This is a genomic window from Streptomyces sp. NPDC047525, assembly GCF_040643025.1.
GTDB classification, from domain to species: domain Bacteria; phylum Actinomycetota; class Actinomycetes; order Streptomycetales; family Streptomycetaceae; genus Streptomyces; species Streptomyces durmitorensis.
Genome location: NZ_JBEYTL010000002.1, coordinates 574,857 through 689,292, shown reverse-complemented (window position 1 = coordinate 689,292; position 114,436 = coordinate 574,857). Strand labels below are relative to the sequence as shown.

Genomic DNA, 114,436 nt, shown 5'->3' with positions numbered 1-114,436 from the left:
GTCGTGGAAGCGGATGGCACCCAGGCCGCGGGCCGGTCCCTGCCGGAAGAGGAAGTCGTCGTCGGCCGCGTCCAGGCGGGTCGGCACGGGCTCGTACTCGGCGGGGTTCAGGAGGTGGTTGCCCATGAACTTGAGGATCAGGGCGAGGTTGACGTGGACCGTGCCCTCCAGCTTCGGCAGGCCGCGGATCTCGACGGCGGCCTGGGCGAAATAGGTGTCCTTCTCGAAACCCTTGGCGGCGATGACGTCCCACATCAGGTCGATGACCTTCTCGCCCTCCGTGGTCACCTTCATCTTCGTCATGGGGTTGAAGAGGAGGTAGCGGCGGTCGTCGGGGCCCGCGGAGCGGAAGTAGTCGACGGCGCGGTCGCTGAACAGCTTCATCCCGACGAGGCGGACGTACGCGTCGGTCAGCTCGCGGCGCACGTGCGGGAAGGCGGTGACGGGGCGCCCGTAGAGGATGCGGTTGTGCGCGTGGGTGACGGCCTCGTACATCGCGTGCTCGCAGATGCCGATCGAGGCGGTGCAGAGGTTGAACTTGCCGACGTTGACGGTGTTGAGTGCGGCGTCGAAGGCGGCGCGACCGGTGTGCAGCACGTCGTCGGGGCCGACCGGGTAGTTCTCCAGACGGAATTCGCTGACGTACTTCGAGGAGTCGACGACGTTCTTGACGAGGTGGTATGCCTCGTGACGGCTGTCGGCGGCGAAGAAGACGTAGCCGTCGGGGCCCTCGACGTCGGTGCGGCGGCCGAAGACGGAGACCAGCCCGGCCTCGTTGCCGTTGCCGATGTAGTACTTGGAGCCGCTGGCCCGGAAGCCGCCGGCACCGTCACTGTCCGGCTCCAGCAGCATGTCGGTGGAGTAGATGTCGGCGCCGTGGGTCTTCTCGGACAGGCCGAACGCGAACACCTCACCCTGGGAGAGGAGTTGTGCCGCGCGGGTGCGGGCGGCCGTGTTCTCGCTCTGCCAGACCGGGCCGAGGCCGAGGATGGTGACCTGCCACGCGTACCAGTAGTCGAGCCCGTAGAAGCCGAAGATCTCGTTGAGGGCGGCGATCCGGGCGGTGTCCCAGCGCGCGTCCTGCTTCCCCTCGGCCGCGGAGGCCGGGGTGAGGAAGGTCGCGAAGAGGCCCTCCTTGGCGGAGAACTCGATGAAGTCCGCGAGCCAGGCGCGAGTGCGGTAGTCCTCGATCAGCCGGCGCTTGCCACGGGCCTCGAACCAGTCGACGGTCGCGCGCAGCAGCCTGCGGGTCTCGGGGTCGAACTGCTTCGGGTCGTAGGTGCGCGGGTTGAACAGCAGCGGGTCGGCCATGGTTGTTCGCCTTTCCGGCTCGGGAGGTGAGGGGTGATGGTGCGGTGGGGTGGGGAGGCGGCGTGGAGCGTTGTGCCGGTTCAGTCCTCGGGACCGAGCCGGTGCAGGGTGTCGAGCACGTCGTCGAGCCAGGCGAGCGTCATGCGTTCGTACGCGATGCCGCCGCGCAGCACGACATGCTGGAGCTCCTGCCCGGCGTCGGGCGTGGCGGGCGCTTCGGGTCCGGTGAAGTCACGCCGCTCCCCCGCGAGATAGCGCGCGAGCCGCTCGGTGTGCGCCTGACGGTGCCGCTCGACCTCATGGATCAGGGCGACCGGGTCGTCGAAGGCCGCGCCGCGGATCTTCACGGCGAGCTCGTGCCGCACGCTCTCGGGTTCGATGGGCTCGTGCAGCCACTGGGAGAGCGCGGACCGCCCGAGGGCGGCGACGGAGTACTCCTTCTTGTCCGGCCGCGCCTGCTGCGACACCTCGCGGACGTCGATCCAGCCGTCGCTCTCCATGCGCTTGAGGACGCGGTAGATCTGCTGGTGGGTGGCGGTCCAGAAGTATCCGATGGACCGCTCGAACCGCCGGGCCAGCTCATAGCCGGAGCCCGGCTTCTCAAGGAGCGAGACGAGGATCGCGTGCTCTAGCGCCATGCCCCGATCCTGCTATGCAACTCGTTGCATAGACAAGTGGGGCCGCCCTGGTGAGACACGGCTCACCCGGGTGATCAGGTGCCATCCGGGCGCCGGGCTGCTCCCGCTCCCCCGCCCTCTACCCCTGCCGCTGCCCCGGCCGCCGTCGGTCAACCCGGCATCGACTCCAGGAACGCGGCGGCCGCCGGTGAGTTCCGCGTCCGGCTCCACACCAGCCGCTCCTCGCGGACCGGCCCGTCCGTCACCGGCACCACCGTCAGCCGGGGAAGCCTCGGCACCAGGCGCGACGGCAGCAGCGCGATGCCGAGCCCGCCGCGCACCAAGCCGGCGAAGAACTCCAGGCCCTTGGCCTCGAACGCCACCTCGCGCCGCAGCCCCGCGGCCTGGAACGCCTCGTCGGTCTGCGCCCGAGCGGCGATGCCCGCGGGAAAGTCCACGAACACCTCGTCCGCCAACCGCGCCAGCGACACCGGGTCGCCCGACGCCTCGCCCGCCAGCGGGTGGTCGGGGGCCACGACCACCACATGGCGGTCGACCACGAGCGTCCGAGTGCCCAGGCCGGGATCGTCCGTACGGAACGAAGGCGGCACGCCCAGGAAGGCCAGGTCGAGGGCCCCTTCCCGCACCCCGCGCACCAGAGCCTCGCTCATGCCGTCGATCAGCCGCATCGTGACCTGCGGATACGTGGCGTGATACGCGCGCATCAACTCCGGCACATCGACCGCCGTCACCGTCGAGATCGCCCCGATGGCAAGGCGCCCCCGGATCTCCCCCGTCGCCGCCGCCACTTCCGCCCGCGCTCGCTCCGCGGCCTCAAGGGCCTGCCGCGCGGCGGGCAGGAACGCCTCGCCCGCCGGTGTGAGCGCCACTCTCCTGCTGGTCCGCTCGAACAGCCGCGCCCCGAGCTCCTTCTCCAGCTTCCCGATCTGATGGCTGAGCGCGGACTGCACCACCAGACACCGCTCGGCGGCACGCGTGAACCCACCCGTCTCGGCGACGGCGACGACATAGCGCAACTGCTGCAGCTCCATGCGATCCATCGTGCTGCGCGATCGTTGGGATGACAAGGATGTGTTGGACTCATCAATGGGGGCGGCCCCAGGCTGACTGCCATGACACAGACGGGACTTCACCGCCAGCGCGTCACGGATCCGGAGGAGCACGGCGCCCCGCGCCGCGGCCTGCTGCTCCTCATGGCCGTCGCCACCGGCCTGTCCGCCGCGGGCAACTACATCGCCCAGCCGCTGCTCGACCTCATCTCCCAGGACCTCCACCTGGGCAGCGTCCTGGCGGGGCTCGTGGTCACCGCCTCGCAGGCGGGGTACGCGCTCGGGCTGCTGCTGCTCGTCCCGCTCGGTGACGTCGTCGACCGGCGCCGCCTCGCGGTGACCCTGTTCCTGGCCACCGCCCTCTTCCTCAGCGTCTCCGCCCTCGCCCCCAGCGGCCCGGTCCTCCTCGCGGGCACCATCCTGGCGGCCCTCACCTCGGTCGGCGCGCAGGTCGTGGTCGCGCACGCCGCCGCCCTGGCCACCGCCGAGACCCGGGGGCGTGCCGTCGCCACCGTCATGTCGGGTGTTCTGCTCGGCGGCCTCCTGGCCCGGACCGCTGCGGGTGGCCTGTCCGAACTGGGCGGCTGGCGCACCGCGTACTGGGTCCTCGCCGTCCTGATGACGGGCGCGGCCCTCACGCTCCACCGCCGCCTGCCGCACCTGCCGGTCACCGCCGACCTGCGCTACCCGGCCCTGCTGCGCTCCACCCTCTCCCTGCTGCGGAAGGAGCCGGTGCTGCGCCGCCGCGCCCTGCTCGGCGCCTTGTCCTTCGCCTCGTACAGCGTCCAACTCACCGCGCTCACCTTCCTGTTGGCCGGTGCGCCGTTCCACTGGTCCGCGCCCGCGATCGGCCTGTTCGGCCTGTTCGGTGCCGTGGGTGTGCTGGCGATGACGTTCGCGGCGCGCCTCAGCGACCGCGGCCACGCCCAGCGGGTGACCGGCGTCGCCACCGCCCTGCTCCTCACGGGCTGGCTGATCCTGCTGGCGGGAGAACACTCCCTGGCCTGGCTGGCGGTCGGTGTCGTAGTCCTGACCATCGGCCAGCAGGCGGTCCTCAACAGCAGCCAGACCATCCTGTTCGCGCTTGACGCCGAGGCCCGCAACCGCATCAACTCGGCGTTCGCGACGAGCCTCTTCCTCGGCGGCGCCCTGGGCTCCGCGCTCGCCTCCGTCGTCTGGGCGACGGCTGGCTGGTCCGGGGTCTGCGCACTGGGCGCGGCTCTGGCCGCCGGAGCCATCGCCGAGTGGGCACGGGGACGTGCCGCCTGCACCGTCGGCCACTCACGTCGCACTTCACCATGAAGTACGTCAAGCCTGCCCCTTGGCCCGGCGGCCTGCCCCTTAGCCCGGTGATCACTTCCGCTCGGGGCGTGCCGACGTCCGCCGAGGAGCCTCCCCGCGCTCACCCGCCCAGAACGCGAGGCCGACCTCCGTAGCGTGACGGCCATGGTGAGGAACACACCCAACGCGGCCGACCGTCACTTGATCCGTATCGCAGCGGACTCCGGGCTGGAGTTGAGCGCGGCCCGCTTGGAGCGCTGGCGAGCGGCTGGACTCATCCCACGCCCCGGGCCGGACACCTTGATTCAGGTCGGCGGCTTGCGGGTCCATCCCGTGGAGACCGCAGCCCTCGTGCTGGGCCTCCTGGAGTGCGCCAAGCACTGCCGCGCGGTCGACGACCTGGTGCTCCTCGCGTTCTTCAACGGCGTTCCCGTGCCCACCCAGCCGGTACGGGTCGCCCTGGCCAAGACCTTCTTCGGGACCTACGTGCAGCGACGGGACGACGAGCGGGCGGTCCTGGACAGCGTGCCGGCGGAGCATCGCGACGCCGATCCGCCGGAATACAACTGGGCCGAGGCGGCAGCCGCGTTGGACATGGCCCACCACCGGGACGCCGTGCGGCAGATGAGGGCCAATCTGAAGCGGCGCCGCGACCTCGCCACGGCCTCGCGCGCGGAACTCGACGAACGTGTCCGCAGCGTTCTGATCTGGCTCAACGCTCCCGCCCTGCCGACTCACGACGCCGTCTTCATGGCGGATCTGCGCAGCGCGATGGCGTTCGACGCCGCCCCCGAACGCTCCCGGGCCGCCTGGCTGTTGGCCGCCCTGTGCCACAGCGAACAGCGGGCGGAACGCCGCGAAACCTGCGGCGAGGAGCGACTGGCCACGCTGCTGTCCGTGACGGACGACGATCTGGGGAGCCTGCGCGAGCAGGTGGCCGAATCGCTCGACGCCATGTGGTTCATGGCGACCGAAGGACGCAACCGCCACTACGCCATCGGGTCGGCTTCGACGGCCCGCCAGGCGGGCCGCATGCTCGTGGAATGGATCAGCGCCCGCCAGGTCCATCCCCACGGCTCCCGGCCCGCTCAAGTCCTGGTGGACAGCCTGCGCGGCCTGTGGCTCCTCGTGGCCGAGACATGCGGCGAGGGCCGGGCCGCGTTCCAGCAAAGGACACGCCGACCCGGCCTCTGAAACCGGCCGCACCACCCGCCTCACCGGCCGAGGCGGCCCCGCCGCCCCGCTCAGTTCACCGCCTTCTCCACGAGCGCCCCGATCTTCGCCGCGCCCTCGGCGGTCAACTCCGTCAGGGCGTACGAGGCCGGCCACATGGAGCCGTCGTCGAGGTTCGCCTTGTCGCTGAAGCCGAATGTCGCGTACCTCGCGCTGAACTTCTGCGCGCTCTGGAAGAAGCAGACGACCTTGCCGTCCTTGGCGTACGCGGGCATCCCGTACCAGAGCTTCGGCGCGAGTACCGGCACGCTTTCCCTGATCACGGCGTGGATCCGTTCGGCCATGACGCGGTCCGATTCCTGCATCTCGGCGATCTTCGCGAGCACGGCGGCCTCTTCCTCCGCCGCCTTGTCGGCGCGTGATCCGCGACGCGAGGAGGCCTTGAGCTCCTGGGCGCGCGCCTTCATCGCGCCGCGTTCCTCATCCGTGAATCCGTCGAACTTCTCGGCGGTCGCGGTGGGCTTCTGGGTGGTCGTCATGGCGGGCTTCCTTACGTACGCGGGTGGATGAGTGGCCGGGTGGGATGCGGTCGCGCCGGGAGGTCAGCCCCACGCACCGGCGATCTGGCGGGTCGTGGCGTTGAGCCGGTTGAACAGGTTGGTCACGCCGATCATGAGGACGATCGCGGCCAGCTGCTTCTCGTCGAAGTGGGTGGCTGCGGCGTCCCACACCTCGTCGTTCACCGCGTCGGAACGGTCGGCGAGGCGCGTCGCGGCCTCGGCCAGCTCGAGCGCGGCCCGCTCCGCCTCGGTGAAGTACGGGGCCTCGCGCCAGGCGGCGACCGTGGCCAGCCGTTCGTCGCTGACGCCCGCCTTGCGGGACGACTTCGCGCCGCCGTCGACACAGGCGCTGCAGCCGTTGATCTGGCTGACCCGCAGGTGCACAAGCTCCAGGGTCTGCCCCTCCACCCCGCCGGAGTGCACGGCCTTGAAGAGGGTCTGGATGGCCGGCATGGCGTCGGACAGGACGACTGCGGGGTTCTGCATACGGGACTGCATCTCGGTGTGCTCCTTCTTCCGGTTCGCTCCCCGTTCCCTCGGGGCGTGACTCCATATCAGCCCGATCCGCTCGCCACGACCACGGCGATGGGACACCGTGGGACAGCTGAAACAGCCTTGAGCAGCGAAGACTTGGCCCGGTAGGTTTCTGGCGACACGGGACATGGGGGGTACCTGGTGGATGCACCACAACGGACCGCGACGGCGGACCCGCAGAACGACCTTGCGGCCCGGCTGCGCCTGATCCAAGAACTGTCCGGACTCGGCGTACGGGCACTGGCGCGGGACGCCGGTCTCAGCTCCTCGTCGCTTTCGCGCTACCTCAGCGGCCAGACCGTGCCGCCCTGGCCCGCGGTGATCGCGCTCTGTCGCCTCGTCAAGCGCGACCCCCGTCCGCTGCGCCCCCTGTGGGAACGCTCCTCCAACCCGCTCCCCGCACCCCCGAAGTCCAGCCGCCAGGGCAGGCCGAGGCCACGTAACGATCTGCCGCGCGACGTAACCGACTTCACCGGGCGCGAGGCCGAACTCAACGCCGTGCTCGCCGCGGTGGGCAGCCACCAAGTGGTCGCCGTCGACGGCATGGCCGGTGTGGGCAAGACCTGCCTGGCGATACACGCCGCGCACCGGCTCGCCGCCGACTGTCCCGACGCCCAGCTCTATGTGGATCTGCACGGGTTCACCGAGGGCCGCGAACCGCTCGACCCCGACTCCGCGCTGCGGATGCTGCTCGGGGCGCTCGATGTCCCGTCCGAGAAGGTCCCGCGGGAGGGCGTCGAGCAACTGGCCGCCTGCTGGCGGTCGGAGCTGGCCGACCGCCGGGTCGTCGTGGTGATCGACAACGCCGCCGACGCCGACCAGGTCCGGCCGCTGCTGCCCGGCGCCGGTCCGTCCGTCGCCCTGATCACCAGCCGCAACCGGCTCATCGGCCTGGACGAGGTGCCCCCGGTCTCCCTCGACGTGCTGAGTCCGCAGGAGAGCGCGGAGCTCCTCGCCCGCGCCAGCGGCGACCCGAGCGGCCTCGACGGCCGCCTGGCACGCGACCCGGAGTCCGCCGCCGAGGTACTGCGGCTGTGCGGCCATCTGCCGCTCGCCCTGCGCCTCGCCGCGGCCCGGCTGCGTCACCGTCCCGGCTGGACCGTGGGCATTCTCGTCGAGCGGATGGCCGAGGGCCCGAGCGAGTTCGACACCGCGTTCGCCATGTCCGTACGGCAGTTGGACCGCTCCCAGGCCCGCCTGTTCCGGCTGCTTGGTCTGTTGCCCGGCGGCTCCTTCGACGCGTACCTGGCGGCGGCGCTCGCGGACGTACCGCTGCGCAGCGCGCGGGCGATCCTGGAGGACCTGGTCGACGCGCACCTCGTACAGGAGTCGGCGGCCGGGCGCTACCGGCTGCACGACCTGGTGCACCAGCACGCGCGCCGGGCGGGCGCCGAGCAGGACTCGCAGGCCGAGCGGGAACGGGCCCTTGGCCGCTTCCTCGACTACTACGTGCACGCGGCGGCCGCCGCGGACGCCGCGATGCCGTTCCTGTCCCCGGGCCGACCGGCCTCGGCGGGCAGGCCACCGGCAGCCCTCCCGCACTTCACCGACAAGAACGCGGCGTTCGCCTGGCTCGTCGCGGAGTACGAGAACCTGGTGGCCGCCTTCGAGACGGCGGACGCCGTCGGGGCCGATGCGCATGTGTGCGAGCTGCCGCGCTTCCTGCGGGCGTACTTCGCGCGCCGCTGCGGCACGACGCACCTCAACGTACTCTTCGAACGGTCTCTGTCCGCCGCCGAACGCCTGGGCGATCCCCTGCAACTTGCCGACGCACACAGCGACTTGGGCTTCGCGCGCTACAACGCGGGCCGCATGGCGGAGGCCGACGCCGCGTACGAGGCGGCACGGACGCGGCTGTCCCGGACGGGGGACTTCGGATCGGAGGCCGAACTGACGCTGCGCCGCGGCTATCTGAAGTGGGACGAGGGCTATGTCGAGGAGCCGCTCGAACTCTTCAGGCTGGCGGGGAAGTTGTACGAGCGGGCCGGTTCCCCCACCGGCACGGCCAGTGCTGCCGCGTCGGAGGCCTGGGCGATGCTGCAGCTGGGACACCGCGAGGAGGCGGCACAGCGGGCGCGTGAGGTGCTCGCCGTCCCCCACGCCGACCCCGCATGGCCGCCCACGCTGACGGCTCGGATCACCCTCGGCGTGGCCATGGCCCACGAAGAACCCGACGAGGCGGCGGAACACCTGCAGCAGGCGTTGGCGCTGGCCCGCGAGGACGGGCACCTGCACAACGAGGCGTGGTGCCTGAACTGCCTGGGTGTCGCGCTCCGGCGCATGGGCCGCCACGAGGAGGCGCTGACCGCCCACCGGCAGGCGTTCGCGCTCCTTGACGAGCTCTTCGAGGAACACTGGAAGATCCGCTTCCTCAACGGCTACGCAGAGACCTGCCGCCTCGCGGGCCTGCCCGACGAAGCCCTGCGCCTGCACCGCGAGGCTCTGGAGCTCGCCCCTCATTTGGGTTACCGCAATGAGGAAGCGCTGGCCCACGAAGGAATCGCGATCCTGCTCGACGGGACAGATCCGACCACAGCCGCGGAACACCGCGCCGCAGGTCAGGCCTTGGTCCGGACAGAGCCACCAGCCGGTTGTCCGAGGGGTTGAAGGCGCATCCGACATAGGGGGCCGCGCCCCGACGGGTGTCCCGATCCGAGGCCGTCAAACCCCATGGCGGCCACACAGTTCCGCGGGCATCAGTGCTGGTTGCCAGACGTGTGGGACGTGAGGGATGGTTGCTTCAAGGCAACGTTCCTTCGAGTTGATGAGGTGAGGGATTCGCCCAGCGGGTCCTCAATTCTTGGTCTCTCCCCCCGCGCAGATCGGCGCCGCCACAGAGCAGGACTCTCCGTTGAGTCATGCTCCCTACCCCGTCCTCGTCACTGACGCCGAGGGCGTCATCGTGCTGCGCAGCGACGCGGCCGGTGCGCTCCTGCCCCGGGCTCGGCCCGGCGCCGTCTTCACGGACGTGGTCCCCAACTGGCTCTGCGCCGCGCACGACGCGCTGCGGGGGCCTGACCGGGGTGCCGACCGGACAGCGGACAGACCGGCATCAGGTGCGATCGGCGAGCTCAGCTTCGAGGCGCACACCGGCGTGCGGGCCGACGGCACCGTGGTGTGGTGGCTGGTCGACGACACCGACCACCGGCTGGTCCGTGAAGCCCTGCACATGGAGCGCGAGCGGACCGAGTTCCTGGCCAAGTCGTCCAACCTGCTGCTCTCCTCCCTGAACCTGGAGCGCTGCATGGGCGTGACGGCGCAGCTGGCCGCGGAGTATCTCTCCGATGCGGCGCTGGTCATCGCGCCCTCGCGCGGAGCGCGGCTGCCGGTGACGACGTGCCTGCGCGGCGAAAGCCCCGTCCGGTCCCAGGAGTCGGCGGATCCGGACGATGTGCCCGGACTCGGAGAGGCGCTGCGCGGCTTCCCGCCGGTGCCGTCGCGGTGGATCGATCCCTCCGTGGCACCGGACTGGATGGTGCCCGAGGACTTCGGGCCTGTCGGCTCGATAGTGATCACCCCGCTGCCCGGTCACGGAGTCGCGGCCGGTGCGCTGGTCCTGCTGCGCCGCTCCAGCACGGCCGCGTTCACCGACGGTGAAGAAGTGTTCGCCCGGTTGTTCGCCACGCGCGCGGGAGCCGCCATGTCGGCCGCACGCCTGTACGCGGAACAGACCTCGATCACCGAGGTCCTGATGCGCGAGCTGCTTCCCCCCTCGCTGCACCAGATCTCCGGTGTGGACTTCGCGGGCGGCTACCGCCCGTCGGAGGACCATGAACGGATCGGCGGGGACTTCTACGACGTGCACCCCGCGGCTGTCGAGGGCGAGGCGTCACTCGTGACGCTCGGGGACGTCTGCGGCAAGGGTCTCGAAGCAGCGGTGCTGACCGGCAAGATCCGCAACACCCTGCACGCCCTGCTTCCCCTCGCCGACGACCACCAGCGGATGATCAGCCTGCTCAACACCGCTCTGGTCAATTCCCATCACACCCGTTTCGCGACGCTGGTCCTGGCCTCCGCCGTGCGGGAGGGCAGCGCGGTGAACCTGCGGCTGACCAGTGCCGGTCATCCGGCTCCGCTGATCGTCCGTACGAATGGCGCGGTGGAGGAGGCCGAGACGCGCGGCACGCTGGTGGGGGCGATTCCCGATGCCCAGGCCCGGACCGCTTCGGTCACTCTCGCGCCCGGCGAGTCCTGCGTGCTCTACACCGACGGGATCACCGAGGCCAAGGGCGGGCCGATGGGCGGGGACGAGTTCGGTGAGAAGCGGCTCCAGCGCGTCCTGACGGAGTGCGCGGGCATGCCCTCGGAGGGAATCGTGGAGCGCGTCCAGATGCTCGCCTCCCAGTGGGTCGGCAAAGGCCGGCACGACGACATGGCGGTCGTGGTGATCTCCGCGCCCCGCACCCAGCATCTCAGTGCGGTGAACGGCCGTACGCGGGGCAGGTACACCGGATGACGACCCGTACTCCACACCGGCCGCCCGCCGGTGCAGCAGTCGAGCAAGCGGCCGGTGAGCTGTGGGAAGCCGTCTCGGCGGCCGATGAGTACACGGCCACCGATGTGGTGCTGCACGCCCTGGACGACGGCGTCGCACCGGAGAGCGTGCTCCTCGACGTGATCGCCTCGGTCCAGGGCAAGGTCGGTGAGGAGTGGGCCGCCAACCGCCTCACCGTGGCCCAGGAGCACGCCGCGACAGCCATCAGCGAGCGGGCCGTGGCCGCGCTCTCCGTGCACCCGGCCGCGCGCACAACCCCCTGCCGGGGCAGGATCACGGTGGCCTGTGTGGACGGGGAATGGCATGCGCTGCCCGCGCGTCTGCTGGCCGAGGTACTGAAGCTGCGCGGCTGGCACGTCGACTACCTCGGCGCGCAGGTCCCCGCCCCGCACCTCATCGCCCACCTGCACCGCACCGACACCGACGTGGTCGCACTCTCCAGCTCGATCGCGGCCCGGCTGCCCACCGCGCACGCCGCGATCACCGCCTGCCAGGCCATCGGCGTACCCGTCCTGGCCGGCGGAGCCGCGTTCGGGCCCGACGGCAAGTACGCCCGCCTGCTGGGCGCCGACGCCTGGGCTCCCGATGCCCGCGCCGCCGCCGACCGCCTCGCCCGGGCGCCGCTGCGGCGCCCGCATCCCGACCACCAGCCCATCGACGACCTGCCGCATCTGGACGACCAGGAATACACCATGGTCTGCCGCAGCAGGACCTCCCTCGTGCGCACCGTCTTCACGGCGCTCGAGGAGGCGTTCCCCGCCATGCGCGCGTACAGCGAGTCGCAGCGTGAACACACCGCGGAAGACCTCGCGCACATCGTGGAATTCCTCGCCACCGCCCTCTACCTGGGCGACGAGGACCTCTTCACCTGGTTCATCTCCTGGACCGCGGGGATCCTCACCGCGCGCGGTGTACCGGCGCACAGCCTGCCACCGGCCCTGGGCATCCTGGCCCGCGAGCTCAAGGACTTCCCCAGAGCCGCCCGGACCCTCGAATGCGGCATCGCCGCGCTCACCGCCCACCACCGCACCACCGCAGGAAAGCCCGCATGACCACGACACCACCCGCCCCCTTGCGCCTGACCACGGTCGACACCGAGGACACCGTCCGTATAGAGCTCCACGGCGATCTCGACTACGACAACGCGGACCATCTCCTGCACGCCGTCACCGACAAGCTCGCCGAACACCCGCGCCTGGACGACCTGCACCTGCACTGCTCGGGGCTCGACGTCGTCGACTCGATGGGGCTCTCGATCCTGCTGATGATCCGTCGCAGGACCGGCGCGGCCGGCGTCCGGCTCCATCTGGACGACCGCACCGCGAAGCTCGATCGGCTCCTGACCCTCACCGGTATCCTGGATCACCTCACGGCGCCCCTCGCGGGCGACGTGAACTCCCCCCTCGGCAGCACGGCAGAACCCCCGATGACAAGCGGGGAAGCGACATCGGCCCGCCCCACCGGGCCGCACCGCACCACCTGACGCCACTCGGCTCCCCGCCTCCGCGCGGGGAGCGGAGCCACACACTGACGGGGCGCACATGCCAGTACCAGAGTCCACCGCACGCACGTTCTCCGACGCGGCCACCCGGTCCGCGAGCGGCATAGTCGAACTGCTGGACGTGATGTGGGAACACGCCAGAGGGTCGGCCACCATCGCTCCCGCCTCCACCTCCCAACTACGCCTGATGTACGTCGTCGACCGCGCCGAGGGGATACGGATGCGTACCCTGTGCAAGCGGCTCGCCACCACCCCGCCCTCCGTCACCCGCATGTGCGACCGTCTGCAGGCCATCGGCTTCCTGGAGCGGCTGCCCTGCCCCGGAAGCGGACGGGAAGTCACTCTGCGGCTGACCGCCGACGGACAGAACCACTTGCTGCGCATCCGCGAGCAGCGCGAGAACACGCTGCACCACGCCATCAACGCCCTGCCCCAGGCCGAGCGGCGCGCGCTGGCCAAGGGCCTCGCGGGACTCCACGCCCAACTCGCCGCGGGCGCAGAGGAGGAGAGCAGACCCAGCTTCGTCCCGGCAGCCTGAACCTCCTCGTTCTCTCAGAAACGCACCGCGTACGAGACGCGCCGCCGCAGGGACTTGGTCCGCTGGGCCTCGTGGAAGCGGGCGTCCTTCTCCAGGATCTCGGTGGCCTGGCTCACCTTCGTACCTGCCCTTTCGATCGCTTCGTCGAGCGGCATCACCAGGGGCAGGTCGAAGATCTCGACGATCCGCTCCACGCGTTCACGGACGGTGCCGCCCACCACGTGGTAGGGGATGTCCAGCTCATCCAGAGTCTCGATCAGCAGGTCGTCGGACATCTTCCGGAACGGCTCGGAAACCGGCCGATGGCCGTCGGCCTTCATCTCGAACTCCACCGGCAGATGCACGTAGGCGTCGTAGATCCGCTTGGCACGGGCCTTGGCGACCGCGCCGTAGGCGTCCATGTACTGGCGGTAGAACCGCTTCACCGGCAGCCCGGCGATGTTCTTCACCGTTCGCAGGAGCAGGTTCGCCCCGGGGTTGATGCCGACCCGCATGCGTGCCTCGCCGTAGATCCACTCGTGGATCACGGAGCCGTCCGAGATGAACGGCCCCTGGCCCGCCTCGTGGTGGATCCGCTCCTCGAGCCGGCGCAACCCGAGCATCGTCAGTTCCATCGCGCTGAGTTCCTGGACCTGCTTGCCCGGCACGAGGTCCAGGAGAATCTCCCGGGACGTCATCGCGTGCGTACGGGGGATGCCCGTCGCCATCGACAGTGTCTCGGTCGTGGTGCTCTTGCCGCTGGAGTACGTCCCGGAGATCGCCAGGTGCAGACCGCGCTGCGGGGTGCTTGTGTCCCCCATGAGGTGCTCTCTTCCCGTTGTCGGTGGCCCGGCCGAAGCCGGGTGTGAGGTGATGTGGTCAGCCGCCCAGGCCCAGGCCGCCGCTGACCGGCAGGACCGCTCCGGTGACGAAGCGTCCCGATTCACCGGCGAGGTAGCGCACGGCGGCGGCGACGTCCGCTGCTTCTCCGGCACGGCCGAGCAGGGTGATGGCCAGCAGATGTTCCCGCCGGCGATCGGTGATCCCGCGGCTCATGTCCGTGTCGATCAGGCCCGGCGCGACGATGTTGACCGTGATGTTCCTGGGGCCGAGTTCCCAGGCGAGGGAGCGGGCCATGCCGAGCATCCCGGCCTTGGCGGCCCCGTAGTTGACCTGCCCCGGCGCTCCGTACGCGTAGGTCATGGAGGAGATCAGGACGATCCGGCCCCAGCGCGCCCGCACCATGCCCCGCACGGCGCGGCGCATCGTGCGGAAGGCACCGTGCAGGTTGACGTCGACGACGTCCGTGAAGTCCTGCTCGTCCATGCGCAGGAACAGCGTGTCCCGTGTGATGCCCGCGTTGACGACGAGCACTTCGACCGGCCCGTGTGCGGCCTCCGCCTTCTCGAAGGCGGCGTCGATGCTCTGACTGTCCGTCATCTCGGCGCGGACGCCGAGCAGTCCGTCGGGCGGAGCGGTGTCCCGGTGAGTGACGGCGACTTGATCGCCGTCGGCCGCCAGGGCGGTTGCCACGGCGAGCCCGATGCCTCGGTTGCCGCCGGTGACCATGACCGAACGTCCCATCAGTGGCTCCTCGGGGCGGTGACGTCTTCCGCCTGACGATTGCGGCCGTCCGCCGTCCGCCACCCGGTGAGCGCCAGATTCTGTGCGGCCGTCGCCACGATCAGGAGGCCGATCTCCCCCAGGCTGGGGAAGTGGCCGTATCCGCCCGCGGCGTCGGCGTGCGCTGCCTGGTTCATCGGGTCACCTCGCCGAGCCGGTCGCCGCCGCGCAGCAGTGCGACGCATCGGCGAACAGATGGTCGACGGCTGCCGCGAGACGGTCCGCCGTCAGGGCGTTCGGCAGCAGCCGCCGGGCGAAGCGCGGGCTCGGCGGCTCTCCGTCGCGCCGTTCCTCGGTCATCAGCGGCGGCAGGAACGCCACCGGCGTGCGGGAGAGTGCCGCGTCGCTCTCCGCGAGGAAGCGCAGGGCGCGCTCCCTGTGTGCCTCGGGCAGCCAGTCGAGGAACGGCAGCCGGACGTCGATGACCTCGCCGTCCGCGAGATCGCCGGAGTCGGCGCCCACCCGGACGTTCGGCAGCCGGCAGGGCGCGGCCCGCCACTCCTCGCGCAGCATGGGGACGCGGGCGCGGGCCTCGTCGAGCAGCACGAGCAGCGGCCGTTCGCCGTCCAGGTGCTCGCGTATCTCGGTGCGCTGTGCCGCGTCCGGCCACAGCCCCGTCGGTGTCCAGTGTCCCGCTCCCGGGCCGGGAGCGGGCTCGTCCCAGAGCACGCGGGCCGGTCCTTCGAGCACGACGAGCACGTCTCCTAATCGGAGCGTGGGCGTAAAACGCATGATCTGTTTCCCCCGTTGTGTTGCTTGGGCGTAACTGTGTTTCTCACGTGCAACACCGGCGCGAATTGAATTCCCCAACAATGGAATAAGTCGGCGCCGGTGGCGAAGTCGGCGGTGCGGTTATGCGGCGGCGGGCAGACGGTGCGCCAGCCAGCAACGGCCGTCGATTCCCGCGAAATCGTCCACCGCGAGTTCCGCGGTGCGCCAGCGGGCGTCACCCATGGACAGGAGCCGGGAGTTCGCGGTGCGCACGGTCGGGGTGAAGCTGTGCCCCAGCGGTCGCACCGGAGTGCCCGCACTGATGACGAAGCGCCTCATCCAGAGCGTGTCGCTGCTGCCGCGGGAGAGCCCGTCCTGTGCGTAGAGCAGGATCTGGGACAGCTGGGCCACGCCCACGAGCGCGTCGACCAGGGAGACCGAAGGACCGTAGGCCGCTTCCGCCCCGCAGGTGTGCGCGTCCTCGTCCGTGGCGACGACGCGCTGGAGTCCTCGGATCTCCTGCCGGTCGAGGTCGACGCGGACCTGCTCGGCGTGCTGTTCGCGCTGCTTGTAGCCCACGCCGTAGTGACGGGCTCGCGCCGGCCCCAGTGCCTGCGCCTCGTCGGCGTACGTGGCCGGTGTCCCCGCACCGCCGCCCTGCTCGTGCACCAGCGTGCAGCGCACTTTCAGGCGCCCGACCAGGCAGTCGAACGTACTGGCCAGCAGACCGCGTTCCCCGGTCGGACCGTCCACGGCGACCAGCCTGCCCTCGACAGGAAAGTCCGCGAGGTCTTCGTGAGGCGTGCTGCCGGCCCGCACATCGGCGCGGCGCAGCCAGATCCTGCGCCGCTCGGCGGCGCCGAGCCCGAAGGCCCGGCCGAGGTGCGTCTCCGCCAGGTTCGCGGCAAGCACCAGCGCGTCGATGCTGCTCAGGTGCGGTCGCAGCTCACCGGCGTCCGATTTGCGGGACCAGTCGCGCGGATAGGTGAGCGTGCCGCGCGCGGTGACGCGTGCACCCGGTTCCGTGGAGCCGTCGGTGGCGATGTCCTTGAGGCCTTGGGTGACGCGTTTGTATCCGCTTCCGAAAAAGCGGGAGCTGCCAGGCCCGAGGCAGCTGTCCAGAGATCCGTATAATAATTCCTTGTTGCTCATTCCCCGTTTACCTTCCCCCGTGTCGCGGACCATGCGGCCCGGACAGAAAAAAGACTATCCAGCGGTCAAAGGGGAAAGCAATTATTCACGGCATTCTGTGACGGCCTGCACAGATCCACCCAAAGGAAACCTCAAAAAGGGATCCTTTAACTCCAGTTGGGCCGGATCAATTCCGAAACCGGTCGGACTTCACTCGCAGGCGACCACGCGCGGCCAGCGGTCGGCGAGCAGATCGCCGAGCAGCGACCGCAGCCGGTCGCGGTCCTCGGCGGGCACGGCGGAGAGGAAATCCCGCTCCACGGCGTCGACGGCCTGCCCGGCGCGCTCGAGTGCCTCGCGGCCGCCGTCGGTGAGCCGCAGGATGTAGCGCCTGCGGTCCGACGGATTGCGCCGCCGCTCCACATGGCCCGCCCGCTCCATCTCGTCGATCAGAGCCACCATGGTCGTCGGGTCGAGGTGGAGCAGTCTGCTCAGGTCCTGCTGAGACAGGCTCAGATCGCTCTCCAGCGCGGCCAGGACGTAGAAATAGCGCAGGCGCATGCCCTGCGCCATGAGCGCCCGTTCCGCGTCCTCCATCAGGATCGATCCCGCCTTGTTCAGCAGATAGCCGGTCCTGCGGACGAGGGGGAAGTCGAGCGCGGCGGGTTGCGTCGGAGCGGGCGTCGCCTCAGTCATCCGGGCCGTTCCCCTTTACTGCTGATGTGCTGCTGAGATCTCGGTGAAACGACCGGGTCAGGGGATGCCGTTTTTCGGTGATGCCGAACATCCCCTGTGCCGATCGTCGATGGCGTCAAGGGTACTGGCGGTGGCACCGGCCTCCAAGGCCGGTGCCACCGAGGTGCCGCGTCCGATCGGGGCGGGTAGCCCGGCCGTCTCCGACCGGGTTACCCATCTCCCCCGGCTCGTACGGACTGGGCCACGGCCGGCACTCCGGCGCTCTCGCCCTCCAAGAGCCCTTGTGCGTCCACGCCGTTCACCACAGCCCTGCTCTCCACCTCCACGGTCTCGCCCCGGGCGCTCTCGTGCAGGTCGCGCGTACGAATGAAGGCGAATCCGACCACCGCGCCGACGGCGGCGACGACCGCACAGACGAACATCACGTCGGTCAGCCCGTCCACGAAGGCGGTGCGGGCCGCCGTTTCGAGTGCGGGGGCCAGCGCCGACGGCGCACGGCCTACTGCTTCCGCGCCGCCGCCCGCCGCCACGGCCTCCCCGAACTCGTGCGCGTCCGGGCCCAGTTGCCGTCCCGCCGCGGACTGCGCGAAGAGGTCACTCACCCTGCCCTGGAAGGCCGCGCCGAACCCCGCGATGCCGATGGCGACGCCCACCTGCTGGAACGTCTCGTTGATCCCCGATGCCATGCCCGCCTTGGACGGTTCCACGACGGCGATGGACAACGACGCGCGCGGCGGATTGAACAGCCCCATGCCCAGGCCGATCCCGAACATGCTCGGCAGCAGCGCGGTCCAGGAAGTGTCAGGGCCGGTGAGCGCGACGAGGAAGAGACCGATCGCGATGAGCGCGAGCGAAGCTCCCATCAGCAGCCGCTGCGGCACCCGCGTGGTCAGTGATCCGGAGACCGCGGCCGCGACGAACAGCGTCGCGGTCAGCGGAAGGAACCTCAGGCCGGTCTCCCACGGCGAGTACGCAAGGACGTTCTGCACGTACGACACCAGGAGGAAGATCGCGGACATCGTCGCGGCGGCGCACAGCAGCGTCACCACCGACACCCCGTTGAACGTCCTGTTCCTGAACAACGACAGCTGGAACATGGCCCGTTCACCGCGACGCCTCTCCACGACGCCGAACGCGCCGAGGAGCACCACAGACGCCACGAACATGCCGACGATGGGCGCGCTGCCCCACCCCTCGGCCTCTCCTCGCAGCAGCGCAAGGACGAGCAGGGTCAGCGCGCCGGTGAAGAGCACGAGACCCCACCAGTCCACGGCGGGGGCCGACTCCACGCGGGACTCGCGCATCTTCAGCGCACTCACGACCATGGCGAGCAGTCCGACCGGAACGTTCACCAGGAAGATCCAGCGCCAGCTCAGCCCATCGGTGAGCGCGCCCCCGATGAGCGGACCGAAGGCGATGGAGAGGCCGACCACGCCACCGAAGACGCCAAAGGCCTTGCCCCGGTCCTTGCCCTGGTACTCCTGCCCGATCAGCGCGGGTCCGACGGCGAACAGGACCGCTCCCCCGAGCCCTTGAACCCCCCGGGCCACGGACAGGACAGCGGCATCGTTCGCGAGGCCACAGGCCAGAGAAGCCGCCAGGAACACGACGAAGCCGACGTTGAAGACCCGCTTGCGCCCGAGGCGGTCCGCCAGCGATCCGGCCGTCAGCAGAACGGCGGCGAGACCGAGGGCGTACGCGTCGAGCACCCACTGCAGCGAGGTGAAGCTCGCGTCGAAGGCGTCCCTGATGTCAGGCAGCGCCACATTCACCACGGTCAGATCGAGCAGCAGCATGAACGTGGCCACACACACCACGGCCAGGGTCCACCCCCGCCCGCCCACCGAAGTCGTTCGTCCGGACATCGTTCCCCCGAATCCAGAATGATCGAGTAATCAAATCATCGATATTTCCAACGATTCGAGAAGCTACGAACACACCGGACACCTGTCAACGGACCGCTCATGTCTCGGCCATGATCCGGCCAAAAACCGCCGGACCTCCCGCTGGGGGACCTGGTGCGCGGGGTGAGGGCCGGGGCAGGCTAGTTTGCTCGGATGAGTCTTCTTGATGATGTGGCCGAGCGCGACGGCTGGCGCTGCTGGGTGTGCGACGAAGCGGTCGATCCCGACGAGTCGGTGAACGACCCGCGGGGCCCCAGCGTCGACAGCCGGACCGCCGACCGGAAGGCCAAGGTCACCGAGCGGCTCGCGCACCGCGGATGCAACACCCGCAAGGGCGCGGTCAAGGTGGACATCGCCTGGCCGGACCGCCTGTACGTGGTCGAACCCGCGCCGCTGATCACCGTTGCCGCGAGGCTGGAGCGCAAGGGGGGCCGCGAGATGGTGGGGCGTTGTCCGACCAGGCGGGACGCCCAGGAGGCGGCGGACTGGCTGGTGGACCGGTTCTCCCGACTGGTACCGGGGCTGCCGGTGACCGCCGACATCGAGCCGGGCGGCGGCCAGTACCTCGTCATCCTGGCCACCGGCCGCCGCTGACCGCCGACTTCCCGCCGGGGCGTTTGCACAGCCTGCCGCGGTCAGCTCAGCCGGTCGGAGCGATGTCGGCTTCCCTGGGGGCCGGTTCGCGGACCTCGGGGGCCGTGCTGCCGAGCTTCTCGCCTTCGACATCGACGTGCGGCAGACGTCGGTCGAGCCAGCCGGGCAGCGACCAGGCCCGCCCGCCGAGCAGGGCCAGGACGGCGGGCACGATGGTCATGCGGACCACGAACGCGTCGAAGACGACCCCGATGGCCAGACCGAAGCCGAGCGACTTGATCATGGCGTCGTCGCCGCCGATGAACCCGGCGAAGACACCCGTCATGATCAGCGCGGCCGCGATGACGACCTTGCCGCTGTGCCGGAAGCCCTCCGTGATCGCCTGGCGCGGGTCGGCGCCGTGGACGTACGCCTCCCGGATCCGGGTGACCAGGAAGACCTGATAGTCCATGGCGAGGCCGAAGACGATCCCGACCAGGAGGATCGGCATGAGGCTCATGATCGGGCCGGTGGCCTCCAGGCCGAACAGGCCCTTGAGCCAGCCCCATTGGAAGACCGCGACCACTGCGCCGAGAGAGGCCAGGACGGACAGCAGGAAGCCGAGCGCCGCCTTGAGCGGCACCAGGATCGAGCGGAAGACGAGGATCAGGACCAGGAAGGCCAGGCCGACGACGAGCGCCAGGTAGGGGATGATCGCGTCGGCGAACTTCGCGGCGACGTCGATGTTCATCGCGGTGGTGCCGGTGACCATGGCCAGTGCACCGGTGGCGGTCTGGACACTCCTGGCCTGGTCGCGGATGGTGTGGACGAGGTCCTTGGTCTCCTCGCTCGCCGGCGAGCTCTTGGGGACGAGGTTGACCATCGCGGTGTCACCGGCCGGGTTGTACGTGGCCGGGGCGACGGTGACCACATCCTTCATGTCCCTGACGCTGTCGTCGAGTTGACCGACGGCGTTCTTCGTGGCGGCCGGATCGCTGCCGCTGACGACGAGCGTCAGCGGGCCGTTGAAGCCAGGGCCGAACGACTCGGCGAGCATGTCGTAGGCCTTGCGCTCGGTGGTGGAGGCGGGCTTGGTGCTGTCGTCGGGCAGACTCAGTTCGAGCCTGGTCGCGGGCAGCGCGATCACACCGAGGCCGAGGACCGCCAGGAGCAGGACCTTCCAGGGGCGGCGCAGGACGAAGCCCGCCCAGCGCTCCGCCAGGGGCGGCTTCGTACCGGCGGCCTTCGAACCGTTCGTGCCGACGGCCTTCGGACCGGCGGCCTTCTTGCGGGAAGCGCGGCCGAGAACGCGCTCGGGGGCAAAAGCGAGCAGGGCCGGGACCAGGGTGACGGAGACCAGGACGGCAACGACGACGGCACCGGCGGCGGCCATGCCCATGGCCGTGAGGATGGGCAGGTTCACCACGGCCAGGCCGACCAGGGCGATGACGACGGTCAGCCCGGCGAAGACCACCGCGGAACCCGCGGTGCCGTTCGCCCGGGCGGCCGCCTCGCGGGCGTCGTGACCCACGGCCCGCTCGGATCGGTAGCGGGAGACGATGAACAGGGAGTAGTCGATGCCCACCGCGATGCCCAGCATGGTCGCGAGGGACGAGGTGCTGCTGTTGAGATCCAGGGCCGTGGTGAGCGCGGTGATGGCGCTGATGGTGATGCCGACCCCCAGCAGGGCGGTCAGCAGAGGCATGCCGGCCGCGATGAACGAGCCGAAGGTGACGACCAGGATCAACGCGCCGAGCACGAATCCGATCGCTTCGGAGGAGCTGCTCGCCTCGGCGGGTGCCAGCGCGCTGCCGGACGCCTCCACGGTCAGGCCCTGGCCGCGTGCCGCGTCGAGGGCGTCGTCGAGGTGGCCGTGGTCCGCGTCCGTCAGTTCGGCGGGCTTGGTCTTGTACGTGACCTGGGCGTAGCCGGTGGTGCCGTCGGCGCTGATGGTCTTGGCCTTGAACGGGTCGGCGACCGAGGCGACTCGGGGCGAAGAGCCCCGCAAGTCCTTGAGCAGTGCGGAGACTTCGGCTCGCGGCTCGTCGGCGGCCAGCTTCTCCCCCTCGGGTGCCCGGACGACGACACGGGCGCTCGCCCCGTCGGCGTTGGCCGCGGGGTACTTCTCACCGAGCACGTCGTACGCCTTCTGCGCCTCGATGCCGGGCAGCGTGATGTTCGAGTCGCCGCTGCCGCTGCTGCCCGCCGAAGCGGCACCCGCGACGCCGAGTACGACCGCCCAGAACAACAGGGTCAGCCAGCGCCGCCTGAACGCGCCGAGCCCGAGCCGGTGCAGAAAAGTAGCCATGAGAACAACAGTCTCCGTACGTCAGGAACGAGACGAGGATGGGAAGCGGTCGGGGCCCTGGGCTGCTGCCCGGAGGGTGTGCCGGGCGCTGTCTGCCGACGGGCCGGGCGGGGCACAGGCGCCGGGGGAACGCCCGTGCCCTCGAACCATGCTGCGGCAGTACGCGGCGACGCCGCGTCAGTCCTGGGTACGGGGTGCGGCGTTCCTTGTCGGTCATCCGGCCGACACCACATGAGCCATCCGGCTCCCTAGGCTGGTGGCGTGGACTGGAAGCTTCCGTTCTTGCCCGGCATCCGCCGCGTCGTCTCCGCCGCCGCGGTGGTGTCCCTGGCCCTGCTGTGGGCGGCCGACATCCTGGTGCTGCTGTTCGTGACCGAGCCGCCGATCGCGCCCACCAGTTGGCTGCCGGTGTTCGTGACCGGACCCTTGGCCGCGCTCGCACTCCCCGGCCCCCACCACCCGCTGCCTTTCCCCGCGCGGGCGGTGGGAGCGGCCGCCATCTCCCTCACGCTCAGCTGCGTGTGCCTGTTCGTGCCGGTGAGCGGAACGGACTTCGGGTATCTGGAGATGTTCGCGCTGCTGTTTCTGATCATTCAGACCCTCGCCCAGGTCCGCAGCACCCGCGCCATGGCGTGGACGGTCGCCGCCCTGGCCGTCGGCATGCTGATGCAGACGCTGCGTACTCGGACCCTGGACGGCTTCGTCGGGGGCAGCTACATGGTGACGATCCTGCTCTCGCTCGGCATCGCCATGGGGTGCGTCGTCCGCGCGTCGGAGGCCCGTCGGCAGCGTGCCGTACGGGATGTGCGGCACGCCGAGCGGCTGGCTCTGGCCCGTGATCTGCATGACCTGATCGCCCACCACATGACGGGCATCATCGTGCAGGCCAACGCGGCCAGGACCGTTCACGCGACCGCGCCCGAGAAGGTCGAGCCGGCCCTGGATGCGATCGCCCGGTCCGGTACGGAGACCTTGGAGTCGATGCGGCGGCTGGTGCGGGTGCTGCGCGAGGACGACCATCAGGCGCTGCGGCCGGGCGACCTCCTCGCCGAACTCGGGGATTTCGTCGGTGAGTTCTCCCGGCACCGGCCCGACGCTCCGGCGGCCCGCCTTGAGGCGAGCGCCGCGGTCCGCACGAGCCGGTTGAGCCCGGAGGTCGAGGCGACTGTGCTGCGGGTGGTCCGGGAAGCCCTCACCAATGTGCTGCGGCATGCCCCGGCCGAGCGGGTGACCGTGCGTCTGGACGCCGACCCGGGGTGGGTGCGGGTGACGGTGACCAACAGCGCGGGGCAGCGCCAGGCGGATCATCCGGCGGGCGGGCGCAGCGGCTTCGGCCTGATCGGTCTTCGCGAACGCGTCGAGGCGCTCGACGGCACGTTCCGGGCCGGTGTCACGAGCTCCGGTCAGTGGGAGGTGGTGGCCGGACTCCCGCGCCCCCTCACGGACGCTGGTCCCGCGAGGTGACCACGCCGTTCTCCCACGCCCAGGCCGCGATCTCCACGCGGTTGCGGGCCTCGACCTTGGCCTGGATCCGGGCCAGGTACGTCTTCACCGACGACAGCGACAGGAACAGCTCCTCGGCGATCTCCTGGTTGGTGCGTCCCACGGCCACGAGGCGAGCGATCTCCGTCTCCCGGCTGCTCAGCCCGGCGGCCTCCTGCTGCTCCTCACCGCCGGCCCTGTGCCGCAGTCCACGCAGCAGCCGAACGGTGACCGCGGGCGAGACCAGCGCGTCACCGCGAGAGGCCGCCCGTACCGCCTCCACGAGCAGCGCGGGCGGAGCGTCCTTGAGCAGGAAGCCGCAGGCGCCGTAGCGCAGGGCGTCGCGTACGTAGTCGTCCTGGTCGAAGGTGGTGATCACCACGACGTTCATCGCGGATTCGCCGGGCGGCTCGCCCGCCAGGGTGCGGGTGACCTCCAAGCCGTCCATGCGCGGCATGCGGATGTCGGCCAGCACCACCGCGGGGCGGAGCCGTCGGGCCAGTTCGACGCACTCGACACCGTCTCGGGCGACACCCACGACCCGGATGCCCGGCTGGGCATCCAGGATCATCTCGAAGCCGGCCCGGACCAGTTCCTGATCGTCGGCGATCACCACATCGATCGGCTCATCAGGCACAACCCGTTCCTTCCGCCTCCGGCAAGATCCTCATCGTATTCTCGGTCAGCCCAGGAAACTCAACCGCACCTGACGGTCGGGGTTGTCCCGGTTCGTGTCCACCAGGCACACCGACTGCCAGGTCCCCAGCTCCAGTTGACCCCTCACCACCGGCAGCGTCGCGTGCGGTGGCACCAGCGCCGGCAGGACGTGGTCGCGGCCGTGGCCGGGGCTGCCGTGGCGGTGCTGCCAGCGGTCGTCGGCCGGGAGCAGCGAGTGCAGCGCGGCCAGCAGGTCGTTGTCGCTGCCCGCGCCCGTCTCCAGGATCGCGATGCCCGCGGTCGCATGGGGGACGAAGACGTTGAGCAGGCCGTCGCGGCCGGCTGCCGCCTCGCGCAGGAAGCTCTGGCAGTCGTCGGTGAGGTCGAGGACCTTCTCGGCCGAGCCGGTGGTGACGTTCAGGACACGTGTGGTGAAAGCGTCAGACATGGGTCCATCGTCCCTCATCGCTCTCCCATTCGCTGATACGCGGTGTCCGCCTTTCGAGACGCCATTGACCGTGCGCAGACGATCTGGCTACGTTCTGCCGCATGTTGCGTTCAGCTCTGCTCACCACGCGCGGTCACATCGACCTGCTGCGGGTGGCTTCTGCTGCGTGTCGTCGCGGCTGCTGACGTTCCCTCAGCCCGCATTTCACCCTCTGCCTTTCTCTGCCCTGACGCCTTCGCGCGGTTGATTTCGCCGTCCCGCGCGTAGGCCTTTCGGGCATCCCTCCCTCCTGCCGTGGAGCCCCATGAGCATCAGCCATGCCCCGCCGGATTCCTCGTCCGACATTTCGGGTATATCCAAGTCCGACGATCCCGCCGGGGACGTCAAAGACGTCGAGGGCATCGAGGGCGCCGAAGACACCCGGTCGGCGCCGACCGACCTCGTCCCCATCGTCCCCGCATCCACCCGCCGCACCCGCGTCCCCCGCTGGCTGCGCCGCACCTCCGGCCCTCTGGCGCTCCTCGCGCTGTGGCAACTCCTCAGCTCCACCGGGGTGTTGACCAAAGACATCCTCGCCTCGCCGGGGACCATCGCCGGAGTCGCCCGTGACCTCCTCAGCGACGGTTCGCTGACCTCCGCCATGGGAGTCTCCCTGCAGCGGGTCGCGGTGGGACTGCTGCTCGGCACGGTCGTCGGGACGGCGCTCGCGCTCGTCTCCGGGCTCTTCCGCGTCGGCGAGGATCTCGTCGACGCCAGCGTGCAGATGCTGCGCACCGTGCCGTTCGTCGGGCTCATCCCGCTGTTCATCATCTGGTTCGGCATCGGTGAGGCGCCCAAGGTCGCCATCATCACGCTGGGTGTCTCGTTCCCGCTCTATCTGAACGTGTACGCGGGAATCCGCGGGGTCGACTCGCAGCTCATCGAGGCCGGGGAGTCCCTCGGACTCTCGCGGTGGGGACTCGTGCGCCACGTCATCCTGCCGGGCGCGCTGCCCGGCGCCATGACCGGGCTCCGGTACTCCCTCGGCATCGCCTGGCTCGCCCTGGTCTTCGCCGAGCAGATCAACGCCGACTCCGGGATCGGCTTCCTGATGGTGCAGGCGCGTGACTTCCTGCGGACCGATGTGATCGTCGTCTGCCTGATCGTCTACGCCTTCCTCGGCCTCATCGCCGACTTCATCGTCCGCGCTCTCGAAAGGCTGCTGCTGCAATGGCGACCGACGTTCACCGGCCGGTGACTCCCAATGCCCTCAACTCCCCCACCACGCGCGCCACTTCGGCCGTACGTGTCGAAGGGCTGACCCGTTCCTTCGACGGGCGCGCCGTCATCGATCAGCTCGACCTCGACGTGAAGCCGGGCGAGTTCGTGGCACTGCTGGGGCGCAGCGGCTGCGGCAAGTCGACCCTGCTGCGCATCCTCGCCGGGCTCGACCGCGACATCGAGGGGACCGTCCTCGTGCCGCGCCGCAAGGCCGTCGCGTTCCAGGCGCCGCGGCTCATGCCCTGGAAGCGTGTGTGGCGCAACGTCCTGCTCGGCCTGAAGGGGAAACCTGAACGCGGCGTCGCCGAGCGGGCGTTGGAGGAGGTCGGGCTCAAGCACCGTACGAACGCCTGGCCCAAGACGCTCTCCGGCGGAGAGGCTCAGCGTGCTTCGCTGGCCCGCGCCCTGGTGCGCGAGCCCGATCTGCTGCTCCTCGACGAGCCGTTCGGCGCGCTCGACGCGCTCACCCGCATCAAGGCCCAGCGTCTCGTCGACGAGCTGTGGCAGCGTCGCGGCTGCGCCGTCCTGCTCGTCACGCACGACGTCGAGGAGGCGGTACTCCTCGCCGACCGGGTGCTCGTCATGGACGAGGGGGTCATCGCGTACGAGACCGAGATCGATCTGGACCGGCCGCGCGGCATCTCCGACCCGCGCTTCGCCGAGCTGCGTGCCGAGCTTCTGCGGCGTCTGGGCGTCGACGCGCCCGAGGCAGCGGAGGCGGAACCCGTCGCCGCCGCGTGAACCGCCCGCACGCCCCCTCCCCGTGAACAGCACGAACACACCGAACGGACTCACCATGCGACGACACCTCGCCGCCCCCGCCCTGCTCCTCCCCCTTGCCCTGCTCCTTTCCGCCTGCTCCGGCGCCTCATCCGCAAGCACCTCATCCGCCGGATCAGGCGGCGGAACCGACGGCAAGGGGTCGCTCACCCTCAACGTCGGTGACCAGAAGGGCGGTGCGGAGGCCGTGCTGCGCGCGGCCGGGGAGCTCGACGACCTGAAGTACAAGATCCGCTGGTCCACCTTCACCTCCGGGCCGCCTCTCCTGGAGGCCGTCAACGCCAAGGCCGTGGACATCGGCGCCGTCGGCAACACGCCGCCCGTCTTCGCCGCGGGAGCGAACTCGAAGATCTCCGTGGTGGCCGCGACCCACGGCACCGCCGCGGGCGAGGCCATCCTCGTCCCGAACGACTCGCCGCTGAAGAAGCCGGGGGACCTCAAGGGCAAGTCCGTCGCCGTGGCACAGGGTTCGTCGGCGCACTACCAGCTGATCGCGTCCCTGAAGAAGGCGGGGCTCGGCTTCAAGGACGTCAAGGTCAAGTATCTGCAGCCGGCCGACGCGCTGGCCGCGTTCACCAGCGGCAAGGTGGACGCCTGGTCGGTCTGGGACCCCTACACCTCGCAGGTTCTCCAGGGCAAGCAGGGCCGCGTCCTGACCGACGGCGACGGATTGGTGAACGGCCTCAACTTCCAGGTGGCGGCGCCGGACGCCCTGAAGGACAAGAAGAAGTCCGCGGCGGTCGACGACTACCTGAGGCGGCTGCGCAAGGCCCAGGACTGGGTCTACGACCACCCGGAGGCGTGGGCGAAGGTCTGGGCGAAGGACACCGGCCTGCCGTACGAGGTCGCGCTCGCGGCCGTCAAGCGCAGCAACGGCACGCGGGTCCCGGTGGCCGTCGACAAGAACGTGATCACCTCCGAGCAGGAGATCGCGGACACCTTCACCGACCAGAAGCTCATTCCGCGCCGCATCGACTTCGGTGACTTCGTCGACACCCGGTTCAACGGCGACCTGCCGCCCTCGACCAGCAAGCCGCGCACGTACAACAAGGAGTCCTGACGATGACCGTCCACCTCAACTGGTTCCTGCCGACCGGCGGCGACGGCCGCACCCTCGTCGACCGGCGCGCCTACACCGACGGCGGCATCACACGCTCCCGCGTCACTCCCGTCAGCGGAGTGCGGGCCCCCGACATCGACTATCTGATCCAGATCGCCAAGGCGGCCGAGCAGTTGGGCTTCGAGGCGGTGCTGACCCCGACCGGCACCTGGTGCGAGGACGCCTGGCTGACGACGGTCGCCCTCGCCCAGCACACCGAGCGGCTCAAGTTCCTGGTGGCGTTCCGTCCTGGCGTCATCTCCCCGGTCCTGGCAGCGCAGATGGCGGCGACGTATCAGCGCATCACGCGCGGGCGCCTGCTCCTGAACGTCGTCACGGGCGGCGACTCGACCGAGCAGCGGCGCTTCGGCGACCACCTCGACCACGATCGGCGTTACTCCCGCACGGACGAGTTCCTGTCGGTCGTACGGGGCGTGTGGGGCGGCAAGCCCTTCGACTTCCACGGCGAGCACTACGACGTGGAGGGCGGCCTGACCGCGCTGCCGCCGGACCCGCTGCCGGAGATCTTCTTCGGCGGTTCGTCGCCGGCGGCCGGGCCCGTCGCCGCTCGGCACACGGACGTGTATCTGACGTGGGGCGAGCCGCCGGAGCAGGTCAAGCAGAAGATCGACTGGATTCGTGGGCTCGCCGAGGAGCAGGGGCGCACGGTCCGGTTCGGGATCCGGCTGCACACCATCTCGCGTGATTCCGCCGCCGAGGCGTGGGCCACGGCCAACCGGCTGCTCGACGACCTCGACCCGGACACCATCGCCGCGGCCCAGCAGGCGCTCGGCCGCAGCGAGTCCGTCGGCCAGCAGCGGATGCTGGCGCTGCACGGCGGTTCCCGCGACGACCTGGAGATCTCGCCGAACCTGTGGGCGGGTGTCGGTCTCGTGCGGGGCGGCGCGGGCACCGCGCTCGTCGGCAGCCACGCGGACGTCGCCGATCGCATCGAGGAGTACCACGCGCTCGGCGTCGAGCACTTCGTGCTTTCGGGCTATCCGCATCTGGAGGAGGCCTACTGGTTCGGCGAGGGCGTGATCCCCGATCTCGCGGCGCGCGGCCTTCTGCCCCGGATTCCGGCGTCGCAGCTGGCCGGAGTACCCGCGGCGAACGGGCGCCCTGCCTCCGCTCCGGGCGGCGCCCCGCTCCTGGTGGCGGGCGGGCGCTGACCCGGATCCCGGCGCGGGAAGATCCCGGGCCCCGATGGAGTTAGTAGAAGCGTGAACGACATCGGGGCACGGGACGCGGCCGCACACGAAGCGGCACAAGAGGTGGACGCAGTCGTCATCGGCGCCGGGCAGGCGGGCCTGTCCAGCGCGCATCACCTGCGCAGGGTCGGCTTCGAGCCGGACCGGGACTTCGCCGTCCTGGACCACTCGCCCCGGCCCGGCGGCGCCTGGCAGTTCCGCTGGCCCTCGCTCACCTACGGCAAAGTGCATGGGATGCACTCCCTCCCCGGCATGGAGCTGACCGGCGCCGACCCCGCACGGCCCTCCTCGGAGGTCATCCGGGAGTACTTCGAGGAGTACGAGCGGCGCTTCGACCTGCGCGTGCACCGGCCCGTCGACGTACACCGCGTCCGCGAGGGCGACGGCGGGCGGCTGCTGGTCGAGACGTCGGCCGGGGCCTGGGCGACCCGCACACTGATCAACGCCACGGGCACGTGGGACCGGCCGTTCTGGCCGCGCTATCCGGGGCAGGACACCTTCCGCGGGCGGCAGTTGCACACGGCCGTCTATCCGGGACCCGAGGCCTTCGAGGGGCAGCGGGTGATCGTCGTGGGCGGCGGGGCTTCGGGCACCCAGCATCTGATGGAGATCGCTCCCTACGCCGCCGAGACCACCTGGGTCACCCGACGGGAGCCCGTTTTCCGCGAGGGGCCGTTCGACGAGAACTGGGGGCGCTCGGCCGTCGCCATGGTCGAGGAGCGGGTGCGCCAGGGGCTCGCGCCGCAGAGCGTGGTGTCCGTGACCGGCCTTCCCGTCAACGACGCCATCCGGCAGGCGCGCGCCGACGGGGTGCTCGACCGCCTCCCGATGTTCGACCGCATGACGCCGAGCGGCGTGGAGTGGAACGACGGGCGGCACGTAGAGGCCGACGTCATTGTCTGGGCCACCGGATTCCGGGCGGCGATCGAGCACTTGGCGCCGCTGCGGCTGCGCGAGCCGGGCGGCGGCATCCGGATCGAGGGCACCCGGGCCGTCGCCGACCCCCGCGTCCACCTGGTGGGCTACGGGCCTTCGGCCAGCACCATCGGCGCGAACCGGGCGGGGCGGGCTGCCGTGCGGGACATCCAGCGGCTGCTGGAGGACGTGCCGGTTTCGGTCTGACCCGCGGCGGCGCGGGCGCGCACCCGCGCCGCCGCGCGGGCCGCTAGTCGTCCTGCTTCTTCTCGTCCTTGTTCTTGCTCTGGTTCTTGTTGAACTCCGCCACGTTCTTCTGCTGCTCCTCGAAGCTCGACGTGAAGCGGGTGTCTCCCGGCTTCACCGTCACGAAGTACAGCCAGTCGCCCTGCGCCGGGCTGGTCGCCGCGCGCATCGCCTCGTCGCCGGGGTTGCCGATCGGGGTGGGGGGCAGGCCCATGCGCGTGTAGGTGTTGTAGGGGCTGTTGATCTTTGTGTCGCGGTCGCGTGTGTTCAGCGTCGAGCGGTTCAGGGCGTAGTTGATCGTCGAGTCCATCTGCAGCGGCATGCCCTGGTCGAGGCGGTTGTAGATGACCCGGGCCACCTTGCCCATGTCCGCCTTGGAGCCTGCTTCGGCCTCGATCATGCTGGCGATGGTGACGGTCTGGTAGACGTTCACCGCGTTGCGGTCGGCACCCGCCGTGACCTGGCCGCCGCTGAACTTCTTGGTCGCCGTGTTCACCATGTACGAGAGCACGGACGCGGGAGTCGACTGGTTGCTGATGGGGTACGTCGCCGGGAAGAGATACCCCTCTGGGTTGCCGCCCGCGTCGCTGGGGAGTTTGAGAGCGGCCTTGGGAATGGCCTTCTTCGTGGTGCCTTCCGGCATGCCGAGGGCCTTGTCGACGGCCCCGTACACCTGGCCCGAGCGCCAGCCCTCCGGGATGGTCAGCGACTCGGGGCGTGCGTCGTCGTCCGGGAGCAGCAGCGGCACCGTAACGGCGGTGACCGCCGCGACGGCTCCGGTCGCGATCAGGGCGATTCGCCCCCGACGCGTCAGTCGAATCGTGCCCCGGCGCGGAGTCTTGGTCTGCAGCATGCGGGCACGGTATCCCGCAAATGCCGACATTCCGTGCATATCTTCATCTTGCTGGCTCCAGTTGGGCGTCTCTGCGAACCAGGGCGGCGTAACGGCCGTCCTTCGCCAGAAGCTCCTCGTGGGTGCCGCGCTCGGTGCTCCGGCCCGCGTCAAGGACCACGATCTGGTCGGCGCCGCGGACCGTGGAGAGCCGGTGGGCGATCGTGAGCGTCGTCCGGTCGGCGGACAGGGCGTCGATGGCTTCCTGCACGGCGTGCTCGGTGTGCGTGTCCAGGGCGCTGGTCGCCTCGTCCAGGATGAGCACGGGCGGATCGCGCAGGATCGTCCGGGCGATGGCGAGGCGCTGCTTCTCGCCTCCGGAGAAGCGGTGGCCGCGCTCGCCGACCACCGTGTCGTACCCGTCGGGCAGGGAGGCGATGTGGTCGTGGATCTGGGCAGCGCTCGCGGCCGCGACCAGTTCCTCGTCCGTGGCGTCGGGCTTGGCGAAGCGGAGGTTCTCGGCGACCGAGGCGTGGAAGAGATACGTCTCCTGGGAGACGACGCCGACGGCGCGGGCCAGCGTGTCGAAGTCCAGGTCGCGTACGTCGACGCCGTCGATCGTCACGCGGCCGCCCGTCACGTCGTACAGCCGGGGCACCAGATAGCTGAGAGTCGACTTTCCCGAGCCGGTGGGGCCGACGACGGCCAGGCTGCCGCCCGCGGGGACGGTGATGTCGATGCCGTCGAGGATCGGGCGGCTCTGGCCCTCGTCCGTGTCGTAGCGGAACTCGACGTCCTCGAAGCGGACTTCGCCCTTGATGGTGTCCAGGCGCACCGGGCTCTCGGGCTCGGTGATGTCGATGGGCAGGTCGAGATACTCGAAGATGCGCTGGAAGAGCGCGAGCGAGGTCTGGATCTGCACGCCGGTGGAGAGCAGGCTCACGGTGGGCCGGAACAGGCCCTGCTGGAGCGAGACGAAGGCGACGAGCGTGCCGATCGAGACCGTCGGGCCGCCCATCTGGAAGGCGAGGCCCGCGGTCCAGTAGATGACGGCGGGCATGGCGGCCATGACGATCGAGATGACGGCCATGCGCCAGCGACCCGCCATGTTCGAGCGGACCTCGAGGTCGACCAGCTGCTCGGACTCGTCGGCGAAGGACTTGGTGAGCGAGTCGGAGCGGCCCATCGTGCGGCCGAGCAGGATGCCGCTGACGGAGAGCGACTCGGTGACCGTCGCGGCCATCGCGGCCATCTGCTTCTGCCGCTGAGTGGCTATCTTCTTGCGTTCGCGGCCGACCCGGCGGCTGATCCACACGAAGACGGGCAGCAGGAGCAGCGAGACGACCGTGAGCCGCCAGTCCAGGGCGAGCATCGCGACGATGGTGGCAATCACGCTGGTGAGGTTCGAGACCAGGGAGGTGGCGGTGGAGGTGACCGTCGCCTGCATGCCGCCGATGTCGCTGGCGATGCGGGACTGGACCTCACCGGTGCGGGTCCTGGTGAAGAAGGCGAGCGACATGCTCTGCAGGCGGCCGTAGACCGCGGTGCGCAGGTCGTGCATGACGCGCTGCCCGACCGTCGTGCTGATCAGGGTCTGCAGGACGCCGAAGACGCTCGTGACGACCGCGCTGAGGATCATCCCGAGGGCGAGCAGGCTCAGCAGGCCCGTCCGTCCCTGCGGGATCGCGGTGTCGAGGATCTCCTTCAGGAGGAAGGGGGTGGCGACCGAGACCAGGGAGGCGGCGCCGACCAGCAGGCCGACGATCGCGAGGCGGGCGCGGTAGGGGCGGAAGAGGCGCAGGATGCGGCGGATCTGCCGCGGCTGTTCCTCTTGGCCGGGGGCCAGGGGCTGCGGTGTCCACTTGGGTTCGTCGGGACGCAATGGGCTCCTACGGGAGGCGGGACGGCAGTCGGCAGACGACCGACAACGATTGAGGGAGCATAGCTCACTGTTACCTATACTCACAATGCACATGGTCCTGATAATGTTCCTGCATGAACACCCCGGACGCCGACGGACTCCTCGCCGAACAGCTGCTGCGGCTGACCCGCAGGCTGCACCGCATCCAGAAGCGCCATCTGGTGCCGATCGGCATCACCCCGGCCCAGTCGCGCCTGCTCCGCACCCTCGTGCACTACGACACGCCGCCCCGCATGGCCGACCTCGCCCAGCGCCTCGAAGTGGTCCCGCGCGCCGTGACGAGCCTGGTCGACGGCCTGGAGGCCAGTGATCTCGTGCGTCGCGTCCCCGATCCCACCAACCGCAGGGTGATCCGCATCGAGCTCACGGACGCGGGAGGCAAGGCACTCAGGCAGCTGCGCAGCGCGCGCCGGGCCGCCGCAGAGGACATCCTGGCTCCACTGGACGCCGAGCAGCGCGAGCAGCTGGGCGGACTGCTGAACGCACTGCTGGATGTGCCGGACGTCCGCCGCTGCTGACCCCCGCCCGCCGTCCGGCGCCGCCTGACCGTCCGACCCCGCCGAGGAGAGCTCATGCCGCTGCTGGAGCCCACGCCGGAAGCCCTGCGCCCCGCCTCGCACCCCCGGGGCCCGGCCCACGACCGGGTGCCGGACCGGCAGGCCGCGGGCACCCCCGAGCCGCTGCGCTCGGAGCTGACCGCGCTGCTCGGCGCGGACAAGGTCCTGACGAAGATCTCCGACCTCGTCCGGTACGCCTCCGATGCGAGCCCCTACCGCTTCGTGCCGCAGGTCGTGGTCGTCGCCGAGGACATCGACGACGTCTCCGCCGTCCTGTCGTACGCGCACGGCAGGAGCCGCGAGGTCGTCTTCCGCGCGGCGGGCACCTCGCTCAACGGCCAGGCCCAGGGCGAGGACATCCTGGTCGACGTGCGCAAGCACTGGGCGGGCGTCGAGGTCATCGGCGAAGGCGAGCAGGCGCGCATCGGTCCCGGCACGACGGTCCTGCGGGCCAACGCCACGCTCGCCCGGCACGGACGCGTGCTCGGCCCCGACCCGGCGAGCGCCATCGCCTGCACGATCGGCGGGGTCGTCGCGAACAACGCGTCCGGCATGACGGCGGGCACCACCCGCAACTCGTACCGCACGGTGGCCTCGCTCACCTTCGTCCTGCCGACCGGCACGGTCGTCGACACGGCGGACCCGGACGCCGACGAAGAGCTGGCCCACGCCGAACCGGCCCTGTGCGAGGGCCTGCTGGCGATCAAGCGGGAGATCGAGGCGGACCAGGAGCTCACCGCCCGTATCCGCGCCAAGTACGAGATCAAGAACACGAACGGCTACCGCCTTGACGCGTTCCTGGACGGTGCGACGCCCGTCGAGATCCTGCGTGGCCTGATGGTCGGCTCCGAGGGCACCTTCGGGTTCATCTCGGAGGTCGTCTTCGACACGCTTCCGCTGGACCGGCAGGTCACCACGGGTCTGCTGTTCTTCCCCTCGCTGACGGCCGCCGCGGCGGCCGTCCCCCTGTTCAACGAAGCGGGCGCGCTGGCCGTGGAGCTGATGGACGGCAACACCCTGCGCGCCTCGACCAGCGTCGCGGGAGTGCCCGCCGACTGGGCGCGGCTCCCGAAGCCGACGGCCGCGCTCCTGGTGGAGTTCCGCGCGCCGGACGAGGCGCGCCAGGAGGCGTACGAAGCGGCGGCCGCCGAGGTCGTCGAGGGGCTCGAACTCGTCGCGCCGGTCGCCTCGGTGACCAACGCCTTCACCCGTGACCTCAAGACGATCGGGGGCTATTGGAAGGCCCGCAAGGCCTTCGTGACGGCGGTCGGCGGCTCGCGGCCCTCCGGGACGACGCTGATCACCGAGGACTTCGCGGTACCGCCGTCCCGGCTCGCCGACGCTTGTGAGGCCCTCCTCGAGCTCCAGACGCGGCACGGCTTCGACGCGGCCGTCGCGGGCCATGCCGCGCACGGCAATCTGCACTTCCTGCTCGCCTTCGACGCGGCTCTTCCGGCGGACGTGGAGCGCTATGCCGCGTTCATGGACGAGTTCTGCGCGCTCACCGTCGAGCGGTTCGACGGCTCACTCAAGGCCGAGCACGCGACGGGACGCAACATCGCGCCGTTCCTGGAGCTCGAATGGGGCCCGAAGGCCACGGAGTTGATGTGGCGCACGAAGCAGGTCATCGACCCGGACTGCGTGCTCGCGCCGCGCATCGTCCTGGACCGCGACCCGAAGGCCCACCTCCGCGGCCTGAAGACGATCCCCAAGGTGGAGCTGATCGCGGACCCCTGCATCGAGTGCGGCTTCTGCGAACCGACCTGCCCCAGCGAGGACTTGACGACGACTCCGCGCCAGCGGATCGTGCTGCGCCGCGAGATGATGCGCCAGGCGCCCGGTTCCCCGGTCGAGGACGGCCTGGTGGAGGCGTACGGATACGACGCCGTGGACACCTGCGCCGGCGACTCGACCTGCAAGCTGGCCTGCCCGGTGGGGATCGACACGGGCGCCCTGATGAAGGACTTCCGGCACGCACGGCACTCGCCGCGCGAGGAGAAGGTGGCCGCTGTCGCCGCCAGGAACTTCAAGGCCGTCGAGGCCGCCGCACGCCTGGCCGTGGCCTCCGCCGACCGGATCAGCGACCGGCTCCTGACCACGGTGACACGCGCCGCACGCAAGGCGGTCCGCCCCGATCTGGTCCCCGAATGGCTGCCGGACATCCCGGGGGCAGCCGCCCGCAAGCTGCCGCGCACCTCGCGCGTGGGTGCCGACGCCGTCTACTACCCGGCGTGCGTCAACCGCATCTTCGGGAGCCCGGGTGACCGTTCCCTGCCGGAGGCGGTGGTCGCCGTCTCCACGCGCGCGGGAAGGCCCGTCTGGATTCCGGACGATGTCGCGGGGACGTGCTGCGCGACGATCTGGCACTCCAAGGGGTACGACGAGGGCAACGCGGTCATGGCCAATCGCATCATCGAGGCGGCCTGGGGCTGGACGGCGGGCGGCAGGCTGCCGCTCGTGGTGGACGCCTCGTCCTGCACGCTCGGTATCGCGCATGAGGTCGTGCCGTATCTCACCGCCGACAACCGGCAGTTGCACCGGGAGCTGAACGTCGTCGACTCGCTCGTCTGGGCCGCGGACGAGCTGCTCCCCCACCTGACCGTGCACCGCACGGTCGGCTCCGCCGTCCTGCACCCCACCTGCTCCATGAGTCACCTCGGCGACGAGGCCCAGCTGCGCGCCGTCGCCGAGGCCTGCGCGGACGAGGTGGTGGTCCCGGACGACGCGGGCTGCTGTGCCTTCGCCGGTGACCGCGGCATGCTGCACAAGGAGCTGACGGAGTCGGCCACCCGCAAGGAGGCGGCGGAGGTCACCGCCCGTCCCTTCGACGCGCACCTCTCGGCGAACCGCATGTGCGAGGTGGGCATGGACCACGCCACGGGCCGCGCCTACTACTCCGTACTCCTGGAGCTGGAGCGCGCGACGCGTCCGTGAGCGCCGCCCCGCCAGGACACCCGCACAAGACGCCCCTCAGCCGAGGCGCGAAATAAATCCAACTCCCTGGCCACTTCGGTCCCTTGCGCCACGCCCGTCCCCGCATCAGGGTGGCATCCGTTCCAGCGCAGGCATCCAAGCCACGGAGGTCCGATGCACGACGAGCACGCCATACCGAACCCTGACGAGTCCGCGACCCCTGACGACTCCGCCGACGGCGCCTCCCGCCGTGCCGTGCTCCGCACCGCGGGCCTCGCCGGAGCCGGGCTCGGCCTCGGCGCCCTCACCGGCGGCACGGCCCACGCCGACGCCCCGCAGGGTGCTCCCGCGGCGCCCGCCGAGGCGGTGACGGCCGCGGATGCGCCGCCCCGCAAGGGCAAGACCATGGTCGGCGTACCGTTCGAGCGGCGCTCCACGGTGCGTGTCGGCATCGTCGGGCTCGGCAATCGCGGCGGCAGCATGATCGACCTGTTCCTGGCGGTCCCGGGAGTGAAGGTCGTCGCGCTCTGCGACCCGGTCAAGGACAAGACGGCGGCCGCCGCGAAGAAGGTCACCGACGCGGGCCAGCCCGCCCCGGCGACGTACACCAAGGGCGATCACGACTTCGAGAACCTGTGCAAGCGCGGGGACATCGACTTTGTGTACGTGGCGACGCCCTGGGACTGGCACTTCGACATGGCCAAGACGGCGATGCTGAACGGCAAGCACGTCGGCGTGGAGTGTCCGGTCTCCCTCCAGCTCGACCAGCTCTGGGAACTGGTCGACCTCTCCGAGCGGACCCGCAGACACTGCATGCAGTTGGAGAACTGCTGTTACGGCAAGAACGAGATGCGTGTCCTGCGCATGGCCCACGCGGGCAAGTTCGGTGATCTGCTGCACGGGGCGGGCGCGTACAACCACGACCTGCGCGGCCTGATGTTCGACCCGGACTACTACGAGGGCCCGTGGCGGCGTCTGTGGCACACGCGGCTGCGCGGTGACCTCTACCCCAACCACGGCTTCGGCCCGGTCTCCAACTACATGGACATCAACCGCGGGGACCGCGTCACCCACATCTCCAGCTTCGGCACGCCCGCCCTCGGTCTGGCCGAGTACCGCAAGGCGCACATGCCGGCGGGCGACCCGAGCTGGAAGGAGACGTACATCGAGAGCGACCGCACGATCAGCCTCGTGCAGACGGCGAAGGGGCGGGTGATCCGTCTGGAGCACGACGTCTCGACCCCCCACCCCTACAGCCGCATCAACAGCCTCGGCGGCACCAAGGGCGTCTTCGAGGACTATCCCGAGCGCATCTACATCGAGCCGGACCACACGAACGACGAGTGGGGCGACTTCGGCAAGTACGCCGAGGACTTCGACCACTGGCTGTGGAAGGAGCACTCCAATCCGCCGGGCGGGCACGGCGGCATGGACTACATCATGATCTTCCGTCTGATGCAGACCATGCAGCTCGGCCTCGTGCCCGACTTCGACGTCTACGACGCCGCGGTCTGGACGTCGCCCGTCCCCCTGAGCCATCTGTCGATCAAGGCGAAGGGCGCGCCGCAGGCGATCCCGGACTTCACTCGCGGGATGTGGAAGAAGGAGCGTCCGGGAGTGGACTCGGAGAAGCCGCAGGGGTAAGGGACTTGGGCTCACCGGGCCCGGCGGTGCTGATGTCAGCGCTGCCGGGCTCCTCCGCCTGCTCGGGCACGAACGCGATCTCGCCGCCGAGGACCTTCTTGGCCCGCGCCGTGTCCAGCGCACCCTCCCAGCGCGAGACCACGAAGACCGCGACGCAGTTGCCGAGCAGGTTCGTGGCGACGCGCATGGCGTCCATGATGCGGTCCACGCCGAGCAGCAGGGCGACCGCACCGGCCGGGATGACCCCGAGCGCGGAGGCGGTCGCGGACAGCGCGAGGAACGCCGAGCCGGGCACGCCCGCCATGCCCTTGCTGGTCAGCATCAGGACGAGGACGACCGTGATCTGCTGGCCCAGGCTCAGGTCCACACCCACGGCCTGCGCGATGAACAACGTGCCGACGGAGAGATAGATGGAAGCGCCGTCGAGGTTGAAGGAGTACCCCGTCGGCAGGACCAGGCCCACCGCGTCGTCGCGGCAGCCCGCCTGGCGCAGCTTCTGCATCATGCGCGGCATGACGGCCTCGCTGGAGGCCGTGCCGAGCGCGAGCAGCATCTCCTCGCGGGTGTAGCGCACGAACTTCCACAGGCTCAGACCCGTCAGCGCCTTCAGGGCCACGGCGAGCAGGACGAGGAAGATCAGGGCAACCGCGTAACAGACACCGATGAGCTTGCCGTACGTCGACAGGGCGCCGAGACCGTACTCCCCCACCAGATGCGCGGTGGCGCCGAACACGGCGAGCGGTGCCAGCTTCATGATGAAGCCGACGATCGCGAAGACGACCTCCTGGCCCTGCTCGATGGCGGGCAGGATCGCGGGGACCTTCGTGTTGCCGAGATGCAGCAGCGCCGCGCCCACCAGGCAGGACAGCACGAGGACTTGGAGCAGCGAGTTCTCGGCGAAGGCACCGATCGCGCTGTCGGGCAGCGAGTGCAGGATGAACTCGCTGGTCGAGGGCAGCTCACCGCCGCCGGTCTTCGCGTCGACCGCGGACGCGTCGAGTGTGGCGGGGTCGACGTTCATTCCGGCGCCGGGCCTGACGAGGTTCCCGGCGAGCAGGCCGACGACGAGGGCGATCGTGGTCGCGACCTCGAACCAGATGAGGGCCTTGATCCCTATGCGCCCGAAGGCCTTGAGATCTCCGGCCTTGGTGATGCCGGCGACGACCACGCAGAACACAAGCGGGGCGATCATCGCCTTGATGAGACGTACGAAGCCGTCGCCGAGCGGTTGGACGGCGGTGCCCACGTCGGGCCACAGCCTCCCGACGAGGACTCCGAGCACCAGCGCGCTGGCGACCTGCGCGAACAGTGAGGTTCGCAATGTGCGTGCTACGCGTCGCGGTAGGGACGGTACGGACTGCGGCACGGGCACTCCCGTAGTTCGACTTCACGTGACTTCTGCCATACGGAACTTTGTTTCCGCGAGGCGCCACTATGGCGGAGTGCCCGCTTCCGCAGAAGACCTCCAGATCACATCGGCGTAAATCTTGGATCTTGCTCCAAGAGCCGGGGCGGAGGGAGGGGATCAAGGGAGGGGATCAGCAGCGCAGCCGGTTCACCGTGAGAGCACCCTGTTCGGTGGCCAGCGTGCGGTCGTGGCAGCCGCCGTCGCCGTACACGCGATAGCGCTCACGAGACGTACCGACGGCGTGCCGGTCCTCGCGCGGGGCGTTGGCGGTGTACGTCGCGTCTCCTTCGTAGCGGTCGTCGGTGACCGTACGAGCGGTGCGGCGCCCATCGTTCCTGACGACGGTCTCCGCCCGGTCGCCGAGGGCGATCTCGGTGCGCAGCCGGTCACCGGCGCCGAGCGTCGTCGTGCCGTCCATCGTGTACGTCCGGTCGGTGCGGGTCACGCGGCCGTCCCGGGTGACCGTCTCGCGGTCGGTCCAGGTCGACTTGAGCGCGTCGGTGGTCTCGCCCTCGGTCCAGCGGTGGACGGAGGTGTTGGCCAGCGCCCGGGTGACGGTCGTCTTGACGCGTCCGTGGGAGGTGTCGACGTAGCCCGAGACGCTGAGCCGGTGGCTGCCCGAGGTGTCGAGACGGTGCTCGCGCTCCGGCGAACCGGGCGTGTACATGGCCTGGTTGGTGAGGTCGCCCGCCTTGTGCGCGGTCAGCTTGCCGGTGACGTGCTCGCTCTTCTCGTCCTGCCAGACGAGGACGTTGGTCGGGGTGTGCCAGCCGGTCGTCGCCTCCGGCCTGCCGGCCACGGACACCTCCACCTGGTGCGGGCGGCCGTCGTTGAGCAGCCCGGCGAAGGGCGTCAGGTCGTACTCGATGGGTTTGATGTCGAAGGCGCGGGGGCCCGGAATCACGTGCCACAGGAAGGGGTTGGACCAGCCGCCCGTCCACACGGTCGGGAACGGCGTGGCGACACCGGCGAGTTGGCCGTCGACCGAGACCTGCACCTCGCGATAGGGCCCGTCCTCGGCCTTGCAGGAGTAGGGCGCCGCGTCCGGGACCGTCAGATACCAGTACTCCTCGCAGCCGCCGCCGGAGCCGGTCGCGTAGACCTCGGCGACGATGCGCTCGCTGTTGCGCGGGGTGGTGAGGGTGGTGCCGTCGCCCAGCGGCAGGACGCGGTCCGGGGGCGCCTGCTCGTGCTCGGCGCCCTTCTGCGCCGCGTGGTTGACCCCCTTCTGCGCCGCGTAGAACGTCAGGGTCGCCTTGACGTCGATGACGCCGGTGTACGTCTCGTTGACGACGTTCCCGATGAGCATCTCGACCCGCTGGTCGCGCGCCAGGGTCTCGCGGTAGCGCGTGACGTCCGTCTCCACGGACCAGGAGATGCCGTCGACGGACGGCTCGGGGGTGGACGTCCGGAAGACCTCGACACCGCCCACGCGGAGATAGCCGAGGCGGTCGTACTGCCGCCCCTTGACCTTGCCATCGAGGCGCAGGACGACCTTGCCCCAGTCGCCCGCGCCGCATTTCGTGGGCGGGCTGTAGGCGCCTTCGTAGGGCGTGAAGTCCTTGAACTGCGCCTCAGCCAAGGTCACTTCGCAGGACTTGGTGTGCGGCTTCGGGACGGGCGGAGCGGCCGTGATCGGGTCGTGCCAGTCGTTGCCGAACTCCGGTGGGGGCGTGTCGGCCGCCGCCGGGCCCGCGCTGAAGAGTGTGCTCGCCGCGAGGGTGACCCCGGCGAGCATGGACATGACGCGTCTTCTCATGGGGGATTTCTATGCCCGACAGGCCCCGCGGAGCTAGCCCTTCAAGTTCGCCTTGTCCCCCATCACCACGACCGGGTGCCGCTTCGGGTCGAGGGTCTTCAGGAGGTACTCCATGCCCGGCTTCGACAGACTCACGCAGCCCGACGTGCCGCTGCCGTGGTCCATGTGCAGCCAGATGCTGCCGCCCTTGGACTGGCCCTGGGGGCGGGTCGGGTCGTTGGGCGGAGTGCCCTTGGCGCGGTTGTAGTCGATGGCGATGACGTAGTCGAAATCGTGCCAGTGCGTCTTGGGCCAGTAGTGCGGGGCCTGCATCGACGTGCTCTGGGTGTACGGGAGTTCGGCGCCCGGGTCGGCGAGGACGCCGCCCGCGTCGGTGAGCGTGTAGACGCCGACCGGGCTGCGCTTGTCGTTCTCGCGATGGTCGGTGGTCCAGCCCTTTTTGCCGTTGTGCGCGGCCCAGCTGCGGGTCTTGTCCCACGTCGAGCCGGACTTCTCGTACAGGACGACAGTGGACTTCGCCGAGTCCTCACCCTGGCCGTAGACCGCCACGACCTGCCGGGAGTTCTTCGGGATCTCGTTCTGGAGGCGGTCACCCACGTCGGGGATGCGCTTGAGGTCGGTCGTCGGTGGCGCCCCGGCTCTCTTCGCCCGGCCCGCGTCGTCCTTCTTCCCTCCGGCGTTCGCCCCGCCGTCCCCACTGCCACAGGACGTCAGAAGAACACCGCAGGCCGCGACCGCGGCCACCGCTCGCACCGCACCGGCTATACGCATCCGTCCATGGTCGCACCCGGTTCACGCGAGCCGTCCCGGCGCCCGGCCCCGGGCGGAGAAGGGGCCGAATCTTTACTCCCCGACGGAAAACCGTTTGCTTCGCGCCACCGTCCGAGGCGAACCTTTCACGGCCTGTTACCGCCGCTCGATGTCAGTTGCCTCCGCCTTGGAGCAGCCCCTCCACCCGATCACCACTGTCCGCGCACCACCATTCGCGCACCACCGTCCGTTCACGCCGGCACGCTCCGCCGAACCGACGGTCTGTCTCTCCGACCCTGGGACGTCACACGTCATGCAGATTCGCGATCTACCGTTCACCGACCCGGGCATGCCGGATGCCCGCTCGGGCCCTCACTTCCTGCGCTGGCTCGGGCGCAACCAGCTCGGCGGCCAGCTGAAATCACTCGCCTGGGGTCTCCTGCACTTCGGCTCGATCGCGGTCCTCCCCTACCTCGTCGGACTCGCCGTGCAGGCCGTGGTCGACCGCTCAGGGGAACGACTCGCCGTGGCGGGCGCGATGATGACGCTGAGCGGCATCGCCATCGCCCTGGGCGACACCATGCTGCACCGCACGGCGGTCACCAACTGGATCACCGCCGCCGCCCGCGTCCAGCAGCTCCTCGCCCGCAAGACCGCGCAGCTCGGCTCGGCGCTCACGCGGCGCGTCGCCGCCGGTGAGGTGGTCGCGGTCTCCACCGGTGACGTCGAGAAGATCGGCTGGTTCGTGGAGGCCGCCTCGCGGTTCACGGCGGCGGCTCTCACGGTCGTCTTCGTCTGCGTGGGCGTCGTCTTGTACCAGCCCGCACTCGGCGTCGTCGTCGCGGTGGGTGTCCCGGTGCTCGCGCTCACCGTGCTGCCGCTGCTGCCGCGCGCCACCCGGCGGGCCGACCATCAGCGCGAGAAGGCCGGGCGCGCCACAGAGCTTGCCTCGGACACCGTGGCGGGTCTGCGGGTGCTGCGCGGCATCGGCGGCGAGGAACTCTTCCTCGACCGCTACCGCCGCGCCTCGCAGGAAGTGCGTACGGCCGCGGTGCGCAGCGCCCGGATGTGGGCGGCGATCTCGGCGGTCCAGGTGCTGATGCCGGGGCTGCTCCTGATCGCGGTCGTCTGGCACGGCGTGCACCTGGCCCGCGAGGGCCGGATCACCATCGGCGAGCTGGTCACCGTCTACAGCACGGTCACGCTCCTGACCTACCCCTTGCGGCACTTCGAGGAGATCGCGATGGCCTACAGCTTCTCGCGCCCCTCGGCCAAGCGGGCCGCCCGGGTGCTCTCGCTCCAGCGCACGACGCATGCCGGTGACGGGTCGCAGGACGGCACGGACACGGCCGCGGGCGGCCGGAGCGGCGACGTGGAGATGCCCTCGGGTGATCTCTACGACCCGGCGACCGGACTCCTGGCTCCCTCGGGCCGGCTCACCGCCGTCGTGTGCGGCGACCCGGACGAAGCGGGGCGGCTCGCCGAGCGACTCGGTGGGCACGCGGCGTTCGACGACGCGGAGAAGCTGCCGTCCGTGCTGCTCGGCGGGGTGGCGCTCGACGAGCTGCCGCTGGCCACCGCCCGCACCGCCGTCCTCGTGCAGGACAAGGACCCGGTCCTGCTCTCCGGCACGCTCCGCGGACTGCTCGACGTACCGGCGTCGGGAGCGGTGAGCGCCGACGACGCCCTGGTGGCCGCGCAGTGCGCGGACGTCCTGGACGCCCTGGCGCAGGCCTCGGTGGACGAGACCCCGATGGACGCCCACGTCACCGAGCGCGGGCGATCCCTGTCGGGCGGGCAGCGCCAACGCCTCGCGCTGGCCCGTTCGTTGGTCACCGATCCCGAGGTCCTGGTGCTCGACGAGCCGACGTCAGCCGTCGACTCGCACACCGAGGCGCGGGTCGCCGAGGGCGTCAAGGGGCTGCGCAAGGGACGTACGACCGTGGTCCTCACGTCGTCGCCGCTGCTCCTGGACCGTGCCGAGCGTGTGGTCTTCCTCCATGAGGGCGAGGTCGTGGCGGTGGGCGAACACCGCGAACTGGTGCACAGCGAGCCGCGCTACCGGGCGGTCGTGACGCGCGAGACCGACGAAGAACGGGCGCCTCAGGCGCGGACCGACACCAACATCGGCATCGACATCGAGGAGACGGCATGATCGGCCTGGCGCCACCGGAGTACGACCCGGCGGCCCCGACCACCGCGGACACCTTGCCCGTGGGCGCGCCCGCGACGGTAGGGGCCTACGTACGCGAGCTGTTCAAGCGGCACCGCCGGGCCTTCGCCCTGCTCGTCACGGTCAACACCTGCGCCGTGGTGGCCTCCATGGCCGGTCCCTACCTGCTGGGCGATCTGGTCCAGAACGTCTCGGACAGCGCCCGCGACCTCCATCTGGGGCGCACCATCGGGATCTTCACCGTGGCATTGGTCGTGCAGGCCGTCTTCGTCCATCAGGTGCGGGTGCGCGGCGCGATGCTCGGTGAGCGGATGCTGGCCGATCTGCGCGAGGACTTCCTCGTCCGTTCGGTCGGGCTGCCGCCGGGCGTGCTCGAACGGGCCGGGACGGGAGATCTTCTCTCCCGGATCACCACGGACGTCGACCGGCTCGCGAACGCCATGCGGGAGGCGGTGCCGCAGCTCGCCATCGGCGTGGTGTGGGCCGCGCTCCTGATCGGCGGTCTCGCCGTGACCGCGCCGCCGCTGGCGCCCGCTCTCCTCGTCGCGGTGCCTCTCCTCGTCGTCGGATGCCGCTGGTACTTCAAGCGGGCGCCCTCCGCCTACCGTTCGGAGGCCGCCGGATACGCCGCCGTCGCCGCCGCCCTCGCCGAGACCATCGACGCGGGGCGGACGGTGGAGTCGCACCGGCTCGGCGAGCGCCGTGTGAAGCTGTCGGAACGCCGCATCAAGGAATGGACGGCGTGGGAACGCCACACCCTCTACCTGCGCTCCGTCCTCTTCCCGGTCATCACCTTCACGCACACCCTCGTGCTCTGCTCCGTCCTGATGATCGGCGGCGTGTTCGTCCTGCAGGGCTGGATCAGCGTCGGCCAGCTGACGACGGGGGCGCTGATCGCGCAGATGCTCGTCGACCCGCTGGGGCTCATCCTGCGCTGGTACGACGAGCTGCAGGTCGCCCAGGTCTCGCTCGCTCGCCTCGTGGGCGTACGCGACATCGAACCGGACGCGGGCGACGGCTCCGTCACTCCCGATGGTCGCCATGTCCTCGCGGACGACGTGCACTTCGGCTACCGCGCGGGCGTCGACGTCCTGCGCGAGGTGTCGCTCGCCGTCGAGCCTGGTTCGCGTGTCGCCCTGGTCGGACCGTCCGGCGCGGGCAAGTCCACCCTCGGCAGGCTGCTCGCCGGGATCTACGCACCGCGCGACGGCCACGTGACGCTGGGCGGAGCCGAGCTGTCGGCCATGCCCGCCGAAGAGGTCCGCTCGCACGTGGCGCTGGTCAACCAGGAGCACCACGTCTTCGTGGGCTCCCTGCGCGACAACCTCCTCCTCGCCAGGACCGGGGCGCAGGACGCGGAGCTGTGGGCGGCTCTCGGCGCGGTCGACGCGGACGGCTGGGCACAGGGTCTGGGCGAGGGCCTGGACACCGAGGTGGGCTCGGGCGGCTTCGCCCTCACCCCGGCACAGGCCCAGCAGATCGCGCTGGCCCGCCTGGTCCTCGCCGACCCGCACACCCTGGTCCTTGACGAGGCGACCTCGCTCCTGGACCCGCGCGCGGCACGCCACTTGGAACGCTCCCTCGCCCGCGTCCTCGACGGCCGCACGGTCGTGGCCATCGCGCACCGGCTGCACACCGCGCACGACGCGGATGTCATCGCGGTGGTCGAGAACGGCCGGATCAGCGAGCTGGGCAGCCATGACGAACTGGTGGGGGCGGGGGGTGCGTACGCGGCGCTCTGGCGGTCCTGGCATGGATAGTCCGTCCCGGGCGGCGAGCGGACCTGAGGCAGGCGGGCGGCGGGCGAACTGGTTGCAGGCGAGTCGGCGGCGGGCGAGCCTGTGGTGGGTGAACCGGCTGCAGGCGAGCCGGTGGCGGGCGAGCCTGTGGCGGGCGTGAGTTCCTCTCGCTTCGTGCCGGGCGTGTCGCATCAGGCTCTGCTGAGTCGCCTGCTGCCCGATGACGTGGTGGCTGAACTGCCCGTTCTCCAGGGGCAGTTCCACCATGTGGTGATCGGCTCGGACCGTGTGGTGCGCTTCGCCCGCACCGAGGCGGCAGCCGCCCGGCTGACCACTCGGGCGGCCGTCCTCGGCGTGCTCGCCGGGCTCGGCCTCGGCTTCCGCACACCCGAGCCGCTGCTGGCCGGCGGTGCTCCAGGCACGGACGAGCCGCCGTACCTGGTGCTCAGCCGCGTCCCCGGAGCACCACTGGCCGATGGCGTACTCGACCGCCCCGAGGTGGCCGATTCGGTGGCGGCGCAGTACGCCACGTTGCTGACCGCCCTCGCCGACGCGGGCTCCGACGAGGCAGTCCGAGCGGCGCTGCCGCATGCGCCCGCGGACGAGTGGCGGAGGTTCGCGGCGGACGTCCGCGCGGAGCTGTTCGGCCTCATGTCCGACGCCGGGCGGCTTCGTGCCGAACGGGAGCTCGCGGCGCTCGACCGCCTTCCCCACGTCACCAGGGCGCTGGTGCACGGCGACCTCGGCGGCGAGAACGTGCTGTGGGACGACGCCGCGGGGTGGCCACGGCTCAGCGGGGTCGTGGACTGGGACGAGGTCACGCTCGGCGATCCGGCGGAGGACCTCGCGGCGGTGGGCGCCAGCTGCGGCGGCGAGCTACTGAACCAGGTGCTGGAACGTATGCTCGCGCTGGGCGGCTCGTCGACGGCCGAAGGAGGGGTCGCCACGGACGACGGTTGGATGGTCACGGACCACGGAGTGGCCACACGCGCCGCCACGATCCGCGGCAGCTTCGCCTTGCAGCAGGCGCTGGCCGCGCTGCGCGACGGTGACGAGGAGGAGCTGGCGGACGGGCTTGCCGGGTACGTCTGAGGCACAGGGACCTCGCTATGCAGACCTCGCCGGTACGGAACTCGAGTGCACCGTTGACCCGCCTGCCGGATGACCCGCCGCCACGTATCACCGAAGACGACCGCGACAAAGCCGTGCTGCCCACCTTCGAGACCAGGCGCCGCCGCCGGACGGATCCAGTGACGCGGCGCCTGGCGGGTGCCTCGCCCCCTCAAGGTCGAGTCCGCGTTCGGAAGCGTGCACCTGGACCAGGCTCAGGCGGTCTTCGAGCATCCGGCGGTCGACATCGAGCTGCAACTCTGCTCCGGCAAGGCGAGGATCATGGTCCCCCGCGACGCGATCGTCGAGGTCGAGGATCTGCGCACGGAGTAGAAGGACGCGCGCTACACGCCCTCGCGGCGGTCCCGCCCGGGCGGACCGGGAGTGCCGGGCGGACCGGCACTCCTCCTGTCCGCAGGCGGGACCCGCCCTCAGATGAAGTTCAGCGCGGCCGCGCCGCCCACTCCCCCGAGCAGCATGAAGGCCGGCATCAGCACCTTCAGCTCGATCCAGCTGCCCGCCCGGAACCGCATCAGCTTCGGCGGCCCGATGGGGTACCAGCGCTTGCGCCCGATGGGGATGGGCCACAGGATCGGGCAGCCGGAGACCGTGAGCGCGTCCCCGATGTCGTGCACCAGGGCGCCGAGCACGATCGGAAGCCCCAGCCACAGGTACTCCTGGCCCGGAGCGGTGAACAGCCAGTCCGCACCGTTCCCGGGCTTGTCCAGGACTCCGGCCAGGATCCAGGCGCTCGTCGCGGCGAGCAGCCACACCAGCACATCGCTGCTCGAGCCACGCGCGGCCCGCCACAGCAGGCCCTCGATGGCGAGCACCATGTGGACGAAGAGCAGCGCGAGAACGGCCCAGCGGCCGCCGAAGATGGCCAGGCCCGAGGCCCCCGCCCCGATAAGAACCGCCCACAGCCAAGTGTGCGTGAGGGTGCGGTGCCCGCCCGCACGGCGCGGGTCGCCCTGCTTGCGGGTCGCCTTGTAGACGGCCGCCGAGAGCTTGTCGACGATCTCGCACAGGCCTCGGGAGACCGGCCCGAAGGCCCGCGAGATGGTCGCCGATTTGTGGTCGAGGTCGGGTGCGAGCGCGGCCCCGGCGCAGATCAAGGCTCCGACGAGGAGAACCGGCCAGGGCATCGTGTGCCCCGCCGCCGCCGCGGCCGCTCCGACGCCGAGCCAGGCCGCCGCCCCCGACAGTGAGTGTGCCGGACCCATCATGGCTGTTCCCCGCCTCATTTCCGTTGTACTGACGCCCCGTTGGCGACACAGCGTAGCGTTCGTGATCTTCGTACGAACCGCCGGTTCCCTGATCGGGTGAGAAGGAAGGCAAGATGGGGGTGTGACACTTATTGATCAGCTGCCGCCGGATGCCGACCCCGATGCTCTCTTCGAAGCCTTCTCCTCGTGGGCCGAGGGCCAGGGGATCACTCTCTATCCGGCTCAGGAGGAGGCGCTGATCGAGGTGGTCTCCGGAGCCAACGTGATCTTGTCCACGCCGACCGGGTCCGGAAAGAGCCTGGTCGCGGCGGGTGCGCACTTCACGGCGCTGGCCCAGGACAAGGTCACCTTCTACACCGCGCCGATCAAGGCACTGGTGTCGGAGAAGTTCTTCGACCTGTGCAAGCTCTTCGGCACCGAGAACGTCGGCATGCTGACCGGCGACGCGTCCGTGAACTCCGACGCGCCCGTCATCTGCTGCACGGCCGAGGTCCTCGCGTCCATCGCGCTGCGGGACGGCAAGCACGCCGACATCGGCCAGGTCGTGATGGACGAGTTCCACTTCTATGCCGAGGGCGACCGCGGCTGGGCCTGGCAGATCCCGATCCTCGAACTGCCGCAGGCGCAGTTCATCCTCATGTCCGCGACGCTCGGCGACGTCTCGATGTTCGAGAAGGACCTGACGCGCCGCACGGGACGCCCCACCTCGGTGGTCCGCTCCGCGACACGCCCGGTCCCCCTCTCGTACGAATACCGTCTGACGCCGATCACGGAGACGCTCACCGAGCTCCTGGAGACCAAGCAGGCGCCGGTCTACATCGTCCACTTCACGCAGGCACAGGCCGTCGAGCGCGCGCAGTCGCTGATGAGCATCAACATGTGCACCCGTGAGGAGAAGGACAAGATCGCCGACCTGATCGGCAACTTCCGCTTCACCACCAAGTTCGGCCGCAACCTCTCGCGGTACGTACGCCACGGGATCGGCGTGCACCACGCGGGCATGCTGCCCAAGTACCGGCGGCTCGTCGAGAAGCTGGCGCAGGCCGGTCTGCTGAAGGTCATCTGCGGCACGGACACCCTCGGCGTCGGCGTCAACGTCCCGATCCGTACGGTGCTGTTCACCGCCCTCGCCAAGTACGACGGCACGCGCGTGCGCACGCTGCGCGCCCGGGAGTTCCACCAGATCGCGGGCCGCGCGGGACGTGCGGGCTTCGACACGGCGGGCCTCGTCGTGGCGCAGGCGCCCGAGCACGTCATCGAGAACGAGAAGGCACTCAACAAGGCGGGCGACGACCCGAAGAAGCGCCGCAAGGTGGTGCGCAAGAAGGCACCCGAGGGCTTTGTGGGGTGGACCGAGGAAGGGTTCGACAAGCTCATCAATTCCGAGCCCGAGCCGCTGACCTCCCGCTTCCGCGTCACGCACACCATGCTCCTCTCAGTGATCGCCCGTCCGGGCAACGCCTTCGAGGCGATGCGTCACCTCCTCGAGGACAACCACGAGCCGCGCAAGCAGCAGCTGCGGCACATCCGTCGCGCCATCGCCATCTACCGTTCGCTGCTCGACGGCGGAGTGGTGGAGAAGCTCGACGAGCCGGACGCATCGGGACGCATCGTGCGTCTGACGGTCGACCTCCAGCAGAACTTCGCGCTCAACCAGCCGCTGTCGACGTTCGCACTCGCCGCCTTCGACCTGCTCGACCAGGAATCCCCTTCGTACGCCCTCGACATGGTGTCCGTCGTCGAGTCCACCCTCGACGACCCGCGCCAGATCCTCGCCGCCCAGCAGAACAAGGCGCGCGGCGAAGCCGTGGCCCTGATGAAGGCCGACGGCGTCGAGTACGAGGACCGCATGGAGCGGCTCCAGGACGTCACGTACCCCAAGCCGCTGGAGGAGCTCCTCTTCCACGCGTACAACACCTACAGGACGAGCCACCCGTGGGTCGGTGACCACCCGCTCTCCCCCAAGTCCGTGATCCGCGACATGTACGAACGGGCGCTGACCTTCACGGAGTTCACGTCCTTCTACGAACTCGCCCGCACCGAGGGCATCGTCCTTCGCTACCTCGCGAGCGCGTACAAGGCTTTTGAGCACACCATCCCGGACGACCTGAAGTCCGAGGACCTGGAGGACCTCATCGCCTGGCTCGGCGAGATGGTCCGCCAGGTCGACTCCAGCCTCCTCGACGAGTGGGAGCAGCTCGCCAACCCCGAGGTCATGACCGCCGAGGAAGCCCAGGAGCGCGCCGACCAGGTCAAGCCGGTCACCGCCAACTCCCGCGCCTTCCGCGTCCTGGTCCGCAACGCGCTCTTCCGCCGCGTCGAGCTCGCCGCCCTCGACCACGTAGAGGAGCTCGGCGAACTGGACGCCGATTCCGGTTGGGACGCGGACGCCTGGGGCGCGGCCATGGACAAGTACTGGGACGAGTACGACGATCTCGGCACCGGTCCCGACGCCCGCGGCCCCAAGCTGTTGCTCATCGAGGAGGACCCGGAGCACGGTCTGTGGCGCGTCCGGCAGACGTTCGCCGACCCGAACGGCGACCATGACTGGGGCATCAGCGCGGAGGTCGATCTCGCGGCCTCCGACGAGGAAGGCCGCGCCGTCGTCCGGGTCACCGACGTCGGCCAGCTCTGAGCGCACCGAGCTTCCCCCGGACAGGAGTCGAGGAACCGTCATGAACAACCCCGCCGACCGTCTTGTCGATCTGCTGGACCTGGAGCAGATCGAGCTCAACATCTTCCGTGGCCGCAGCCCGCAGGAGTCCCTGCAGCGGGTGTTCGGCGGGCAGGTCGCCGGGCAGGCCCTGGTGGCCGCCGGTCGCACCACGGAGGGCGAGCGCCCGGTGCACTCGCTGCACGCGTACTTCCTGCGGCCTGGCCGTCCGGGCGTGCCGATCGTGTACCAGGTCGAGCGGGTGCGGGACGGGCGCTCCTTCACCACGCGCCGTGTCACCGCGGTCCAGCAGGGACGCACCATCTTCAATCTCACCGCTTCCTTCCATCAGCCCGAGGAGGGCGCTTTCGAGCACCAGTTGCCGCCGCGCATCACGGCTCCCGACCCCGAGACGCTGCCGACGGTCGCCCAGGAGATCACCGAGCATCTGGGCGAGCTCCCCGAGCAGCTGGAGCGCATGGCCCGGCGCCAGCCCTTCGACATCCGCTACGTGGACCGGCTGCGCTGGACCCCCGAGGAGATCAAGGACGCCGAGCCGCGCAGCGCGGTCTGGATGCGTGCGGTCGGCCCGCTCGGCGACGATCCCCTCGTCCACACCTGCGCGCTGACGTACGCGAGCGACATGACGCTCCTGGACGCCGTCCGCATCCCGGTGGAACCGCTGTGGGGCCCCCGAGGCTTCGACATGGCCTCGCTGGACCACGCCATGTGGTTCCACCGCCCCTTCCGCGCGGACGAGTGGTTCCTCTACGACCAGGAGTCCCCGATCGCGACGGGTGGCCGCGGTCTCGCACGCGGCCGTATCTACGACATCGAGGGCAGGCTGCTGGTCTCGGTCGTACAGGAAGGGCTTTTCCGGCCCTACGGGGAGCGGCACATGGACGGCCGCCCCTCGACGGGTTCGTAGGACGGTCGCGTCAGCCCGGCTTCTTGCCCGCTTCCACGGTCTGGCTCTCGCCCTCGGCGTCGATGTGCGGGAGCAGCCGGTCCATCCAACGAGGCGCCCACCAGGCGGCTTTGCCGAGGAGCGTCATGACCGCGGGCACCAGCAACAGGCGGACCACGGTGGCGTCGATGAGCACACTGGCCGCGAGGCCGAGCCCCAGCATCTTCACCACGATGTTGTCGCTGATGATGAACGCGGCGAAGACACTCACCATGATCAACGCGGCGCAGGTGATGACCCGTGCGGTGATCTCCAGGGCGTGGGCGACGCTCGCCTTCGCGTCCCGGGTGCGCATCCACGCCTCGTGGACCCGGGACAGGAGAAAGATCTCGTAGTCCATGCTCAGTCCGAAGACGATCGCGAACATCATCATCGGTACGTAGCTCTCGATCGGGACCTTCCCCGAGACCCCGAGCGCCGGCCCGCCCCATCCCCACTGGAAGACGGCCACGACCACCCCGTACGAGGCCGCGATCGACAGCACGTTGAGCACCGCGGCCTTGACCGCGACGAGCAGCCCTCGGAACACGACAAGGATGACGAGGAAGGCCAGGGCCACGACCACCGCGATGATCAGCGGCAGCTTCTTGGAGACGATCTCCAGGAAGTCGGCCTGCGCGGCGGTAGTCCCCGTGACGTACGTGCTCGCCTTCGTCCCGGACACCGCCTGCGGCAGCACGTCGTCGCTCAGGTGCTCGTGCAGCTCGGTGGTCCGCTCGTCCTGCGGAGCGGCCACCGAGTACGCCGTGGAGATCAGGACGTCGCCGTCCGATGTGGCCTTGAGCGGGGTGATCACGGCCGCGTCCGGTACGTCGGTGAGGGCCTTCTGCGCCTGGGACGCCAGTGCCGATCTGTCCGACTGGGGCACATCGGTCTGGTCGATGACGAGAGTCATCGGACCGTTCGAACCGGGTCCGAAGGCCGAGGACATCAGGTCGAAGGCGCGCCGGTCGGTGAAGGACTTCGGGTCCGCCCCGTCACCGATGTGCCCGAGCTGGATGAAGAAGACGGGGACCGACAGGACGGCGAGCACGACGGCGCCGCCGATGAGGAACCACCAGGGCCGTCGCTCCACGCGCTGCGCGTAGCGGTGCCAGCCGCCCTTGGATGCCTCACCTGTCGCGGTGTTCGTCTCGGCGATCGGGGCCCGCACCCGTAGCTTGTCGATCCGCCGCCCGATCAGTCCAAGCAGCGCCGGGACCAGTGTCAGGGCCCCCAGCACCGCCGTGACGACGGTGACCGCGGCGGCCAGGCCCAGCTTGCCGATGAACGAGATCCCGGAGACCCACAGACCGGACAGAGCGATGATCACTGTGCATCCGGAGACCAGTACCGCCCGGCCGCTGGTCGCCGTCGCATGCCCCGCAGCCGTGAACGGATCCTGGCCCAGGAGGTTCTGACGGTGGCGGGTGACCAGGAAGAGGGCGTAGTCGATCCCGACGCCGATCCCGATCATCGTGGCCAGCGTCGGCGAGACCGTGGCGAAGGTGAACGCGGCCGCCAGCAGGCCCAGGCAGGCAAGGCCGCACAACACGCTGACCAGCGCCGTCACCAGAGGCAGCAGCGCCGCGAGCACGCTGCCGAATCCGATGAGGAGCACCACGATCGCCACACCGAATCCGATGGCCTCGCTCGTCCGGTCGTCCGGCTCCGGCCTGGCCAGCTCGCCCAGCGGACCTCCGTACTCCACTTCCACACCGGCGGAACGCAGCGGCTGCACCGCCTTGTCGACGCCGTCCAGGTATTCGTCGCCGAGGGTGGAGGGCTGCACGTCGAAGCGGACGGTGATGTAGCCCGTCTTTCCGTCGGAGGACAGCGGCCCGACGTTCGGTGTGCCCGCGGGCTGCTGCTGCGCGGGCAGCGGGCTCTGCGCGGACAGCACGTGAGGAAGCTTCTGCAGGCTGCTGACGGCCGAGCCGACCTGGTCACTCACCTCACTGAGGGGCTTGTCCGAGTCGTGCAGTACTACCTGGGCGCTGTATCCGCCGGCCGCGGGCTCGTGTGCCTTGAGGACGTCCAGGCCCGCCTGCGACTGGGTGCCGGGCAGGGAGAAGTCGTCGGAGTACTCACCGCCGTAGGCGTGGTTCAGTACCTGCAGCCCGACCAGAGCGGCCAGCCACACCACGATGACGGTCACGCAGTGACGGGCGCACCACTGCCCGATGCGCCGGAGCCGGCCCCGCTGTGGCGGCGAACCGCCCGGCCGTGGCTCACGCGGCCCATGTGACACAGACATGCTTGCTCCCGTAGGCATAGGTCACTTCGGATTCAACGCAAGGGCAGCGCTCTCGGCACCCGGAGGCGGGGAAACGGGTGACGTTCCCGCGCGCGCCGTACTGTCCCGAAAAGGAACTAGCCTGCTGACAGCGACGGCACGGAACGTGCGCGATGGACGGACAGGACATCGGTGCCTCCGATCGCCTGGGGTGAGGCAGAGGAAGGGATGGGGCATTGACCAGGGACGAGGACATGACGAGGGACCGCGACCGCCTGCTCGCCGAGGCCATTCGGCTGCGCGAGGACGGTCGCCGCGAGGAGGCACGGCAGCGGCTGCTGGCCCTGTGCGAGCAGTTCCCCCAGGACCCGGATGTGGCGTACCAGACCGCGTGGGTGCACGACGCACTCGGTCTTGAGGCCGAGGCGGTGCCGCACTACGCACGAGCGGTCGAGGGTCCAGGCCTTTCTCCCGATGACCGCCGGGGGGCGCTCCTCGGCCTGGGCAGCACCTACCGCGTCCTTGGCCGGTATCCCGAAGCCGTCGTGACCTTGGGTGACGCGGTGTCCGAATTCCCCGACGACGCCGCCCTCAAGACCTTTCTGGCCATGGCCCTCTACAACACCGGCCGGGCACACGCCGCGATGGAGCTCCTCCTGACCGTGCTCGCCGCCACCAGTCAGGACCCGGGCATCGTCGGCTACCGGCCCGCGATCGAGCACTACGCCAAGGATCTCGACGCCACCACGTAACGGCGCTGCCCGCGGGCCGTCCCCGCGCCCGTCTGGCTACGCTCCCCTGCGGCGCATCCACTTGAGGAGGCCTCGTGGCTCCGGCGCCCGCCCTCTCGTCTCTTGCTCGGGCAGTGCGGTGGGTGGTGCCTCGTGATCCGGCCCGGGGTGAGCGCTTGGCTCAGTATCGAGCTCTGCCCGGGGCCGGGGGCCGGAAGCGGACTCGTGATCCGGTGCCGGCACGGGAGCAGGCTTTGACTCGGGCCGCGGTGCCGGGCGCTCCCCTCGGGCCTGGGAGAGGCCGATGGTCAGGTTCGCCCGCAGCCAGCGGATCTCGTCCGGGTCGTCCGCGGTCGTGATCTTCTGGATGATCCGTCCCGCCGGTGTATCCGGCGCTCCCTGACCGCCGAAGAGCTCGGGCATGAGCCTGCGCACATAGGCGCGTTCGTACGGATCCTTGATGATTTCCGCGATCTGGGCCGGGTCGAGCAGCGAGGCCACGGCCGCGGCGCGCTCCCAGGGGTCGTCGGACTGCCGCAGCAGCGCTCCCGCGTGGCGGCCTCGCCAGTTCCGCGCCCGCAGGTCGACGCCTGCCTCCAGTTGGGCGCGGATCGTGCCAGGGGCTCGGCCGGTGAGGAGTCCGGAGTTGGCCTCGGCCTCGGCGAACTGCCTCAGTTCCTCGGCCAGATACAGCCAGACGACGGCTCGATACCTGTTCAGGTAGAACTTCACCGGCGTGACGAAACCCGCGCGAGTGAGCCGAGTGAATCGGGCCGTGGAGATGTCCATCAGAGCCGCACCCTCCGTGGTCCCCACGGCTCTGATGCGCTCCACCCATGCTTCGGGAAAGCCCTCCCCGGCACGGACTCGCTCGATCTCCTCGCGTGTGACGCGGCGCCGTCCACCGACCGTGTCGCTGACGGTGCGGATGCGCCCCAGCATCACGGCGAGCTCGAACTCGCCGCGTTTCAGACCCAGTTCCCGTGCCGCGCGGCTCTGCGTGACCGATGTCCGCGCTGCCGTGTCAGCGGCTTCTTGCGTGATCGTGTGACCTGTCATGGTGGTTCTCCCCCGTGAGGCGTCTTTGCTCTCGGGAAAAACCGTAGCGCGATCACCGCGACCCGCGCCGAGCCTGTGGATAACTCTCGCCGCGTCGACGTTTCAGCTGGTCAGAGGTCTACCACAGGCGTCCGCTCCGGCTGCCGGGCGCCCACGCCGAGATGCTCGCCGACACGATTGACGAGAAGTGTCATCTCGTACGCGACCTGACCGATGTCCGCCTCGGCGGAGCTGAGGACGCACAGGCAACTGCCGTCGCCGGCCGCGGTGACGAACAGCACCGCGTCGTCGAACTCGATCATCGTCTGGCGCACGTTGCCGGCCCGGAAGTGCCGCCCTGAGCCCTTGGCCAGGCTGTGCAGACCGGATGAGACCGCGGCCAGATGTTCCGCGTCTTCCCGCTTCAGCTCGGAGCTCGCTCCGGTCACCAGGCCGTCGTTGGACAGCACCAGCGCGTGCCGTACGGGCTCCATGCGCTCGGTCAAGTCGTCGAGCAGCCAACCGAGCCCCGTGTTCTGCACCATGTTCCCGTCTCCCCGCCTTCTGTTCCCCCTGGCCGGAGGAACTGACCTGCCAGCCTTCCCCACCATCGGCGCCTCGGCAAGCATGATGAGGACATGGCACAGAAGATGACCGAGGACCAGTGGCGGGCTTTCGTCTCGCAGGGCACCCGTACCGGCAAGCTGTCGACCGTCCGGGCGGACGGCAGCCCGCATATCGCACCGATCTGGTTCCTGTTGGACGGGGACGAGTTGGTGTTCAACACCGGGGCGGAGACCGTCAAGGGGCGGAATCTGGCGCGGGACGGGCGCGTCGCCCTGTGTGTGGACGACGACAGGCCTCCGTTCGCGTTCGTGGTCCTGCAAGGGCAGGCGCGGCTGATCGACGATCTCGACGAGGTACGGCACTGGGCCGGCAGGCTCGGCGCCCGCTATATGGGCGAAGGGCGCGCCGAGGAGTTCGGTGAGCGCAACGGCGTGCCCGGTGAACTCCTCGTGCGCGTCAAAATCGACAAGGTGGTCGCACGCGGCGCCGTCGCCGACTGACGCCTGAGCTCACGCTCCGGCGTCTCAGCCCACCGTGTCGAGCAGCCGGGCGGTATGCATCCGCCCGGCGTACTCGACCAGGCGTATCAGCACCTCCTTTCCCGAATCGCGGTCCCGTGCGTCGCACAGCACCACGGGGGTGCCGCGGTCGAGGTCCAGGGCCCGTGACACCTCGTGCGCACCGTACGTACGCGCGGTCGCGAAGCAGTTGACCGCGACCACGAACGGAATGTGCCGATGCTCGAAGTAGTCGACGGCGGGGAAGCAGTCCTCGAGCCGTCGGGTGTCCGCGAGGACGACGGCACCGAGCGCGCCCTGGGACAACTCGTCCCACAGGAACCAGAAACGGTCCTGCCCGGGTGTACCGAAGAGGTACAGCGACAGGCCCGACCTGATGGTGATGCGGCCGAAGTCCATGGCGACGGTCGTCGTGGTCTTGCGGTCGACTCCGCCGGTGTCGTCCACCGACTGGCCCGCCTCGCTGAGCAGTTCCTCGGTGCGCAGCGGGCGGATCTCGCTGACCGCGCCGACCAGGGTGGTCTTGCCCACCCCGAAACCGCCCGCGACCAGAATCTTCAACGCCATGGCGGTCGTGTCGTCGCCGCCGGCATCAGAGCGCTCGGAGCCCATCGATCACCTCTCGCAGGATCTTCTCGTCGGGCAGCTGTGCGGGTGGCACGGGTCGGCTCACCTTCACGCAGCCCATTTCCAGCAGGTCGCCGAGCAGCACTCTGACCACGCCCACGGGCAGATCGGCGTCGGCCGCAAGTTCGGCGACCGACTGGGTCTCGGTGCGGCACAGTTCGATGAGCGACCGGTGTTCCGGTCCGAGCGCGGTCTCGTCCCCGGGGCCCGGGGCGTTCTGATCCAGCGTGACGAGCGCGATCAGATCGAAGCGCGCTCCGCCGGGCCCCGGTTGGGTCCGTCCGCCCGTCATCGCGTAGGGGCGGACCAGTGGTCCGGCCTCCTGGTCGTACCACTGGCTGCCCGCGTCGCGCGGGACGCCGCTCCTGTCCTCGGTCATCTGTGTCGACCGCCCCGTCTCATCCGACGGCCGGCGGCTGCGCCGCGAAGCGCGGGGGCGTGTAGAGATGCTCGCCCACCCGCTTGACCAGGCGTGCCATCTCGTAGGCGACCAGACCGATGTCGGCCGTCACGGAGCTCAGTACGGCGAGACAGGATCCGTCGCCCGCCGCTGCCACGAACAGGAACGCGTCGTCCATCTCGACCATGGTCTGGCGCACTCCCCCGGCCCCGAAGTGCCGCCCCGTGCCCTTGGCGAGGCTGTGGAATCCGGAGGCGACCGCGGCGAGGTGCTCGGCGTCCTCGCGGCTGAGAGCGGTCGAGGCACCGACGGCGAGCCCGTCGTTCGAGAGCACCACGGCGTGCCGTACCTCGCCGACGCGCAGTACCAAGTCATCCAGCAGCCAGTCGAGTTCGCCGGACCTGTCGGCGGTTCTGCTCTGATCCTGGATCATGCGTGGTCTCCTTCGGTGCTGTCACTGGCCGGTGCGGGCCCTGGTATGTCGGGGACGGCGCCGACGATGCCGGGCCGGCGGCCGCCGCCGCGGGTCCAGCCGTCGCGGTAGGCGGCCATGCGGTCCCGCACCTGTTCGGGGCTGCGTTCGGTGTCTTCGCGGACGCTCACGGATCCGGCGGCGTCGTCCGGGGGTCGCTCGCGCAGTTGGGGGGCCAGGCTGGCCTGCCGCACGCGGCGCGGGAGGTCGTCCGAGGGCTCGGGGGCGCTGTCGGGTTCCGCGTCCGGTGGCTTGTGCAGGCGCAGTGCGGTGACGCCCGGGGGCGTGGTCGCCGGGGTCTCCGTGGACGGGGCCAGTGCGGGGCGGGCGGTCGGGGCGGGCACGGAGTTGCCGTTCATCGGCGCGGGATCGGGCACGCGCGCGTGTCCGTCCTCGGTGCGGTCACGTTCCATGGTGTGGGCTCCGGGGCTCTCCGGTGTGGTGCTCTGCAGCAGTGCGGTGGGCAGGAGGACGACCGCGGTGGTACCGCCGTAGGGGGACGGACGGAGATTCACTTTGACTCCGTGTCGCGCGGCGAGCCGGCTGACGACGAAGAGCCCCAGTTGGTCGCTGTCGAAGAGGTCGAGCGTTTCGGACTGCTCGATGCGGTGGTTGGCATCGGCCAGGGTTTCCGCTCCCATGCCGAGGCCGCGGTCCTCGATCTCCAGGGCGTAGCCGTTGCCGACCGGTTCTCCGTTGACCCGCACCTTGGTGTGGGGCGGCGAGAACTGGGCGGCGTTCTCGACGAGTTCGGCCAAGAGGTGGGTCAGGTCGGCGACAGCCGTGCCGACGACCGCGGCGGCGGGGAGTTGTCGCACCTCCACGCGCGCGTAGTCCTCGACTTCGGAGACGGCCGCTCGGACGACGTTCGTCAGGGAGACGGGCATGCGCCAGGCACGCCCCGGAGCGGCTCCGGAGAGGATGATCAGGCTCTCGGCGTGCCGCCTCATCCTGGTGGTGAGGTGGTCGAGCCGGAAGAGGTCGCTCAGTTCGTTCGGGTCGTCGGACCTGCGCTCCATGCTGTCGAGGAGGCTGAGTTGGCGGTGGACGAGGACCTGGCTCCTGCGGGCGAGGTTGACGAAGACGCCTGAGATGCCGCTGGCGAGTTCGGCGCGCTCGATGGCAGCGCGCAGGGCCGCCCGGTGCACCGTGCCGAGCGCTTCGTAGACCTGCCCCGTCTCGTCCTCCGCGAGCGGGCCGGGTGGAGCTTCGGCGTGAATGTCGATCTCCTCGCCGGCCCGCAGCTTCCGCATGGCGTCCGGGAGTTTGTGGCGGGCGATCTCCAGCGCGCCGTTGCGCAGGCTCACGAGCTCGACGACCAGCCCGCGCCCGATGCGTACGGAGATGACCAGTGAGGCGGCGACGGCCAGGAGCCCGAGGAGTACGGCGGCGCCTGCCGGTGTGAGCAACCCGCGGGTGAACGGGTCGGCCCGGTCGGCGGCGCTGCGGCTCGCGCCCACGTCGATCGCGCGGAGTTCGTCCCGCACCTCGGCATGGGCGCTGTCCCACTCGGCGGCCGGCGCCGCGGCGGCTGCCTTGCGGCCCGGTGGTGCGACGAGCACCTTGTCCTCGACGGCGCGCACGTCGGCGTACGCGCTCCCCTCCACGAGGTCCTGCCAGGCTGCTCGTTCGGGTCCGCGCAGATCCGCCACCGCCCCATCGGTCAGGGTCCGCCGGGTGTCGACGGCCCCGGTGAACTGCCGCAGCCGCTCCCCGTCCAGGGGGCCGTCGAGCCGGGCGCTGGACAGGACGACGTCCTCGCGCGCCAGCATCTCGGCGGCTCGGGAGAATTCGAGCAGCACGCGCGCGTGGGAGCCGAGTTCGGCTTCCTGGATGCCGGTGAGTGCGCCGCCGACTCCGAAGGCTGCCGAAATGGTCCTCGTGTACTGGCCGTAGGTCGCGTCCCAGGCCGTGCGGCGGTCGAGCACATCGGACCGCACCGTGCTCAGGCCTTCGGCCTCGGAGACGAACGTTTCGAGCCTGGACTCCACACCGGTGGGCAGGTCGGCACCATCGGCGACGGTCTGGCCCTCGCCACGACGCAGCTTCGCCACCGCGCGGTCCGTGCGTCCCGCCTGCCGTTCGAGTTCGCTGCCACGGTCGGGCGCCGGCTTGGTCGCGTAGCGCACGGCCGCCGCGCGCTCGGCCTGCAGCGCCGCGATGGCTGTGTCGACAGGTCCGCGCACCTGGGCGTCGACGCGCTGCAACTGCCGCAGGTGTGCCATGTCCTGGGCCGTGCTGACCGTGGCATATCCCCACAGTGCGAGCAGGGAGACGACCGGCACCATCAGGAGGCACACGATCTTGGCTCGTACGGTGCGAGGACGCGGCCACCAGGAGCGTCCGCGCGCGGGGTTCTTCGGCGGTGCGGGCTCCGAAGGGGCTTTTGCGTCGGGCCGTTCGTCAGCGGGCGGTCCCGCGTGCGCGCGGCGACCACGTGCCGGGGCCCCGGGATTCGGCGGCACAGGGCCGTCGGCCGGGTCGGGGGTCCTACGGGGTGTACGCATGGCCTCCTCGCTCGGAGAGATTTCGGGGCGTGTGCCCGGCCGTCCGTGGCCGGTCCGGGGCGCCGCTACCCGGCGGCGCGCTCCACCGGCCGCTGGGCCGCCACGGAGGCCTCGCGCTCCCCCGAGGTCGGGGAGAGCGCGACAAACGCCGAGGTCAGGAAGAGATAGGAGCCGAGGCCGACCGCGAGGGGGAAGATGAACTGCATGGTCGTGGCGCCGGGCAGTGCCGCACCCGACTCGGTGACCCGCACGCTCACGGCCAGCATTCCGGTGTAGTGCATGCTGCTCACCGCCCCGCCCATGACAAGCGAGGCGACGGCGACCGCGAGCGGCGACTTGATGTTCAGTGCCGCCCACAGGGCAGCGGTCGCGGCGACGACGGCGATGACGACGGAGAGGCCGACCAGCACCGGGTCGTAGCGCACGCTGCCGTGCAGCCGCAGTGCGGCCATGCCCAGGTAGTGCATGCTCGCGACGCCGAGCCCGGTGGTGAGTCCGCCGAGCGCGAGCGCACGCCCGCGGTCACGGCCGTAGCCGACGGCGAAGACCCCGGCGCCGACGACAGCCATCGCGACGATCAGGCTCAGGATCGTCAGGGGCACGTTGTAGTGGATCTCGGTGCCGGTCACGCCGAAGCCGAGCATGGCCACGAAGTGCATCGTCCAGATACCCGTGCCGATGGCGGAAGCCGCGGTGATGAGCCAGTTGCGGCGTGAGGTGCCCGTGGCGCCGAGGGCACGGACGGTGCAGCGCAGCCCGAGAGCGGCGCCGATACAGGCCATCGCGTACGACAGCACGGGGGTCAGCCAGCCGAAGGTGGCGTGGTCCAGGTGTCCCATGGCTCCGGGACGCTAGTCCGGACAGGGGCGCACAACGGGGGCGCAGTTCGAAAGGTGTTGGAATCTGACAGAGAGAGGACCCTGAACGACCGCATCACGCTCGAACGTGTGCCCCCAACGCGCATGCGAGTCGTTGAGTAATCATGGCCGCATGAGCGATGACCACACGCGTGTCCGTGACTTCTTCTCCGCCCGGGCGGCCGACTGGGACACCCGGTTCCCCGACGACGGGCCCGCCTATCGCGCCGCCGCGTCCGAGCTCGGTCTGCGCCCCGGCGGCCACGTCCTCGACGCCGGGTGCGGCACAGGACGCGCGCTGCCCGCGCTCAGGGAGGCCGTAGGGCCCTCCGGAGTCGTCCTCGGGGCCGATCTGACTCCCGCCATGCTGGAGGCCGCCACACGAGCGGGCCGGGACCGTGAAGGGCAGCTCCTGCTCGCGGACGTGACCCGGCTCCCGCTGCGGAGCGCGTCGCTCGACGCCGTGTTCGGGGCGGGCCTGATCTCCCATCTGCCCGACCCGGCGGAGAACCTGCGGGAGTTGAGGCGCGTGGTGCGCCCCGGAGGGACCCTCGCTCTCTTCCACCCGATCGGCCGTGCTGCGCTCGCGGCGCGGCAGGGCCGCCAGATCACCACGGACGATCTGCGGGCCGAGGAGAACCTCCGCCCGCTGCTCGCCGGTTCGGGCTGGCAGTTGACCTCGTACGTCGACGAGTCCGCACGATTTCTCGCTCTGGCCGCACGACAGGACTAGACGGCCGAAAAACCGGCGAGCCCACGCTTTTCGAGTGGGCTCGCCGGGTTGCGTTTCTCCGCCGCGCCACTCAATTCTCTTTAGCGGGAGAGAAAAGAGATGCTCGAGGCCGGCGAAGAATGAACATCCCTCTTACATCTTGTCGAAGAGGGTCCACATCTGATTCGGCGCATTGGGCGCGGCTTCCCTGAGCGTCACCGCCTGGTCCTCGCCGTTCGCCGTGATGAGCAAGGCCGGGAACTTCTTGCTCTCGATGGTGGACTGCTCCTCCCCCGTGTCCACGACCCAGCGCTGGGAAAGCTTGTCGGGACTGCGGGGCTTCAGCGTCACTGTGCCGTCCCGCGTGGTGGCTTCGAGACACTGGCCCTTGTAGTGGGTGCTCTCGATCGTGTAGATGCCCGTTCCTGCCGGGGTTTCACCTACCAGCTCGAGCTGCCATACCTGATAGGTCTGCTCCGGGCTCCGCGTCCACACCGTCTTGCCGTCGTAGGCATCGAGGTTGGTGTCGTCACTGAAAACCTGGATGGAAGCCGACAGACTCTTCATCGAGGCCATGGCGTTCCCCCTTTCAATCGACTGGTCTGGGTCGTTTCCGGGGTGTCGACGGATGGTCTGGTCCGCCGAACGGCCTTTACATTTCCAGAGCCGCCAGCTTCCCGGCAAGTTCCTTAATCAGCCAGCGTCAGCAGCGCCGAGCGGGGCCGGAAAGCGAGGTCACGCGTCGAAAAATTCAGTCGTTTCCCACTACTGAACACGCTGCCCCTTCCGCTCACTTTCCTCCCGACCACCACAGGAATTCCCTCTCGATTCCCCTCGTGCACTACGACTGTTGCGCATGGGACCGGGCAGCCCTACCGGCATCTTCGCCACTCGGTTACTCGGGATCGCCGATCTCAGGCATATCGAGGTCGACTTCGAGGTGTCCATCTCCTCGCCGCATGTCCTTTCAGCGGGGCTGGGCCATGCCTCTGGAAGCCGTGAAGCCCTTCCTCAAGGCGGTGGGCAACAGCCCGGCCACGGTGCGGTGGGACTTCGCGGGCTGGCCCGAGGCCCCTGAAACCGGCTTGGGCGCGGGCGGCAGCCGGGGAGCGTTCCTGACGCTGTGCGTGAATGTCCGCGACCTCGATCTGGAGGAGCCCGCGACCGATCACACGCTTCTCGTCCACGTCAAGCAGATCGAGGCCGAACGCGCATCATGGCTGGCGTCCCAGGTCGGGTTGCGGGTGATCGGCGAACTGGTGATGGCGCCGTACTGAGAAGGTCGTTGACAGTGGTGAATCATCGCCGGATTCGTCCGGTGGTGACGGCTGAAGAAGCGATCGAGTTCGCGCTCCAGTGGGACGACGAGAAGATTCCGTGCAAATCCGGTCTCGCACTGTTCGAGGCCGACCGGGCGGCCCGGCGTCTCGGCCGGGAGATCACCCCACCGGCCTGCCCTGGCCGATCCGCTGTCTCTCGGCAACCACCGCGGCGAACGCCTCCGGGTTGTCGAACATGATGTTGTGCCCCGCCTCCGGCACGGTCACCACCCGCACCCCGGACGCCACCAGTTCCTCCGCGCCCGCGAGTTCGCCGCTCCGCGCGCCCTGCAAGAAGACACGCTCCACCGGCAGATCCACGAGCATCGCGCGCATCGTGGGCAGCGTCCCCCTCACGAGCCCCGTCGCACTGCGGTGCAGGGCACGGGGGTCGGCCAGCCTCATGGTCGCCGCCCACAAGGGGCCGGCCTTTTCGAGCACGCGCGCGTGGCCGTCGGCCACGAAGTCCTCCTCTTCGTAGGACGCGATTCCGCTGCTGCCCGCCGTCACGGCCGGGTTGGGGTCGAGATTGGCCTCGGTGAGGACCAGCCGTGACACAAGGTCGCCGCGACGGTGCGCGAGCACGATGGCTACGGAGCCGCCCATGCTGTGCGCGACGATCTCCGCCCCCGTCACCTGGGCATCGTCCAGCGCCGCGGCCAGGGCGTCCGCGTGTTCCTCCAGGGAGTAGCCGAAATCCGCCGGGCGGTCGCTGATGCCGTGGCCCGGCAGGTCGACGAAGAGCGATCGACGTCCGGCCAGCTCGGGCCTGGCCGCGATGTGCGCGTGATAGACCGTCGACGCCGCGCCGAGCCCGTGCACGTACACGCGGGCCGGGCCGGAACCCTCGCTCTCCGTCCAGCGGACACAGCTGCCCTGTGCGTCGAACCGTGCCTGTCGCATCGTCGCTCCCTCACTCGCCTGCCAGTGCTTCCGAGACAATACATCGGTGGCGATGTATTGCGGATGGGATGTACACCGCTGGTGCGGCAGAATGCACGGCATGCTCGAACTGGCCATCCTCGGATTCCTCTACGACGCGCCTCTGCACGGTTACGAGCTGCGCAAGCGCATCACCGCCCTGACCGGGCACGTACGCCCGGTCGCGGAGAGCACGCTGTACCCCGCCATCAAACGGCTTGAGAGAGCCGGCCTGCTGGCCCGCGAGACACAGCCCGGCTCCGTGGCGGCCCCGCGCCATGTCCTGAACCTCACCGCAGAAGGCAGGAGCGAGCTGCGCCGCAGGCTGACGGAACCGCAGCAGGGGGACATCACCGACGAGAACCGCTGGTTCACGGTCCTCGCCTTTCTGCGCCATGTCGACGACACGGCGGCCCAGGCCGCGGTCCTCGAGCGCCGCCTGGCCTTTCTCGAGGAGCCCGCCAGCTTCTTCTACGACGGCGAGCGCCCGATGCGCGCCGAGGACCTCGACGACCCGTTCCGGCGCGGCATCCTCACCATCGCCCGCGCGACGAGCCGCGCCGAACTCACCTGGCTGCGAACGACGTTGACCTCACTTCGCTGAGGTGGTCGACCTCACTCCGCCGGGGCGGCAGCCGACTCGTCCGTGTGCGCCACCGGGCAGCCCCGGACTCCGGGCACCGGGAACGTTCCGAGCTCTCCGACCCGATACCCCTTCGGATAGCCCTTGATCTCCCAGTTCTGCCGGGCGTAGTGCGGCGCTCTACGGGGCGGCATCAGCCGCACGGCGCGGCCGCGCAACCGCACGGCTCGCCTGACAACCGTGCGGGCGACAGGGCCCGGCGGTTCATAGCGGAAGGCGCGCAGGAGGGGCTCGTCGAGAAGGGCGAGGGTCGAGGCACGCAACAAGGGCGCCAGCGAGCCCGGGTACCAGGAGGCCATGACGTCGAGGGTCGCGTCGGAGACCTTGCGCGCACCCTCGTCCCACGCGAAGTGGGCCTCTTCGTAGGCATCGAGGCACTTCTCGAAGGCTTCGTAGGAGTCCGGGATGTCCTGGATCCCCATGTGCCGCCCCAAGGTGCGGTAGTAGACGGCGGCCGCGGTCGTCTCGTGGCGTGACAATCTGCGCCATCCGTAGGCGTCGATCCAGCGCTTGGGCATCACCACGAACGTGCACAGCACGTAGCGCATGTCTTCATTGCTGATGTCGTAGCTACGGTGCATCTGGTTGATGCGGCGGATCGCGGTGCGGCCCTCGTCCGTGCCGAAGCCGTGCTCGACGACGGTGTCGAGGAGCAGGGCCGTGTCGTCGTATCGCTTCTGCGTACGGTCCGTCAGTTCCGCCGTCTCGGCCAGGAGTCGGCCAATGCTGGGAACGGCGTACGTGCGGTAGAGCGCCAGTTCAAGAGCTCGGGTGTAATCCCAGGGGAACTCGTACGTCGCGGTGAGCCGGTAGATCGCCAGGGCGTCCTTCTCCGGGTCGAGACGCCGAATCTCCTTGAGCCGGTCATAGCGCTTCACCGCACGGCCCCCCTTCTGTCGTCGGAGCTCCAACTCTACGTTGGAGTACAACAGATGAGTGATCATCAGCGGCAACCACAACCGGGGGAAGGTGGCCCACATGTTCGACAAGCTCCGCAAGCTGTGGCACACGAACGAAGCGGTCCGCAGCAAGGAAGAGCGCCCGCACAACCTCTTCGAGGCGGCGGCCGTCTACGTGGCGGCGTGCGCCGAGGACGACCAGGACCGACAGGACGAAGCCACCGGGTGGGTGTCACCGGAGGCCCTGTCCTTCGGCGTCAGCGAACTCGCCTGCCGGGCGGTGATCACCCTCGCCCGGGAGCGCGACGAGTCGCCGTCGGACGTGGCGCGTACGCTCCTCGGCCTGCCTGCCGCCTGACGTCCGTGTGCGTGGGATCGGGACAGGCCAGTGCCTCCTGGAGAGAGTTGCCTGTCTCGGCCGCGTGCGCGAGACGCTCACGGACCTCTCGCGGGGTGCGTGGGCGGTGGCCGGGGCCGTCGCCGCAGCAGCCCTGCCGGAATCGGAGTCCGGACAGCAGGACCGCGCTCAAGGCGCGCCACGCCGCCGTGTCGCGCCGCTTGGGCACGGCGAGCGCGGAGCCCGCGTTGAGCAGCTGGCCCCCGCACCTGGGGCAGATGTCGGCGCGCACGCGTCCGTAGTCGGCCGACTTCTTGAAAGAAGCACGGCACGGCAGACAGACGAAGTGCGAACTGGCTCTGGGCATGACACCCAGCGTAGGCGTCCGGTACAGAGGCCGACGAGCGAGTTTCCGGTGCGTACGAGCGAGTTTCCTGGTCACGCACCCCTCGACGATCAAGCGGACCTGTGGTTAGGGTGCGCCGACGGATGAAGCGATGGGGAGGCTGGCATGGCCGGAACGGACGACGCTGTCGCCGCCGAGGACGACGCGCTGTACGTGCTGACCGCGGTGCTGCTGACACCCGCGAAGTTTCCAAGCGTGCTCGGTGACGACTATCCGGAGGCGTGCGCGGCACTGGGGCTCTCACCACTCGCCGCCGGGTACGGCCTGGTGCTCGGTCAGGACGGTGCGGGCGCCCGGTGGACCGTCGTCATCGACGACGTATCACTCGTGGCCGTCGCGATCGCCTCCTGGGACTGCGGGATGGAGTACGACCTGTCGCCCGACGAGCGCACGGTGGTAGCCGCGCTGCCCGGCTGGCCGCTCGCCGTCGCCGTCGCGGCGCCCAACGTGCCCGCTCCCCATGACCCCGAGCCCGATCCCGAGGAAGGGGACCAGAGGCCGCTCTCGCCCCCGCAGTCCGACACGTGGGGTCCGGCCCAGCGACGGCTCGGTGCCGACGAGATCGCGCTCCAGTGGGCGACGTGGCGCGAGCAGATCGACGACGCCAACTTCTCGACCGAAAGCGACGAGCCGGGCGCGGACACCGCCCCGGAGGGCGGCGACGCCCCCAAGACCGACGCCGACGCCGACGATCAGGCTCCGCTCACCGGCGTACGTCGCGTCCTGGCGGAAGCACGGGCGTACGTGGAGACGCCACCGCCCCTGGGCCGCGTGCGGTCGTCGTTCGCCTCCGGGGAGGCCCGCATCCTGCGTGCCGACGGTCCTGGCTGGTCCATGGTCGCCAGGACCGACGACATCGCGTTCGTGCTTCTCGACGAAGAGCCCGGAGAGGTGCTGCCGGTGGGGCGCGGACGCGATCTGCCCTGGCTCCTCGACGCGCTCGACAAGATGGCCGTACGCCCCGCCTGATCCCTCTGGCGCCTCTTCTGCCCTCTCTGGCAACGCGCCCCGTCAGTGGTTGTGCTCGGGGTCGAAGAGGAAAGCGGCCGTCGCCGTGTCGTGGTCCCCGTGGTCGCGCAGGGCCACCAGTTCGGCGCGCCAGGTCTCGTCCCACGACGTCGCCCGGCCACCGGCGCGCACCAGCGCGAGCGCCATCACTCCGGCCACCGGGGTCCCGCGCTCGCGCAGCAAGCGGGCGGCGGCGAGCAGGGCCGCACGCGCGCGTGGAGTAGGGGCCTCCAGATGGAACCCGCTTCCCAGGGGCAGCCGTTCGGGGCGTTCCTCGACCAGTTCCAGGAGCCGCTCCCAGCGCGCTGCGTGGTGCTCGCCGTGGCGCACGGCGGCCAGCGACGTGTCCCATGCCAGGGCCGCCGCATCGGCATACAGGCCCACCGCTTGCATCGACAGGGCCAGGGCGTCGGCGATGAACAGCGTCTGGGCAGTGCCTCGCCGGACGCGCAAGGCCTCTCCGATGCCCGAGAGCCGACGGAGCGCATCAGCTCTCGCCTGCGGATCCGGCGTGCCGACTAGATCCTGGAGCCTTCGGATGACGCCCCTCAGGATGGGCCCTCCGACCGGCCCCAGGGGGAACCAGGCCAGTTGCTGTGCGGCCGCGTCCCACTCCCTTCGGCCTCGCGCCGGATCCGTGGCGACCTCGGCGACGGCGCGCAGGGCGTCGACTGATTCCGGTGTGAACCAGGCGGGCAGGGCTCGGCACGCGGCGACGACGGTCTCTTCGTCGCCTTCCCTCACCAGGCGGGCCAGGAAATCCGCGTAGGGCTCCCCCGCGGATTCACTCACGGACCCCACGCGCGCGTGGACCACCGCTTCGCGTACGGCGGGTTCGTCGGCCGCCCGTGCCAGGCGGTCGGCGACGGCGGGGCGGGCGACCGCGGCGAGGAGGTAGCGCGCTACAACGGCGCGTACGTCACGGTGTTGCCCCGGTGCATCCCAGACCGCCACCAAGGCGTCGAACGCAGCGTCACTGGTCAGCGCGCCAAGGGCTCGGACAGCCTCCTTTCGCGAGCCGACGGGGGCATCCGACGCACAAGCCACGGGGGTGAGCAGGGCGACTGCCTCCGGATCCGGTACTGCCTCCAGGAGTCGGCGTACGGATGCCATGGCGGCCCGCCCCCGGGCACCGCCCGTCGCGGCGTGCCGGAGCAGGAAGCCCAGCAGCGGCTCGGTGGCCGGTGGTGCGCCGTCGTGGGCCGCGCCCAGGATGTCGCCCAGTGCGCCAAGTGCCGCGGCGGCGATGGGTTGTGGCGCCGACTGCGCGAGTGTCGTGAGCAGGTCTGGTTCACGCACCTGCGCTGCCGCGTCGGCACGAGTGCGCAGCGGAGCAAGCTCGTCGGCGGCCACGCGCGCGTGGTGTTCGTCCCAGGCGCGGCGCTGTTCGGGCAGCCACCGGCCGGTGACGCCGGCGTGCAGCCCCGTGGCCCAGGCCGTGGCTCGGGGCCGTACCCGGCCCGTGAGCCCCTCTTGGGCGGCGACCAGCACGGAGTCCAGCAGGTCCGTACGCCGGGTGACGACGGTGCGCAGGATGATCGGCACCGCTGCGAACGATGCGTCGAGGCAGATCAGTTCGGCGCTGCGTCGCTCCCGCAGCTCCGCCGGCCCCGTCCAGGCGCCCGCCGCGCGGGCAGCGATGTCCGGGTCGTCGGACTCCATCACCATGGCGCGCACCAGAGCGTCGAGTTCCGGCAGGGCGGGCAGGTGCGGTGCGAGGAGTTCGGCGACGGCGATGCGGAGATCGGGGCGCACCGGTGTGTTCGGCGATGTCGCGGACCAGATGGCACGCGCCGCTTCCTGGCCGATGCGCAGTGGTGCGACGGGCTGGCGGGAGCGCGGGTCGGACACCAACTGGCAGAGCAGTTCCGTGGCATAGGCGGCACGGTCGATCCTGCCGGTCGCCGCCGCGCTCTCGGCTGCGCCGCGGAGCAGCTGCTCCGCCGCGGCGAGCGTGTGGGTGGTCGAGTCGCGGGACTGGACGGTGGTCGTCGCCGCGTCGCGCAGGACTCGGTCGGGCAGCGCGGCGAGCAGGTACGGGGGCGTGCCCGCGAGCTGCTGGAGAGCGGCCCTGCGCACTTCCTCCTGGTCGTGCCAGGCCCGCTCGCAGTCCCCGGCGATCCGTGCGAACTCGTGTGGGTCGCCTTCGAGTTCCGCGCAGGCGAGCAGAGCGGGCCAGGCCATCAGGCGCTGGTGGACGCGGTGCTGCCCGGCCATGTCGCGCAGCACCGGTTCTCCCAGAGCGAGCGGGAGCGCCACGGCCAGGCGGCTGGATGTCCACTCCTGACGTGACCAGCGCTCCACCCAGGGCATGACGAGCGCCGCTCTGTCGGCCGGGGCCAGGGCCGTGAGTGTGGCTATGGGCAGGCTGCGCACCGAGCGGCGGCGGGCGGTGCGTTCCTCCACCAGGCGGCGGCGTTCCGGTGCGGGCAGCAGCATCAGCAGGCTGTCGGGTTCGACGGCGTGGCGTCCCGAGCCGTGATGCCGCGGCTGCGTCACCGGGCAGCGACGGGCGAGGTCCACCAGATCCGCGGGCGGGAGTTCGCGCAGGGCACGCCGCGTGGCGGGCGGCAGCGCCCCGGCCGAGAGCCGTAGCTCACGGGGAGAGCCGTCCTGGTTCGGGCGGGCCGCGCGCAGGATCTCCAGGACCCTGGCGGGATGACGCAGCAGTGTGCGTGCCGCTTGCGGCGTCAGAAGATCGGGCGCCCGCGCCAGGAGCAGCAGTCCGGCCTCCGGGTCGCGTTCCGCGGCCACGCTCGCGACCGCGCGATGGCGGCCCGAGAAGCGGTGGCGGTCGCGGTTGGCGCGGCTCTCGCCGCGGGTGACAAGCAAGCGGGCCACGGCGATCGGTGCGGTGCGGGTCAGCGCGCTCAATACGCCTGCGGATGGGTCGAGTCGGGGCAGCCACGCGTCAACCGCCTCGGCGGGGCATGCGGGCAGGAGCTGGGCGGCATCCCGGGCGCCGAAGCGTTCGTGGACCTCTGGCAGCAGGCGTGCGGCCAGGGCGTGACGGCGGCTCAGGCGCAGGACGCGGTACGTCTCGTGCCGTGCCGTTCTGATGTCGCTCAACGCGAGCTGTTCCAGGGCTGCTTCCGGGACGGGAAGCCGGATGGCAGCCGCGAGGGCTCGGCGGCGCAGGAGGGGGTCGGTCAGGGCTTCGGCGACGGTGGTGAGGTCGCGCCGGGTCACGGCGAGGAAGAGGCCGGTGTGCCGCTCGTCAGGGGTACCGGCGGCGAGGGCGTCGCGGAGTGTTCCGTACGCGTCGGTGGTGAGCGCTCGGGCATAGCGGGCCAGGGCGCTCATGCGGGCCGGGAAGGGCAGTGGGTCGAAATGGGCCTTCAGCCAGGCCGCCGTCAGCAGCGCGGGAGTGGGCTGAGGCTGGGAGAACGGCGTCTGCGACGCCTCGTATGCGGCCATCAGCGATCACCGAGGGATCGCTGGGCCTCCTTTCGGGAAGTCATGTGCGCCATGGTCACCGGTGCAGCGCTGGGACGCAATGGGTTTTCCGCTCGCGGAGCCGCCCTGGGCGAAACCGCGAGCGGAGCAGCCGTCAGCCCCTGTGCGTCGAGCGTCCGCTCACAGGTTCGGTGCCCCTCCGGGGTGCCGGATCAGTGGCCGAGCTCCTTGCGTGAGACCCGGCGCAGCCTGCGTCGCTGTCCGGGGTCGAGGGTCAGATAGGCCGCGGCCGGGACCCCGAGCACGATCAGGAGGGCGGCCCACCAGGGCAGCCAGATCAACAGGATGAGGCCGGCTGCCACACCTCCTGCGGCGATCTTCGCGTTCTTCGACATGTGCGTCGCCTCCTTCGCGGCTGTTGCCGCTCTCTGTCTTGAGAAACGGGCTCGGGCCGCCCACGGTTCCAGTCTGCTCCCCTGACAGACCCCTGAGGAGCGACCCTGACACAACCCTGAGGTGCGGTGCGTGTCCGGGCGGCTACTCGATCCTCAGCGGCTCGCCGACCTCGTACATGTGGCGCAGTACCTGCCGGTAGGAGTCGAGGAATCCGGCCTCCGTGTACGGCATTCCCAGCTCGGCGCAGTGGGCACGGACCAGGGGCTGGGCGCGTCGCAGGCTGGGGCGGGGCATGCTCGGGAACAGGTGGTGCTCGATCTGGTAGTTGAGTCCGCCCAGGAACCAGTCGGTCAGCATGCTGCCGCGGACGTTGCGCGAGGTGAGGACCTGGCGGCTGAGGTGGCCCCAGCGCTCCCCGTCGGGGTCGGGCATCTCCATGCCCTTGTGGTTCGGTGCGAAGGCCAGTCCGAGGTGCAGTCCGAAGAGCGCCTGGTGGATGGCGGCGAAGGCAAGGGCGTGGCCCACCGGCATGGTGACGAGCAGGAGCGTCACGTACCCGACGAGGTGGGCGACCAGGAGAAGGCCCTCCAGCACGCGTTCGCGCGGGGCCTGGCGGCGCAGGTCCTGGAAGCCGTAGATCTTCATGGCGATGCCCTGGAGCAGCGTCAGCGGGAAGAACAGCCAGGCCTGGTTGCGGGTGAGCCAGCGTCGGAAGCCGAGGCGAACCTTGGCCTGCTTGCTGGTCCAGACGAGGATGTTCGCGGCGACGTCGGGGTCTTTGTCGAGGTGGTTAGGGTTGGCGTGGTGGCGGTTGTGCTTGTCGTTCCACCAGGCCGAGCTCATGCCGAGGAGGAGATTGCCGTGGATGAGGCCGATGGTGCGGCTCACGCGGCGGTCGCCGGTGATCTGGGAGTGCCCCGCGTCGTGGCCTATGAACGCCGTACGGGCACACAGTGCGGCCAGGACGGGTGCCAGGAGCAGCACCCACCAGGAGCCTCCGATGAGGAGCATGCCCGTCGCCACGGCGGCCAGTGCCACGGTGTTGACCACGATGGTGCGGGCGTACCAGCCGGTGCGGCGGCCCAAAAGTCCCTGCTCCTTGACGGTGCGCAGGAGAGGCGCGAAATCGCTCCCGGCGGGCTGCCTTGTGGTGGTGCCTGGGGAACGCTCCGCGACTGCGGCGGCGGCCTGGGACATGGTGAGGTCTCCGGTCTCTGACTGGATCGGGCTGACGCGACACAACGTATGAGCCGGTGACCTGGGGCAACCATGGCGCCTTCACCCGTCTTGGAAGGGGGCCAGCACCGTCTGGAAGGGGGGCTAAGTACACCACGGGAGGGGGGTGACGGGGATCACTCCTTGATCGCTCACGCCTTGCGCGAGGCGTGCTGTACCCTCGGCGACTCCGACCCTAGTAGTCAAGTTTGAGGAATGCGCCATCGCCGTGCCCAGGCCCCCTGCCGCGTCACCTTCCGAGATCTCTGAACTGTCCCGCTGCTCTGTGCTGTTCGTATCCGCCGACCCGGCACGCATGGGCCGGGTCGCCTTCTGGAACCCGGAGGGTGACGCACCGCCCGCCTGCTCCGCCGGCGCCATCGAGGAGCTGACCGTCGCCGTACCCGGCGACGGCGGAGTGCAACTCAGCGATGCGTCGGCGGTGGTGCTCCCGGTGCGCACGGCACTGCCGGTGCTGACACGCGCGCGTGCCACGGCGGGGGCTCACCCGACGGCCGCGTTCTGGGGAGCGGCGGGCGTGCTCGCGCTGCAACTCGCCGCGCGCGGGCTGCTGTTGCCCGGGCTGACGCCGAGCGATCAGGACGCGTGGCGCTCGGGCCCGCTGGGCGCCGACGACCTGACCCGCCTGCGCGACCTCGCCGCCGCGATGCCCCCTGCCGCGCACGCCCTGCCGCTGGACGGCTCCGAGCCGCCGCGGCTGCCCGAACCCGAGCGGCTGCTGCGCCAGTTCCTGGACGCGGTGGCCGACACGCTGCCCCGCTCCCCCGCCGCGACGCTGGCCGCGGGCGTCCCCGCCTTCGCCTCGCCGCAGCCTCAGCACATCCCCGAGCAACGCCCGTGGGCCACCGATGTCGCCGCCGGGCACGACGCCGGCGTACGCATCTCGCTGCGCGTCGAGGTTCCCGGCCTGGTGTCGGACACCCCCGAGGGGACCCGGCTGCCGTTCCGCGCCGTGCTGCAGATGCACAGCGTCAGCGACCCCTCGCTCGTCGCGGACGCGGCCGAGGTGTGGGCCGGCTCCGGCGCCTCGGGGCAGGCCTTCGGGCCGCGGTCGCGGATGGACGCCCTGCTCGCGCTGCGTCGCGCCACGCGCGCGTGGCCGCCGCTCGCCCCGCTGCTCTCCGCCACCGTCCCCGACGCGATCGAACTCGCCGACGAAGAGGTCACCTCGCTCCTGGGCGAGGGGGCCCGCATGCTCGCCACCGCGGGTGTCGAGGTGCACTGGCCCAGGGAGCTGGCACGCAATCTGACCGCCCGTGCGGTCATCGGCCCGCCCGACGACGAGGCGAAGGAGCCGGACAAGCCGTCGTCGGACACGCCGTCCTACCTCTCCGCGGACGCGCTGCTCACCTTCAACTGGCGGTTCGCGCTGGGCGACCAGCCGCTGTCCCGCGAGGAGCTCGACCGCCTCGCCGAAGCCAACCGCCCCGTGGTGCGCCTGCGCGACCAGTGGGTCCTCATCGACCCCGAAGAGGCGCGGCGCGCTCGCGCACACCAGGACCACAAGGTCACGCCGATCGACGCCCTGAGCGCCGTTCTGACGGGCACCACCGAAGTGGCGGGCCGCCGCGTGGACGTCCAGCCGACGGGCTGGCTCGCCACGCTGCGCGAACGCCTCGCGGACCCCGAGGGCATGGAGCCCGTCGGCCAGCCCGAAGCACTCGCCGCGGACCTGCGCGACTACCAGCTGCGCGGCCTGAACTGGCTGGCCCTGATGACCTCCCTGGGCCTGGGCGGCTGCCTCGCGGACGACATGGGCCTCGGCAAGACAATCACGCTCATCTCCCTGCATCTGCACCGGCAGTCGGACGGCGAGTCCGCGGGACCCACCCTCGTCGTCTGCCCCACGTCCCTCATGGGCAACTGGCAGCGCGAGATCGAGAAGTTCGCCCCAGGCACCCCCGTACGCCGCTTCCACGGCGCCCGGCGCAGCCTGGAGGACCTCGCCGACGGGGAGTTCGTGCTCACCACGTACGGCACGATGCGCCTCGACGCGGACAGCCTGGCGCAGGCCCCTTGGGGGATGGTCGTCGCCGACGAGGCCCAGCACGTCAAGAACCCCTACTCGGCCACCGCCAAACAGCTGCGCACCATCGGGGCACGCGCGCGCGTGGCGCTCACCGGCACCCCCGTGGAGAACAATCTCTCCGAGCTGTGGGCCATCCTCGACTGGACGACACCGGGCCTGCTCGGCAAGCTCGGCACCTTCCGCACCCGCTACGCGCAGGCCGTCGAAAGCGGCACGGACCCGGCAGCCGCCGAGCGGCTCGGCCAACTGGTACGCCCCTTCCTGCTGCGCAGGCGCAAGTCCGACCCGGGCATCGCACCCGAGCTGCCGCCCAAGACGGAGACCGACCGGGCCGTCTCCCTCACCACGGAGCAGACAGGCCTCTACGAAGCAGTGGTGCGCGAGACGCTCGCGGAGATCTCCGGTGCCGACGGCTTCGCCCGCCGGGGTCTGATCGTCAAGCTGCTCACCGGTCTCAAGCAGATCTGCAACCACCCCGCGCAGTACCTCAAGGAGGACAAGCCGCGGATCGAGGGCCGTTCCGGAAAGCTGGAACTCCTCGACGAGCTGCTCGACACGATCCTCTCCGAAGACGCGAGCGTGCTCATCTTCACGCAGTACGTCCAGATGGCGCGCCTCATCGAGCAGCACCTGGCAGCCCGCGGCACCCCGTCCCAGTTCCTGCACGGCGGGACGCCCATCGCGGCGCGCGAAGCGATGGTGGAGCGTTTCCAGGACGGCGAAGTACCCGTCTTCTTGCTGTCGTTGAAGGCCGCGGGCACCGGGCTCAATCTGACGCGGGCCGAGCACGTCGTGCACTACGACCGCTGGTGGAACCCTGCCGTCGAGGCGCAGGCCACCGACCGGGCGTACCGCATCGGGCAGACGCAGCCGGTGCAGGTGCACCGGCTGATCGCGGAGGGGACCATCGAGGATCGCATCGCCGAGATGCTGCTGCGCAAGCGGGAGTTGGCGGACTCGGTCCTCGGCTCGGGCGAGGCCGCGCTGACGGAACTCACCGACGCCGAGCTGTCGGATCTGGTGGAGCTGCGAGGGGGGACGCGATGAGCGACACGTACGACGAGTCGAACGGCGACACACACGAGGACAGCCGCCATGGAGAGGGCGCGTACGATCACGAGCGCACTTTCGCCGCGCTGCCGGCCGCGCACGGGCGGGGGTTCGCGCAGAGCTGGTGGGGACAGGCCTGGCTGAAGGCGCTCGAGGACACGGCGCTGGACCTCGCGCAGCTGAAGGCCGGACGCAGGCTTGCGCGCGCGGGAGCCGTGGGGGCGGTCTCGGTGCGCCCCGGCCGGATCACCGCGGTCGTCAAGGACCGTGACGGCACCCCGCGCCGCTCGGACGTACTGCTGCAGCGGCTCAGCGAGGACGAGTGGGACCGCTTCCTGGGCATGGCAGTCGAGCGTGCCGGGCACATCGCGGCGCTCCTGGACCGCGAGATGCCGCCGCACCTGGTGGAGGACGCGGCGGCAGCGGGTGTCGAGCTCCTGCCCGGCATCGGCGACCTGGAGCCGGAGTGCGACTGCGACGCGTGGGACCACTGCGGGCACACCGCCGCGCTCTGCTATCAGGTGGCCCGGCTGCTCGACCAGGATCCGTTCGTCCTGTTCCTGATGCGTGGCCGTGCCGAGCGCGAGCTGCTTGATGAGCTGCAAGTACGCAGCGTGGCGCAGACCGAGGCCGAGGAGGCCCCCGCGCAGGAGCAGGAAGTGGCCCAGGAGGGCGTGGACGCCGATGAGGCGTACGCGGAGGGAGCCATCCTGCCTCCGCTGCCCGAACTCCCTCCGCTGCCGCCTGAGCCGGGTCTGCCGCCTTCGCTCGACACGGAGGCCGAGCCCGCGCCCGGTCTCGATGTGGCGGCGCTCGAATTCCTGGCGGCTCAGGCGGCCGTGGAGGCCCGCCGGATGCTGGCCGAGGCACTCTCCACCGGACACGAACGGCATCCGGCCGATCAGGAATTGACGCTGGAGGAGGATGCCGTGCGTCTCGCCGCCGCGGCTCCCGCGGCACCGGTGGCCGCCCGCCTCGCGACCGCGGCCGGGCGCGGCAGGGACGGGCTCGCGCTGGCCGTACGGGCCTGGGAGTACGGAGGTCCGGCCGCGCTGTCCGTCCTGGAGGAGGAGTGGACTCCTGAGGCGGACGCACTGGCACGCGCGCGTGCGGCGCTGGACGCGGCCTGGGACGACGGTGAACGGCCACGGCTGCGCGCCGCCCGCAATCGCTGGACGGTGATCGGCAGCGACGCCCAGCTGCGGCACGGGACCGACGGGCGCTGGTGGCCCTACCGCAAGGAGCGCGGCCGCTGGACCCCGGCGGGCCCCGCGGCCCACGACCCCGCTACGGCACTGGCCGTGGTGACCGGCGGCGAATAGGGCGGGCAGGTCCGGTGCGGGCGCGGGGATGCCCGCGCCCGCACCGGACCAGAAGCGCGACCCGCTCACCACCGCGGCCGCCTTCGTTTCCGCGTGCGCGTCTGCGTCCGTGTCCGCCCGGAAGCGTTCACGCCCGAAGCAGCCCACCCGGCGCGTTCACGCCACCGAAGCACGCCGCCTGGCCGGAACGCACACGGCGGCCACCGGCGTATCCACGCCGCCCACGCACGCGCCGGGAACACCGGCGCGCGCACTCCCCCTGACCAGCGATTGAGCGCGGGCATGTCATCCGCGAGTGTGGATCACACCGGTTCCGGGGGTGCCGACCGCGACTGGACGCCCCCGACCCGCAGGGCCCCGGAGTGAATTGAGTGCGTCAGCGTGATCCAGGCGAAGGGGAGGACAGAGGCCAGGTGCCCAACTATCGCTGACCGACCTGCGGGTGACGGCGGCGCCTCCTGCCCCTCGCGGGAGGCGCCGTCAGCACGCCCCCTCCCGTTCACCTCTCTGCCTCCCTGTGTTCGCGGCGACGGCGAAGTCTGATCGCTGTCCCCGAATACTCGCGCCCCAGGAGGCACCCATGTCCCCGCACGCCGCACGTAAGCGTCGCGTCCGCCGTTCCGTCGCGGCGGGTGTGCCCTTCGTCGTGCTCGCCGCGATCGCGGTGACCGGGACCGCCACGGGCGCCCCCACCGACGAGAAGGAGAAGGCGCCCCGCATCACGTCGACGGCGACGCTCGGCGATGTGCCTCTGGGCACATTCAGCAACTCCCTGCTGCCCGGGACGGTGAGCGACGACCGCGGTGTGGATCTCGGCGGCATCGGCAGCGACATCTATCCCGCGGGCCGCAAGGGTGAGTTCTGGACGGTCACCGACCGGGGGCCCAACGGCCAGATCAAGGTGGACGGCAAGAAGCGACGCACCTTTCCCGTTCCCGGATTCGACCCCGCGATCGTGAAGATCCGCGTCTCCGGTGACACCGTGAAGGTCATCGACGCGCTCCCGCTGACGACCTCCTCCGGGAAGCCCGTCACGGGCTTGTCCAACCAGGAGGGGCGCGATGAGGCTCCGTACACGTACGACGCGAAGACAGCGTTGGCCTACGACCCGAACGGCCTGGACACCGAAGGCATCGTGCGGGCGCACGACGGCAGCTTCTGGCTGGTCGACGAGTACGGGCCCTCGCTCGTCCATGTCTCGGCGCGCGGGAAGGTGCTCAAGCGCTATGTCCCCAAGGGCCTGAAGCTGGCGGGCGCCGACTACCCGGTCGTGGAGGCGCTGCCGGGCGTTCTGCTGCACCGCAAGGGCAATCGCGGCTTCGAAGGGCTCGCTCAACTCCCCGGTGGGGACCTGGTGATGGCGGTCCAGAGCCCGCTCTCCCTCCCGGACGAGGACGCGGGCGACGCCTCGCGGACGACGCGACTGCTGCGCTTCTCGCCGAAGAAGCAAGCGGTCACCGCCGAGTACGCGTACCGCTTCGACGCGGTTGATGTCGTCGACCCGGGTGAGGATGACACGTCCGAGCTGAAGATCTCCTCCGTGGTGGCCGTCGGGCGTGACCGGCTCCTCGTCGAGGAGCGCACCGACAAGGCCGCGCGGCTGCAGACGGTGAAGCTGGACCGCCGCTCCGACATCCTCGGCGAGCGGTGGGACGACGCCGCCACGAAGCCCTCCTTGGAGGAGCTCGATGATCCGGCGGGCTCCGGAGTGCCCGTCCTGAAGAAGCGTCTCCTGGTCGACCTGGGCGCCATCGACGGGGTGCCCGACAAGATCGAAGGCGTGGCCCGCGTGAACAGCCACACCCTCGCCCTGATCAACGACAACGACTTCGGGATGACGGACGGGACGGAGGCATTCGACAAGGACGGCCGGCTCGTGGACAGCGATGTGGAGACCACGGTGTCGTACGTACGGCTGCCGAAGGGCCTCTGAGCGCGCTGTCCCCGCGTCCGAAGTGCCGGTCAGCCGGTCAGCCGGTCAGGGCAGCGACTCTGTGACACCCACCTGCAAGAAGTAGTAGGGCACTTCGTTGTCCGCGCGTGACGGGATCAGGGAGTCCAGATCGCTCGGCAGGTCACCACTCGGCAGGTCGCTCGGCAGGTTGCTGGGGAGGTCCGAGGGCAGGCCGCTCGGCAGGTTCGACGGCACCTCCGTCGGCAGCTCGGAGGGGATCTCCGACGGAATGCTCAGCGACGGCGTGGGCTTGCCGTCCGAGCTCTCGCTGGTCTCGGAGGGGCCCTTCTTGTCGTCGGAGCCGTCACCGCTGGTGGCCACCAGGACCACCGCGACGACGGCTCCGATCGCGACGATCACGGCAAGGAGGACGAACAGCCCGCCCCGCCGTCCGGACGGCCCTCCCGGCGGCGGCTGAGGCGGCCACCCGCCTCCTCCAGGCGGTACGCCGCCGCCTCCAGGGGGCACGCCGCCACCCGCGGGAGGCCAGCCCCCGTCGCCCGGTGGTGGTCCGTACCCGTCACCCGGAGGCGGACCGTACCCTCCTCCGGGCGGGCCGAAGCCGCCATCGCCCGGAGGGGGTCCGTCACCCGGCGGAGGGGGAGGCTGCGGTGGTACGGGCGGCATGGCCATACCGTCAAGAGTCGCCTCGAAAGGGTCAAGATGCGACCCCTGTGCGGAAGTTGATGCCTCCGGAGCAGGAGCCTGCGGTCAGCCACGCGCCCCCAGGAGATGATCCATGGCCAGCTGGTCGAGGTGCTCGAAGGCCATGCCACGGTCCGCGGCGGCCGTCACGTCGAAGTCCTCGAAGGCAGCGCGGTCGGCGAGCAGCCCGGAGAGACCGTCTTCGGCGGTCGGCAGGGACAGCTCGTCCAGACGGGAGGCGCGCAGGGCTTCCTGGACCTCCGGGTCGGCGCGGAAGGCGGCCGAACGCTCCCGAAGAATCAGGTAGTTGCGCATGCAGCCGGATGCCGACGCCCACACGCCCGCGTAGTCCTCCGTACGCGGGGGCTTGAAGTCGAAGTGCCGCGGCCCTTCGTAACCGCCCCTCTCCAGGAGGTCCACCAGCCAGAAGGCGCTCCGCAGATCGCCCGCCCCGAAGCGGAGGTCCTGGTCGTACTTGATGCCGGTCTGGCCGTTGAGGTCGATGTGGAACAGCTTGCCCGCCCACAGGGCCTGGGCGATGGAGTGCGGGAAGTTGAGGCCGGCCATCTGCTCGTGGCCCACCTCGGGGTTGACGCCGAACAGATCGGAACGCTCCAGGCGCTCGATGAAGGCGAGGGCGTGCCCGACGGTGGGCAGCAGGATGTCGCCGCGCGGCTCGTTCGGCTTGGGCTCGATCGCGAAGCGCAGGTCGTATCCCTGCTCCGTCACGTAGTCGCCGAGCAGGTCGAAGGCTTCCTTCATACGGTCGAGAGCGACGCGTACGTCCTTCGCCGCACCGGACTCCGCCCCTTCCCTGCCGCCCCAGGCGACATAGGTGCGGGCACCCAGTTCCACCGCGAGGTCGATGTTGCGGATCGTCTTGCGCAGCGCGTAACGGCGCACGTCCCGGTCGTTGGCCGTGAACGCCCCGTCCTTGAAGACGGGGTGCGTGAAGAGGTTCGTGGTCGCCATCGGTACCACGAGACCCGTCGCGTCGAGCGCCTGCCGGAAGCGCTTGATGTGCGACTCGCGCTCGGTGTCCGAGGCGCCGAAGGGGATCAGGTCGTCGTCGTGGAAGGTCACTCCGTAGGCACCCAGTTCAGCCAGGTGACGCACGGAGTCGGCCGGGTCGATGGCCGCCCTCGTCGCGTCCCCGAACGGGTCCCTTCCCTGCCAGCCGACGGTCCACAGGCCGAAGGTGAACTTGTCCTCAGGAGTGGGCTGGTACGTCATGTGCGGCTCCCTGGATGACTGGTGCACGACTGCGTGGCCGACCCGGGCATGGCTGCATGCCCGCTCATGTGCGGCTGCCGCGACTATTTCGTCATGGCGATTAACAAATTAGTATCCGGAGGCATCCCTGGGAAGGTCGGACGGAAAGAAGTCCGGGCGAGCCCGGAAAGAGCCGCGGGAACGGAGACCCCCGATGTCATCAGCGCCAGCAGCCGACGGGCCCCTCGTCGTCGGCGTGGACAGCTCCACGCAGTCCACCAAGGTCCTGGTCGTCGACGCCGCCACGGGCAGGGTGGTGGCCTCTGGTCAGGCCCCGCACAGCGTCAGCTCGGGGGCCGCCCGCGAGAGCGACCCCGAGGAGTGGTGGAACGCCCTGTGCGCGGCGCTCGACCAGTGCGGCAGCGCGGCACGCGAGGCCGCCGCGGTAGCGGTCGGCGGCCAGCAGCACGGGCTCGTCACGCTGGACGCGCGGTCCAGGCCGGTACGGCCCGCCCTGCTGTGGAACGACGTGCGCTCGGCGGCCCAGGCCCGCACCTTGGTGGACCGCTTGGGGGGCCCGAAAGCGTGGGCCGAGCGCGTCGGCAGCGTGCCGGGGCCCTCCTTCACCGTGACCAAGTGGGCCTGGCTCAGCGAGCACGAGCCCGAGGCCGCCCGTGCCACCGCGGCCGTGCGACTCCCCCACGACTACCTCACCGAACGCCTCACGGGATCCGGCACGACCGACCGGGGCGACGCCTCCGGGACGGGGTGGTGGGCGTCGGGGACGGAGGCGTACGACGAGGAGATCCTGGGACTCGTGGGCCTGGACCCCGAGCTGCTGCCACGGGTGGTCCGGCCCGGCGAGGTCGCGGGCACCGTACGCGGAAGCGGCGAACTGCCCTTCTCCAAGGGCACGCTGGTCGCCCCCGGAACCGGCGACAACGCGGCAGCGGCGCTCGGACTCGGCCTGCGCCCCGGCACCCCGGTCCTGAGCCTGGGCACGTCGGGCACCGTCTACGCGGTCTCCAGGCGGCGCCCCGCGGATCCGACGGGGACGGTGGCGGGCTTCGCCGACGCGCGCGGCGACTGGCTGCCGCTGGCCTGCACCCTCAACTGCACCCAGGCCGTGGACCGGGTGGCCACCCTGCTGAGCCTGGACCGTGAGGCGGTGGAGGCGGGCGGCTCCGTCACCCTGCTGCCCTACCTGGACGGCGAGCGCACCCCTGACCTGCCGCACGCCTCCGGGCTGCTGCACGGGCTGCGGCACGACACGACTCCCGGGCAGCTGCTGCAGGCGGCCTACGACGGAGCCGTGCACTCGCTGCTCGGCGCCCTTGATCTGGTCCTGGAAGCGGACGCGGACCGTTCGGCTCCGCTCCTGCTCATCGGCGGTGGGGCGCGCGGCACGGCCTGGCAGGACACCGTGCGACGGCTTTCCGGACGCCCCGTTCAGGTGCCCGAGGCCCGGGAACTGGTCGCACTCGGCGCAGCCGCACAGGCCGCCGGCATCCTGACCGGCGAGGACCCGGCGGCTGTCGCGCGCCGCTGGGGTACGGCCGAGGGGCCGGTGCTGCCCCCTGTGGAGCGGGACGAATCGGCGCTCGCCCGGATCGCCGGGGTAGTCTCCGACGCGGCGCCGCTGCTCGGCAGCGCGGGCCACGAGGACGCACGGCCATGAGGACGGAAGAACAGGGACTGACGGGGGCATGACCGCACCACCGCACGACGCGCGCCAGGGCACGTCCGGAGCCCGGCTGCCCGACACCCAGCAGGGGATGCGACGCCGCAACCTCTCCCGTGTCATGCATGCCGTCGCGGCGCACGGACCGCTGTCCCGTGCCGCCGTGGCCAGCCGGATCGGTCTGACGCGAGCCGCCGTCTCCACCCTGGTGGACGAGCTGATCCGCTCCGGGCTCCTGGACGAGCTGGGCCCCGAACGCCCCAGCAAAGTGGGCCGCCCCGGCTCCGCGCTCGCGGTCAGCAGAAGCGGACCGGCCGGCATCGGCGCCGAAGTGGGCGTCGACCATCTCTCGGTCTGTGCGGTGGACCTGCGCGGAGAGGTACGCGCGCGTGCCGTGCGACAGGGCGACAACCGGGGGCGCGCGCCCCAACCTGTCGTGAAGGAACTCATCGCCCTGGTACGGCAGGTGAGCGACGAAGCCCACCTCGCCGGACTGCGCCCGGCGGGGCTGGCCGTCGCCGTACCCGGCCTCGTCTCACGCGGCACGGCGACGGTGGTCCGCGCCCCCAACCTCGACTGGCACGACGTCGACCTGGGCGCACTGCTGCCCGGCGGGCTGCCGCTGACGGTGGACAACGAGGCCAACTTCGGCGCGCTGGCCGAGCTGTGGCTCGGCGACGAGGTGCCCCAGGACTTCCTGCACGTCTCGGCGGAGATCGGCATCGGCGCCGCGCTGGTCGTCGACGGGCGGCTGCTGCGCGGGACACGCGGCTTCGCGGGCGAGTTGGGGCATGTACCGGTGTGGCCGGACGGCCCAGCCTGCCCGTGCGGCGGCCGTGGCTGCCTGGAGCAGTACGCGGGCGAGGAGGCGGTGTTGCGCACGGCGGGCCTCTCCCCGGGGGCGGACCGCGTCGGGCTGCTCGCGGAGCGCGCCGCGCAGGGCGACGAGGACGTGCGTAGGGCGCTGCACGGCGCCGGGACCGCACTGGGCATCGCGCTCACCGGTGCGGTGAATCTGCTGGATCCGCGCTCGGTGGTGCTCGGCGGAGCCCTGTCGCGGCTGGCGCCGTGGCTGCTGCCGTCCCTGGAGGCCGAGTTGGGGCGCCGCACGGCGGGCACGACATGCGACGTCACTGTCTCCGGACTGGGTTCCGACGGCCCCTTGCTGGGGGCCGCGCACTCGGCGATACGGGCGGTGCTCGATGACCCCGCGGGTGCGGCCGCTCTCGGCTCCTGACGGGGCGGACACCGGTCCGTCCCCGGTGGACCGGGGCACGGGCGGCAGCAAACTCCACCTGATCGTCGTCGAGGCGCACAGCATCCCGCTCGTCGCGATCACCGCCGTCGGCAACCGCAAGGACGTCCTCCAACTCGCACATCGCCCGGCGCGGCATCAGACCGCACTCGTGGCAGTCAGGCCCGCGCAGCCTCACATCCGGGATCTCAGCACGTCGACCTCACAACCCGGCGCGAACGGGTCGAAGCCGTGCTCGACCAGCCAGCGGACCCCCAGCAGGCTACGCAACGACCACCACGCGTGGATCACGTCGAGGTCGACGTCGGTGCCATAGCCGGCGACGACGTCATCGATGTGCTCCTCCTGTCCGAGCGTCAAGGTGGCGAGGTCGTACAGGGCGTCGCCCTGGCCCGCCTCGGACCAGTCGATGATGCCCGTGATCTCGTCATCGTCGACGAACACGTGAGCGATCTGTAGGTCGCCGTGCGTGAACGCCGGAGTCCACGGCCGGAGCGCCGCCTCGGCGACCTGGCGGTTGCGGGTGACCAGGTCGGCGGGCAGGACGCCGTTCGTCACGAGCCACTCACACTCGCCGTCGAGATCCGCCGCCACCTCGGCGAGGTCCCGGCCGGCTCGGCCGGGCCGGGGCGGCAACGGCGCGTCGTGCAGTTTCCGGATGGCGGCACCCGCCGCGGCCCACGCCGTCGGCGACGCGGTCGACGGCTCGCCGAGGCGGCCGAGCGTCGCCCCCGGGACCGCGGCGATCGCGAGCACGGGCGGCTTGCGCCACAGGATCTCCGGAGTCGGGACCGGCGCAAGGGCCATCGCATCGACCTCGACGTCGATGCGTGCCTGATCGGCGTCCACCTTCAGGAACACGTCGCCGACGCGCAGCGTCGCGCGCTCGGAATGGGCGACGACGACCTTGACCTCATCCATGGGCGACCAGTATCCCGGACGACCGTCCACGTCGCCGGGAATATCGCCTCCGACCTCGCTGCTGACCGCCTCCCGCAACCCTGCGGCGCCTCGTGCGCGACACCGACCCATGACCACATCGCCTTGTCAACGCCACTGCGGTCCCCCGACGAAGTGCACGTCGTATGTGTCGTGCAGCTCATCCATGCTGTCCCATGCCGCCTCGCCCCGCGCGATGCGCCCCAACTGACGGAGATAGCCGAACCGCTCGATTCCCGGAGTGAGAACGGCGAAGAACTCCGCCGGGCCGTCGGACGACGCTCCGAAGGCGTGCACTACGCCGGGCGGCACCACGACCAGACCACCCGCGCCGACAGCGGTCGGAGCACCGTCGAGCAGGAACTCCATGGTGCCGCCGAGCACATAGAAGAGCTCCGTGGACAGGCGGTGGTGATGCGGACGCGTGCCGTCGGCGCCGGCGGGCAGCTCGAGCCGGTTGGCCCCCAGGAGTCCGTCGGTCGCTCGACTGTCCTCGAGCAACTGGAATTGGCCTCCTCCGGGCAAGGGCACTTTCTCCGCGTCTCCTTCGTGGACGATCAGGGCGTGCGGGGTGCCAGACATGTCGTACTCCTTCGAGTCCATGAACATCGTGGTGGCCGTGAGGATCGTGATGGTTGTGAGGATCACGACGGCCGGGGTGGTCGTGGGGACCAGTCCATCGCGGGAACACAGCGCGTCCAAGAAGACGTTCACGAAGGCAGTGATCACTAGCGCTGATGAATGCGCGGGGTGCGGACCAAATGCGGGAGGGGCAGCGACCACTGTGGAGCTTCGGCAACTCGACTACTTCGTGGCGGTCGCGGACGAGGGCGGCTTCGGCCGGGCAGCCGTGCGGCTGCACGTCGTGCAGGCCTCGGTGAGCCAGCAGATCGCCCGTCTCGAGCGGGAGTTGGGCGTACGCCTCTTCGACAGGACCACCCGTCGCGTGGGCCTGACAGCGGCCGGGGAGCGGCTGCTGCCGGAGGCGCGCGCGGCGCTCGCAGCCGCTGCCCGCGTGCGTCATGTGGCCGCGGAGATCGTCTCCGGTGGGGAGGGTGTGCTGCGGCTCGGCACCGCCCGCGCGTTCGCCGAGCGCGTGCACCCGGCCCTCGACGTGCTCGCGAAACAAGTCCCGGGGCTTCGGGTCCGCCTGGTCCAGGAGGCCCGTGAGCGGCGTGTCGACGCACTACGGAGCGGGGAGTTGGATGCCGCGCTCGTCCGGGGTGACGGACCGCTGCCGGGTCTGGCGACGGTGCCTGTCTGGGACGATCCGCTGATCGTCGCGTTGCCCGCGACGCATCCGCTGGCAGCCTTGCCCCGTCTTGAGCCGACCGATCTCGCGGGACTGCCACTGCGGTTGGCGCCGCGCGAGCGCAATCCCGCGTTTCACGACCTGGTGACGGGGTTGCTGCGGGCCTCCGGCACCGATGTGGCGGCCGGCCCGCACTTCACCACCTTGCAGGAGACCCTGACGGCGATCGCCACGGACTCCGCGAGCGGCGCGGAGTCCTGGACTGTCTTCGACCTCGTGGGAGAGCTGCCCCCGGCCCGCCGTATCGCCTTCCGGCCGCTGCTCGGCGCACGCTCGACCGTCAGCCTCGCCGTGCGGCCCGGGCCGCTGTCCCCCGCGATCCGGCACCTGCTCACGGCCCTGGAGCCCGCGGATGCACAGTAAGTCCTGTGGTCCGTCCCCGTGGCGGACGAGGCTTGAGTCTCCAGTAGGGGGAGACGTGAAGGTGGAGGCATGAACGGCGACACGCTCTACTCGATCGGTGATCTGGCCCGGCGGACCGGCCTGACGGTCAAGACCGTCCGGTTCTACTCCGACACGGGGATCGTGCCGCCCGCCGACCGCAGCCCGGCCGGCTACCGCCTGTACGGCACCGATGCCGTCGCCCGCCTCGATCTCGTACGCACCCTGCGCGACCTGGGGCTCGACCTTCCCACGATCCGGAAGGTGGTGGACCGGGAGGTCTCACTCCCCGAGGTCGCAGCGGCGCACGCGGACGCGCTGGAGGTGCAGATCCGTGTGCTGCGCCTGCGGCGCGCGGTCCTGACAGCGGTGGCCAAGCGCGGGTCCACCCCTGAGGAGTTGGATCTCATGCACAAGCTCGCCAAGCTCTCCGAGGACGAACGCCAACGTCTGATCGACGACTTCCTGAGTGCCGTTTTCGACGGCCTGTACGACCACCCTGCCTTCGCGGCGGTCACCCGCTCCCTCACTCCCGAACTGCCCGACAGTCCCGAGGCCGAGCAGGTCGAGGCGTGGGTGGAGCTGGCCGAGCTGTTCCAGGACCAGGGGTTCCGCACCACCATGCGAGGGATGGCCCGAGATCTGGCGTCCGACCGCGCCCGGGACGACAGCACCGGCCTGCCCCGCGTCCTCGCCGAGGCTCTCCGCGCGCAGGTCGCCCCGGCCCTGGCGGCAGGCATCGCTCCGGCCTCGACCGAGGCCGATCCCATCGTCACGGCGCTCGCGGCGCACTACGCGCACGTCATTGGTCTCCCCGACGACATCGACCTCCGGCGACGCCTGGTATCCCGCTTGGAGTCCATGGACGATCCCCGCAGGGACCGCTATCTGACGCTGCTCGCGGTGATCAACGGGTGGCCCGCACCGGAGAGTCTGGCGCCGGTGCTCGACTGGGGCATCCTGGCTCTGCGTGCCCGAATGCCTCGATAGTGGGCCAGCCGAGCGTGGGCCGGTCAAGAGTGGACCGGTCAAGCTCGATCCGCGCCGCCGGCCCCACCGAACCGGCCGATGCCGCACCGCGGCGATTCCTCTCCGGCTACCGGGACCTGATGGACGTACCCGGCTTCTGGCGGCTCGCCGCGATCGGCATGGCGTCGAAACTGCCGCCCAGCATGGTCGGCCTGAGCCTGCTGCTCCTGGTCGGCCGGGATCACTCGTACGGAACCGCGGGCCTTGCGGTGAGCGGTTTGGCGGTAGGCCAGGGTGTCACCGCTCCCCTGCGCGGACGGCTCATCGACCGTCATGCGCCCCGTCCGGTCCTGCTGGGCTGTCTTGCCGCCTATCTGACGGCCACTCTGGTGCTGATTCTCGTGGTGCGTGGGGGCGGGCCCGTCGCCGCGATCCTGGCGCTCGCCGCTGCCATGGGCGCGTGCGCCCCGCCGGTCGCCGTCATGATGCGTTCGGTCTGGCACCGCGCCACGGACGGCTCAGCGAAGAGCTCCACCGACAACTCCTCGGGCGCCGGGAAGCTGGCCACCGCGATGGCTCTCGACTCGTCGATGATGGGCGCCGCACTGATCACCGGCCCTGTGCTCGCCAGTTGGCTGAGCCTCTCGGTCTCGCCGGTCGTGCCGTTCGTGGTCGTGGCGCTGCTGACGGCCGTCGCGGTCGGCATGCTGATCAACTCTCCGCAGCCCCCGTCGCGTTCCGCTCGGTACGGGCACTGGCTCGGCCCGCTGGCATCCGCTCCCCTGCGGCGCCTGCTGGCCGCGGACGCCCTCTTCGTCATGGCGGTGACCGGGGTGGACGTGGTCCTGCCGATCTACGCGCGGGAGTATCACGCGGCCGGGTTCACCGGTCTGTACCTGGGGGTTCTGTCCGTCGGCAGCGTTCTGGGCAGCCTCGCCCTGGGCGCCCTACCGCGTCTGCTGTCCGACGGACCCAAGAACTCCCGCGGGCCCAAGGTCTCCCTGCTGCTCTGCGTGTTCGCGGCAGGGACCGGTGCACTGGCCTCGGCGGCGGGAGTTTCGCCCCATGCGGTGCTTCTCCTCTGCCCGCTGGCCGGACTGGTGATCGGCTGCACCTTCGCGACGCTGCGCACCACCGGCGGCGATCTGGCCCCTGACGGGCGCGTCACCGAGACGATGTCCTGGCTGAGCAGTCTCGACATGGCCGGCGGTGCGCTGGGCGCGGCGGCGTTCGCGCACATCGCGGCGGACGAGGGAAGCAGGACGGCTCTGCTGCTGGTGCCTGCGGTCGCCTTGCTGGCCGCGGTGATCGGCTGGAACACGCGGACGCGGAAACCGTGACGGCTCTGCGTGCCGATGACCGTCGGAGTGCATCACATCAATCGGAGTGCATCGCATCAATATGTCGTCATGTCGTTCCCGTGAACCGAGCGTCGCCCTCGTATCACGCGGGCAGAATCGCGAGACTGGACAGACCGGACAGAGCCGACGGAAATGAGGACAGCGATGGAAAGGGACCGGCATGCCCACGTCCTGAGCGACACCAGCGACGAAGCCGCGCGCCACTACGAGCGGGCGCTCGACGCGCTGTTGTTCTTCCGTGGAGAGGTTGCCGACGAGGCGCAGGCCATGGTGGCCGCATCCCCCGATTCCGCGATGGCGCACGTCTTCGCCGCGTATCTCGGGCTTCTCGGCACCGAGGAGAAGGAGGCGGCCGCGGCCCGGCAGTCCTTCAGGGCCTTCCGGGGCACAGCCGATCTTGCCGGGCTTTCACCGCGCGAGAAGATGCACGCGGCTGCGGCCGAGGCGTGGCTGGACGGGGACATGCTGCGTGCCGGCGACATCCTCGGCGAGATCAGCACCGGGTTCCCTCGTGATGCCCTCGCCCTCGCCGTCGGCCACCAGATCGACTTCTTCACGGGCGATGCGCAGCGGCTGCGTGACCGGATCGGTGGCGCTCTCTCCGCGTGGGACGGTGACGACCCGCACTTCGGCCCGCTGCTGGGGATGTACGCCTTCGGGCTTGAAGAGGCCGGGCACTACGGCCACGCCGAGGAGATCGGGCTGCGAGCGGTCGAACGTCACCCGCGGGATGTGTGGGGCATCCATGCGGTCGTCCACACGTACGAGATGCGCGGGCTGTTCGACGTAGGGATCCGCTATCTGGACGCGCGAACCGAGGACTGGACTGACGGCAACTACCTTTCCGTGCACAACGCGTGGCACTACGCCCTGTACGCACTGGAGGCGGGGAGCATCGAGAGGGTCCTCGGCGTCTACGACAACACCCTCCACAACGAGGCGTCGCAGGCCATCGCCATGGAGCTCCTGGACGCCTCCGCCCTGTTGTGGCGGCTGCTCCTGGCCAACATCGACGTCGAGCCCCGCTGGGCGGCACTCGCCCAGGCATGGGCCGGGCGTGAGGCCGGCGCCTACTACGCCTTCAACGACGTCCATGCCGTGATGGCGTACGCGGGGGCCGGGCGGCTCTCCGATGCCGAGCGGCTGGTGAAGGACCGCGAGCAATGGCTCACCCGGACCGACTCCGCGGTGTCGAACCACGCGATGACGCGCGAGGTCGGGATCCCGGTGTGCCGCGCCCTCATCTCCTACCGGCAGCGGCAGTACGGCCGCGTGGTCGAGCTGCTCGCCCCGATCCGCTACCGCCTCAATTCCTTCGGCGGCAGCCACGCACAGCGCGACGCCATCCAGCGCACTCTGGTCGAGGCCGCCATCCGCTCCGGCCGGCACGACCTGGCGCGCACCTTGCTCAGCGAGCGCATCAACCTGCGTCCCATCTGCCCCTACAACTGGCGGGCCCGTGCCCGGCTGGCCGACCGGCTCGGAGACACGGCTCAAGCTGCGGCGGCGCGCGACCGCGCCGAGAGGCAAGCCGCTGTGGGCGCTGCTGCTTTGGGCTGAGGTCGGCTGGGCCGCCAGCCGCTCCCTCCGTCCCCTCCGTCCCCTCCGGTCCCGCCTCTCCCCCGCCCCTGAGGTCCCCTGGTCCCCCTCAAGGGTGGCCGGGTTATCCACAGTCACGGTGCTATACACAGATTGAGGTCGGGCCCTTCCGGCTCAACCGACCTTCGCCGTAACGTAATTGAGGCGGGACACCATCGCCCTGACGGCGGTTTCGTGTCCTCGTGGATCGGGGGATTCAGGTGCCGGGGGCAAGCCATCCTGGGCTGCGTCGCTGGGGCATCGGACCGCACAAAGGTCCCCGGCTCCCCACAGCACGACAGATCGACAGAACGACAGAACGGAGCAGCCCTGCCATGAACCAGCCTCGGATCCTGACCGTACGGCCCGAACCGGGCGAGTATGCCTGGACGTTCGGTGGCGCGCCGCCCGTGGCACGGATCGCTCCGGGCACGGTCCTCGACCTGTACACGGAGGACTGCTTCGCGGGAAAAGTACGCTCCGAGAAGGACATGGTGTCCGAGGTCTGCCAATTCCCGTTCCTGAACCCACAGACCGGGCCCTTCTATGTAGAGGGCGCGGAGCCGGGCGACACCGTCGCTGTGCACTTCGTGTCGATCGAACCGGCTCGCGACTGGGCGGCGTCCACCACTGTTCCCCTCTTCGGGGCGCTCACCTCCACCCACACCACCGCATCGCTCCAGCCGCCGCTGCCCGAGACCGTGTGGATATGGCAGCTCGACCGGGACCGGCGCACCGCGCAATTCAGCGCGCGGGACGGTGACTTCGAGATCGCGCTGCCGATGGATCCGATGCACGGCACGGTCGGCGTCGCACCGGCCAATCTGGAGGTGCGCTCGGCGCTCGTGCCCGACGCGCACGGCGGCAACATGGACACTCCCGAGATGCGGGCTGGGGTCACCTGCTACCTCGGGGTGAATGTGGAGGGCGCGCTCCTCAGCCTGGGCGACGGACACGCACGGCAGGGCGAGGGAGAGACCTGCGGAGTCGCCGTCGAATGCGCCATGAACACAGTCGTGATCGTCGAGCTCCTGAAGGGAATCCCCACACCCTGGCCGCGCCTGGAGTCCGACACTCACATCATCTCCACCGGCTCGGCGCGCCCCCTTGAGGACGCCTTCCGAATATCCCAACTCGACCTCGTGCAATGGCTGGTGCGCGACTACGGCTTCAGCGAGCTCGACGCCTACCAGTTCGCGACGCAGACCGTCGAGTCGCCGCTCGCCAATGTCTGCGACACCAACTACACGTGCGTTGCCAAGATCCGCAAGGAGTGGCTGCCCGCGCGTGAGACTCACCGGGGGCTGCATGCGCGGCTGCGCGAGACGGCCAAGGTGCTGCCCCACTGAAGAGCCCAGCTGTTCCCCCCACCGAGAGGTAGGCCGGCCATGGATCGAGCAAGACGGCATCCCAGCAGGCGCAAGCTGTTGCAAGGAGCGGCTCTGGCCGCCCTCCCTGCCGCGCTCCTCCCCGCCACCCGCGCCACGGCTCGCCCTCGGGCGGTCGACTATCCGCTCGCCGAGTGGGTTCCGGCAACCACCTCCAACTACACCGCAGCCAACCGCCCCAGCACGTACCCCGTCGACTACGTGATCGTCCACGTCACCCAGGAGACCTACGCCGACACCCTGGCCATCTTCCAGAACCCGGCGAAGAAGGTCTCGTCCCACTACGTGGTGCGCTCCGAGGACGGCCACATCGCCCAGTGCGTCCGCGAGCGAAACGTCGGCTGGCACGCGGGCAACTGGGACTACAACACCCGCAGCATCGGCATCGAGCACGAAGGATGGGTGGATCAGCCGGAGTACTTCACCGACGCGATGTACGAACAGTCCGCCCTGCTGACCTCGGCGATCTGCGATACGTACGGCATTCCCAAGGACCGCAAGCACATCATCGGGCACGTCGAAGTGCCCGGGACCGACCACACCGATCCGGGGCCGCACTGGGACTGGACGCGCTACATCCGCCTGGTCAACTCTGCCTGACGTCAGCCGCCTGATGCTGTGGCGCCTGCCGGGGCGCTTGTCGGGTCACGCTCGCGGGGCGACGATGGCAACACCGCATCGCCGTCCCGGGAGGCCGACTTGACCGAACCATGGGTGGCCCTGGATTCCGGCGCCGATCCTGCCGAGCGGGTACGGGTGCTGCGGCGCGCCCATGAGAGGTTCACCGAGGCAGGGACAGTGACGCGGCCGGTGCGTTCCGTCGTGGCCGACTCGTGGCGGCGTTCGGCGAGAGCCAGGGTCAGCCCCGAGGACACCGGCGCGACGGTGGAGCTCACCGACGGGGACCTCGGCGCGTATCGGGCCGAGCATCCGCTGGCGGGGGTGATGCCGCTGTTCCGTGAGCTGATGGGCACGTTCGCGATGGACGGTGAGCATCTCCTCGCGGTGTGCGACGCGCACAGCAGGCTGCTCTGGGTCGAGGGACACTCCGCGACCCGGCAGAAGGCGGGGCGGATGAACTTCGTGCCGGGTGCCCGATGGGCGGAGTCCGCGATGGGGACGAACGCTCCGGGCACGGCGGTGGCGTTGGATCGGCCGGTGCAGGTATTCGCCGCCGAGCACTTCATCCGGCGCGTCCAACCCTGGACGTGCGCGGCGGCCCCGGTCCACGATCCGCGGACAGGGCGGCTGCTCGGCGCGGTGGACATCACCGGGGGCGACGGTCTCGCGCATCCGCACAGCCTGGCTTTCGTGCAGGCGGTCGCTCGGGCGGCGGAGTCCCAACTGGCGCTGCTGTCACCGCCGGTGGAGGCCAGGGACACCGTGGGGCTCACTGCGCTCGGCCGCGATGAGGCACTGCTGCTGACCGGCGGTCGCAAGGTGCGGCTGAGCCGCAGGCACAGCGAGATCCTCGTCCTGCTCGCATGCCACCCGGAGGGGCTGACCGGCGACGAGCTGCTGTGCGCGCTGTACGAGGACGAGTCGGTGACGCCCGTGACACTGCGGGCCGAACTGGCACGGCTGCGACGGCTTCTGGGCCCGGAGCTGCTGAGGTCGCGCCCGTATCGGCTCGCGGTGCCGGTCGAGTCGGATGTCGACGCCGTCGAACGGCGGCTCGGTTCCGGGGCGGTCACCGCGGCGGTCGGCGCGTACGCGGGTCCGCTCCTGCCCGCTTCTCAGGCGCCTGCCGTGGCGCGGCTGCGGCGCAGGCTCGCCGATCAGCTGCGGGCGGCGCTCATCGCGCGCCGCGACCCCGATCTCCTGGCCGACTGGGCGCACGCCCCGTGGGGCGAGGACGACCTGCCGGTGTGGCGCGCGCTGGCGCAGGTGCGCCCGACCCCGCCGGTGCTGGCCCGTCTGCGCGAGCTGGACGCGGAGCTGGCCGGCGCCCGCACCAGCCGCAAAGCAACGCACCCGGCGTAGAGAACCGGCCAAGGAGCAACTCCCGCAACGTACCTGCAACGTTCGCACTCCTACTCTCCCGGTGAGAGCTGCCCAACGGCGGGCAGCCTTCCCCGGGAGGCCACCAAGATGACCCGCTACGCAGCGCCCGGCACGGACGGCGCAGTTGTCTCCTACCAGTCCCGCTACGACCACTTCATCGGCGGCGAGTACGTCCCGCCCGCCCGCGGGCAGTACTTCGAGAACCCGAGCCCGGTCAACGGGCAGCCGTTCACCGAGATCGCCCGCGGCACGGCCGAGGACGTGGAGCGCGCACTGGACGCGGCGCACGCCGCCGCGCCCGCTTGGGGCCGCACGTCCGTGACCGAACGCGCAGACGTCCTACGGAAGATCGCCGACCGCATGGAGGCGAACCTCGAAAGCCTCGCGGTGGCCGAGAGCTGGGAGAACGGCAAGCCGGTCCGCGAGACGCTGGCAGCCGACATCCCGCTCGCCATCGACCACTTCCGCTACTTCGCCGGAGTGATCCGCGCGCAGGAGGGGTCCCTGAGCGAGGTGGACGAGGACACCATCGCGTACCACTTCCACGAGCCGCTGGGCGTCGTCGCGCAGATCATCCCGTGGAACTTCCCCATCCTGATGGCGACATGGAAGCTCGCGCCGGCCCTCGCAGCGGGCAACGCGGTCGTCCTCAAGCCCGCCGAACAGACCCCGGCCTCCATCCACTACTGGTTGAGTCTGGTGTCCGACCTGCTGCCGCCCGGTGTCGTCAACATCCTCAACGGCTTCGGCGTCGAGGCGGGCAAGCCCCTCGCCTCCAGCCCGCGCGTCGCGAAGGTCGCCTTCACCGGCGAGACCACGACGGGGCGGCTGATCATGCAGTACGCCTCGGAGAACATCAAGCCGGTGACGCTGGAGCTGGGCGGGAAGTCGCCGAACATCTTCTTCGACGACGTGTGGGCCGCCAACGACGACTTCCGCGACAAGGCGCTGGAGGGCTTCACGATGTTCGCCCTCAACAACGGCGAGGTCTGTACCTGCCCGTCGCGTGCTCTCGTCCAGCGGGGCCACTACAGCGAGTTCATGGAAGCGGCGGTCGCCCGCACGGAGCAGATCGTGGCGGGGCACCCGCTGGACACGGACACGATGATCGGCGCCCAGGCCTCCAACGACCAGCTGGAGAAGATCCTCTCCTACCTGGACATCGGCCAGCAGGAGGGCGCCAAGGTCCTGACGGGCGGTCAGCGCATCACGTACGACGGCGAAATGGCCGGCGGCTACTACGTCCAGCCGACGATCTTCGAGGGCGACAACCGCATGCGGATCTTCCAGGAGGAGATCTTCGGCCCGGTCGTCTCGGTAGCGTCGTTCAGCGACTTCGACGACGCCATCAAGACCGCCAACGACACGCTGTACGGCCTGGGCGCCGGAGTGTGGACGCGCGACATGAACACTGCCTACCGGGCGGGCCGTGCGATCCAGGCGGGCCGGGTCTGGACGAACTGCTACCACGCGTATCCCGCGCACGCGGCGTTCGGCGGCTACAAGCAGTCCGGGATCGGGCGCGAGACGCACAAGATGATGCTGGAGCACTACCAGCAGACGAAGAACCTTCTGGTGTCGTACTCGCCGAAGAAGCTCGGCTTCTTCTAGAGGCACGAGAAAAGGCGCCTGACCTGGGCTTTTGCCCGTCAGGCGCCTTCCACTAGGCCCGCTCAGCGCAGGGCCCGCCTTCTGACCAGGTGTTCCGGACCAGACCCCGACTCACCGCTCAGGCGCCGCGCCCTGGCTGACGCGGTCCACTCCTTCATCGACTGATCGATGAGACGGTTGGCCTGCTCCCGGACGCCGTCCAGGAACGTGTCGGAGATCCTAGGGCCGCTTGGCCAGCCCGGAGGCGAGTTCCGTGCGCGTCAGGACGTACTTCCGTGCCCGCGCCCAGGTTGTGCCGTACGCGGCTGCGTCCACGTAGTTGCCGGCCTGGTTCCGGAACAGCCGCCCGTCCGGCGCCACGCCGACAAGCCCCTCTAGCGAGGTCGCCCTCTCGGTCGGCTCCAGGACTTGCGGGAGAGCTCTTTGAGAGCGACCAGCATGATCCCGCGCAGAACGTCGGTCGTATGCGCCGATGGCGCAGTCAGCCGACTGGTTGATCGGCCCCCGCCGCCACGATCAGTCGGGCGGCGTTGGTGACCGAGGAGTCCAAGAAGAACTCGGCAATCGGGACTTGCACCGTGAACACACTCTTGAGGCGGGAAACGAGCCGCAGCGCGGCCAGAGAGTGGAAACCCAGCGCAAAGATGTCCGTACGCAGGTCGATCGTCGGTACTTTGAGTACCTCACAGTAGATCTCCGCGACCTTGACTTCGAGCTCGCTGCCCTGCGCTTCCTCGGGGACGACACGCTCGCGGCTCTGCAGCGCGAGCAAGGCTGCTTGGTCAACCTTGCCATGCGAGGTGAGCGGGAACCGTTCAACTACTGAGATTTGAGCCGGAATCAGGTGTGGGGGAAGCTGGGTACTAACGTACGCCGCGACTGTTGCCTCGTCGGCGTCCGCACCGATCAGGAACGCGATCAGCTCAAGCTCGGCCGCTGGATCAGCCTCGGTGCGCCGAGGCACGACCAGGCTGCGCGTCACGTCCGGATGGCCGTCGAGTACCGATTCGATCTCGGCGAGCTCGACCCGATGGCCGCGCAGTTTGAGCTGACGGTCCACGCGGCCGAGAAATTCGAGGTCACCTTCGGTAGTCCATCGGCCTTGGTCGCCGGTGCGATACATACGTGCGCCCGGCTCGGCCGCGAAGGGGTCCGCCAAGAAGCGCTCGGCGGTCTGCTCGGGCCGGTTGAGAAAGCCGTCACAGACGCCGGGGCCGGCCAGGTAGATCTCCCCTGGCACGCCGCGTCCAACCGGTGCGAGCAAGGCGTCGAGCACGTAGACGGCGGCGTGCGGCATGGGGCGTCCGATCGGCAGCGCCTCGCGGTCGAAGTCAGCACCAGGCTGGTAGGTCGCGCTGCTCACCGCCGTTTCGGTGAGCCCATAGACATTGGTGAGCGGAATCCCGAAGTCCAACCAGCGCTGGCAGACCTCGATCGGCGCGCGTTCGCCGCCGACCAGCAGTCGCCGCATGGTTTGCGGAACGGGGACAACAGCCGGGTCGATCAGGCGCACTACGTCGATCCAGTAGGCGGTGGGGAGCTCACATATGGTGATCTCGCGCTCTCCGAGGAGGTGCAGCAGTTCCTCCGGGCTGGTCCGTCCGAGCACGCCATCGAAGAAGACGACGCAGCCACCGGCCAGCCAGGTCGGGAAGAACTCCTCGACATGTACGTCGAAGGTCATCGCGGCGACCTGCAGCATCCTGTCTGCCGGGCCCAGATCGAACGTGTCCACCGCGGCACGGGTGAACGCAGTCAGGTTGACATGGGTGACGAGGGTGCCCTTGGGCACTCCCGTCGAGCCGGAGGTGAACGGGACGTACGCGACCTGACGGCCTGGCACAGCGATGTCCTCGAGATCTTCACCGGTCTGGGCCTCGATCGAGGAAGCAACCGCCGGATCGTCGAGGGCGAGCACATGGTGGGCCCCGGCGAAGTCCTCGGCGAGGTCCACGACCGTGAGCACCAAGCGGGGCGCGGTCTCGGCGAGGACGTGGGCCGTGCGGCTGCCCGGCGCGTCCGGAGCCACCGGGGCGTAGGCCCCGCCCGCCTTCAGCACGGCGAGCACGGCGGACGGCCAGGAGGAGCCATGGGGCAAGGCGAGCGCCACCCGCTCGCCCGTGCGAAGACCCAGCTGACGCAGATGCCGCGCGAGCCGGTTGGCCTGGCTGTTGAGCTGTGCGTAACTGACCTGAGTACCGTCTTCACGCTCGATCGCCGGCGCATCCGGGCTCTGTCGGACCCGTCGCTCGAACAGTGCGTGCAGGGTGGCCAGCTCGTCCCCCGGCACGGGTCGGCCGGTGAGCTCCCGATCGGGCTCGGCGTCGGTCGACGTGCGCAGCGCTCCCAGCGGGAACTCGGGATGGGACGCGGCCTCGCCGAGCAGCGCCAGGTAGCTCTCGGCCATGGCCTCGATGGTGCCCGGGTCGAACAGCTCCCTGTCGTACTCGAACTGAAGGCTCAGCTCCCCCAGCGCGTCCACAGCGCCGAGACCGAGACGGTGCCGGGCCCCGCCATTGGACAACTCGTACAGCTCCGTCACCGCGCAGCCCGGCAGCGTGGCCTCGAACTCCGTGGACTGCTCGAAGGAGTACGCCGTCTGGAAGAGCGGGGTCTCATGCGAGGCGCGTTGGGAGTCGACCCGTTTGACAAGCTCGGTGAAAGGCGCGTCTTGTGAGGAGAGCGCGTCGAAAGTACTCAGCTGGAGTTCGCGGACCAGCGAGGCGAAGGACACGTCCGCGTCCAGCCGCAGTCGCAACGGCATGGTGTTGGCGAACAGCCCGATGAGCGACTGGTACTCGGGCCGGGTCCGGCCGGCCAGAGGCGTTCCCATCAGCAGGTCGTCCTGACGGGTGTAGCGGGCCAGCAGCACGCCCCAGACACTGCCGAGCATCGCGAACGGCGTGACCCCGAGCCGCTTGGCGCAGGCGTAGGCATCGGCCCGAAGCTGCTCCGGCACCACTGTCGTGAACTGATCCCCCCGGTAGTCCCGGGACGCTCCTGAACTGTGATCGACCGGCAGTGCAAGGGTCGTCGCCGCACCGGCCAGTTCCCGAGCCCACGCATCGAGCGCGTCGCCGTACCCGCCGTCCTCGGTGATGCGCCGCTGTTCGGCCGCGAAGTCGCGGTACTGCAGGGTGAGGTCAGGCAGATCGGGCTCATCGCCCGCGTGCCATGCGGTGTAGAGGGCGGCGAACTCGGTCCAGAACAGACGCAGCGACCAACCGTCCGCAACGATGTGGTGCATGTTGAGGAAGAACGCGTAGGCGTCATCCTCAAGACGTAGCGCAGCAGCCCGCAGCAGCGGGCCGTGCACAAGGTCGAAGGGCTCGCGAGCGGCTGTCTCGACGAACACACGCCACTCGTCGGGCCGGGAGCGAAAGTCGAACACAGGCAGCGCGAAGGGCTGCGGCGGATCTGTGATCAGGTACAGCTCACCGTTTTCCTCGCCCACCCGGGAGCGCAGCACCTCATGCCGGCGCACGATCTCGGTCACGCAGCGCGCGGCGAGTTCCGTGTTCAACGCGCCACTCAGACGGATCACCATGGGTATTCCGTAAACGCTGCGGCCCGGGGCGAGTTGTTCGGCAATCCAGATCTGCTCCTGCAGGAGGGAGATCCTCTCGGTCTGTCGGTTGCCCATGGGTGCTCCGGTCGGGTGCGTGGCCTTCGGAGTAGTGGTTGACTCGGTCATCATGAACCCGCTCTTCCTGACAGTCGGCTAGTAACCCAATTCCCGGTCGACCAGGCCGATCGGCTCGAGGCCGTTCGCCAGTCGACGAATGTTGCGCCGAACCAGGTCGACGAAGGGTCCGAGTGCGTGATCCAGATCGCCCGCGCAGTGCGCGGTGATCACACAAGTGGGAAGGGACCACAGCGGGTGCTCCGGAGGAAGCGGCTCGGGGTCGGTGACGTCCAGGCCGGCGCCGGCGATCCACCCGGAGGTCAGCGCACGAACGAGGTCATCTGTGACGACGAGCCCGCCGCGCGCCACATTCACCAGGCACGCGTCCCGACGCATGGACCTGAGTCTGACTGCGTCGATCAGCCCGGCCGTGTCCGCGGTCAGCGGCGCCGCGAGGAAGACCACACGGGCCTCGGGCAGCCATTCGTCGAGGCGATCGGGCGTTCCGACCTCGGCGCCCGCCATCGGGGCGCCGCTGCGGCACACCACCTTGGGGCGGACCCTGAACGGGCGCAGCAGTGCGAGCAGTGCCCGGGCAACCCCGCCGCCGCCCACCACAAGGACTTCGGCGTTCGTCAGCCCGATGGCGGGGCGCGGCAGCCACGCGCCGGCCCTCACGGAGGCAGTGCCCTGACGCAGCACGGTCAGCGCGAGCATGAGGGCGTGTTCAGCTACCAGCTCGGACTGGACGCCCACGGCCCGACTCCAGCGGATCCGCTGATCCATGAGCGGCAGGTAGCTTTCGACGCCGGTGGTCGCCAGTTGAACCCAGCGCACCGACGGCGCGCGCTCCAGTGCGGCTGCCAGCACCGAGGCCCGCTCGCCGGTCCAGATCAAGCCCTGCGCCCGGCCCAGCGGAGCCAGTCGAACGCCTGAAGCATGCAGCGCTGTCATGAGATCGGCGGGCGCCGGTTCCGGAAGCACTGCCACTGGTAGGTCGGGAAGCATGGTCACCAGCCACTGCCCGGCTTGCCCACCGCCGTGACATCCGCCTTCGCGTCGGCCAGCGCTGCCACTCCGCGTACCGAATACGCGTCGAAGACCTCGCGGAAACCGAGGCTGATGCCCAAGTGTTTGTGGATCCAGCTGATCAGCCGCAACATGAACAGCGAATCCCCACCCAGGTCAAGCAGGTTGTCGAGCACACCGATCTCGTCGAGTCCCAGTAGCTCCGCCGCGGCGGCGCCGATGCGCCGCTCGATCTCACCTGTCGGCGGCACGAACTCGGTAGGCAAGTCGGGCCGACGCTTCGGCGGCTGCGGAAGCATCGCGTGGTCGATCTTCCGATGCGTCGTCAGCGGAAACTCGTCCAGCCGGATCAGCGCTGAGGGGATCAGATGGGTCGGCAGTTCGTCGGCGAGGAAGGAACGCAGCTCACCGACGCTCACCGTGTCCCGGTCAGCAGTCACGTAGCCGATCAGACGCTGCTCACCCGACGCGTCCCGACCAGTCGTGACCAGGGCTTGACGCACCGCCGGGTGCCGGTCGAGCGCAGCCTCGATCTCGCCCGGTTCGACGCGATAACCACGCACCTTGACTTGCTGGTCGCTGCGTCCGAGGAATTGCAGCCGAGCGTCGGGAAGACGGCGTACCCGATCGCCGGTGCGGTACAACCTGGCCCCCGGAATCCCCGAGTAGCGGTCGGCGACGAACTTCTCCGCGGTGACGTCGGGTCTGCCCAGGTAACCGCGTGCCAGCGAGTCACCACCGATGAGCAGCTCGCCCTCGGTACCCGCGGGAACGAGTTCGAGCCGCTCGTCGACGACGAACATGCGGGTTCCGGCGATGGCATCGCCTATGGACAACACCCCGTCCTTGGGTGTCTGTCCGGGCGGCACGCTCCAGTACGCCGCGGTCGCGGTGGTCTCGGTCGGCCCGTAGACGTGCACCAGCGGAAGGCGGAAGCGGTTCCACTGCTGGACGGCTTCGGGCATGGCGCGGTCTCCGCCCATGACGACCGTGCGCAGTGACGGGGGCAGTGCCCCGCCGGTGTCCACGAGGTGGTGGACCAGCAAGTGCCAGTGCGCGGTCTGCATCTCCAGCAGCGTGACGTCGTGCGCGGTGAGGAAGTCGAGCAGGGCCTCCACAGGGGAGAGCGCAACCCGGTCGGCCGGGAACACGCTTGTCCCGCCCTGCACGAGTGGGGGGAACAGCTCCTCGAGTGAGGCGGAGAACGCGGCGGCGGCCAGCATCAGGTAGCGATCACGCGGCCCCATGCCGAACTCGGCACTCGCGGCGGCTGCGAGATTCGCCAGGCCTAGATGGGTGATCATGACGCCTTTGGGCGCTCCGGTGGAACCCGAGGTGTAGATCACGCAGGCCAGATCGTCCGGCGCTGCCGCGGGGGCACCCGGACGGGGAGCCAAGCGCCCTCGGTCCGGCGCAAGCGTCGTGACGGGCAAGCTGGTCGGCCCCTCATCCGCTCCGCCCACGATGAGAATCTTGATACCGGAGTCCGCCGCGAGGAAACTCTTGCGCTGGTCGGGGTAGTCCGGGTCGATGGGCACGTAAGCCGCTCCCGCACGCAGCACGCCGAGAATCGCGACAAGCAGGTGGACGGAGTGACGCATCATGACGCCGACGCGATCGCCGGGAAGCACTCCCGCCTCCGCCAGGCGCGCCGCCATGTGCTCGGCTTCGGCGGCGAGTTCGGCGTAGGTCAGCGCCCGCTGTGCATCCTCGGTGGCGGGGGCGTGCGGCGTCACCCTCGAGTGCTGCTCGAGCAGGCTCGGGATGAGCTTCGGCGCGTCGTTGCGCGCTGATCGAACGTCGGCGTTCACGCAGCAGACTCCTCAGGGTTGGACGACATCGACGTCAAGGGGCCTGCGGCGGCGGCAGCCTGCTCTGCCATCAGCTTCACAACGGGTGTGACGCCACTGCCCGGCAGCACCGGGGCGCCGAGGGCTGCGAACCCGGTCTCGAGTGCGGCCAGCGCGGTGACCAGGTCGAGCGGGTCGACGTGACCGCAGTGACCGATCCGCACGACTTGGTCGGCCAGTTCTCCGTTGCCGGTGGTCAGCTGGACGCCTGTGTGCTCGACCACCGCATCGACGAGAGATTGCGCGCCCACTCCGGGTGGTGTGAACGCGGCCGTCACGATGCCGTTGCGCGCCACTTCTGGGGTCAGCAGCCGGAGTCCGAGGCCGCGCAAGCCCGCTCTGGCCATCCTGCCGAGCTCCGCATGCCGCCGGTGGCGCCGCTCCATGCCTTCAGCGAGTACCTGTTCGAGCGCCGCGGACAACTGGAACAGCACGCCGACCGCCGGCGTCCAGGGGGTACGCGGGATGGAGTGGTTCAGGCTGTCACGCGTGATCGTCCAGTCGAAGTAGTACCGCATATGCCTGGCCTCGGCGTGCCGGCGCCAGGCGCGCTCACTGACCGAGACGAAAGAGACCCCTGGCGGCGCCATCAGCGCCTTCTGAGTCCCGCTGACCACGACGTCCAACCCCCACGCGTCGGCCTGCATTTCGCAGCCGCCGACCCCGGAGGCCGAGTCCACTATCGTCAGCACGTTGCGAGTCGCTCGCCCGAAGGCCTCAAGGTCGGTGACGACGCCTGTGGAGGTCTCGCAGTGCACGACGATCGCCGCGACGATCTGCGAGTCGGCCTCCAGACAGGCTTCGACAGCGGCAGGGTCCGGCTCGCAACCCGGCGCGACGTCGAGCACGACGGTCTCGAGGCCGTAAGCGCGGCACAGCTCCACCCAGCGTCTTCCAAAGGCACCGTTGTCCACCACGAGTACCTTTTCCCCTGGACTGAAGAGGTTTTGCACCGCGCTCTCGAACGCACCGGTGGTGCTTGACGTGAAGACCAGCACGTCCCCCGCGGTACCGAGCACATGCCTGAGCCCGTCGATGATGCGTGTGAATATGCGTGCGAAGTCCACGGTGCGCTCGTCGACCATGGGATGCGTCGCCGCCGCGATGACCGCGGGCGGCAGCGGGGTCGGACCGGGTATGGCCAATCTGTCCTTGTAGATCATCTTCCTGATTCCTTCGTGCCTCGGTGGTCCGGCTTCGTCAAAGGCTCGTCCGCAGTCGAGTACCGCTCAGCTGACCGTCGCCTCACTGCCGCTGTCCGGCACGTGCGGTTCGTTCTGCACCTGTAGCTCTGGTTGCTCAACCTTGGTCAGGGCAAGGGCGAACAGTGCCGTGCCCACCACCGCGACCACAGCACAGCCCACCAGCACCGGGCGCAGGCCGAACAGGATGCCCAGTGGGCCGGCTACGGCGAAGCCGACCGGCTGGGCGATCTCCGAGGCCATCAGATCGAAGGCGGCCACCCGGCCGAGTACCTTGCTCGGTATGGCTCGCTGCATGAGGGTCTGGAAGAACACTCCTTGCAGGCCGACCGCGCAGCCGGAGAGCACTGCGGCACCCGCCACCACCACCGTCGGCACGCCAGAGCCGAGGGCCAACGCCTCGAAGACGATCAGCGGTGGCAGCCACGCTATGAAGACCACCGGTCGCTTCGGCTTGATCCGCCCGGAGGTGAACTCCGCGCAGAGCACGCCGATGGTCATGCAGGTGCCGATGACACCCCAAGCTGCGGGACCGCCCAGATGGGTGTCGGCCACCAACGGGCCGAGGACCGCGAGGGGAGCCAGCAGGACCAGCGAGAACAACGTCCACTGCAAGGTGAGCAGCCATAGCCAGGGGCGCATGCGAAACTCCCGCCAGCCTTGCTTCAGCTGCGTGAGCGTCCCGCCTTCGTGATCCGGTTCGACGTCGCCCCGGGCGGGGATCTTGGCGAATATGAGACAGAGGGTGATGAAAGCCATCAGCACGCTCTCCACCAGGAAAGCGGCTCCCGAACCGTACGCCGCCACGACCAATCCTGCCGCCGCAGGGGCCACCGTCCAAGCCAGCGAGGAAAAGGCGCCGACCATCGCATTGGCCTCGTCCAGGTCTTCTCTCGCAACGATGTCCGGCATGATCGCCATGCTGGCCGGACCGAACAGCGCGTCAGCGCCGCCGTACACGACTGCCAGAGCGAAGAACCAGGCGAGGGTCGCAGTATCCGTGAGGAGTCCTATCGCCAAGGTCGCCGCCGCGGTCAGGCGTACGATCGACGAAACGACGAGCAACGGGGCACGCGGAAAGCGGTCCGCCGCGACGCCGGCAAACAGCGACAAGGCGAGCGAAACCGCCGCCTGAACTCCGAGGACAAGGCCGAGGTCACTCGCAGAACCAGTGGTGTGGAGGATACCGAAGCTCTCCGCGACCGGCAGGAAGCCGTTGGCCATGCTGGAGCCCAGTCGGGCGGCCAATAGGCAGGTGAAGTTTCGGTTAGTCAGCAGCCTTCTGCGTTTGCTTCGGCGTTCTTTTTTGCCGGAGACCTCTACATCGCTCATTGCGTCTCTTTCCGCGCGTGCTGGTTTCAGGTCCCGACGCGAGGGATAGGTGATGGTTTCTTCGGGTCCGGTCGGGCGGCGGTGCCACACCGAGGGGCCCTCAAGAGGTTGTCGCCTCGACCAGGGACTTAGGCCGCATGTCCGTCCAGTTCCGTTTCACGTACTCCAGGCAGTCCTCTCGCCCGGCTTCGCCGTGCACTACGGTCCAGCCCTTGGGCACGGTGATGACGGCGGGCCACAACGAGTGCTGTCCCTCAGCATTGACCAGCACCAGGTACACGCCGTCTTGGTCCTCGAAAGGATTCGCCATTGCTTTCACTCCCCTAGGTAAGTTGTCATCATCCGTCAGCGGCCGCGCAATTCGATATGCGTGCCGAATTCATGGGTAATAGGGAATTTATGCAACCCGCAGCACGTCGACTGTGCTGATCGGCGCATCCGGGTCCGCGGCAAGAGCGGCCAGCATCTGCCGGTAACCGTCGGCCACGTGCTGTGCGGTCTCCGGTTCGAACATGTCGAGCTGGTACTCCAGGAGCGCATCCATCCCAGCCGGCTCCTTGTCCGGGCCGAAGTTTTCCCGCAGGCTCAACGCCAAGTCGAACATGGAGCTGCCGGCGTCGATGTCCAAGGGCACGTCGGTCAATCCGTCGAACTTGAGCCCGGCGTCGGTGTTGTCCTCCAGGGTCAACATGACCTGGAAAAGCGGGTGACGGGTCCGCGAGCGGGCAGGATTGAGTGCCGTGACCAGGCGATCGAAGGGGATGTCCTGGTTGTCGTAGGCATCAAGGGCGACGGCCTGGACCTGCTTTACCAGGTCTCGCAGACTCGGGTCGCCGGAGACGTCGACGCGGAATACCAGCATATTGACGAAGTACCCGACGAGATCGGTCAGCGCGTCATCCATGCGGCCGGCCACGGGTGAGCCGATCGGAATGTCGGTGCCCGCACCGAGCTTGCTCAGCAGCGCCGCAAACCCGGCCTGCAACACCATGAACATGGTCGCATTTTCGGTGCGGGCGACCTCGGTCAGTGCCGTATGCGGATCGGCGTCGAGGGTGAACTCGACCGTGCCCCCGGCGAAGTCGGACATCGGTTGGCGCGGGTGATCCACCGGCAACCGCAGTTCCTGGGGCATGCCGTCGAGCACCGAACGCCAGTGCGCGAGCTGTCTCGACCCCAGGCTGTCCGGGTCCTCCTCGCGGCCCAGCAACCGCCTCTGCCAGAGTGCGTAATCGGCGTACTGGACAGGCAGCGGCGGCATGTCCGGCTCGGCACCACGGCGCCGCGCCGCGTAGGCCCGGGCGAGGTCTCGGGTGAGCGGCCCGAGCGACCAGCCATCGCTGACGATGTGGTGCATCGATATGAGCAGCACGTGCTCCTGCGGCCCCAGTGCGAACAGCCATGCCCGAAGAGGCAGGTCGTGCACAAGGCCGAACGGGTGCTCCGAGGCCTCGTGCATCGCCTCGTACACCTCTTCCTCGGCAAGCTCCTCGTACTCCAGTCTCACCGCGTATTCCGAGATGTCCAGGACCACCTGGTGCGGCCCGCCCTCACCGTCCCGGATCACCGTGCGAAGCGATTCATGTCGCTGCACGACGTCCCGCAATGCCTCCTCCAGGGCTGTGCGGTCCAGCTGCCCCGTCAGCCGCGAAGCGAGCTGCATGGTGTATATCGAGTTGCCCGGATTCATCTGATGGATGAACCACAGTCCGAGCTGACCAAACGACAGAGGGATCATGACTGGTCCCACATAATGTTGGCGGTACGGGAGGATCGGAGCGCGCGATGCCGCCCGACAAAAAGCTGCTCACCTCGGTCCGATCGGTCATGCAAACGGTTAGACACAATCATTGAGATCCCTACTCCTCTGTGCCGTGGGTCAGCGGGCCATCGGGAGGAGTGCCGGCCGGGTGATGACGGCGATCTGGCCAGAGTCGATCTGTGCCGCGAGCAACGCCGCGGTAGGCGCCCGGAACAGGGTCTTGATACCGATCTCCACACCCATGACACTGCGGATCCGGCTCAGCAGACGCACCGCGTGCAGAGACTGGCCGCCGAGTTCGAAGAAGCTCTCGTCCACGCCGACCGCAGTGAGGTCGAGCACCTCGCCGATCAGCTTGCACAGTTGCTGCTCGCGCGCGGTGCCCGGGCTGCGATCGGTGACAGCTGTACGAGCATCCGGAGCAGGCAGGTTGCGCCGGTCCACCTTGCCGTTCGTGGTCAACGGCAGGTTCTGCAAGCGCACCACGGCGGACGGGAGCATGTAACCGGGCAACTGCGACGCGGCGTGGGTGAGGATCTCCTCGTTGGGCGCCTGGGCCACTACGTAGGCGACGACTTGCCGCAGCCCCGGCCTGTCTTCGCGCACCACGACGGCGGTCTGTTCCACATCCGGGTGCGCTGCGATCACGTTCTCGATCTCGCCCAGCTCGATCCGGAAGCCGTTCATCTTGACCTGGTCGTCCCGGCGCCCGACGAACTCGAGATTCCCGTCGTCACGCCAGCGGGCCCGGTCTCCGGTGCGATACATCCGCCCCCCGGCCGGACCGAAGGGACGGGCGACGAAGCCGGCCGCAGTGAGGTCGGGTCGGCCGAGATATCCGCGGGCCAGCCCAGCGCCGCCAAGGTACAGCTCGCCCGCCACGCCCACCGGCAGCGGCTGCAGGCCCTCGTCCAGGACGAAGATCTGGGTGCCGGCGATCGGCCGGCCGATGGGTGGCGGTCCGTTCCCTGTCAGCGGGCCGATCAGCGTTGCACACACCGTGGCCTCGGTAGGCCCGTAAGCGTTGAACACACTGCAACGCCCGGACCAGCGTGCGGCGAGGTCGGCGGTCAGGCTTTCCCCGGCAACCACGATGGTCAGGTCCGCGGGTAGATCCTCGTCGGGGGAAAGCGAGGCAAGTACCGAGGGCGGCAGGGTTACGTGCGTCACAGCCTCTCGGACGAGCACTGCTTCGAACGAGCCCCCGACGAATTCGTGGAGACCCGGGACAAACACCGCCGTAGCCCCGCTGAGCAGGGCCATACAGAGCTCCGAGACGGAGGCGTCGAAACTTGGACTGGCGAATTGCAGGACCCTGCTGTCGGACCGTACGCCGAATGCCTCGATCTGCGCGCCGGAGAGCCCGGCGAGGCCCTCGTGCGTGACCGTCACGCCCTTCGGTGTCCCGGTCGAACCGGAGGTGTAAATGACGTATGACGGGTGCGCGAGGGTGAGTGGATGCGACCGCTGTGCGTCGGAGAGGTTCGATGCGTCCGCGTCCGCGTCTGCGTCACGCCCGGTCTGCGCTTCGTCGAGGACCAGGATCGGCGTCGTCCAGGGCTGGGCCGTGGCGCCGGCGGCATCGGTCAGCAGCAGGGCGGGACGCGCGTCGCCGACGATGTACTCGATTCGCTTGGCCGGATAGGCCGGGTCGAGCGGTAGGAACGCGGCACCCGCCTTGCTGATCGCGAGGATGGCCAGGACCAGCAGCGGGCCGCTGGGCACCGCAACTCCCACCAGCTCCTCGGGCCCCAGTCCGCGGGCAATCAGAGCTCTGGCAAGCCGGTTGGCCCGCTCGTTGAGTTGTCGGTAGCTCCACCGCAATGCGCCGCAGGAGACCGCGCATGCGTCGGGGCGCCTCGCGACTTGGGCCTCGAAGAGCGAGGGGAGGAGGACGGAATCGTATGGTGCGCCGTCTCCGCTCTGCTGCGTCACCAGCAGAGCGTGCTCCTCCTCCGAGGCCAGTGGAATTTCGCACAGCGGTCGGTCCGGCGAGCGAACCGCGTTTTCGAGGAAGGTGGTGTAGTGCGATGCGATGCGGCGAATCGTCTCCGGCGCGAACAGGTCGGTCGCGTACTCGATTTCCGCGTCGAGTCGGCCGTGCTGCTCAACGACCTCGATACTGAGGTCAAGTTTGGCGGCGGTGCGCGGCGGCGGTGCGGCGCCCTCGATCGTCAGTCCCGCGGCATGTAGGGACTCCTCAAGCGCCTCGTCGTAGACGAACGCCGTCTGGAACAGCGGATTGCGGCTCGGGTCGCGTGGCGGACGAAGTCGCTCGATGACCTTCTCGATCGGCGCTTCCTGATAGGCGAGACCCTCGATGGAAGCCCGCCGTGTCTGGTTGACCAGGCCGTGGAAGGTCTGATCTCGCTCTGGGCGTACCCGGAGGGCCAGGGTGTTGACGAACATACCGATCATGTCCTCGGTGCCCAGCTCGGTCCGACCGGCCATGGGAGTGCCCACCAGCAGGTCCTCCTGGCCTGCGTAGCGGCCGAGAACGGCAGCCCAGCCGGCGAACATGACCACGTAGGGGGTGACGCTCCAGCGGCGGGCCGCCGCCACGAGTTCGACGCGCAGCGAAGTCGGCAAGGTGAAGAAGTGGCTGGCGCCATGGAAGCTCATGCGTGAGGGACGCTGGTGATCGGTGGGCAGTTCAAGTACGAAGGACGCGTCCTTGAGCTGGGTGCACCAGTGCTCGACCTGACTGTCCAACAGGCCCTCGTCGAGCGAGCGACGTTGCGCGACGGCGTACTGCCCGTAGGCGAAAGGCAGCACGGGGAGATCAGGTGTGCGGCCCTCGGCCCCCGCGGCAAGAAGTTCGGCAAGCTCCTGGACCAGCACGCCGGCCGAGACTCCGTCGAAGATCAGGTGATGTATGTCCACCAGCAGGCGGTGATCCGCGGGTCCAAGGCGGTACAGGCCGAACCGCACGAGCGGCCCGTGCAAGAGGTCGAACGGAGCCGCCGTCGCGGCGCTCACCCGCTCAGCCATCTCCTGCTCCGAGGCCACATCCTGTGGATCGAGTCGTATGGGGTGTGCGGGGACGGCGACGAACCGGGGCGAGCCAGATGCGTTGGACACCACGGAGTGCAGCACCTCATGGCGTTCGACGATCTGGGCCAGAGCCCCCTCGATCAGCCCGAGGTCCAGCTCGCCGCGCAGGGCGAACACAACCGGGGTCCCGTAGTCCGAGCCCGCATCGGCGAGCTGCTCGGAGACCCAGATCCGCTCCTGTGCCAGGGAAAGGGGGAAACCCCTCTCAACGTGGCGGTCCTGGCTGTCTTGCGGTTGCATCGCAGAGTCTTGGGTGGTCGACACTGACGTCTCTCAGTCCTTTCCGGGTAAGGTCCGTCCGGCCGCGAGGGCCGAGGGGCTGTAGGCCGTCAATAGATCACTCGCGCGTCGTGGCTGATTCTGCGATCGCGCGACTTCCGCAGGTCGCGCACCATGTTCAGCCTCTTGAGCCAGCGGTCCGTGCCGTCGAAGCGGGCAGTGAACGGCACCCTGCCGTGCACGATCTTGTAGTTGTCCAGGAAGAGCAGATCACCCGGTTCGAGCACGTAATCTCGTACGTTGCGATCGACCTCCGCCTCGATAGCCTTCATTGCGCGGGCGCTGTCCGGGACGTCGTATGCGTCCTCCATGAAGAATGGATCGATGCGTAGATAGGGTGCTTCGCGGTCGCCGGAGAGGATGGCGACTCGGTCGGGCTCGCTGTCCTTCGCCATGATCCACTCATAGCTGCGCGAGAGCAGCTCGCGTTCGCGCGCCGACATCTCCCGGCTGTCTTCGTCGCCGTTCGGCAGATGCGAGCGGTCGGGCTTGATCGGATACCGCTCCTGAAAGAGCAGGTCCTTGATCTCATCGGTGAGTTCGAGGTCGTCGACCGAGGCGAAGATCGTTGCCACCCGATCGTGGTTGCGTAGACAGGCCAGGCCGAGGTAATCGGCCCGCAGCGGGTGGAAGGCCTCCTCAGTGTGCCAGGTCAGCAGTTCTTCGCTGCCCGTGCCGATCTGCTCATTCTCGTGCCCCTTGATCGGAAAGATGTCGTGCATGATCCGGGCGTCCTGCTGCGTCGCCCAGCCGATGGGGTCGCCCAGCAGAGATGCGCAGAGCATGAAGTACATCTCCGCGGGGAGCGTGGACGCCCGGCCGACGTGAGTACGCCAGTGCTCGGGGGTGGGCCCGATACCGACGTCGTCGATCCGGAAGCCGCGGATGCACAGTGCGCCGCCGGAAGCCTCCAGGCGAAACGCGTTCAACTCGGCCCGCAGCCGCTGCGGCAGCTCGTGTGCGTACACCGCGCACTGCCGGACGAACTCCGGGTCACTGATCGAGTGGAACTTCGCCGTGAGCGAAGCGAGTACTTCGTTGACTGTCTTCAGCTCAATGTCCGAGAGTTCAATGCTCTGCATGTTCGTCAGGGTTCCTTTCCGCCTCACAGTTGGCGACTCGCGGCCAACTCGGCGCCCAAAATGTCCAGGCCTTTGCTTAGTTGGCTGCGATCGCCGCCGAAACCGAGCCGGACGCGGCACGGGTGGTCGAATGCCCGGCCGGGGACGAGCAGTATGTTGCTGGTCTCTCCCAGCCGACGGCAAAGCTCGGTCGTGTCCCGCCACGGGCGCAGTTGCGGGAACGCTGTCACTCCGCCGAGGGGCAGCGGGAGGTCGACACGATCCTCGTGCCGCGCGGCCCAGTCGGCCAACAGGCGTCGGTTGGCCTTGGCGTTCTTCAGCCTGGGAGCGATGAAGACGTCTGCACGCTGTACGACGCGCAGCGCTATGTACTCGAGAAGCGGAGAGAGGCTGAGGGTGATGCGGTCGCGCAGGTTGGTCATCGCCCGCAGAAGCTCCGGGTCGGCCATGCACCATCCGATACGCATGCCGGGTAGACCAAAAGCTTTTGAAAAGGTTCCGATCGACACAGTGCGCGGATAGGTCAGTCCGGGGTCAGGCAGCGGTGCGTCATCGTAGACCAGGTCCGTAAAAGCGCCGTCCCACAGGAGATAGGCGCCGACATTGTCAGCAATCTCAAGCAGGCGACGGAAACCAGCAAGGTCGAGTGTCGCGCCGGTCGGGTTGTGCGGAAAGTTGACCACAATAACCTTTGTGCGCGCAGTGACGAGCCTCGCAAGTTCCTCCACGTCAGGCCGGAATTTGTCCTCCTCGCGCAGCCGCCAACGCAGAACTTCGCACCCCATGGACTCTGCGACGGATACGTGCGAGTGGTAGGCCGGGTGCAGGGCGACGACTTGGTCACCTGGCTCAAGGAGGGTCTGGAGCGCGACGTAGATAGCCTCGCTGCCGCCGTGCGTAAGCATCACCCTGCGCGCGTCACCGTCCCCCCAGCGCGAGGCGATGGCCTCGCGCAGGTCGTCCCGACCCAGGCACGGACTGTCCCGGAAAACGATCTCGTCCAAATCACCAGGCTCGATGCCGGCGAGTTCTCGCACCTGTCCGAGCGAGTAGTCAAGAACCCCACTCGACCCGATGTCTATCGCAGCGTCATGATAGTGGTCGCGCATCCAGTCTTCGAGCAATGCCCCATCAAAGTTCATCGTTCTCCAGAACCTTATCCTCGCGACCCGAGAACCGCGGTCCCATACAGAGATCGCAAGAGGTAAGTAGATTCAGTTCGGCAGAGATGCTGATCTCTCGTTTCTGGTCCAATGACTTGATTCCTCAAACTCCCAGATCGAGGGTGTGAGGTCTTCTGTGGAGCAATGTATGTCCTCTCCGATATGGGCAGTTGACAGATATTGCCCGCTACGGGATCTGCATTGCTGCCCATGCGTCGATGAGTCGGGTGCTCCATCTGCCGACAACCGACATCGAGGAAGAAGAGGGCTTCCTGGACCTACCGGAACGCGCGATGGTGCTGCAGTAGCGGGAGCCGGCCGGAACAGAGCTGCGGAAGGCGATGTACGAGGCGTCTGCGCGCCCGCGACCTCTCCCGCGCCTACACGGCGCGCCGGCGCGGTGTCACACCGGATACGCCGAGGCTTCCCGTGAGTTACGCGGACTACGTGCTGTGGCAGCAGCAGTTGCTAGGCAGCGAGAAGGACCCGGACAGTCTGGTGTCACGACAATTGGAGTACTGGCGCACCGCGCTGGACGGCATGCCCGAGGAGCTGCGACTGCCGGTGGACCGGCCGCGTCGGCCGGTGTCCGACGGGGTCCGCGCCACGATCACGTTCAGCGTGGACGAAGGGGGTGCACACGGCGCTGACCGAGGTGGCCCGGGCCGAGGGCACGGCGCTGTTCAAGGTCCACAGCCTTCTTCCGGCCCCCACCAGGACGACGCACCCGCCCCAACAGAGCCTGACCAGTATCCAGTTCAGCCGCTCCGCGCGAGGTCAGGACGGCCTCGATCCCCTCCGGTCTCCCCAAACCAGAACAACGAGTCCCACAGCTGGAAGCCACGACTTGTCTCCCGGCAAGCCCTTAACGACCAAACCCCACCGAAGAGTCGAGGCTAAATTCGAAGACCCAGAATAGGCTGTTGTCGATCGTTGCTCGATATTCGATCAATATTGCTGCGTCATCTGCCGTCGTCGATTCCGCTGTTAAGATTACGGAGCGCGATGGCGAGCAAACTCCGTGACAGCGAAGGTGATTTCCTTGGTGGACAGGCGAGCAGGGTTCGACTACGACAGCCATGACCCGGCGATAGCGGTGGATCCGTTTCCGACCTATGCGAAACTCCGCGAATCCTGTCCGGTGCAGTGGAGCCGCGCCTGGGACGGCTATTGGGTCGCGACCGGCCACCGTGAGGTCACCTCGGCGGCCCGCGATGCCCGGACCTTCCAAACCGCGCAGGATAGGGCGGACGGTACGGTGCAGGGTGTCACCATTCCCTCACTCGGGCAGAGCAACCGGATGATACCGCTGGAACTCGACTCGCCGGAGTGCCTGAAGTACCGCAAGCTGATCTCCGTTTTCTATTCCCCGAAGCGGGTCGCTGCGCGCGCCGGCGAGGTCCGGAAGTTGGCGGCGGCTTGTATCGACGAAGTGATCGAGCGCGGCGAGTGTGACATCGTTCTGGCGATGACCGAGAAGCTGCCCAGCATTCTGACCATGCGGGACATCGGACTGCCGGAGGAGCGATGGTTCGACATCGACTCCCTGCTCTACCGGGCGCTTTTCGCCGCTCCGCACGATCCGTCGACAGCCCGCGAATGCGCGCAACTGATCTGCCTGGAGCTGGTGGAAGCACTCGACGCGCAACGGGACGGCGACAAGCGGGGGCTGCTCGGGCACCTGGCGACCTGTGAGGTGGACGGAGCACCGGTACCGGACGATGACATCGTCTCGATGATGTATTTGCTGCTGCTCGGCATCTATCCGACGTCAAGCCTGACCGCGATCGCGCTCCGTACCCTCGCCCAGCAACCCGAGCTGCGGTCCCGGCTGATGTCCGACCGCTCGATGATCCGCACCGCCGTGGACGAGTTCCTGCGGTGGGTGTCACCCGTTCAAAGCACGGGCCGGATTGCCGCCGAGAACGTCGAACTCGGCGGGCAGCGCATCACCCGGGGCGAGCAGGTGCTGCTCGGGTGGGCCGCGGCGAACCGCGACGACTCCGTCTTCCCGCACTCGGACCGGATCGACCTGAACCGCGACGCCGGCCGCCACCTCGCTTTCGGTGCCGGCCAGCACTATTGCGTGGGCGCGGCCATGGTGCGAGAGATGTTCACGGCGATGCTGGAGGAGGTGTTCGACCGGATACCGGACTACACCGTCGCCGATGACGCGGCGATCGAATGGTTTCCGGATCTGACCCCCGTATACGGGATCAAGGCTCTGCCGATACGGTTCACGCCCGGCCGATAAGCCGGGCGTCGTTCATGACCGAGGAGTCGGCCAGGAAGTCCTCCGGTGTGCTCACCCTGACGGCACTGCGTGACAGGGTGTCCGACAGCTACAAGGCGACCTCGGCAGTGGAGGTCAGCTCCGACTGAGCGTTCAGGGCACCCATTCGAGCAC

The 114,436-nt window shown here is 69.7% G+C and carries 95 protein-coding genes and 3 pseudogenes (2 of these 98 only partly in view); 47 read left to right on the top strand and 51 right to left on the bottom strand.

From position 1 onward, the window contains the following. From ABZ833_RS07925 to ABZ833_RS07915, 3 genes are all read right to left on the bottom strand, one after another. Window positions 1-1,311, bottom strand: partial view of an acyl-CoA dehydrogenase family protein gene (locus ABZ833_RS07925; protein WP_361042590.1) — the 5' portion only. Its footprint begins 417 nt before the window's first position; only the first 1,311 of its 1,728 coding nucleotides appear in the window; its start codon is at window positions 1,309-1,311; the stop codon falls past the left edge of the window. A gap of 80 nt (window positions 1,312-1,391) precedes the next feature. Then, on the bottom strand, window positions 1,392-1,949 hold the full coding sequence (locus tag ABZ833_RS07920) for a PadR family transcriptional regulator (RefSeq protein ID WP_361042588.1): 558 nt from the start codon (window positions 1,947-1,949) through the stop codon (window positions 1,392-1,394). Between the two features lie 149 nt (window positions 1,950-2,098). After that, the gene (locus ABZ833_RS07915; protein ID WP_361042585.1) at window positions 2,099-2,980 is read right to left on the bottom strand and encodes a LysR family transcriptional regulator; all 882 of its coding nucleotides are present in this window, start codon (window positions 2,978-2,980) and stop codon (window positions 2,099-2,101) included. A gap of 81 nt (window positions 2,981-3,061) precedes the next feature. On the opposite strand from ABZ833_RS07915, the gene ABZ833_RS07910 reads away from it, so the two are divergent. Continuing rightward, window positions 3,062-4,300 carry an MFS transporter gene (locus ABZ833_RS07910; protein WP_361042583.1) on the top strand — a complete coding sequence of 413 codons (1,239 nt, stop codon included), beginning with the start codon at window positions 3,062-3,064 and terminating at the stop codon, window positions 4,298-4,300. A gap of 144 nt (window positions 4,301-4,444) precedes the next feature. Further along, window positions 4,445-5,473 carry a hypothetical protein gene (locus ABZ833_RS07905; RefSeq protein ID WP_361042580.1) on the top strand — a complete coding sequence of 343 codons (1,029 nt, stop codon included), beginning with the start codon at window positions 4,445-4,447 and terminating at the stop codon, window positions 5,471-5,473. Window positions 5,474-5,523: 50 nt separating this feature from the next. Here ABZ833_RS07905 and ABZ833_RS07900 read toward each other — a convergent pair whose 3' ends face one another. Continuing rightward, window positions 5,524-5,991: a DUF1801 domain-containing protein gene (locus tag ABZ833_RS07900; RefSeq protein WP_361042578.1), complete on the bottom strand. Its 468-nt coding sequence runs from the start codon at window positions 5,989-5,991 to the stop codon at window positions 5,524-5,526. Window positions 5,992-6,054: 63 nt separating this feature from the next. Beyond that, window positions 6,055-6,510 carry a carboxymuconolactone decarboxylase family protein gene (locus tag ABZ833_RS07895; protein WP_249592197.1) on the bottom strand — a complete coding sequence of 152 codons (456 nt, stop codon included), beginning with the start codon at window positions 6,508-6,510 and terminating at the stop codon, window positions 6,055-6,057. Between the two features lie 177 nt (window positions 6,511-6,687). Between ABZ833_RS07895 and ABZ833_RS07890 the strand changes: the two genes are divergently transcribed. The 5 genes from ABZ833_RS07890 (at window position 6,688) to ABZ833_RS07870 (ending at window position 13,080) form a co-directional block, all read left to right on the top strand. Next, window positions 6,688-9,153, top strand: a complete 2,466-nt coding sequence (locus tag ABZ833_RS07890) for a tetratricopeptide repeat protein (RefSeq protein WP_361042575.1) — start codon at window positions 6,688-6,690, stop codon at window positions 9,151-9,153. Window positions 9,154-9,397: 244 nt separating this feature from the next. Next, window positions 9,398-11,002, top strand: a complete 1,605-nt coding sequence (locus ABZ833_RS07885) for a SpoIIE family protein phosphatase (protein ID WP_361042573.1) — start codon at window positions 9,398-9,400, stop codon at window positions 11,000-11,002. Further along, on the top strand, window positions 10,999-12,093 hold the full coding sequence (locus ABZ833_RS07880; protein ID WP_361042571.1) for a cobalamin B12-binding domain-containing protein: 1,095 nt from the start codon (window positions 10,999-11,001) through the stop codon (window positions 12,091-12,093). The genes ABZ833_RS07885 and ABZ833_RS07880 overlap by 4 nt, the downstream gene beginning before the upstream one ends. Then, window positions 12,090-12,524 carry an STAS domain-containing protein gene (locus ABZ833_RS07875; protein ID WP_361042568.1) on the top strand — a complete coding sequence of 145 codons (435 nt, stop codon included), beginning with the start codon at window positions 12,090-12,092 and terminating at the stop codon, window positions 12,522-12,524. Before ABZ833_RS07880 ends, ABZ833_RS07875 begins: the two co-directional genes overlap by 4 nt. Window positions 12,525-12,582: 58 nt before the next feature. Further along, entirely contained in the window at window positions 12,583-13,080 is a 498-nt protein-coding gene (locus ABZ833_RS07870) for a MarR family transcriptional regulator (protein ID WP_361042566.1), read from the top strand. Window positions 13,081-13,094: 14 nt separating this feature from the next. Here ABZ833_RS07870 and ABZ833_RS07865 read toward each other — a convergent pair whose 3' ends face one another. The 7 genes from ABZ833_RS07865 to ABZ833_RS07835 form a co-directional block, all read right to left on the bottom strand. Beyond that, window positions 13,095-13,880, bottom strand: a complete 786-nt coding sequence (locus ABZ833_RS07865; RefSeq protein ID WP_361042563.1) for an ATP-binding protein — start codon at window positions 13,878-13,880, stop codon at window positions 13,095-13,097. Window positions 13,881-13,938: 58 nt separating this feature from the next. Next, window positions 13,939-14,643 carry a 3-oxoacyl-ACP reductase FabG gene (gene fabG, locus ABZ833_RS07860; protein WP_361042561.1) on the bottom strand — a complete coding sequence of 235 codons (705 nt, stop codon included), beginning with the start codon at window positions 14,641-14,643 and terminating at the stop codon, window positions 13,939-13,941. Then, window positions 14,643-14,819, bottom strand: coding sequence for a hypothetical protein (locus ABZ833_RS07855; RefSeq protein WP_361042558.1), 177 nt, complete (start codon window positions 14,817-14,819; stop codon window positions 14,643-14,645). Before ABZ833_RS07855 ends, fabG begins: the two co-directional genes overlap by 1 nt. Before the next feature lie 4 nt (window positions 14,820-14,823). Next, window positions 14,824-15,414: a hypothetical protein gene (locus ABZ833_RS07850; RefSeq protein WP_361042555.1), complete on the bottom strand. Its 591-nt coding sequence runs from the start codon at window positions 15,412-15,414 to the stop codon at window positions 14,824-14,826. 120 nt (window positions 15,415-15,534) lie between these two features. Continuing rightward, the gene (locus ABZ833_RS07845) at window positions 15,535-16,545 is read right to left on the bottom strand and encodes an AvrD family protein (RefSeq protein WP_361042553.1); all 1,011 of its coding nucleotides are present in this window, start codon (window positions 16,543-16,545) and stop codon (window positions 15,535-15,537) included. A gap of 189 nt (window positions 16,546-16,734) precedes the next feature. After that, entirely contained in the window at window positions 16,735-17,220 is a 486-nt protein-coding gene (locus tag ABZ833_RS07840; protein WP_361042550.1) for a MarR family transcriptional regulator, read from the bottom strand. Window positions 17,221-17,429: 209 nt separating this feature from the next. After that, entirely contained in the window at window positions 17,430-19,085 is a 1,656-nt protein-coding gene (locus ABZ833_RS07835; RefSeq protein WP_361042548.1) for an MFS transporter, read from the bottom strand. Between the two features lie 192 nt (window positions 19,086-19,277). On the opposite strand from ABZ833_RS07835, the gene ABZ833_RS07830 reads away from it, so the two are divergent. Then, window positions 19,278-19,718, top strand: a complete 441-nt coding sequence (locus tag ABZ833_RS07830) for a hypothetical protein (RefSeq protein ID WP_361042544.1) — start codon at window positions 19,278-19,280, stop codon at window positions 19,716-19,718. Between the two features lie 46 nt (window positions 19,719-19,764). Here the strand turns inward: ABZ833_RS07830 and ABZ833_RS07825 are convergent, their stop codons facing one another. Further along, the gene (locus ABZ833_RS07825; protein WP_361042542.1) at window positions 19,765-22,005 is read right to left on the bottom strand and encodes an MMPL family transporter; all 2,241 of its coding nucleotides are present in this window, start codon (window positions 22,003-22,005) and stop codon (window positions 19,765-19,767) included. Between the two features lie 261 nt (window positions 22,006-22,266). Here ABZ833_RS07825 and ABZ833_RS07820 point away from each other — a divergent pair, with 261 nt between their 5' ends. Beyond that, a complete protein-coding gene (locus tag ABZ833_RS07820; protein WP_361042539.1) occupies window positions 22,267-23,469 on the top strand; it encodes a histidine kinase in 1,203 nt (400 codons plus the stop codon). Here ABZ833_RS07820 and ABZ833_RS07815 read toward each other — a convergent pair. Both ABZ833_RS07815 and ABZ833_RS07810 read right to left on the bottom strand, forming a co-directional pair. Beyond that, a complete protein-coding gene (locus ABZ833_RS07815) occupies window positions 23,444-24,124 on the bottom strand; it encodes a response regulator transcription factor (protein ID WP_361042536.1) in 681 nt (226 codons plus the stop codon). The two genes, ABZ833_RS07820 and ABZ833_RS07815, sit on opposite strands and share 26 nt — an antisense overlap. Window positions 24,125-24,169: 45 nt before the next feature. After that, window positions 24,170-24,592, bottom strand: a complete 423-nt coding sequence (locus ABZ833_RS07810) for a secondary thiamine-phosphate synthase enzyme YjbQ (protein ID WP_361042532.1) — start codon at window positions 24,590-24,592, stop codon at window positions 24,170-24,172. Window positions 24,593-24,693: 101 nt separating this feature from the next. Between ABZ833_RS07810 and ABZ833_RS07805 the strand changes: the two genes are divergently transcribed. From ABZ833_RS07805 to ABZ833_RS07780, 6 genes are all read left to right on the top strand, one after another. Next, a complete protein-coding gene (locus ABZ833_RS07805) occupies window positions 24,694-24,777 on the top strand; it encodes a putative leader peptide (protein WP_349817350.1) in 84 nt (27 codons plus the stop codon). A 119-nt stretch (window positions 24,778-24,896) separates the two neighbouring features. Next, window positions 24,897-25,829, top strand: coding sequence for an ABC transporter permease (locus ABZ833_RS07800; protein ID WP_361042530.1), 933 nt, complete (start codon window positions 24,897-24,899; stop codon window positions 25,827-25,829). Further along, window positions 25,802-26,593, top strand: coding sequence for an ABC transporter ATP-binding protein (locus ABZ833_RS07795; protein WP_361042528.1), 792 nt, complete (start codon window positions 25,802-25,804; stop codon window positions 26,591-26,593). Before ABZ833_RS07800 ends, ABZ833_RS07795 begins: the two co-directional genes overlap by 28 nt. Before the next feature lie 55 nt (window positions 26,594-26,648). After that, window positions 26,649-27,692, top strand: coding sequence for an ABC transporter substrate-binding protein (locus tag ABZ833_RS07790; RefSeq protein WP_361042525.1), 1,044 nt, complete (start codon window positions 26,649-26,651; stop codon window positions 27,690-27,692). A gap of 2 nt (window positions 27,693-27,694) precedes the next feature. Next, complete coding sequence (locus tag ABZ833_RS07785) at window positions 27,695-28,903, top strand: LLM class flavin-dependent oxidoreductase (protein ID WP_361042522.1); 1,209 nt, start codon at window positions 27,695-27,697, stop codon at window positions 28,901-28,903. 51 nt (window positions 28,904-28,954) lie between these two features. Next, window positions 28,955-30,064: an NAD(P)-binding domain-containing protein gene (locus ABZ833_RS07780; protein WP_361042520.1), complete on the top strand. Its 1,110-nt coding sequence runs from the start codon at window positions 28,955-28,957 to the stop codon at window positions 30,062-30,064. 43 nt (window positions 30,065-30,107) lie between these two features. Here ABZ833_RS07780 and mltG read toward each other — a convergent pair whose 3' ends face one another. Together mltG and ABZ833_RS07770 are read right to left on the bottom strand one after the other, a co-directional pair. Further along, entirely contained in the window at window positions 30,108-30,953 is an 846-nt protein-coding gene (gene mltG / locus ABZ833_RS07775; protein WP_361043149.1) for an endolytic transglycosylase MltG, read from the bottom strand. A 46-nt stretch (window positions 30,954-30,999) separates the two neighbouring features. After that, entirely contained in the window at window positions 31,000-32,781 is a 1,782-nt protein-coding gene (locus ABZ833_RS07770) for an ABC transporter ATP-binding protein (RefSeq protein ID WP_361043147.1), read from the bottom strand. 149 nt (window positions 32,782-32,930) lie between these two features. Between ABZ833_RS07770 and ABZ833_RS07765 the strand changes: the two genes are divergently transcribed. The 3 genes from ABZ833_RS07765 (at window position 32,931) to ABZ833_RS07755 (ending at window position 37,970) form a co-directional block, all read left to right on the top strand. Then, the gene (locus tag ABZ833_RS07765) at window positions 32,931-33,374 is read left to right on the top strand and encodes a MarR family transcriptional regulator (RefSeq protein ID WP_249592175.1); all 444 of its coding nucleotides are present in this window, start codon (window positions 32,931-32,933) and stop codon (window positions 33,372-33,374) included. 54 nt (window positions 33,375-33,428) lie between these two features. Next, entirely contained in the window at window positions 33,429-36,347 is a 2,919-nt protein-coding gene (locus ABZ833_RS07760) for an FAD-binding and (Fe-S)-binding domain-containing protein (protein WP_361042517.1), read from the top strand. A gap of 153 nt (window positions 36,348-36,500) precedes the next feature. Then, complete coding sequence (locus tag ABZ833_RS07755; RefSeq protein WP_361042514.1) at window positions 36,501-37,970, top strand: Gfo/Idh/MocA family oxidoreductase; 1,470 nt, start codon at window positions 36,501-36,503, stop codon at window positions 37,968-37,970. Here ABZ833_RS07755 and ABZ833_RS07750 read toward each other — a convergent pair. The 3 genes from ABZ833_RS07750 to ABZ833_RS07740 all read right to left on the bottom strand — a co-directional run bounded on the left by ABZ833_RS07750 (window position 37,909) and on the right by ABZ833_RS07740 (window position 41,908). Further along, window positions 37,909-39,336 (bottom strand): cation:dicarboxylase symporter family transporter, encoded by a 1,428-nt coding sequence (locus tag ABZ833_RS07750; RefSeq protein WP_361042512.1) that lies wholly within the window; start codon window positions 39,334-39,336, stop codon window positions 37,909-37,911. The two genes, ABZ833_RS07755 and ABZ833_RS07750, sit on opposite strands and share 62 nt — an antisense overlap. 172 nt (window positions 39,337-39,508) lie before the next feature. After that, window positions 39,509-41,137 carry a peptide-N4-asparagine amidase gene (locus tag ABZ833_RS07745; RefSeq protein WP_361042509.1) on the bottom strand — a complete coding sequence of 543 codons (1,629 nt, stop codon included), beginning with the start codon at window positions 41,135-41,137 and terminating at the stop codon, window positions 39,509-39,511. A gap of 33 nt (window positions 41,138-41,170) precedes the next feature. After that, window positions 41,171-41,908, bottom strand: a complete 738-nt coding sequence (locus tag ABZ833_RS07740) for a L,D-transpeptidase family protein (protein ID WP_361042506.1) — start codon at window positions 41,906-41,908, stop codon at window positions 41,171-41,173. Window positions 41,909-42,200: 292 nt separating this feature from the next. Between ABZ833_RS07740 and ABZ833_RS07735 the strand changes: the two genes are divergently transcribed. From ABZ833_RS07735 to ABZ833_RS07720, 4 genes and pseudogenes are all read left to right on the top strand, one after another. Then, a complete protein-coding gene (locus tag ABZ833_RS07735; RefSeq protein ID WP_361042504.1) occupies window positions 42,201-44,042 on the top strand; it encodes an ABC transporter ATP-binding protein in 1,842 nt (613 codons plus the stop codon). Next, window positions 44,039-45,820 (top strand): ABC transporter ATP-binding protein, encoded by a 1,782-nt coding sequence (locus tag ABZ833_RS07730; protein WP_361042501.1) that lies wholly within the window; start codon window positions 44,039-44,041, stop codon window positions 45,818-45,820. Before ABZ833_RS07735 ends, ABZ833_RS07730 begins: the two co-directional genes overlap by 4 nt. A gap of 153 nt (window positions 45,821-45,973) precedes the next feature. After that, window positions 45,974-46,891: a viomycin phosphotransferase gene (gene vph / locus ABZ833_RS07725; RefSeq protein WP_361043145.1), complete on the top strand. Its 918-nt coding sequence runs from the start codon at window positions 45,974-45,976 to the stop codon at window positions 46,889-46,891. Window positions 46,892-46,944: 53 nt separating this feature from the next. Beyond that, window positions 46,945-47,239 (top strand): annotated as a pseudogene (locus ABZ833_RS07720) (hypothetical protein); the annotation flags it as partial. Window positions 47,240-47,340: 101 nt separating this feature from the next. Here the strand turns inward: ABZ833_RS07720 and ABZ833_RS07715 are convergent. Beyond that, window positions 47,341-48,135 carry a metal-dependent hydrolase gene (locus ABZ833_RS07715; protein WP_249592166.1) on the bottom strand — a complete coding sequence of 265 codons (795 nt, stop codon included), beginning with the start codon at window positions 48,133-48,135 and terminating at the stop codon, window positions 47,341-47,343. Between the two features lie 121 nt (window positions 48,136-48,256). On the opposite strand from ABZ833_RS07715, the gene ABZ833_RS07710 reads away from it, so the two are divergent. After that, window positions 48,257-50,770 (top strand): DUF3516 domain-containing protein, encoded by a 2,514-nt coding sequence (locus tag ABZ833_RS07710; protein ID WP_361042499.1) that lies wholly within the window; start codon window positions 48,257-48,259, stop codon window positions 50,768-50,770. Between the two features lie 40 nt (window positions 50,771-50,810). After that, on the top strand, window positions 50,811-51,716 hold the full coding sequence (locus ABZ833_RS07705; protein ID WP_249592164.1) for an acyl-CoA thioesterase II: 906 nt from the start codon (window positions 50,811-50,813) through the stop codon (window positions 51,714-51,716). Window positions 51,717-51,726: 10 nt separating this feature from the next. Here ABZ833_RS07705 and ABZ833_RS07700 read toward each other — a convergent pair whose 3' ends face one another. Then, a complete protein-coding gene (locus tag ABZ833_RS07700) occupies window positions 51,727-53,991 on the bottom strand; it encodes an MMPL family transporter (protein WP_361042495.1) in 2,265 nt (754 codons plus the stop codon). 233 nt (window positions 53,992-54,224) lie between these two features. On the opposite strand from ABZ833_RS07700, the gene ABZ833_RS07695 reads away from it, so the two are divergent. Next, on the top strand, window positions 54,225-54,722 hold the full coding sequence (locus ABZ833_RS07695; protein WP_361042493.1) for a tetratricopeptide repeat protein: 498 nt from the start codon (window positions 54,225-54,227) through the stop codon (window positions 54,720-54,722). A 36-nt stretch (window positions 54,723-54,758) separates the two neighbouring features. On the opposite strand, the gene ABZ833_RS07690 is transcribed toward ABZ833_RS07695, so the two are convergent. Next, window positions 54,759-55,760, bottom strand: coding sequence for a DUF6397 family protein (locus tag ABZ833_RS07690; protein WP_361042491.1), 1,002 nt, complete (start codon window positions 55,758-55,760; stop codon window positions 54,759-54,761). Window positions 55,761-55,870: 110 nt separating this feature from the next. Beyond that, complete coding sequence (locus ABZ833_RS07685; RefSeq protein ID WP_249592161.1) at window positions 55,871-56,284, bottom strand: roadblock/LC7 domain-containing protein; 414 nt, start codon at window positions 56,282-56,284, stop codon at window positions 55,871-55,873. Window positions 56,285-56,377: 93 nt separating this feature from the next. On the opposite strand from ABZ833_RS07685, the gene ABZ833_RS07680 reads away from it, so the two are divergent. Further along, window positions 56,378-56,806 (top strand): PPOX class F420-dependent oxidoreductase, encoded by a 429-nt coding sequence (locus ABZ833_RS07680; RefSeq protein WP_361042487.1) that lies wholly within the window; start codon window positions 56,378-56,380, stop codon window positions 56,804-56,806. Window positions 56,807-56,830: 24 nt separating this feature from the next. Here ABZ833_RS07680 and ABZ833_RS07675 read toward each other — a convergent pair whose 3' ends face one another. The 5 genes from ABZ833_RS07675 to ABZ833_RS07655 form a co-directional block, all read right to left on the bottom strand. Continuing rightward, complete coding sequence (locus ABZ833_RS07675; RefSeq protein ID WP_249592159.1) at window positions 56,831-57,436, bottom strand: ATP/GTP-binding protein; 606 nt, start codon at window positions 57,434-57,436, stop codon at window positions 56,831-56,833. Beyond that, window positions 57,417-57,830: a DUF742 domain-containing protein gene (locus ABZ833_RS07670; protein ID WP_361042484.1), complete on the bottom strand. Its 414-nt coding sequence runs from the start codon at window positions 57,828-57,830 to the stop codon at window positions 57,417-57,419. Before ABZ833_RS07670 ends, ABZ833_RS07675 begins: the two co-directional genes overlap by 20 nt. Before the next feature lie 19 nt (window positions 57,831-57,849). Then, the gene (locus tag ABZ833_RS07665) at window positions 57,850-58,284 is read right to left on the bottom strand and encodes a roadblock/LC7 domain-containing protein (RefSeq protein WP_361042481.1); all 435 of its coding nucleotides are present in this window, start codon (window positions 58,282-58,284) and stop codon (window positions 57,850-57,852) included. Then, window positions 58,281-60,830, bottom strand: a complete 2,550-nt coding sequence (locus ABZ833_RS07660) for a nitrate- and nitrite sensing domain-containing protein (RefSeq protein WP_361042478.1) — start codon at window positions 60,828-60,830, stop codon at window positions 58,281-58,283. The genes ABZ833_RS07665 and ABZ833_RS07660 overlap by 4 nt, the downstream gene beginning before the upstream one ends. 65 nt (window positions 60,831-60,895) lie before the next feature. Continuing rightward, window positions 60,896-61,669: an MHYT domain-containing protein gene (locus ABZ833_RS07655; protein ID WP_361042476.1), complete on the bottom strand. Its 774-nt coding sequence runs from the start codon at window positions 61,667-61,669 to the stop codon at window positions 60,896-60,898. A gap of 151 nt (window positions 61,670-61,820) precedes the next feature. On the opposite strand from ABZ833_RS07655, the gene ABZ833_RS07650 reads away from it, so the two are divergent. Then, window positions 61,821-62,420, top strand: coding sequence for a class I SAM-dependent methyltransferase (locus ABZ833_RS07650; RefSeq protein ID WP_361042474.1), 600 nt, complete (start codon window positions 61,821-61,823; stop codon window positions 62,418-62,420). Window positions 62,421-62,552: 132 nt separating this feature from the next. On the opposite strand, the gene ABZ833_RS07645 is transcribed toward ABZ833_RS07650, so the two are convergent. Beyond that, window positions 62,553-62,975, bottom strand: a complete 423-nt coding sequence (locus tag ABZ833_RS07645; RefSeq protein WP_361042471.1) for a hypothetical protein — start codon at window positions 62,973-62,975, stop codon at window positions 62,553-62,555. Between the two features lie 383 nt (window positions 62,976-63,358). On the opposite strand from ABZ833_RS07645, the gene ABZ833_RS07640 reads away from it, so the two are divergent. Beyond that, window positions 63,359-63,676, top strand: a complete 318-nt coding sequence (locus tag ABZ833_RS07640) for a hypothetical protein (protein ID WP_361042468.1) — start codon at window positions 63,359-63,361, stop codon at window positions 63,674-63,676. A gap of 162 nt (window positions 63,677-63,838) precedes the next feature. On the opposite strand, the gene ABZ833_RS07635 is transcribed toward ABZ833_RS07640, so the two are convergent. After that, window positions 63,839-64,621 carry an alpha/beta hydrolase gene (locus tag ABZ833_RS07635; protein ID WP_361042465.1) on the bottom strand — a complete coding sequence of 261 codons (783 nt, stop codon included), beginning with the start codon at window positions 64,619-64,621 and terminating at the stop codon, window positions 63,839-63,841. Between the two features lie 100 nt (window positions 64,622-64,721). Here ABZ833_RS07635 and ABZ833_RS07630 point away from each other — a divergent pair, with 100 nt between their 5' ends. Then, on the top strand, window positions 64,722-65,243 hold the full coding sequence (locus tag ABZ833_RS07630) for a PadR family transcriptional regulator (RefSeq protein WP_361042462.1): 522 nt from the start codon (window positions 64,722-64,724) through the stop codon (window positions 65,241-65,243). An 11-nt stretch (window positions 65,244-65,254) separates the two neighbouring features. On the opposite strand, the gene ABZ833_RS07625 is transcribed toward ABZ833_RS07630, so the two are convergent. Further along, window positions 65,255-66,160, bottom strand: a complete 906-nt coding sequence (locus tag ABZ833_RS07625; protein WP_361042460.1) for an oxygenase MpaB family protein — start codon at window positions 66,158-66,160, stop codon at window positions 65,255-65,257. A gap of 100 nt (window positions 66,161-66,260) precedes the next feature. On the opposite strand from ABZ833_RS07625, the gene ABZ833_RS07620 reads away from it, so the two are divergent. Continuing rightward, window positions 66,261-66,539: a hypothetical protein gene (locus ABZ833_RS07620; protein WP_361042458.1), complete on the top strand. Its 279-nt coding sequence runs from the start codon at window positions 66,261-66,263 to the stop codon at window positions 66,537-66,539. A 490-nt stretch (window positions 66,540-67,029) separates the two neighbouring features. Then, window positions 67,030-67,893, top strand: a complete 864-nt coding sequence (locus tag ABZ833_RS07615; RefSeq protein ID WP_361042456.1) for a hypothetical protein — start codon at window positions 67,030-67,032, stop codon at window positions 67,891-67,893. 42 nt (window positions 67,894-67,935) lie between these two features. Here the strand turns inward: ABZ833_RS07615 and ABZ833_RS07610 are convergent, their stop codons facing one another. The 3 genes from ABZ833_RS07610 to ABZ833_RS07600 all read right to left on the bottom strand — a co-directional run bounded on the left by ABZ833_RS07610 (window position 67,936) and on the right by ABZ833_RS07600 (window position 72,921). Then, window positions 67,936-71,349 (bottom strand): hypothetical protein, encoded by a 3,414-nt coding sequence (locus ABZ833_RS07610; protein WP_361042453.1) that lies wholly within the window; start codon window positions 71,347-71,349, stop codon window positions 67,936-67,938. A 191-nt stretch (window positions 71,350-71,540) separates the two neighbouring features. Further along, window positions 71,541-71,723: a hypothetical protein gene (locus ABZ833_RS07605; RefSeq protein ID WP_361042450.1), complete on the bottom strand. Its 183-nt coding sequence runs from the start codon at window positions 71,721-71,723 to the stop codon at window positions 71,541-71,543. Window positions 71,724-71,865: 142 nt separating this feature from the next. Next, window positions 71,866-72,921 (bottom strand): acyl-CoA desaturase, encoded by a 1,056-nt coding sequence (locus ABZ833_RS07600; protein ID WP_361042447.1) that lies wholly within the window; start codon window positions 72,919-72,921, stop codon window positions 71,866-71,868. Window positions 72,922-73,168: 247 nt separating this feature from the next. On the opposite strand from ABZ833_RS07600, the gene ABZ833_RS07595 reads away from it, so the two are divergent. The 3 genes from ABZ833_RS07595 (at window position 73,169) to ABZ833_RS07585 (ending at window position 79,294) form a co-directional block, all read left to right on the top strand. After that, the gene (locus ABZ833_RS07595; RefSeq protein ID WP_361042445.1) at window positions 73,169-76,036 is read left to right on the top strand and encodes a DEAD/DEAH box helicase; all 2,868 of its coding nucleotides are present in this window, start codon (window positions 73,169-73,171) and stop codon (window positions 76,034-76,036) included. Continuing rightward, complete coding sequence (locus ABZ833_RS07590; protein WP_361042443.1) at window positions 76,033-77,361, top strand: SWF or SNF family helicase; 1,329 nt, start codon at window positions 76,033-76,035, stop codon at window positions 77,359-77,361. Before ABZ833_RS07595 ends, ABZ833_RS07590 begins: the two co-directional genes overlap by 4 nt. A 580-nt stretch (window positions 77,362-77,941) precedes the next feature. Further along, on the top strand, window positions 77,942-79,294 hold the full coding sequence (locus ABZ833_RS07585; RefSeq protein WP_361042441.1) for an esterase-like activity of phytase family protein: 1,353 nt from the start codon (window positions 77,942-77,944) through the stop codon (window positions 79,292-79,294). Between the two features lie 45 nt (window positions 79,295-79,339). On the opposite strand, the gene ABZ833_RS07580 is transcribed toward ABZ833_RS07585, so the two are convergent. Then, complete coding sequence (locus ABZ833_RS07580; protein WP_361042439.1) at window positions 79,340-79,675, bottom strand: hypothetical protein; 336 nt, start codon at window positions 79,673-79,675, stop codon at window positions 79,340-79,342. Between the two features lie 351 nt (window positions 79,676-80,026). Next, the gene (gene xylA, locus ABZ833_RS07575) at window positions 80,027-81,193 is read right to left on the bottom strand and encodes a xylose isomerase (protein ID WP_361042436.1); all 1,167 of its coding nucleotides are present in this window, start codon (window positions 81,191-81,193) and stop codon (window positions 80,027-80,029) included. A 193-nt stretch (window positions 81,194-81,386) separates the two neighbouring features. Between xylA and xylB the strand changes: the two genes are divergently transcribed. From xylB to ABZ833_RS07560, 3 genes and pseudogenes are all read left to right on the top strand, one after another. After that, complete coding sequence (gene xylB / locus ABZ833_RS07570; RefSeq protein WP_361042433.1) at window positions 81,387-82,850, top strand: xylulokinase; 1,464 nt, start codon at window positions 81,387-81,389, stop codon at window positions 82,848-82,850. Window positions 82,851-82,878: 28 nt separating this feature from the next. Then, window positions 82,879-84,090, top strand: coding sequence for an ROK family transcriptional regulator (locus ABZ833_RS07565; RefSeq protein WP_361042431.1), 1,212 nt, complete (start codon window positions 82,879-82,881; stop codon window positions 84,088-84,090). A 10-nt stretch (window positions 84,091-84,100) separates the two neighbouring features. Next, window positions 84,101-84,226: pseudogene (locus ABZ833_RS07560) on the top strand (IS5/IS1182 family transposase); the annotation flags it as partial. 56 nt (window positions 84,227-84,282) lie between these two features. Here the strand turns inward: ABZ833_RS07560 and ABZ833_RS07555 are convergent. Both ABZ833_RS07555 and ABZ833_RS07550 read right to left on the bottom strand, forming a co-directional pair. Next, complete coding sequence (locus ABZ833_RS07555; RefSeq protein ID WP_361042429.1) at window positions 84,283-85,029, bottom strand: aminoglycoside phosphotransferase family protein; 747 nt, start codon at window positions 85,027-85,029, stop codon at window positions 84,283-84,285. A 126-nt stretch (window positions 85,030-85,155) separates the two neighbouring features. Further along, window positions 85,156-85,695, bottom strand: coding sequence for a cupin domain-containing protein (locus tag ABZ833_RS07550; RefSeq protein ID WP_361042426.1), 540 nt, complete (start codon window positions 85,693-85,695; stop codon window positions 85,156-85,158). Between the two features lie 136 nt (window positions 85,696-85,831). Between ABZ833_RS07550 and ABZ833_RS07545 the strand changes: the two genes are divergently transcribed. The 8 genes from ABZ833_RS07545 to ABZ833_RS07510 all read left to right on the top strand — a co-directional run bounded on the left by ABZ833_RS07545 (window position 85,832) and on the right by ABZ833_RS07510 (window position 95,651). Continuing rightward, on the top strand, window positions 85,832-86,722 hold the full coding sequence (locus ABZ833_RS07545) for a LysR family transcriptional regulator (protein WP_361042423.1): 891 nt from the start codon (window positions 85,832-85,834) through the stop codon (window positions 86,720-86,722). A gap of 69 nt (window positions 86,723-86,791) precedes the next feature. After that, window positions 86,792-87,730 carry a MerR family transcriptional regulator gene (locus tag ABZ833_RS07540; protein ID WP_361042420.1) on the top strand — a complete coding sequence of 313 codons (939 nt, stop codon included), beginning with the start codon at window positions 86,792-86,794 and terminating at the stop codon, window positions 87,728-87,730. A gap of 29 nt (window positions 87,731-87,759) precedes the next feature. Beyond that, entirely contained in the window at window positions 87,760-89,049 is a 1,290-nt protein-coding gene (locus ABZ833_RS07535) for an MFS transporter (protein WP_361042417.1), read from the top strand. A gap of 165 nt (window positions 89,050-89,214) precedes the next feature. Beyond that, the gene (locus ABZ833_RS07530; RefSeq protein ID WP_361042415.1) at window positions 89,215-90,630 is read left to right on the top strand and encodes a tetratricopeptide repeat protein; all 1,416 of its coding nucleotides are present in this window, start codon (window positions 89,215-89,217) and stop codon (window positions 90,628-90,630) included. A gap of 353 nt (window positions 90,631-90,983) precedes the next feature. Beyond that, the gene (locus ABZ833_RS07525; protein WP_361042412.1) at window positions 90,984-91,997 is read left to right on the top strand and encodes an acetamidase/formamidase family protein; all 1,014 of its coding nucleotides are present in this window, start codon (window positions 90,984-90,986) and stop codon (window positions 91,995-91,997) included. A 39-nt stretch (window positions 91,998-92,036) separates the two neighbouring features. Beyond that, entirely contained in the window at window positions 92,037-92,636 is a 600-nt protein-coding gene (locus ABZ833_RS07520; RefSeq protein ID WP_361042410.1) for an N-acetylmuramoyl-L-alanine amidase, read from the top strand. Window positions 92,637-92,735: 99 nt separating this feature from the next. Next, entirely contained in the window at window positions 92,736-94,019 is a 1,284-nt protein-coding gene (locus ABZ833_RS07515) for a GAF domain-containing protein (protein ID WP_361042408.1), read from the top strand. A 108-nt stretch (window positions 94,020-94,127) separates the two neighbouring features. Next, window positions 94,128-95,651 carry an aldehyde dehydrogenase family protein gene (locus ABZ833_RS07510; protein WP_361042406.1) on the top strand — a complete coding sequence of 508 codons (1,524 nt, stop codon included), beginning with the start codon at window positions 94,128-94,130 and terminating at the stop codon, window positions 95,649-95,651. A gap of 219 nt (window positions 95,652-95,870) precedes the next feature. Here the strand turns inward: ABZ833_RS07510 and ABZ833_RS07505 are convergent, their stop codons facing one another. The 11 genes from ABZ833_RS07505 to vioD all read right to left on the bottom strand — a co-directional run bounded on the left by ABZ833_RS07505 (window position 95,871) and on the right by vioD (window position 112,008). Beyond that, entirely contained in the window at window positions 95,871-96,011 is a 141-nt protein-coding gene (locus tag ABZ833_RS07505; protein ID WP_361042404.1) for a hypothetical protein, read from the bottom strand. 121 nt (window positions 96,012-96,132) lie between these two features. Next, complete coding sequence (locus ABZ833_RS07500) at window positions 96,133-99,294, bottom strand: amino acid adenylation domain-containing protein (protein ID WP_361042401.1); 3,162 nt, start codon at window positions 99,292-99,294, stop codon at window positions 96,133-96,135. 78 nt (window positions 99,295-99,372) lie between these two features. Beyond that, window positions 99,373-100,173 carry an NAD(P)-dependent oxidoreductase gene (locus ABZ833_RS07495; protein ID WP_361042399.1) on the bottom strand — a complete coding sequence of 267 codons (801 nt, stop codon included), beginning with the start codon at window positions 100,171-100,173 and terminating at the stop codon, window positions 99,373-99,375. A gap of 113 nt (window positions 100,174-100,286) precedes the next feature. After that, a complete protein-coding gene (locus ABZ833_RS07490) occupies window positions 100,287-102,116 on the bottom strand; it encodes a non-ribosomal peptide synthetase (RefSeq protein WP_361042396.1) in 1,830 nt (609 codons plus the stop codon). After that, window positions 102,113-103,318, bottom strand: a complete 1,206-nt coding sequence (locus ABZ833_RS07485; RefSeq protein WP_361042394.1) for an alanine--glyoxylate aminotransferase family protein — start codon at window positions 103,316-103,318, stop codon at window positions 102,113-102,115. The genes ABZ833_RS07490 and ABZ833_RS07485 overlap by 4 nt, the downstream gene beginning before the upstream one ends. A 66-nt stretch (window positions 103,319-103,384) precedes the next feature. Beyond that, entirely contained in the window at window positions 103,385-104,689 is a 1,305-nt protein-coding gene (locus ABZ833_RS07480; protein WP_361042392.1) for an MFS transporter, read from the bottom strand. Window positions 104,690-104,789: 100 nt separating this feature from the next. After that, window positions 104,790-104,999: an MbtH family protein gene (locus tag ABZ833_RS07475; RefSeq protein ID WP_361042390.1), complete on the bottom strand. Its 210-nt coding sequence runs from the start codon at window positions 104,997-104,999 to the stop codon at window positions 104,790-104,792. 87 nt (window positions 105,000-105,086) lie between these two features. Beyond that, window positions 105,087-106,427, bottom strand: coding sequence for a condensation domain-containing protein (locus ABZ833_RS07470; protein WP_361042388.1), 1,341 nt, complete (start codon window positions 106,425-106,427; stop codon window positions 105,087-105,089). A gap of 141 nt (window positions 106,428-106,568) precedes the next feature. Continuing rightward, window positions 106,569-109,769 carry an amino acid adenylation domain-containing protein gene (locus tag ABZ833_RS07465; protein WP_361042385.1) on the bottom strand — a complete coding sequence of 1,067 codons (3,201 nt, stop codon included), beginning with the start codon at window positions 109,767-109,769 and terminating at the stop codon, window positions 106,569-106,571. A 65-nt stretch (window positions 109,770-109,834) separates the two neighbouring features. Continuing rightward, a complete protein-coding gene (gene gntD, locus ABZ833_RS07460; protein ID WP_361042383.1) occupies window positions 109,835-110,866 on the bottom strand; it encodes a guanitoxin biosynthesis L-enduracididine beta-hydroxylase GntD in 1,032 nt (343 codons plus the stop codon). Window positions 110,867-110,889: 23 nt separating this feature from the next. Beyond that, window positions 110,890-112,008 carry a capreomycidine synthase gene (gene vioD, locus ABZ833_RS07455; protein ID WP_361042380.1) on the bottom strand — a complete coding sequence of 373 codons (1,119 nt, stop codon included), beginning with the start codon at window positions 112,006-112,008 and terminating at the stop codon, window positions 110,890-110,892. A gap of 255 nt (window positions 112,009-112,263) precedes the next feature. On the opposite strand from vioD, the pseudogene ABZ833_RS07450 reads away from it, so the two are divergent. After that, window positions 112,264-112,650 (top strand): annotated as a pseudogene (locus tag ABZ833_RS07450) (condensation domain-containing protein); the annotation flags it as partial. A 400-nt stretch (window positions 112,651-113,050) separates the two neighbouring features. Then, window positions 113,051-114,283, top strand: a complete 1,233-nt coding sequence (locus tag ABZ833_RS07445; RefSeq protein ID WP_361042377.1) for a cytochrome P450 — start codon at window positions 113,051-113,053, stop codon at window positions 114,281-114,283. 132 nt (window positions 114,284-114,415) lie between these two features. Here the strand turns inward: ABZ833_RS07445 and ABZ833_RS07440 are convergent, their stop codons facing one another. Further along, window positions 114,416-114,436: the end of a hypothetical protein gene (locus tag ABZ833_RS07440; RefSeq protein WP_361042374.1), read on the bottom strand. Its footprint extends 339 nt past the window's final position; the window shows 21 of its 360 coding nt (coding positions 340-360); the start codon falls outside the window, past its right edge; its stop codon occupies window positions 114,416-114,418.

Excerpts from the sequence above, each read along its gene's own strand:
- ABZ833_RS07920 (WP_361042588.1), bottom strand. The coding sequence starts at position 1,949 with ATGGCGCTAGAGCACGCGATCCTCGTCTCGCTCCTTGAGAAGCCGGGC.
- ABZ833_RS07915 (WP_361042585.1), bottom strand. The coding sequence starts at position 2,980 with ATGGAGCTGCAGCAGTTGCGCTATGTCGTCGCCGTCGCCGAGACGGGT.
- ABZ833_RS07910 (WP_361042583.1), top strand. The coding sequence starts at position 3,062 with ATGACACAGACGGGACTTCACCGCCAGCGCGTCACGGATCCGGAGGAG.
- ABZ833_RS07905 (WP_361042580.1), top strand. The coding sequence starts at position 4,445 with ATGGTGAGGAACACACCCAACGCGGCCGACCGTCACTTGATCCGTATC.
- ABZ833_RS07900 (WP_361042578.1), bottom strand. The coding sequence starts at position 5,991 with ATGACGACCACCCAGAAGCCCACCGCGACCGCCGAGAAGTTCGACGGA.
- ABZ833_RS07895 (WP_249592197.1), bottom strand. The coding sequence starts at position 6,510 with ATGCAGTCCCGTATGCAGAACCCCGCAGTCGTCCTGTCCGACGCCATG.
- ABZ833_RS07880 (WP_361042571.1), top strand. The coding sequence starts at position 10,999 with ATGACGACCCGTACTCCACACCGGCCGCCCGCCGGTGCAGCAGTCGAG.
- ABZ833_RS07875 (WP_361042568.1), top strand. The coding sequence starts at position 12,090 with ATGACCACGACACCACCCGCCCCCTTGCGCCTGACCACGGTCGACACC.
- ABZ833_RS07870 (WP_361042566.1), top strand. The coding sequence starts at position 12,583 with ATGCCAGTACCAGAGTCCACCGCACGCACGTTCTCCGACGCGGCCACC.
- ABZ833_RS07865 (WP_361042563.1), bottom strand. The coding sequence starts at position 13,880 with ATGGGGGACACAAGCACCCCGCAGCGCGGTCTGCACCTGGCGATCTCC.
- fabG (WP_361042561.1), bottom strand. The coding sequence starts at position 14,643 with ATGGGACGTTCGGTCATGGTCACCGGCGGCAACCGAGGCATCGGGCTC.
- ABZ833_RS07855 (WP_361042558.1), bottom strand. The coding sequence starts at position 14,819 with ATGAACCAGGCAGCGCACGCCGACGCCGCGGGCGGATACGGCCACTTC.
- ABZ833_RS07850 (WP_361042555.1), bottom strand. The coding sequence starts at position 15,414 with ATGCGTTTTACGCCCACGCTCCGATTAGGAGACGTGCTCGTCGTGCTC.
- ABZ833_RS07845 (WP_361042553.1), bottom strand. The coding sequence starts at position 16,545 with ATGAGCAACAAGGAATTATTATACGGATCTCTGGACAGCTGCCTCGGG.
- ABZ833_RS07840 (WP_361042550.1), bottom strand. The coding sequence starts at position 17,220 with ATGACTGAGGCGACGCCCGCTCCGACGCAACCCGCCGCGCTCGACTTC.
- ABZ833_RS07835 (WP_361042548.1), bottom strand. The coding sequence starts at position 19,085 with ATGTCCGGACGAACGACTTCGGTGGGCGGGCGGGGGTGGACCCTGGCC.
- ABZ833_RS07830 (WP_361042544.1), top strand. The coding sequence starts at position 19,278 with ATGAGTCTTCTTGATGATGTGGCCGAGCGCGACGGCTGGCGCTGCTGG.
- ABZ833_RS07825 (WP_361042542.1), bottom strand. The coding sequence starts at position 22,005 with ATGGCTACTTTTCTGCACCGGCTCGGGCTCGGCGCGTTCAGGCGGCGC.
- ABZ833_RS07810 (WP_361042532.1), bottom strand. The coding sequence starts at position 24,592 with ATGTCTGACGCTTTCACCACACGTGTCCTGAACGTCACCACCGGCTCG.
- ABZ833_RS07805 (WP_349817350.1), top strand. The coding sequence starts at position 24,694 with ATGTTGCGTTCAGCTCTGCTCACCACGCGCGGTCACATCGACCTGCTG.
- ABZ833_RS07800 (WP_361042530.1), top strand. The coding sequence starts at position 24,897 with ATGAGCATCAGCCATGCCCCGCCGGATTCCTCGTCCGACATTTCGGGT.
- ABZ833_RS07795 (WP_361042528.1), top strand. The coding sequence starts at position 25,802 with ATGGCGACCGACGTTCACCGGCCGGTGACTCCCAATGCCCTCAACTCC.
- ABZ833_RS07790 (WP_361042525.1), top strand. The coding sequence starts at position 26,649 with ATGCGACGACACCTCGCCGCCCCCGCCCTGCTCCTCCCCCTTGCCCTG.
- ABZ833_RS07785 (WP_361042522.1), top strand. The coding sequence starts at position 27,695 with ATGACCGTCCACCTCAACTGGTTCCTGCCGACCGGCGGCGACGGCCGC.
- ABZ833_RS07765 (WP_249592175.1), top strand. The coding sequence starts at position 32,931 with ATGAACACCCCGGACGCCGACGGACTCCTCGCCGAACAGCTGCTGCGG.
- ABZ833_RS07760 (WP_361042517.1), top strand. The coding sequence starts at position 33,429 with ATGCCGCTGCTGGAGCCCACGCCGGAAGCCCTGCGCCCCGCCTCGCAC.
- ABZ833_RS07755 (WP_361042514.1), top strand. The coding sequence starts at position 36,501 with ATGCACGACGAGCACGCCATACCGAACCCTGACGAGTCCGCGACCCCT.
- ABZ833_RS07745 (WP_361042509.1), bottom strand. The coding sequence starts at position 41,137 with ATGAGAAGACGCGTCATGTCCATGCTCGCCGGGGTCACCCTCGCGGCG.
- ABZ833_RS07740 (WP_361042506.1), bottom strand. The coding sequence starts at position 41,908 with ATGCGTATAGCCGGTGCGGTGCGAGCGGTGGCCGCGGTCGCGGCCTGC.
- ABZ833_RS07735 (WP_361042504.1), top strand. The coding sequence starts at position 42,201 with ATGCAGATTCGCGATCTACCGTTCACCGACCCGGGCATGCCGGATGCC.
- ABZ833_RS07730 (WP_361042501.1), top strand. The coding sequence starts at position 44,039 with ATGATCGGCCTGGCGCCACCGGAGTACGACCCGGCGGCCCCGACCACC.
- ABZ833_RS07715 (WP_249592166.1), bottom strand. The coding sequence starts at position 48,135 with ATGATGGGTCCGGCACACTCACTGTCGGGGGCGGCGGCCTGGCTCGGC.
- ABZ833_RS07705 (WP_249592164.1), top strand. The coding sequence starts at position 50,811 with ATGAACAACCCCGCCGACCGTCTTGTCGATCTGCTGGACCTGGAGCAG.
- ABZ833_RS07700 (WP_361042495.1), bottom strand. The coding sequence starts at position 53,991 with ATGTCTGTGTCACATGGGCCGCGTGAGCCACGGCCGGGCGGTTCGCCG.
- ABZ833_RS07695 (WP_361042493.1), top strand. The coding sequence starts at position 54,225 with ATGACGAGGGACCGCGACCGCCTGCTCGCCGAGGCCATTCGGCTGCGC.
- ABZ833_RS07690 (WP_361042491.1), bottom strand. The coding sequence starts at position 55,760 with ATGACAGGTCACACGATCACGCAAGAAGCCGCTGACACGGCAGCGCGG.
- ABZ833_RS07685 (WP_249592161.1), bottom strand. The coding sequence starts at position 56,284 with ATGGTGCAGAACACGGGGCTCGGTTGGCTGCTCGACGACTTGACCGAG.
- ABZ833_RS07680 (WP_361042487.1), top strand. The coding sequence starts at position 56,378 with ATGGCACAGAAGATGACCGAGGACCAGTGGCGGGCTTTCGTCTCGCAG.
- ABZ833_RS07675 (WP_249592159.1), bottom strand. The coding sequence starts at position 57,436 with ATGGGCTCCGAGCGCTCTGATGCCGGCGGCGACGACACGACCGCCATG.
- ABZ833_RS07670 (WP_361042484.1), bottom strand. The coding sequence starts at position 57,830 with ATGACCGAGGACAGGAGCGGCGTCCCGCGCGACGCGGGCAGCCAGTGG.
- ABZ833_RS07665 (WP_361042481.1), bottom strand. The coding sequence starts at position 58,284 with ATGATCCAGGATCAGAGCAGAACCGCCGACAGGTCCGGCGAACTCGAC.
- ABZ833_RS07660 (WP_361042478.1), bottom strand. The coding sequence starts at position 60,830 with ATGCGTACACCCCGTAGGACCCCCGACCCGGCCGACGGCCCTGTGCCG.
- ABZ833_RS07655 (WP_361042476.1), bottom strand. The coding sequence starts at position 61,669 with ATGGGACACCTGGACCACGCCACCTTCGGCTGGCTGACCCCCGTGCTG.
- ABZ833_RS07650 (WP_361042474.1), top strand. The coding sequence starts at position 61,821 with ATGAGCGATGACCACACGCGTGTCCGTGACTTCTTCTCCGCCCGGGCG.
- ABZ833_RS07645 (WP_361042471.1), bottom strand. The coding sequence starts at position 62,975 with ATGGCCTCGATGAAGAGTCTGTCGGCTTCCATCCAGGTTTTCAGTGAC.
- ABZ833_RS07640 (WP_361042468.1), top strand. The coding sequence starts at position 63,359 with ATGTCCTTTCAGCGGGGCTGGGCCATGCCTCTGGAAGCCGTGAAGCCC.
- ABZ833_RS07635 (WP_361042465.1), bottom strand. The coding sequence starts at position 64,621 with ATGCGACAGGCACGGTTCGACGCACAGGGCAGCTGTGTCCGCTGGACG.
- ABZ833_RS07630 (WP_361042462.1), top strand. The coding sequence starts at position 64,722 with ATGCTCGAACTGGCCATCCTCGGATTCCTCTACGACGCGCCTCTGCAC.
- ABZ833_RS07620 (WP_361042458.1), top strand. The coding sequence starts at position 66,261 with ATGTTCGACAAGCTCCGCAAGCTGTGGCACACGAACGAAGCGGTCCGC.
- ABZ833_RS07615 (WP_361042456.1), top strand. The coding sequence starts at position 67,030 with ATGGCCGGAACGGACGACGCTGTCGCCGCCGAGGACGACGCGCTGTAC.
- ABZ833_RS07610 (WP_361042453.1), bottom strand. The coding sequence starts at position 71,349 with ATGGCCGCATACGAGGCGTCGCAGACGCCGTTCTCCCAGCCTCAGCCC.
- ABZ833_RS07605 (WP_361042450.1), bottom strand. The coding sequence starts at position 71,723 with ATGTCGAAGAACGCGAAGATCGCCGCAGGAGGTGTGGCAGCCGGCCTC.
- ABZ833_RS07600 (WP_361042447.1), bottom strand. The coding sequence starts at position 72,921 with ATGTCCCAGGCCGCCGCCGCAGTCGCGGAGCGTTCCCCAGGCACCACC.
- ABZ833_RS07590 (WP_361042443.1), top strand. The coding sequence starts at position 76,033 with ATGAGCGACACGTACGACGAGTCGAACGGCGACACACACGAGGACAGC.
- ABZ833_RS07585 (WP_361042441.1), top strand. The coding sequence starts at position 77,942 with ATGTCCCCGCACGCCGCACGTAAGCGTCGCGTCCGCCGTTCCGTCGCG.
- xylA (WP_361042436.1), bottom strand. The coding sequence starts at position 81,193 with ATGACGTACCAGCCCACTCCTGAGGACAAGTTCACCTTCGGCCTGTGG.
- xylB (WP_361042433.1), top strand. The coding sequence starts at position 81,387 with ATGTCATCAGCGCCAGCAGCCGACGGGCCCCTCGTCGTCGGCGTGGAC.
- ABZ833_RS07565 (WP_361042431.1), top strand. The coding sequence starts at position 82,879 with ATGACCGCACCACCGCACGACGCGCGCCAGGGCACGTCCGGAGCCCGG.
- ABZ833_RS07555 (WP_361042429.1), bottom strand. The coding sequence starts at position 85,029 with ATGGATGAGGTCAAGGTCGTCGTCGCCCATTCCGAGCGCGCGACGCTG.
- ABZ833_RS07540 (WP_361042420.1), top strand. The coding sequence starts at position 86,792 with ATGAACGGCGACACGCTCTACTCGATCGGTGATCTGGCCCGGCGGACC.
- ABZ833_RS07530 (WP_361042415.1), top strand. The coding sequence starts at position 89,215 with ATGGAAAGGGACCGGCATGCCCACGTCCTGAGCGACACCAGCGACGAA.
- ABZ833_RS07525 (WP_361042412.1), top strand. The coding sequence starts at position 90,984 with ATGAACCAGCCTCGGATCCTGACCGTACGGCCCGAACCGGGCGAGTAT.
- ABZ833_RS07520 (WP_361042410.1), top strand. The coding sequence starts at position 92,037 with ATGGATCGAGCAAGACGGCATCCCAGCAGGCGCAAGCTGTTGCAAGGA.
- ABZ833_RS07510 (WP_361042406.1), top strand. The coding sequence starts at position 94,128 with ATGACCCGCTACGCAGCGCCCGGCACGGACGGCGCAGTTGTCTCCTAC.
- ABZ833_RS07500 (WP_361042401.1), bottom strand. The coding sequence starts at position 99,294 with ATGGGCAACCGACAGACCGAGAGGATCTCCCTCCTGCAGGAGCAGATC.
- ABZ833_RS07485 (WP_361042394.1), bottom strand. The coding sequence starts at position 103,318 with ATGATCTACAAGGACAGATTGGCCATACCCGGTCCGACCCCGCTGCCG.
- ABZ833_RS07480 (WP_361042392.1), bottom strand. The coding sequence starts at position 104,689 with ATGAGCGATGTAGAGGTCTCCGGCAAAAAAGAACGCCGAAGCAAACGC.
- ABZ833_RS07475 (WP_361042390.1), bottom strand. The coding sequence starts at position 104,999 with ATGGCGAATCCTTTCGAGGACCAAGACGGCGTGTACCTGGTGCTGGTC.
- ABZ833_RS07470 (WP_361042388.1), bottom strand. The coding sequence starts at position 106,427 with ATGATCCCTCTGTCGTTTGGTCAGCTCGGACTGTGGTTCATCCATCAG.
- gntD (WP_361042383.1), bottom strand. The coding sequence starts at position 110,866 with ATGCAGAGCATTGAACTCTCGGACATTGAGCTGAAGACAGTCAACGAA.
- vioD (WP_361042380.1), bottom strand. The coding sequence starts at position 112,008 with ATGAACTTTGATGGGGCATTGCTCGAAGACTGGATGCGCGACCACTAT.